The organism is Turicibacter sp. TJ11 (assembly GCF_021497505.1).
Lineage (GTDB): Bacteria > Bacillota_I > Bacilli_A > MOL361 > Turicibacteraceae > Turicibacter.
This window is the reverse complement of record NZ_CP069349.1, coordinates 1,858,701-1,950,000: the sequence shown is the minus strand read 5'-3', so window position 1 is coordinate 1,950,000 and position 91,300 is coordinate 1,858,701. Positions and strand designations below refer to the sequence as shown.

The window sequence follows — 91,300 nt, the reverse complement described above, 5'->3', positions numbered from 1 at the left end:
CGACAGGACGGAAAGACCCCGTGGAGCTTTACTGTAGCTTGATATTGAGCACTGGTGGCACATGTACAGGATAGGTAGGAGACGAAGAAACCAGGACGCCAGTCTTGGTGGAGTCGCTGTTGGGATACTACCCTTGTGTTACTGGGGTTCTAACCCGTGGCCCTCATCGGGTCAGGGAACAGTGTCAGGTGGGCAGTTTGACTGGGGCGGTCGCCTCCCAAAGAGTAACGGAGGCGCCCAAAGGTTCCCTCAGAATGGTTGGAAATCATTCGAAGAGTGTAAAGGCAGAAGGGAGCTTGACTGCGAGACCTACAAGTCGAGCAGGGACGAAAGTCGGGCTTAGTGATCCGGCGGTACCGAATGGAAGGGCCGTCGCTCAACGGATAAAAGCTACCCCGGGGATAACAGGCTGATCTCCCCCAAGAGTTCACATCGACGGGGAGGTTTGGCACCTCGATGTCGGCTCATCGCATCCTGGGGCTGTAGTCGGTCCCAAGGGTTGGGCTGTTCGCCCATTAAAGCGGTACGCGAGCTGGGTTCAGAACGTCGTGAGACAGTTCGGTCCCTATCCGTCGTGGGCGTAGGAAATTTGAGAGGAGCTGTCCTTAGTACGAGAGGACCGGGATGGACACACCGCTGGTGTACCAGTTGTTCTGCCAGGAGCATCGCTGGGTAGCTACGTGTGGACGGGATAAACGCTGAAAGCATCTAAGCGTGAAGCCCCCCTCAAGATGAGATTTCCCATTCGAAAGAAGTAAGATCCCTTGAAGACGACGAGGTGGATAGGTCAGGAGTGGAAGTGTGGTGACACATGGAGCGGACTGATACTAATCGATCGAGGACTTAACCAACGAAACTGAAGAAGATATCTAGTTTTGGAAGATTAACGAATCTTTCAGAGGTCTAGTGATGATGGCAAGGAGGGCACACCTGTTCCCATACCGAACACAGAAGTTAAGCTCCTTAGCGCCGAGGGTAGTACGCAAGTGCGAGAGTAGGACGTCGCTGGGCCTTTCATTAAATACCTGCGGGTGTAGTTTAATGGTAGAACTTCAGCCTTCCAAGCTGACTGTGAGAGTTCGATTCTCTTCACCCGCTCCAATTGATGATAATGCACCGCAAGGGTGCTTTTTTTTGTTTTCTTTTACAAAATAAAAAGCCAAAAATGAAATTGTGGATAAGTTTAAGAATAAACAAAAAAGCACTAAGATCACTCTAGTGCTTTTTCATGTTAGTTCTAGATTACTTATTTTCATCAAGTAATCTAGAAATATCTCCACCATATTCGATTCCACAGGCTTTTCCAATTCCGTGATAGATGAGAATATTTTTCTTAACGTCCATCAATGTCATTTCTACTTCACCTTTTAGAGTCTCCTCTAATAAAGGTGACATCTTTCCGTTTTGTGGACCAAAACATTCAACAAAATCTTCCGGTTTAGTTTTTGTTTTGAGTATGAGTTGAAGATGTTGATGAGTCGCACATAAAATAATATCGCGATCACAAACTTGAATGTTAATTTTACTACGATTCATAGTTGTAAATGAATAAAATTTATCGTCAACAGTAACTCCAATTAAAAAACCACGAAATTCTTTAAGAATAGGAAAGGGAACAATTCCAAGTGAACAAGTGACAGTTGCACGATGATCAGCAAAGCTGTTACTTTGTATCCAAATCCATGAAGTAGGAAAACTTTTTCCCCAATTTTTTTCTATATAGTATTTTCCGTTACTAAAATCAATAACCTGTTCACCAATCTTTAAATGCCCTTCTTCGATCTCTCCATCAATTGCACATACTTGACTGTAACATTCCATAAAAGGTAAGTAATTATAAAACCCCATACTTCCTGGATTAAGCTTTGAGTCTGGCCATTTTTTAGGAGTTCCTAAATATAATACACCATTTAAATCTTCAAGATTAACAACAATCTTATTAAAGCTAAATTCATTGATTCCAATGTTTAATTTCAAATGATGATTATTGGAATAAAAGTCATTAACATTAAAACGATAGTAATTGTATGTATGATTAACTAAGTTAACTACTTGAATAAAGCTATGATGTTCTTTGGCATCTTCACTTCTAGCGATTCCGGGAATAAGTGCTAAAGCATAGGTTGCAGTCGCATCAACGATTTTAAAATACCAACCTTCAAAAAAATTAGTATACTGATCGTGGCCATGATATAAATCAGGGTTTATTTTCATTATTAGCCCTCCATATATTAAGTTTCTTGTAAAAGTGAATATTTCGTGTTATTATGTGCAATATCAATATTTGTTATACAGAGGGTGATATTTTGAATTCATTATTTGATTCAGTTTATAAAATAATGGTTGATTCATTTCCAATGGAGGAAATTAGAAGTTATGAAGGACAAAAAGAATTATTAAGTCGAGAAGATTATTATATAGAGACATATGAGCAAGAAGGACAATTATTAGGTATTTGTGCTTACTATATTTTTGATGACTTTTTATACATTGAAAACTTAGCTTGTAAGCCATCAGCAAGAGGATTAGGAATTGGAACAAAACTTGTTCAGGCTATCTTAAAAGAAGCCAATGGTCGTCAAGTTATTTTAGAAGTAGAGCCACCGACTGATGAAATAACGAAAAGAAGAATTCGTTTTTATGAACGTTTAGGTTTTACATTCAATCCTTATGAGCATTTTCAAGCGCCATTAAATCCTACAACAGGTATGGTAGAGCTAAAAATTATGTCTTCACTAGGAGCATTAACTGAAGAACAACAGCAAGCTTATCGTCGTGTACTTAATGAAAAAGTCTATCTTGTTGATCCAAATTTCATGATTTAAAATTAAACTCTATAAAAGAAGACTAACAGCTATAAAGACTAGTCTTCTTTTTTGTTGAAAAAGATTGAATATTGTCATTAAAAGATTGATAAGTTTTATAGGAGAAAGTATACTTATAAAATCAGCGATAAAATTTATTTATAAGGATGGTATAAATGATGAAACAAAAAAATAAATTACAACAAAAAGGCTCGTGTAGCTCGTATCAACTAAAGGACATTTTAAAATTCTTAATTCCTTCTTTAATCGGTGTTGTTTTGTTTATGATGCCAATCTCTCATCAAGGACAAATTACAATTCCAATTGCTTTACTCTCTGAATGGGTGCGAGAAAGTTTAGCAGAGGTATTGCCAACTATTATATTAGGTCTGGTCATGACGACCGCTATCGGATCAATTGTGACAAAGCTTTTAAAACCTAAATTTATTGTTCAAAATGAGTTTTTAAATAATTTATTTACGGTCACACCTGTTTGGTTTGTCATCCGTTTATTAGCCGCTATTTTCGTGGTGATGACCCTTTATGAAGTAGGGTTTGAAGCTATTTTTTCATTAGAAACGGGTGGACTTGTTTTATATGATTTGCTGCCTATTCTTTTTTCTGTGTTTTTATTCGCAGGATTATTTCTGCCACTTTTATTAAATTTTGGACTATTAGAGTTTGTTGGAACGTTGTTATCAAAGATTATGCGTCCAGTTTTTAATCTTCCTGGACGTTCTGCTATCGACTGTATTGCTTCGTGGTTAGGCGATGGAACAATTGGAGTATTGTTAACGAGTAAGCAATATGAAGAAGGCTTTTATACAAAGCGTGAAGCCTCAGTTATCGGAACAACGTTCTCGTTAGTTTCTATTACGTTTAGCTTAGTTGTCATCAATACTGTTGGTTTAGGGCATATGTTTGTTCCATTTTATTTCACCATGACGATTGCGAGTTTAGTAGCAGCTGTTATATTACCGAAACTTCCTCCATTATCTAAAAAAGAAGATACGTTTTTTGATGGAACATCAAAAGTAGATGAGGATGAAACACTACAAGGTGGTCATAATTTTTCTCATGGACTTGATCAAGCCGTTAAAAAAGCTAAATCACAGGATATAATGAAGGTTTTATTCGTCGATGGCTTTAAGAATGTATTAGATATGTGGCTAGCTGTTATTCCGATTGTTATGGCTGTTGGAACGATAGCTTTAGTTGTTGCAGAATATACGCCTATTTTTAAGATTTTAGGATTACCATTTTTACCGATTTTAATGTTACTGCAAATTCCTGAAGCTTTAGCTGCTTCACAAACATTAGTAGCTGGATTTGCTGATATGTTATTGCCATCTGTCTTAGCTTCAGGCATCGAAAGTGAATTAACTCGATTTGTGATTGCTGCAGTATCTGTGTCACAATTAATTTATTTATCAGAAGTAGGAGCCTTATTACTAGCTTCTAAAATCCCAGTGAATTTAAAAGAATTATTCATTATTTTTATTGAGCGAACATTAATCACGTTACCAGTCATTGCGGCTATTGCTCATTTAATTTTTTAAACTAAAAAGGGGGCTGTATCAAAATGACTAAAATTTTATAGTCATGGAGCGACATGCTCCTTTTTTTGGCTATTCATCGTAAAAAAATCAGTCTGTAAATTTAATTTTATGGGTTAGACTTAATTTTAAGCACGACGAAAAGAAGGACGTTTCTTTCCTTCAAAATGACAGTCTATTCTGATTTTTTAAGCCACTTTCCCTGGATGAAGTTGTTGTCCGCAACGATGGCTTTGAATTTTGTTATGTAATTTTTGCACATTATATCCAAAACATAGAAGCAATAGTTCGACTGTGACCTGAATTTTTCCACGGGTTAAAAATTTTCTGAAGCCGTAATCTTGTTTTAACACGCCAAAAGCACCTTCGACTTGAATCGAACGATTCTTTCTTAACAGAATCCCTTCTTCACTTTGGATATTTTTAAGTGACTCTGTTCTTAGCGAAAGCATTTTTTTAGACACTTCCAATCGTTTTGAGTTTCCTTCTTTCGCTTTTGTACATTTTAAACGCAAAGGACAATCTTGGCAGGTTTCACATTCATAAATCGTGACTTCTTTTCGATAACCGGTCTGACTTTCTCGAATTTTAACTTCGATCGGTTTTAACGTTCTGCCATTTGCGCACGTATAGGTATCGTTGAGTTCATCGTACGTCATGTTTTCTCGTTTCCCCAGTTGAGCTTTATATTTTCTTGTTTTTGAGGTTTCATAGTTGAGGGGCTTAATGAAACCTTTTTGATGGTTTTCCTTCAAATAAGCATAATTTTCTTCACTTTCATATCCAGCATCCGCAATGATTTGTTTAAACGTTCTGGAAAGCCGACCTTTCAGGGAATCTAAAAATGGAATGAGTGTGGGGACATCGTTAGCTGACTGAAAAACGCCCACACCTACGATATACTCGGCCTCAACTCCAATCTGGACATTATACCCAGGTTTGAGTTGCCCATTTTTCATGTGATCTTCTTTCATTCGCATGAAGGTGGCATCCGGATCTGTTTTTGAACAACTTGAGCGGGTTGAACCGATCATTTTTTGATAGTCCAAGTAAATGATTTGTTTCTCTATGAATGCTTCAAGTGTTTCAATCTGACGTTGAAGCTCTGTTTTTCGCTTCCCTTTCCCATAAACAAATTCAAGAGATTGCTCGATGACTTTTTCTTTTAAATTCAATAAACAAGCCTCTAACACAGGTAATGGATTCTTAACATCAAATGAATAGGAAGTGAGATAGCTGTCATTCACTTGTTGAAGGAGTTTTTCTATTTTGACCTGGAGCTTCGCTTCATTTTTAGTCACTGATTTTAACCAAATAAACGAATAGCGATTGGCATTGGCTTCAATTTTTGTTCCATCAATAAATAGGTTTTTAAAATGAATTTCATCTAAGGTGTGAAGACGCTCAATGAATTGATCAAATAAATCTTCCATGACACCATCGCTTAAATGATGTTTTCTAAATCGATTAATCGTATGATGGCTAGGCGCTGGATATCCATTTAATAACCAGATAAAATGAATATCCCGTTGACAAAGTCGCTGAATTTCTCGTGAAGAAAAAGAGCGATTCATATACGCGTAAATTAAAATCTTAAACATGATCACCGGTGGTACGACAGAATTTCCCCCTTTATCAGAGTAAGTGCTTAATAATTTTTTATAATCTAATCCCTCCAATAATTGATTAAGCAAACGTACAGGATCATGAGGTGGAATATAAACTTGAATATCCATCGTTAAAGAGAGTTGATATCCAGCTGAATAAGTTGTATAATCTTGATGTATATTTTCTTGATTACGCATAAAAAAAGTATACAAAAAAGCAGTCCCGAATGGGACTGCCTTTTTTTGTATCTTTTAGATTTTTAATTCAAGGGCCATCTATTTTGAGACAGCCCCCTTTTTTTATTTTCGGTGATTAATTCTGGTCATCTTGTTTGAAACTAAAGCTAGATTCATGAGTTGTAAAAGAATGATGAAAAATTAATTAGTTAGCTAATAGTTAGTTGACTAACTATCTTTAATAGCATATGATAGTTCTAGATTGAAGAGAGGTGAAATAAGATGGATAGTCAACGAATCAATGAATTATCTGTTTTGTTAGGCCATTTGATGAAAAATCAGATGTTAACAGTTCAGCGAAGGTTAGAGGAACATGGTTTATGTCGGGCACAGCCTGGAATTGTTCATATTTTATCTAAGTGTGATGGATTAACTCAAGTAGAGCTTGCTAATAAAATGTGTGTGACACCTGCTACCGTTAGTGCGATGTTAAAGCGTATGGAACGTGATGCGATCATTAAACGAAAACGTAGTTTAGAAGATCAGCGGGTCACGCATGTTTACTTAACGGATAAAGGCAAGGATCAAGCTAGGATCGTTAATCAAGTTTTTCAAGAATTAAGTGTTCAGGGATTTGGTAACTTTACAGAAGATGAGTTAACACAAGCTAAATATATCTTAACCAAGTTAACTGAAAATTTTAAAGATTAAGGGAGGTATAGAGATGTTAAAGTTATTTAAAGGATTGAAGCCTTATTGGCTTTCAGTCGTTGGTGTGCTTGGATTAGTTTTTATTTCTACCATGACTGATTTATCGTTACCTGATTTAATGTCAGACATTGTGGATACAGGAATTGTAAAAGGAGATATTCCTTATATCCTTGGACGTGGTGGAATGATGTTACTCGTTGCTTTACTGGGAACAGCTTGTACAATCGGAAGTAGCTTTCTTTCAGCGCGAGTAGGAATGGGATTTAGTCGTGATTTAAGAAAAAAAGTGTTTGAAAAAGTTGAATCTTTTTCATTAACGGAAATCAATGAAGTTGGAACAGCGTCATTAATTACTCGTACGACAAATGATATTAATCAGGTGCAGATGGTTATTATTATGATTATGCGCATGATGTTAAGTGCGCCACTTATGATTGTAGGAGCTTTAATTATGGCGCTTCGAAAAGACGTTGAATTATCTAAAGTGATCTTAATCGTTATTCCGATTATCGTCGTTGCTATCTTGACCATCGCTAGATTTACAATGCCAATGTTTAAAAAAATGCAAAAGAAAATTGATAAGTTAAATTTAGTTGTTCGTGAGAATTTAACCGGAATTCGAGTAATTCGTGTCTTTAATAAAGTTAAGTCTGAACAAGCTCGATTTAATCAAGCAAGTATGGAAGTTTCACGTGTTGCAACGGTTGCTAACCGATTAATGGGAGCTTTAATGCCACTCATGATGTTAATCTTAAACCTATCTATTATTTCTGTCATTTGGTTTGGTGGGATTCGTATCAATGAAGGGGACTTAATGGTAGGAGATTTAATGGCCTTTATTCAGTATTTAACACAAGTAATGTTCTCGTTATTAATGTTAACGATGATGTTTGTGTTAATTCCACGTGCACAAGCGTCAGCGGTACGTATTAATGAAGTATTAGATATGCAATCACCCATTCAAGAGCCTGAACAAGCTGTTCAATCACGTTTAAAAGGGCATGTTGAATTTAAAAATGTTTCCTTTGGATATGAAGGTGCAGAAGAATATGCCATTACGGATATTTCATTTGTTGCTAAACCAGGAGAAATTACTGCCATTATTGGTGGAACTGGATCAGGTAAATCATCCATTTTAAATATGATTCCACGCTTTTATGATGCCGCTGAAGGTGAAGTATTAGTTGATGGAGTGAATGTACGCGATATGAATCAACAAGAACTTCGCTCGAAAATCGGCTATGTTCCACAAAAAGCTATTTTATTTTCAGGAACTATTAAAGAAAACCTTTTATACGGAAAAGAAGAAGCAACGGATGAAGAAATTTTACATGCGCTTGATGTAGCTCAGGCTACAGATTTTGTCTCTAAAATGAAAGATGGAATTGAATCGCCTATTTCACAAGGGGGAACAAATGTATCAGGTGGACAGAAACAGCGTTTATCTATCGCACGAGCTATTGTTCGTAAACCAGAGATTTATTTATTTGATGATAGTTTCTCAGCGCTTGACTTTAAAACAGATGCTAAATTACGTGCTGCTTTAAAAGAGGAAACGAAAGATGCAACAGTTATTATTGTTGCTCAACGTGTGAGCACGGTTATGGATGCGACACGTATCTTAGTTATGAATGAAGGTCGTGTCGTTGGTTGTGGGACTCATGATGAATTATTAAAAACGAATGAAATTTATCAACAGATTGTTGAATCACAATTTAAAAAAGGAGAGGAGGAATAATTATGGCTGGACCTATGGGACGTGGACCACGTACAAGTGGTGAAAAAGCAAAAGATTTTAAAGGAACATTAATTCGCTTAAGTCGATACTTAAAACCTTATCGTGTTGGTTTAAGTGTTGTGATCGTTGCTGCAATCACTAGTGTTATTTTTTCAATCATCTCTCCTAAAATTATGGCAAAAATCACAGATGAATTATTTCGCCCAATGTTAGAAAGAATTCAGGGGAATATGACGCCTTCTCCAATTGATTTTAATTATATTTGGAACATTGTTGTTATTTTAATTATCCTATATGTCATCAGCGCCGCATTTAATTATTTACAACAGTTTATGATGGCAGGTATTTCACAAAAAGTTGTTTATGATTTACGTTATGAGATTGATGAAAAACTAGCTAAATTACCTCTTAAATTTTTTGATTCACATACACACGGTGAATTACTGAGTCGCTTTACAAATGATGTAGATAATATTAGTAGTACCTTACAACAATCGATTACTCAAGTCATTACTTCCGTAACAACCATTATTGGGGTGTTGATCTTGATGTTAACGATTAGTCCAACTTTAACATTAATTTCTTTAGTTGTTATTCCTTTTTCAGGTGTGTTAATGATGATGGTCATTAAACGATCACAAAAATATTTTATTAGCCAACAAAAAACACTCGGTGAATTAAATGGTCATATTGAAGAAATGTATACAGGACACAACGTCGTTAAAGCATTTGGTCACGAGAGAAAAGCAATCGAAGAATTCGATGAAATTAACGAAAGACTTTATGGTGTTGGATGGATGGCACAGTTCTTATCAGGATTAATTATGCCAATTATCAACTTCATCGGAAATCTAGGATATGTAGTTGTGGCAGTTGTAGGTGGAATTTTAGTTACTAAGGGACGTATTAGTGTAGGGGATATTCAAGCTTTCATTCAATATAGTCGCCAATTCACTCAACCAATTGCTCAAGTAGCTCAGATTTCTAATATTATTCAGTCAACGGTTGCCTCAGCTGAGCGTGTCTTTGAGCTACTAGACGAAGAAGAAGTGGTTCCTGAACCAAGTCAACCCGTTAAAATTGAAAATGGACAAGGTGCTGTTGAATTTGAACACGTAAAATTCGGTTACCGTGACGATCGCATTTTAATTAATGATATGAACATTAAAGCGGAACCTGGTCAAATGGTCGCGATCGTTGGTCCAACTGGAGCAGGAAAAACAACATTAGTGAATCTGTTACTTCGTTTTTATGAAGTCAATGAAGGCCGCATTTTAGTAGATGGTGTAGATATTACCAAACGAGATCGTGCGGATTTACGCAAGCAGTTTGGAATGGTTTTACAAGATACGTGGTTATTTAATGGAACGATTCGTGATAATATTGCTTACGGTAAAGAAGATGCTACAGAGGAAGAAATCATTGCTGCTGCTAAGGCAGCACACGCTGACCATTTCATTCGTGTCTTACCTGATGGTTATGATACGATTTTAAATGAGGAAGTTTCAAATATTTCTCAAGGGCAAAAACAGTTATTAACGATTGCTCGTGCACTATTAGCTGATCCTGAAATTATGATTTTAGATGAAGCAACAAGTAGTGTGGATACCCGTACAGAAATACAAATTCAAAATGCAATGAAGCAATTAATGAAAGGTCGAACAAGTTTTGTTATCGCGCATCGTCTATCAACGATTCGTGAAGCGGATGTTATCTTAGTGATGAAAGATGGGGATGTGATTGAAACGGGAAATCATGAAACATTAATGGCCCAAAACGGATTCTATGCTGATTTATATAATAGTCAATTTAACCAAGATCAAGAAGTATAACTAGAAAAAAGTCTATGATTAACTCATAGGCTTTTTTCTCATTTTATTGCGAGATTTGTCGTAAAAAATCGGACATTAGTTGCTCTTTTTTAAGAAGAGTTAGTCTATAATAGGTAGTAATTAGATGAAAATCTGATTGTTTTTATAAGGAGGGGAGAAACCTTTGATTTTTGATACGCACACGGATATTTTGTATCATATTGTAAATAAGCGATTAAGGGGTCAACGCGGGGTGGTAGAATCCTATCATATTCCTGAGTTATTAGAAGGAAATGTGACAGGAGGAATTTGGACGTATTATACTGATGTAGATCAGACATTACATAATAACTTTGATGAGATCATCAATTATATTTTAGAGGAACTTGAAGAATCACCCGATGTACAAGTTGTATTATCTAAAGGCGATTGGGCAGATCATAAAGTAAATGTCATTCTTGGGCTTGAGAGCCTAGCACCTGTTAAAGATATAAAACATTTAGAGTGTCTATACGAAAAAGGATTTCGTCATGCGATGTTAACGTGGAACGAGAAAAATCAATTTGCAGCGGGAGTTGGATGTCAAGATGGTTCAGGACTGACGCTTTTAGGCTGTGAACTTGTTCGTAAAATGAATGAGCTTGGAATGGTTATTGATGTTTCACATGCTAGTGTTCAAACGTTTGATGATATTTTATCAATAAGTAAAGCACCTGTTATTGCCTCGCATTCAAATTGTTATTCACTTACACCACATCCACGAAATTTAACAGACGATCAGATAAAAGAGATCGCCACGTTAGATGGTGTCATTGGAGTGACGGCTGTTAAGCATTTCACGAATCAATTGAAGCCTGATGTTGAATCATTAGTCGATCATATTGATTATATGAAAAAGTTAGTCGGAACTCGCCACATTGCACTTGGTTTTGATTTTATGAATTACTTAGGTTCAGAAGATAGTGATTCGAATCTAATTGATTGTCGAAGCGCCGCTTCTGCTAATAATGTCATCGATGAATTAATCAAGCGACACTACAATAGTGCTGAAATTGATGCTATTACGCATGGAAATGCTAAACGAGTGATTAATCATATTTTAAAAGATTAAAAAGCTAGTCAAAATGACTAGCTTTTTCTCTTCTTAATAAATTTTTTGGTTAATGGGACAATAAAACAGACTAAAGTTAAAGCAGTCACGACATATTTTGCAGCTTTAAAAAGAGGATGCTCATCAATAAAAACTTGATAAATGTCCATTTCATCCTCTTCATCAACCAGCATAAATTGTAATTTTTGAAGTAAGTTTTGAGAAGGGACATTCTCTTTGTGGCACTTAGCAATAATTGATTTAACTTCAGGCTGCGTGACGGCCCAGTCGAGAAGAGCATCGATCGCTTCCGTAGCATAGCCTTTACGACGTTTAGATTCAATGATTTCATAACCAATTTCTACTTTGCCATCTGCATCAGGATTACCTTTATAACCTCCATCACCAATTACTTGATTTGTTTTCTTTTCAATAAAAATCCAAGAGGTAAATCCGATTTTAGGAGGGAGGAAGCGATAAAGTTCTTCTTTCATCCAAGTTAATAATACTCGATTATCTTCAGTTAACCATTCGTCTGTTGAGAATTCTGTGACGTTGTTATTAAGAATTTGTTCAATTAGAGTTTCGGTTAAAGGGTATAGCATTAAATGTTTGGTTTCAAGCTTCATAAAACTTAGGCTCCTTCTAGATTTAATTAGTTTCATCATAACATAAAAAGAGGGATTACGTCCCTCTTTTCTCGTTAATTATTTTGTGTTGAAATAGTTAATACGATTAACGTTTTTGATAAATAGTATCTAACATGAGTATAAAGTCATCATAAGTTTGAACGGTATCGTTAACTTTATACTCCTTAATGTCAAAGGTATTAGCTGTTGGATCAATAGAAAAAAGAATTGAAAATGTTGCCTCTTCTTCTTCCCAGTAGGCTTGACCACTAAACATTATGGTTTGATCGTTTAGAACTTGCCAAGTCGGTTGATAAAAAAAGCTATTCAAAGCTTTTCCTATTGTTTCATCCGTATAGGATTCGAGTTTACTATTTTGGATGAATGTTATGTTAGATGAGGCAGTGGATGAATGAAGGGTAAGATAAACAAAAAATAAGCAAATGAATGAGATGAATAAACAAATCACACTTCGAATCATTCGCTTATAAGCGAGAGTTTGTTTTTCTATTTTTTGATGAGAATCATCATGTACCAAGAAAGCCATCTCCTTTCTAAACATTATAAATAACTAAACGAATTTAATGTAAAAGAGTTGTTGTTAGGTAAAGGAAATGACTAATGGTGTGATTGTTTATATTTGTTAAATAAAAATGATTGAGAGAGATTAAAAAATTAGTGTTGTTTATAATATATGAAACACAAATGAAAAGTATTAAAAAAAGAGCGAAAATAACGCTCTTTTAGTAACGATTAAATTTAAAGATTTCTAGTTCTTTTGGATTTTTTCCTGCGACATCTTGAGAGATTAGCTTAGCACCAATGAGTGAGTAAAGCATTCCGTTTGAACCGTAACCTAAGTTGAAGTAAGCTCCAGGATAATCAGGATGTTTCCCAATGAAAGGAAGTCCATCATTTGTATCTACAAATAGACCATGAAACCAACAATCGGTTTTAATATTCTCAATTTCAGGAAACATATGACGGATACGACGTAATAGTTGATGATATTGTTGTAGCGCTAATGGATGACGATCACCCATATTTGCGACTTCACCATCTAAATTATCCACAGCTAAGTCTTCTCCACCAATAATGATTGAATTACTTAAAGTTGGTCGAATGTAAGTGTAAGGTTCTTGGTCATCACGGATGATACATTCTTCTTTCCATCCATGAAACTTTTCCACAGGTTTAGTTAAAATAGCAAAACTACGACTTAACGTATAGAATGGTTTTTCATGTTTGAACCATTCTAATGCATCATATCCCGTACAGATAATGACCTGATTAGCTGTAATTGTAAATCCTGCATCTGTTGTTAGAACACTTTGAGTTGAAGATAAGTTGTAGTCTGTAATTGTCGTATTTTCAAAAACTTGTAAACCTTTTTTAATGTTGTACTCAATTAAATCACGTGTAAATTGAACGGGATTAATAATGGCTGCTCCGTAATGAGAGTAAATACCGGCTTCGAAGTTAAAGCTAAATTCATCTTGATGGGTTTCTGAAGTAAATAATTCACAGTTGATTCCAATTGCCTGACGTGATTTACAATCATCTGCCATGTAATCTACTTTACGTGGATCTTGTGTATAAAGGAAGCAAGGTCTAAAGGCAAAGTCGCAGTTACTATTAATTTCTTTGACAATTTGACTCATTTCCATGACTGCTTGGTAGTTAAAAAGAAAAGTCTGTTGAGCTTGTTGTTCACCAACCAATGACATTAATCGATTTAATCCGGTATCAACTTCATATTGTAAAATAGCGGTCGAAGCAGCAGTCGATTGATTTGCAATTTTATCTTTTTCAACCAATACACAGCTCATTCCTTGCTTCATGAAATAATGGGCTGTAAGTGCACCTGTTGTACCGCCACCCACGATAACAATATCCGTTTTTATATCTTGTGTTAGAGGAGGATTCGTTGTTCCTTCTACGTTGTGTTTAGCCCAAAGTGGACTATCGCCTGTCATTCTCATATTATCACCTCTAAAAGTACTAAGCATATTTTTTTGTTAAATGTTAGTGTAACCTTCTTATTATAAATATTTTAATCTTTTTTATCAAAAGGATTTTAGAAGAGTTAAAATGAAAAAAATAGTTTTTTTGTAAATTGATTTCACCTTTTTTTATTCGTTCTTATTTTTGATGATATAATAGTATATTGAGTAAAGTGAAAAGCTAGGGAGGCTCAGGTATGAAATCGGGTTGGATGAAAGGGACGATGATTTTAACAATCACGGCTTTTTTTGTTAAGTTATTAAGCTTATTGTATAAAGTACCATATCAAAACCTTTCTGGTGATGAAGGTTTATATGTGTTTCAACAAGTTTATCCATTGATCGGAATATACACAACATTAAATGGAGTCGTATTACCAACAATCATTTCAGAGTTATTATTAACTCATCGTTATAGTGAAGATATTAAACGATACATTAAAAATTCGTTATGGTTATTTAGTTTAATCTCATTCGCGGCCTTATTTATGGGAAGTCATTTCTTTGCCTATGCAATGGGTGATATGCAGTTAAGTTGGCCAATTCGTATGGTTGGTTTAGCATTTTTATTAATTCCAATCATCTCTTATTGGCGTGGTGTCGCTCAAACGAGAGCGGAGACGATTCATATTGTTGGTTACTCATCAACGATTGAACAATTTGTTCGAGTCATTGCGATTATCATAGCCGTTTTTACACTTCAAGGGCAAAGTATTTATAAGTTAGCTTATTTTGCTTACTTGGGTGGATTATGTGGCCCACTGTTAGCCATTGGCTATTTATTATCTAGGAAATTAGATGATCAACCACAAATTTACTTAAAGATGACTTATCGTCCACACTTTTTCAAAAAATGTATTTATTTATTTTTAAGTGCTGGAATTTTAATTTTGTTTCAATTAATCGATAGTTTCTTTGTCTTTAATTCGCTTGTCAATAGTGGTGTCTCTTCTTTAGAAGCCATGTCACTTAAAGGAAGTTTTGATAGAGGATTACCGATTGTTCAAACAGCAACGGTCTTTACGACAGCTATTGTTTCGTCTACTATTCCACAAATGGCAGATTTAAGAGATGTAAAAGAACGTAAAAAAATATTTAATACGGCCTTATTTATTGTCATTGCTTTATCTATACCGGCTTGTGTAGGGTTATTTAATGTGGTGGATGAGTTAAATATTGTTTTATTTAAAGACTCTCACGGAATTGAAGCATTAAAGTTATTAACGATTCAAGTATTATTTTATCCATTTGTCTTTTTATGTACTGCTATTATGCAACAAGAAGAACAATACTCGAAGCTATTAATTTCTGTTTTAGGTGGAATTTTAATTAAAATTTTATTAACAGCTCCATTAACAGAAAGTTTAGGAATTTGCGGGACAGCCATTGCATCAGTAGCATCACTTGCAATGATGGCATTCATTAATTTATGTCAGTTTAGAAAGATGATGTATTCAAAATCATTTTTTAATTTACTAAAGGTAAGTTTTGCGACGATGTGGTTATGGTTAGTCTTAGACTTTATAGAGCCTTATCTGCCTAACCTATTATCAGGATTAGCAGCAGATGTGAGAGGATATCATGCTTGTTCGTTGCTTGTTCAGATCTTAGCTGGAGTTTTAGTTTATGGGTTAGTAATGGGAATTTTTCTTATGACTTCTCAAGTGACGTCAAAGCGTGCTAAACGCCGAAAAAAGTCTATCAAAAAGCAGGCTGTAAAAAGACAACCCGCTAAGTTATAAGCTGAATAAACCATGAGTTTATGAACAAGATAAATAAGAATAATCGTTTGACGTTTAAGATAGGAAGGGGCATCATTAGATGATTTACATTGTAGGACTTGGAGCTGGAGATGAATCACAGCTAACGTTAGGTGTGGTAGCCAAACTAAAATCAGGATTACCGTTATTTTTAAGAACGGCAGAACATCCGATGATTAATTTCTTACAACAAAATAATATTGAATATCGTGCATTTGACGATGTTTACATGAAACATGAAACGTTTGAGGCTGTTTATGAAGAAATTATTGAAACAGTAAAAAAAGAAGCTGAAAAAGGTGATTTAATTTATGCAACACCAGGACATCCGTGTGTAGCCGAATATGCTGTTAAACGTTTAATGGCAGAAACAGAGGCTGTGATTGTTGGTGGACAAAGCTTTTTAGATCCGATGTTTGCAGCACTTGCAATTGATCCAATTGAGGGATTACAAGTTATGGATGCTTTAGACTTTGATTATGAAGCGATTGCACCGAAACAACACTTAATTATTCCTCAAGTTTTCGATCAATTAGTTGCATCAAATTTAAAATTAGATTTAATGGAAGTTTATGACGATGAGTATGACGTTTGTATTGTTAAGGCAGCGGGAAGTCATCTAGCCGAATTAAAATGGGTAAAATTATATGAATTAGATCATAATTTTAAATTAGATAACTTAACAACGATTTACGTACCGCCGATGAAAGCTTAAATAGTGAAAGGGGACTGAATATGCGTTTAGATAAATATTTAAAAGTGTCACGCTTAGTCAAGCGTCGTACGTTAGCTAAAGAAGTAGCTGATAAAGGTCGTATTGAGATTAATGGAAAAGTCGCGAAATCAAGCTCTAGTGTTAAATTAGGTGATGAGTTAACTTTATATTATGGAAATAAAATTTTAAAAGTTCGCGTGACGGATATTAAAGATTCAACGAAAAAACAAGATGCAGCTTATATGTATGAAATTATTTCGGAAGAGCGTATCGAACGACCAGCTTTAGATGAAGTAACAGGAATTGAAATTTTTGAATAAGAAAAGAGGACCGATGGTCCTCTTTTCTTATGTTGATTTGTATTATTTTTTAAATGGATTGACAATACATGTATTAGGATCATACAGTTTATCAATTTCACCGTTTCGATACATCCATTCTTGGCAAAGATTAAAATCTTCTACGGAATATACAGATTGAGGTTCAAACGTAAACGATTCAAAACGTTGAGCTAATTTTTCATTGTAATCACAATCACGTGCATATTGAACTCTTTGCTCTGGTGTAGCTGTATTGAAGATTTCAGTTGTTTCTTCTAATGCTTGATAGAAGTTAGCTACAGCTTCTTGATTATGATGGTAGAATTCTTCATCAAACGCCCACATCACAAAGTTATGATGACTATTTCGTAAACTCCAGATGATCTGTCCACCCGCTTCTAAAACATCGGTAACAAACGGATCGATAGCAACTAAAGCATCAATATCACCTTTTGATAAAGCTTCAAGACGCTCATAGGAATTATTAATCCAAACAATCTCAGCATTAGGGATCATGTCCTTTAAATCATTCTCTAAAAATAAGCGAAGTAATCCTGTACGATTAGCTCCAATTTTGAGATGAGTTAAATCAGTGGGAAGTTCGGGACCTCCTACTAAATGAATCGTTCGTGTTAAGTCTGAAGTAATAACTGCTTTTTTTCCACGCTTAAGCATGTAGAAAAAGAACGTTGTATCACCTACCATGGCATCGGATTCTCCGTTAAAGAATGGATTATTTCCGTTAAAGGTAAAATCTTCAGTTGTGGATAAGTTAACAGTAACTTGATGTTTAGCAAATAGCCCTAATTTTTCAGCTAATAAAACTTGAAGAGTTAATGGATTTTTTTTAATAAGTTGTAAATTAATTTGATTCATACGATTCTCCTTATTGAAGTAACAAATAAATGAAAAACTCGACTGATAAAATTAAGTTAAAACTATAGATCAATAAGAGTGGACGTGGTCCCCACTCTCGCCCCATTTCAGGATAAACATCTTGAATGTGATAGTAGTCTTTGTACCAACGCACATAACCATAATAATAAAAAATTAAAAGTCCGGTTACAAGCATCACAAGCGTAATACTTCCTATGACATAAAGCATGAGCCAAGCAGCAATCATAATTAAAGCTTCAGGAATAATGATTTTAATTGAATTTCTAAATCCAATCACATGAGGTAATGTAACACGTTTTCCCATATCTTTTAAGAAGTCTGATGTGTTATTGGTTGACATTAAAAATACTGTCATCATCATGGGAATTATAGAGTATAAAATAACAGAAAGATTCAGATGATCCGTTTGCAAGTAAGCTGAAACAATTGTACTAATCGAACCAACAAAAAGACCTGATACGAGCTCTCCAACAGGATAAACAATGTAAGGCTTTGGTCCGAGTGAATAACAAACGGCAGCAATCACACTTAAAATTCCAATTGCTAAAATGTTAAAGTTTTTAGTGATAAAGACGAGGCTTAATCCAGCGACAGCACTAATAAATAAAAAGAAAAGTAAGACGATGATGCTATCTAAAAAAGTTGCATCTCCTCGAACAAGTCCTTCGCTTCCAGCGTGATATGTGAACGTTTCTTCATTTTCTTCATCTTCTAGATAAGCACGAATTTCATTTGCAACATTGGCAACAATGTTCAAGCAAAAGCCAGTGATGAACATTAATATTAATGGAATCAGTTTTAATTGTCCCACTAAATAGGCTCCAAATAAGCCTCCACTTAAAATGGGTAAGCCTGTAGCAAAACCAGTACGAATTTCCATGACGGTATAGCACCGCTTAAAAAAGTTTTTTTGAGTCATATGAGTCTCCCCTTTATTTGATACTTCCCGCTGTGAGTCCAGCGTAGATGTGTTTTTGTAACATTAAAAAGAAAATAAGCATCGGGACGAGGCTTAAAATAATAGCAGCACAAATGACATTCCATTCGATCCGATGAGGTCCCATAAAATTAAATAAAGCTGTTGAAATCGTATGAAGATTTTCTCCAGGCATGTAAAGATAAGGAATATAAAAATCATTATAAATAGAAATGACTTTTAACATCGCAACAGTTGCTGTTGCAGGTTTCAGAAGCGGGAAAATCACTTGTTTATAAATTTGAAAATAATTAGCTCCCTCTAGCATAGCTGCTTTATCGATTTCCTTTGGAATTTTTTCAAGAACTTGTAAGTAAAGATAAACCATTAAAACGTCAGCGCCTAAATAAAGTAAAATAGGTGCTAAACGCGTATTATATAATCCTAAAGCATCGATAATTTTAAATGTCGAAACTTGAGAAATTTCCATTGGAACAATCGACACAAAAAGATACATAAATAAAATTAGCTTTTTATATTTGAAATCAAATCGATTAATAACATAAGCGACCATTGAGCCAATAAAGATACTACCTGTAACTCCAAATAAAATTAAAAGAAAGGTGTTGATGAAACCAGTTAGCATCTTTCCTTTCGTTAAAGCGAGATAGTAATTTTCAAAGTTTAAAAAGTTCTGTGGGAGTGTGATTCCTGTCGTGATAGTAAATTCATCATACGTTTTAAATGAACCAAAGATGACCGTTAAAATCGGTAAAAAAACAATGATGACCCAAGCAATAAGTGTTAAATATTTCAAAGTTTTAATAGTGAATGTTTTAAGCATCGTGTTCATCATTCCCAAATAATTTTTTTTGAATAGCTGTTAAAAGAATTAAAACAAGAGTAATAATAACTGCCATTGAAGCAGCTAAACCTAGTTGCTTTTTTTCAAAAGCGGTTTTCATCGTTTGAAGTAAGAAAGTGGTTGTTCCGTTTGAACCATTGGTCATAATCATGGGAATTTCAAAAGCGGTAATGGCTCCTACTGTCAAAAGAATTAGGTTAATTTTAAGTACCGTTTGAATATTAGGTAAGATAATAAATCTTACTTTTTGAATAAAACTGGCGCCTTCAATATCAGCTACTTTGTAATATTCTTTTGGAATCGATTGAATAGCTCCATAAAACATCAGAAATCGAAGACCTGTATGTCGCCAAAGGGAGATTCCAGCTAGAGTGAAATTCACAAAACGAGGATCGCCTAACCAAAAGTGAATGAATTTTTCAAGTCCAAGTGCTGTTAAGATGACATCGAACGATCCACCTGGAGTATAAAACATTCGAAACATCATTGAAATAGCAACACCACTGATTAACGTTGGAAAGACAATACTTGCTTTAAAGAAAGATTTAAGTTTGACATTAAACGATAAAATAATCGCAAAATAAAGAGCAATAATAATTTGCAACAGCCCTGATCCAAAATAATACAGGTTATTAATAAAGGGTTCAAAGTATTTTGGAGTCGTTAGCACTTGAATATAGTTATCAATACCGACCCATGTTTTATAACTACTAATTCCATTCCATGAAGTAAAACTATATGAGACAATTTCGATAATAGGTAAAATTCCAAACGTAATTAGTAATAATAAAGGAATAAAAAGGAAGAATCCGATGAGGACTCGTTCCTTTTTTTTAAACTGATTATTCATGATTTGCTAACGCTTGTGTCCAAGCATCTTGTAATTGATTAACATAGGCTTCATAGCTCATGTTTTGTTCTGGATATAATCCGATGTTAATAACTGTTTGTAAAACATCCGTTAAGCGACCAATTCCAACTTCATTTGCAACCGCACTATAACGTTCTTGAATCTCAGCAGATTCCGTTGAAGCTGTTTTAACAACATTTCCTTCTTCAAATAATTGACGTTGATCATCATTTAATTCAGCAATAACGGTAGGAACTCCGTTTAAATCAGCTGCGTATCCACTTTCAGATGAAATAAAGTATTCTAAGAAGGCTTTTGCAGTCGCTAAGTTTTCAGTGTTTTTGTTAATTCCAATAACACCAGGCGCACCAACAGGAACACTTGTTGATCCATTTAATGTTGTTGGGAACGGTGCTAACTTAATATTATCTTCTGAATCATTTAAAGCTTGAATCTCTGCTAAATCTTGAGATGCACGCATGATCATTGCAACTTTACCATCTGCTAATAATTGATAAGATTGAGCAGAATCTCCAGTGATAGGATCTTCTTCAATATATCCATTAGATGCTAGGGCATAGAATAAATCCATCACTTCACGAATAGGTTGCCCTTCGTCGAAGGCGTTTCCGTTTAAGGCTGCTTCTTTATAATTTTCACCATAAGATGATAAGGCTCCTGCCCAAACACCTAAATTTTTATTGTAGTCTGTATAGAAGCAAGTTGCTCCTGTTTTTGTTTCGATTTGTTCACATGTTTGTAATAATCCTTCTGTTGATGTTGGCATTGAATCAATACCTGCAGCTTGTAACACATCATTGTTATAAACAAATCCTAAAATGTTAATTGAAACAGGTAATCCATAGACAGTATCGTTATACACAGCTTCTGTTACGTCTAAATATGTTTTTTCTAATTCTTCAACTGTTCCAAGTGGATAGAAGTAGTTCTCATACTCACTTGGTGTTCCAGCCATTGTAAATGGAACAAATAAAACATCTCCATAATTTTTAGTATTCATACGTTTCATAATATCTGAATCGTAATCTGCTGATGATTCCCAAATGATATCTTCAACTTCTGGGTATTTCGCTTTAAACCCTTCTTCAATACTTGCATATAACTCGTCTGCATCTGTACGAGAAGTCACGACAGTTAAAGTTCCTCCAATTTTACCTTCCCCTTCAACCGCTGGTTTAGATTGACAAGCTGCTAATGATAGGAATGAAGCAGCCACTAATAAAGTTTTAATTTTTTTCATAACTAGGTTCGATCCTTTCTTGTGTGTTTTTATTGAAAACATGGGCATGGTGTAAATCAAAGGTGATATGAAGGGCTTGACCTTCTTTGTATTCTTGGCTGTTATAACATTTCATGGTGATGAGTTCTTCTCCTTTAGCTAGGTGAAGAATTTGATCGCTTCCCATGTATTCGACTTTTTTGATGGTGGTTTTAATTCCGTTTTTATCATTCGTTTCTTTAATGTGCTCAGGTCGAATGGCTAAAAGATAGTCTTCAGTTGGTAAAAGTGAGTTTAGATATTCTCCTAAATGAAGCGTCACATCGTTAAGTAGAAGGGCGTCTTCATTTTTTATCACGAAATCAAATAGATTCATTTGAGGTTTACCAATAAAAGTAGCCACAAATAAATTTTTTGGTTTTGTGTAGATTTCAATAGGAGTTCCAATTTGTTGAATCTTACCTTCGTGTAAGATAACCATTCGATCAGCCATAGTCAAAGCTTCTGTTTGATCGTGAGTCACATAAATAGTTGTGGCATTTAATCGGCGATGAAGATTCGTGATTTCTGTTGCTGTTGAATCACGTAATTTAGCATCTAGATTAGAAAGAGGTTCGTCCATTAAGAATAGTTTAGGTTCTCTGACGATCGCACGAGCAATGGCAACGCGTTGACGCTGTCCACCAGATAGATTTTTAGGAAGTATATGTAAATAATCTTCTAGTTTTAAAATTTTAGCTGCCCACTGTACTTTCTCTTCAATTTCTTTTTTAGAGCATTTACGAATTTTCATGCCAAATGCAATATTTTCATACGTTGTTAAGTGAGGAAGTAAAGCATAATTTTGAAAGACCATGGCAACATCACGATTTTTAGGTAAAACATCGTTAATCATCGTTCCATCGATTGAAATGGTTCCGCTGGTTAATGCTTCAAATCCACAAATTAATTCTAGTAAGGTTGATTTTCCACTTCCACTAGGACCAACAATCACAATAAACTCACCTTTTTTAATCTCTAGATTAAAATTTTTAATAACTTCTTGATGAGGATGAGTATAGGTTTTTGAAACGTCGTGGAATGTAATATAATTCACTCTTAATCACTCACTTCCAATAATTTATAAAATCCTTGCATATTATAACAAATCTAGCTTTTTAGAGATATAGATATTGTGATTTTTTCAACATAAACCGACAAAAATAAGATTAATTTAAAAAAGGATTAATAAATCTCTCTCATTTAATGTAGAAAAAGATCAGGTGAAGTTGCGATATCCGATAAATTTTAACTATTTTATTGAATTAATACTAATATTAGATAGGTATTGTCTAATATGTGCAGAAAGTGGCTAACGTTTTATGACTCAAGTCGGAATACTTTTAGATATAATCGTAGGCAGAAGGTCATAGGAGGAATTTAAAAATGAAAAATATATGGATCATCTTTATGTTGATCGTTGGATTAACGGGATGTGCAAACGAAGAAAAACCAAATGAATCACCAAAAGTGATATCACCTAAAGTAGTTAAGGAAGAAATAGTAGAACAAGAAGTTCCAAAGATATCTTCACAGTTTGATCCGGTTTCGTTTACTATATTAGTTCCAAATGAAGCAACAGCGATGTCACTTGCTCACTTAGCAGCTATAAAACCAAGCTTAGGGAATCACGTAAGTTATGAAATTCAACCTTATATAAAAGAAAGCAACGAATTAGTTTCTGCTTTTACTTCTGAAACGGCAGAAGTTATTATGGCACCAACAAATTTAGGGGCGATTGTTTATCAAGAACAAGTTCCTTATCAGTTAGTTGCTACCTTAGGGTGGGGGAGCCTTTATCTCATTAGTGATGAGAATTTGACGATCGATGAACTAGCAGGACGAAAAATTACAGCTTTTGAAGAAGGTAGTACGTCTGATTTTGTTTTACAAATGTTTTTAAAAGAAAAAGGATTATTAAATCAGGTTGAAATAGAGTATTTATCAAGTGCTTCTGATGTTCAAGCCAGGTATGAAGCTGGGGAAACAAATCTAGCAGTTATTTCAGAGCCTTCCCTTTCTACTTTAAATAAGAAGGTAGAAGCAACGAATGTGATTGTAGACTTTCAAAAAGTATATCGTGAATGGTATGGAGGAACTTCTTATCCACAAGCGAGCTTATTTATTCATAAAAACTTAATTGAAAATCATCAGGAAGTGATAGAACCTCTACTTGCTCAAATAGAGGCAAGTATTGAATTCGCTAATGAATCACCAGACGAAATGGCAGCTGAGTTGGTAAAGATGGGATTTGATCTGCCACAACATATTGCAAGAGACGTTGTTTTTAACTCAAACTTAATGTTTAAAACAGCTGAGGAGGCTAAAGAAGAGATTGAACTTTATTTGCAAAAACTTTACGAGTTTGATGTGAACACAGTAGGTGGAAGTTTACCAAATGAGGACTTTTATTATCTAAATAAATGAGTCTTCACCAAAAATGGTGCTTGACTTGGTTCAACTAAGAAATTAACTCTAATGGTTCTTTATGAGTAATGAAAAAATACCTAAATTCTAACTCTGTGATTGGACTATTTATCTCAACTTTTTGTCAAGAACCAATTCTGGTGTTGAGCCAAATAAATAACATGAATATTTTTTGGTAGTGATCATATAATATAAATGATGATTGCTTGAACTTCGGTTTGGTATCCGACACTCGGTGCAGGGGAAAGACCACCTGCCAAGTTAACATCTTGAAGTACTAAAAAATACATTTCATTCTGTTGTCTAACTTAATGTAGATTCTATAAAGGGTCGCTTTTGTGAATTCAGTTTGAAGGTATTTTTAAGTATTTCTTTTTTTATGCCTCAAAAGGTTGTGTTACTTTAGTTTTTAAAGCATGTAAATTGGATTCCTTTTTTTGAGAGTTAGTTAGGCTAATAGTAGCGGGCTTTAAAAAAATCTTCTTTTTCTTTTAGAGAGTAGAAGTATAACCTAGTTCTTTTTTATATAAATAGGGATTAGAATCTTTCAACATATTTTAAGTAACATAATAAAAGAGTCAATTCGTCATCTTCATGATTAACGAGGACATTCATACAAAGAATATACTGAGATTGAGTCGGTTTAATGAACAACCTGTCTATTGACGACGTATAATATGCCATAGAAACAATATCTTTCTCATCCTAAAGTTATATTTAAATTAGAGTGTTCATAAATTCTAATGATAAAACAGATAACGGAGGGAAGAGACTATGAACATTTATGAAAAAGAATCGTATATGAAGCAAAAACCGACGACATTACTAGGCTATCATCAGGTGTCAATGAAAGAACGTAAATTAATGGATGTCACTGGTATTAAGAAGTTACTTAGCTTTGATAGTGAACTATTTACGCTTGACACAACAATGGGGATTTTAACAGTAAGGGGAATGGATTTAGAATTGAAAAATCTAGATCTTGAAAAAGGGGAGCTATCGATTATTGGGTATATCACAGGTTATGACTATGATGATTTTGATCTAGTAGGTGAAGACTCAAAAGGAATCCTTAGCAAACTGTTTAAATGAGTTTACAAGTTCAATTTGAATTGATGATACACGTCTTGTTGTATGGAGTTTTTATAGGAATTACGCTCGATTTTATCTTCATCATTAAAGAAATATTTTTAAATTCTTACATGCAATGGGCCGTTATTATTTTATACTGGTTAATCCAGATTCCCCTTACTTTTGTCTATATATATAATGTGAATGAAGGAATCTTTCATTTGTACATTTTAATTTTCTTAATTGTTGGTGCAGTCATTTATTTTAAGTTCTTCAAACAGCCATTACATCGTGATCTTGAAATGCTAGGAGAAAGTTTGTTCACAGTAGCTGACTTTTTAAAAAAAGTAGTGAATATCTTAGTAATTTCACCCATTATGTTTATTTACAAGATTGTTTCTGATATAATAATGTTGTTTCTTAGAATCTTAAAGCTTTTATTTTATACGCCTATAGCTAAATTAGGAAAAAGAATGTCAGGTAAGAAGAGGGAGAGACGACGTGGCAAAAAGAAAACTAACATTAATACAGAAGAACAATAGAAAAAGAAGAAGACAATTTCTTTATCGTCGTATCTTAACGATGAGTCTATTAATTGGTTTCTTCGTAATAACAGCGGCTTTCATGTACACGGATCGTCTGTCAAAACTTACTAAAGCGCGTGAAAACTTAGCTACATATCAAGAACAATATGATGAGTTAATCGCAAAAGAGGAATATTATCGCAATGAAATAAGCAAACTTGAGAATGAAGACTATATTGCTAAGCTTGCACGTGAGAAATATTTCAAATCAGAGGAAGGCGAAATAATATTTAAGCTTCCGGAAGAACAAGAATAAGTAAATTAAAAAATATAAAAATTTATGAGGAGGACTGTCGATTTTTATGTCAATCACAGCTGGTCAAAAGTTAAATGGTAAAATCACGAGTGTTAAGAAGTTCGGTGCATTTGTGGAATTAGAAAATGGTAAATCAGGACTTGTACACATTAGTGAGTTATCCGAAAAATTCGTAGAAAAAGTTGAAGATGTTGTCAGCGTGGGTCAGGAAGTAACTGTGCGCGTTAAAGAGGTGACACCAGAAGGGAAAATTAACCTTTCAATGAAACCAGCTCGCCCAGAAAAGCCAGCTCGTCCAGCTTTAGACTTAGATAAAGCAATTACTAACTTCTTAAAAGATAGCGATGAAAAACAATCGGCTCTTAAAAAGAACATGAAAACACAACGTCGTCGTTCAAACTAATTAACGACACTTGTTTAGCATATATATTCTGACCCCATTCCTATCTAGTAGGATGGGGCTTTTATATAAAAAAATAGGTGTAAGTATTTAAACATATTCATAAAAAAATCGCAGCTAAACTGCGATTTTTTTATGAAACGAATATTGCTGTTGATTAGTGTAGACTTAATTGAACAACAAAGAAACAATCAGATGTAGAAGCTAACGAAAAACATAGGATCATCTATTATAGTAAGTAGAGATATTTACAATTTTTTTGTAAGATGTTAAAATCCATTGTTGTCTTTTATGAGGAAAACAAAATTATATATCTATAAGGAGAAGATGATGAGTCAAACACTACAAATGAATCAAAAGGGATTGTTGTTTAAGTTAACTTGGCCAATTTTCATCGAACTAGTTTTACAAATGCTCGTTGGAAATGTTGATCAGATGATGATGAGTCAATATTCTGAGAATGCAGTAGCAGCCATCGGAAACGTCAATACAATTATGAACTTTGTTACGATTACTTTTAGTATTGTTACGATGGCCATTACCATTATGGTCACACAGTATTTAGGGTCTAAAAATAAAGAAAAGGTTTCAGAAATTTATACGGTAGGTATTTTTATAAACTTAATTTTCAGTGTTTTGATTAGTGCAGCCTTATTTTTAGGAAGTGATGCGTTATTTCAAGCCTTAAAGATGCCAACTGAATTACAAGCTGACGCTAAGATTTATTTAAACATCGTTGGAGGTCTTGTTTTTTTACAGGCATTATTTATGAGTTTCTCGGCAATCTTTAGAAGTAACGGGCTGATCAAGCAAGGAATGTATATCTCTGTTATGGTAAATATCCTAAATATCATTGGAAATGCACTGTTATTACCGTCTTTAGGAATTATGGGAATTGCGATTTCAAGTGTCTTTAGCCGATTTGTTGGAGTGATATTAGCGTATCTACTATTTGTAAGCAAAATCGAAGGGAATTTACATATTAAATATCTCCGTCCGTTTCCTAAAGAAACATCGAAGCAATTATTATGTATTGGATTGCCAGCAGGTGGAGAAAGTGTTATGTATAACTTTTCTCAAATGGTGATTTTAACATGTGTGAACTTACTAGGAACAGCTGTTATTACCGCACGTGTGTATGCTAATATGATTGCTTGGCTTTCATACCTATATTCTTCAGCAGTAGGCCAAGCGAATCAAATTATTATTGGTCATCTAGTAGGCGCTAAAGAAGAAGATGAAGCGTATAAACGTAGTTTGAAAACATTACGACCTGCCATGTTAGTCACATTGATTATTTCAACGAGTGTTTTCTTATTAAGTGATTACATTTTTGGATTATTTACAAATAACCAAGAAATCTTATCTTTGTTAAAAGTAATTACATTCATTGAAATCTTTTTAGAGCTTGGTCGTGCGGTTAATATTGTGATTATTCGTGGGATGCAAGCTTCGGGAGATACACAGTATCCTGTTTACATTAGCGTTTTATCGATGTGGGGTGTAGCAACCTTGCTTTCTTACATTTTTGGAATTGTCTTAGGATGGGGACTTGTTGGGATTTGGCTTGCAATGGCACTTGATGAGTGTTTACGAGCTGTTATCTTCTATATTCGTTGGAAACGCGGAGGTTGGAGAGGAAAAGCTGTTATTTAATAAAAAAGGGGCTGTATCAAAATGACTAAAATTTTATAGTCATGGAGCGACATGCTCCTTTTTTTGGCTATTCATCGTAAAAAAATCAGTCTGTAAATTTAATTTTATGGGTTAGACTTAATTTTAAGCACGACGAAAAGAAGGACGTTTCTTTCCTTCAAAATGACAGTCTATTCTGATTTTTTAAGCCACTTTCCCTGGATGAAGTTGTTGTCCGCAACGATGGCTTTGAATTTTGTTATGTAATTTTTGCACATTATATCCAAAACATAGAAGCAATAGTTCGACTGTGACATGGACTTTTCCACGGGTTAAAAATTTTCTGAAGCCATAATCTTGTTTTAACACGCCAAAAGCACCTTCGACTTGAATCGAACGATTCTTTCTTAACAGAATCCCTTCTTCACTTTGGATATTTTTAAGTGACTCTGTTCTTAGCCAAAGCATTTTTTTAGACACTTCCAATCGTTTTGAGTTTCCTTCTTTCGCTTTTGTACATTTTAAACGCAAAGGACAATCTTGGCAGGTTTCACATTCATAAATCGTGACTTCTTTTCGATAACCGGTCTGACTTTCTCGAATTTTAACTTCGATCGGTTTTAACGTTCTGCCATTTGCGCACGTATAGGTATCGTTGAGTTCATCGTACGCCATGTTTTCTCGTTTCCCCAGTTGAGCTTTATATTTTCTTGTTTTTAAGGTTTCATAGTTGAGGGGCTTAATGAAACCTTTTTGATGGTTTTCCTTCAAATAAGCATAATTTTCTTCACTTTCATAACCCGCATCTGCAATCACTCGTTCATATGTTTTAGATAATCGAGATTCCATGGCTGTCAGAAAGGGAATCAAAGTCGTGACATCATTTGCCGAACTAAAGATTCCAACATGAACAATATACTCGGCCTCAACTCCAATCTGGACATTATACCCAGGTTTGAGTTGCCCATTTTTCATGTGATCTTCTTTCATTCGCATGAAGGTGGCATCCGGATCTGTTTTTGAACAACTTGAGCGGGTTGAACCGATCATTTTTTGATAGTCCAAGTAAATGATTTGTTTCTCTATGAATGCTTCCATTGATTCAACTTGACGTTGTAAAATGGTTTTTCTCTTACCTTTTCCATAAACAAATTCAAGAGATTGTTCATTCACTTTTTGTTGAAGCATCTGTAAACAAGACTCCATCACGGATAATGGGGATTCACCATCAAATGAATAATTAACGAGATACATGTCATTCACTTGTTGAAGGAGTTTTTCTATTTTGACCTGGAGCTTCGCTTCATTTTTAGTCACTGATTTTAACCAAATAAACGAATAGCGATTGGCATTGGCTTCAACTTTTGTTCCATCAATAAATAGGTTCTTAAAATGAATTTCATCTAAGGCGTGAAGACACTCAATGAATTGATCAAATAAATCTTCCATGACACCATCGCTTAAATGATGTTTTCTAAATCGATTAATCGTATGATGGCTAGGCGCTGGATATCCATTTAATAACCAGATAAAATGAATATCCCGTTGACAAAGTCGCTGAATTTCTCGTGAAGAAAAAGAGCGATTCATATACGCGTAAATTAAAATCTTAAACATGATCACCGGTGGTACGACAGAATTTCTCCCTTTATCAGAGTAAGTGCTTAATAATTTTTTATCATCTAATCCCTCCAATAATTGATTAAGCAAACGTACAGGATCATGAGGTGGAATATAAACTTGAATATCCATCGTTAAAGAGAGTTGATATCCAGTTGAATAAGTTGTATAATCTTGATGTATATTTTCTTTTTTAAGCATAAAAAAAGTATACAAAAAAGCAGTCCTGAATGGGACTGCCTTTTTTTGTATCTTTTAGATTTTTAATTCAAGGGCCATCTATTTTGAGACAGCCCCTTTTTCTTTTATATACAGATGAAGTGAATATTATGACCATAATAAGATGTTGCTAGAGTTTAATCAGATATTATATGTTTATTGACTAATTTTTATTCATGTTTCTTAAAAAGCTTTCAATAAAATTGACATCGGTTACTGCCGAGTGCTGTAAAACAAGGTAGAATGTATGAGTTTTTTTTAATAGATGTGCCGAAGATGTAAAAAATGTGTCTTTCAAAAGATGAAACACGACCAATAAAGTGACAAATTCTCTACTAGACGAATGGTAAGATAGGTTTACGAATTGAGCCCGGGGAGGGAGCAATTAGTTAAGGTCATTAGGAGGAGAGAGGAATGGAACTCGTAACGAAAATGAAAAAAACATTTTCGCCTAAGCCAAAAAGAGAGACGAGAGATAAATTAAATATTTATACGATTAGTCAACTCTTTAACCAACTAGTGAATTTTCAGCAATTAGTAAAATCACTACGTTCGTTTATTGGCAAAGGTCAATTAATCAGAGTCGACGTTATCTTAGATTGTATCGGACTAGCAATAGATAGTATGATGCAATCTATGATGTATGATCGTCATGACTTTGAATTGCAGTTTAATCGAATTAAAGAAGAATTAGCAAGAATTCATGTGAGATGCTCGGATATAAAGATTAAAAGTCTTTATCCAAGACTCATTAAGATGGATCTTGTTATCAATTCGCCCCCGAAAGAATTAACTTTGTTGTCCATTCAGGCAATACTAGAAAGTATTACGAATGAACCACTGCGATTGATTGTGGAAAAAACGAAGGGCAAACAAACCAAAATTAAAGTCTATTCTTCAAATCAATTTAAAATTGATCATGCCGTTTCATATGTTGGGAAAGATGGAAATAAAATTTCAGGCGATAGCTACATGTATGAAAACTTTACAAATGGTCAAACATTTATTGCGATTAGTGATGGAATGGGCAACGGGGAACTGGCTCATCAAGAGAGCTCAGAAGCTTTGAAAATTTTAAGATGTTTGCTAAGTTTTAATATTCCAATTAAAACAGCCATTCAAACTTTACAACAATTAAAACAACATTCCAATGCGAACGAAAGATTCTTTTCGTTAGATATTTGTATGATTGACCGAGAGAGGCAGCGAGCGACCTTTTATAAAAAAGGGGCAACCCCTACTTTTCTTGTTCGAAATCAACAAATTGAATTAATTAATTTAGCTCAACTTCCTGTTGGCGTTATGAGTGATCAAGAGGTTGATCACGTCACGTTAGATTTAGAAGAAGACGATTTATTACTCATGTGTAGTGATGGCATCGTTGAACAATTTCCAGATCTGGATGAATTAGAACAAGTCATCCTAAATCAAATAGGAAAATCACCTAAAACAATATCAAAAAATATCCTTCAAGCGACAGTTAGTAAACATAAAGGAAAAATAAGAGACGATATGATGGTTTTAGTCGTTGAGTATCGACGGCAGGCAATTGTCCAGGCCCAATATGCGTCCTAGAGATTAACTTTAAGGCTATTTTTTAAGGTGGCTATCAATAAAGAAACGATTTTTCAGAAAAAAGAAAAAGTATATCTTTTTATATTCAAACCTTTAAGGTTAAATCAAAGCAAATTTATTTCAAGTGTCAATCAACTAATTTTATTATTATATTAAGATTAGTTGATTAAGTATAAAAAAGCATGATAGAGATGATATTGTTTGATATTATTTTATTCCATTCATTATGGATTTATGATAACAACATCTTATCATTATTAAATAAAAAAGATTACCATGTGATTTTTATTAAGCCAATCAAAAGTCAAAACTGATTGGAAACTTAGTGTGTGAAGTGTGTAAGTAGTAGTGTGATCAATCAGAAGTCAGAGCTGGTTGGAAAATGAAGTGTGTGAGTAAAAAAGTGTGTGATGTGTATAGCAAGTTTGTGTGATGAACCAGAAGTCAGATCTGGTTGGAAGATCAGTGTGTGAGTAAAAAAGTGTGTGAAGTGTGTAGTGAGTTTGTGTGATCAATCAGAAGTCAGAGCTGGTTGGAAAATGAAGTGTGTGAGTAAAAAAGTGTGTGATGTGTGTAAGTAGTAGTGTGATCAATCAGAAGTCAGAGCTGGTTGGAAAATGAAGTGTGTGAGTAAAAAAGTGTGTGATGTGTGTAAGTAGTGTGAACGACCAGAAGTCAGAGCTGGTTGAAAGATTCAGTGTGTGAGTAAAAAAGTGTGTGATGTGTGTAAGTAGTGTGAACGACCAGAAGTCAGAGCTGGTTGAGAAATCAGTGTGTGAGTAAAAAAAGTGTGTGATGTGTGTAGCGAGTTTGTGTGATCAACCAGAAGTCAGAGCTGGTTGAGAGATCAGTGTGTGAGTAAAAAAGTGTGTGAAGTGTGTAGCGAGTTTGTGTGATCAACCAGAAGTCAGAGCTGGTTGGAAGATTCAGTGTGTGAGTAAAAAAGTGTGTGATGTGTGTAAGTGGTAGTGTGAACGACCAGAAGTCAGAGCTGGTTGAAAAACTCAGTGTGCGAGTAAAAAGTGTGTGAAGTGTGTAGGCAGTTTGTGTGATCAATCAGAAGTCAGAGCTGGTTGAAAAACTCAGTGTGCGAGTAAAAAAGTGTGTGATGTGTGTAGGCAGTTTGTGTGATCAATCAGAAGTCAGAGTTGGTTGGAAGATCAGTGTGTGAGTAAAAAAGTGTGTGATGTGTGTAGCGAGTTTGTGTGATCAACCAGAAGTCAGAGCTGGTTAGAAGATCAGTGTGTGTGTAAAAAGTGTGTGATGTGTGTAGGCAGTTTGTGTGATCAATCAGAAGTCAGAGTTGGTTGGAAGATCAGTGTGTGAGTAAAAAAGTGTGTGATGTGTGTAGCGAGTTTGTGTGATCAACCAGAAGTCAGAGCTGGTTGGAAGATCAGTGTATGAGTAAAAAAGTGTGTGATGTGTGTAGCGAGTTTGTGTGATCAATCAGAAGTCAGAGCTGGTTGGAAAATGAAGTGTGCGAGTAAAAAAGTGTGTGATGTGTGTAAGTAGTAGTGTGATCAACCAGAAGTCAGAGCTGGTTGGAAGATTCAGTGTGCGAGTAAAAAAGTGTGTGATGTGTGTATCGAGTTTGTGTGATCAATCAGAAGTCAGAGCTGGTTGGAAGATTCAGTGTGCGAGTAAAAAAGTGTGTGATGTGTGTAGCGAGTTTGTGTGATGAACCAGAAGTCAGAGCTGGTTGGAAGATTCAGTGTGTGAGTAAAAAAGTGTGTGATGTGCGTAAGTAGTAGTGTGATCAATCAGAAGTCAGAGCTGGTTGAAAAACTCAGTGTGCGAGTAAAAAAGTGTGTGATGTGTGTAGCAAGCTTGTGTGATCAATCAGAAGTCAGAGCTGGTTGGAAGATTCAGTGTGTGAGTAAAAAAGTTTGTTTAATTAATCGGAAGTAACAAAGTGATTAAGTTAGATTTTAATGTAAGCCAGAGGATAAGATAAGCATTTTCTGATATGAAAAAGCTTATCTAGACTTAGATCTAATGGTTAAAAATATGAACATATTATAATTTATAATTAAATAAGTTTAGTAGTAGGGTATATGAAGTAAAAGCGTAATTGAATGATTTATTCCGTGAAAGATAGATAATGTAAATCAAGTTCATTATCTTAAGTAGTAATAATTAAAATGTAAATCAAAAGTGATTAAGATTCGAGAGAAAAAATAAGTAAAAAATCACTCATCGTATCAGAGTGATCCTTGGTTATTTTAGAGATTTGTAAGAAGCAAAATCAGATTTAGGTATTAAATTTATGTCTATGAGTATAAAACTTAAGCTAAGGTCAGAGCTAGTTTAAGAAAAGAAAATGTGATGTAATCGAGTTAACTGGTAAGAGAGTCAAAGCTTTCTTAACTGAAGTTTAAATGTTACGGTACAGGAATTTGATAAAAAGAGACTATTTTCATAAATAGAATTTAGTATTTCTAGGGTCGGAGCTAGTTTTACTAATCGATGACTAAATAACTGAATAAAGAAGTCTTAGATAAGACAAAAATAATATAAAAGTAAACGTATGGATTCATCATACCGAAAAGAAGCCAAGCCAAGTTTGGATGAATTAATGATTGTATGATGAAGTAAATTAAAACCTATTTAGTATAGTCAAAATCCAGGTGGTTATACATAAAAGAAGATTCTAAGAACAAAAAGCTACTGACACATCGTTAGTAGCTTCAAAATTAAGGCAGTATAATAGTGCTCGTTGATTAAAGGAGCCGTGTTCGGACAGACAATTGAATAAGACTCACGATAGTAATATCGTTTTAACTGGATACAGGACCGTATTCAGAGGCCCGCCTAAGATGAAGGGTCATCGTATTAATTAAATGAAGAATATAATAATAAAAAAATAAGAAATGATGCTTAAGGCTATTGAAGTAAATGAGACTATGTGCGCAAATAATCACATTTAACTTTCTTTAGTAACGCACCTTTTGTGCAGATTTATATATTGTAATAGAGCTCATTACAATAAAAGTGATCAGATTTTATCTGATCGTTTTTTTATTATGTGAAGAAATATGAATGATTGGGAATGTAAAGGGCATCATTTTAAAAAATTAATTGATGAGAGTCACGTTAAATGGGTTTAAATACTAAAAACTTCTTAGTACTTATGCATAATTAAGTCATAATCAAGAGATTGGAGAAAAAGTGTATGAAACATGAGACAGTGCTTTTTTTTTACCTCAAAATGGCTATAATAGATTATAAGCGTTTTTTATGAGTTATAAGGAGTTTGAAATTAAATGCAAAGGGTTATATTAGAGACGATAAAAAAATACAATTTATTTGAGAAAAACAAATCAATTATTGTAGCTGTTTCAGGGGGCGCTGATTCAATGGCGCTACTACATTTTATGAAATATTTTGCTACTAATCATCAATTACGTTTAGTTGTTGCTCATGTTAACCATAAAAAACGAATAAATTCTGATTTAGATGAAATACTAGTTGAAAAAGTAGCACGTATGTACAATCTTCCTTACGAGGTTTACTATTTACCGAAGAATGATCAGACTGAAAATTTTCATGAATATGCAAGAAATAAAAGATATGAATTTTTTAAGTCTATGGCCAATCATTATCAAGCTGATTGTTTAGTCACCGCTCATCATGCAGATGATCATTTAGAAACTCAACTACATCGTCTTTTATATCAAAATACGTCTAGTGGCTTAATTGGAATTGAACCGATAACAATCAATCATGGTTTAAAAATTGTGAGGCCGCTAATCTCTATCACTAAGCAAGAAATTTACCGTTACTGTGAGGCAGAAGGTGTTTTGTTTAGAGAAGATGAATCCAATGAGAGTGACGTCTATACAAGAAATCGTATTAGAAAGTATATTGTTCCATCACTTGTTAACGAAAGTGCGTCTATCTATGAGCATTCGAGGATGATTAGTGAGCAATTAAGTGAAGATGAAGCATACTTTTCTGAGCAGGTTGACCAATTGATGCAATTTGTTTCTCAAGGTAAAGAGGATTGTAGTGTTTCTCGAAGTTTTGTTCAGAAGCTACCTCCAAGTCTAGCTAAACGATTGATTAAACGTCTGTTGCAGCGATTTACAATTAAAGATATTCAAACGATTCATATTGAAAAAATTTATAGGCTAATTAAAAATGATAAACCTAATTTAATCTTAGCCTTACCTCATCAAATTAATTGTGTAATTGCATATGATGTAGTAAAATTCTCTACAATACCTACGACAGAGATAGACTACGAAATGGTTCTATCTTTGGATGCTAAAACCATTTTACCAACTGGTTCAATAATCAATGCAAGAGAGAAGAAAGTCGATGAAAAAACGGAAAAATCTTGCATTAATAAAGTTCATTTGTGTTATAATGAAATAGAATTGCCTTTAAAAGTTAGAACGCGTAGACCAGGAGATCGTATTCAATTAATGAACGGTTATGGTTCAAAAAAGGTAAAGGAAATTATGATTGAAAGTAAAGTTCCTAAGCTACTAAGAAATACATGGCCCATCATTACAGATGCTAACGATCAAATCATTTGGATACCGCTTTTAAAAAAGTCATCGCTTTGTCAGCAACAAGTAGAAGGCCATATAATAACAATTGATTATTGTCACCGTGGAGGGAATGAAAAAGATGCATAACGATATTAAAGAAATTTTATTAACAACAGAGCAAATTGAAGCAAAAGCAGCAGAATTAGCAAAACAATTAGAAATCGACTATGCGGATAAAAAACCGATTTTATTAGGGTTATTAAAAGGATCAGTTCCTTTTATCGGAGATTTAATGAAACACATGAATATTCCAATTCAAATTGAATTTATGGATGTTTCAAGTTATCATGGGGGAACAACTTCTTCTGGACAAGTGAAAATTTTAAAGGATTTAGATATTTCAGTTGAAAATCGTCATATCATCATCGTTGAAGATATCGTAGATACAGGTTTCACATTAGATAAAGTAATTGCTTTATTAAAACATCGTGGTGCAGCATCAGTTGAGGTGGCTACAATGTTAGATAAACCAGAAGGTCGTGTCGTTGTTATGGAACCTAAGTATATTGGATTTACTATTCCAAAGGCTTTCGTTGTTGGATACGGATTAGATTATGATGAGTATTATCGTAATTTACCATATGTAGGTATTCTTAAAGAAGAAGTCTATATGAATTAAGAAAGAGGTGCGAAAATGCCGCCAATTAATCCAAAGGATAAAATTAACAGCATTAAAAAGAAAAGTAGTTTTAATAAAAAGGGTCCACAAAGTATTGGAATCTACTTCATTCTATTTATTATTGTTTTAGGATTATACGGATTTATATTTGCTGAATCACCACAGCCAACTATTATCGAACCAACATATAATGAGTTTATTGAACAAATTGAAAGTGGAAATGTTCAAACGATTCAAGCTCGACCAACTGATGGAGAAGATAATAAAAATTTATGGACCATTTCAGGTAAAATATTAGTTGATGGAAAAGAAACGATTTACCAAACACGAGTTGCAGATGCTGCCTATAATAAAATTAGTGATTTAGCATTAGCAAACGATGTTGAATTTACGAATGGATTAGCACCAACGATAGGAAAGATTTGGAGTTTCTTATCTTATGCTTTATTAACGGTGTTATTCCTAGGTGTCATTATGTTCATGTTTAGATCAGCGCAACGAGGAAATAACAAAGCTTTCGATTTTGGAAAAAGCCGTGCGAAATTATCTAAACAAGAAGGAATTTCTTTTAATGACGTAGCGGGTAACGATGAAGAAAAAGAAGAGTTAGTAGAAGTGGTAGACTTCTTAAAAAGCCCAGCGAAGTACAATGAGATGGGAGCACGAGTTCCTAAAGGTATCTTATTAGTAGGTCCTCCAGGAACTGGTAAAACATTATTAGCTCGTGCTGTTGCTGGTGAAGCGGGTGTACCATTTTATTCAATCTCTGGTTCAGACTTCGTAGAGATGTTTGTAGGGGTTGGAGCAAGCCGTGTACGTGATATGTTCCAAACTGCTAAAAAAACAGCGCCATGTATTATTTTCATTGATGAAATTGATGCGGTTGGTCGTCAACGTGGAGCAGGAATGGGTGGAGGTCACGATGAGCGTGAACAAACCTTAAACCAATTACTTGTTGAAATGGATGGATTCGGTCCGAATTCAGGAATTATTGTAATGGCTGCAACTAACCGACCAGACGTACTTGATCCTGCATTATTACGTCCAGGACGTTTTGACCGTCAAATTACAATTGGTCGTCCAGATGTTAAAGGACGTGAAGCAATCTTAAAAGTACATGCTCGTAATAAACGTTTAGCACCTGAAGTTCGATTAGAGGATATTGCTCGTCGTACACCAGGATTTAGTGGAGCAGATTTAGAAAACTTATTAAACGAATCAGCGTTATTAGCTGCTCGTGATAATCGTAAACAAATTCAAATGCATGATGTGGATGAAGCGACTGACCGTGTTATGATGGGGCCTGCTAAGAAATCTAAAGTCTTCTCGAAAAAAGAAAGACGCGTGGTTGCTTATCATGAAGCGGGACATGCTGTCATTGGTTTAAAATTAGATAACGCTGAAGTTGTCCACAAAGTAACTATTATCCCACGTGGTGAAGCGGGTGGATATGCCTTAATGCTTCCTGAAGAAGAAACATATTTACAAACAAAGCAAGATTTACTCGATCGTATTACTGGATTACTTGCAGGACGTGTTTCTGAAGAAATTACATTCAAGGAAGTTACAACAGGAGCACATAACGACTTCCAAAAAGCCACTGCTATTGCACGTGCAATGGTTACGGAATATGGGATGAGTGAGTTAGGTCCAATTCAATATGAACAACGTAGCGGAAATGTTTTCTTAGGTCGTGATTATAATAAAGATAAAAACTTCTCTGATCATTTAGCACGTCAAATTGATGAACAAATTCATAAAATTATTAGTGCTTGTTATGATCGTTGTCGTAAAGTTTTATTAGAAAATCAAGACTTAGTAAAATTAATTGCTGAAACGTTATTACAATATGAAACATTAACGAAAGAACAAATTGATGAGTTAGTTGAAAAAGGAAAACTTGAATCAACAGCTTATAGTTTAGATAATTCAAAGGATGATAAAAAACGTCCTAAATTTAAGTTAGTTCGTGAAAGTCACAACTATCAGTTAAAATCAACATTAACTTTATCGAAAGAAAAGTTACCTATTATTGATTTAACTTAATAATAAGACATTAAAAAGCACTCTTCTTAAAGGAAGGGTGCTTTTTAGGTAGATCCATCTTAAATAAGAACGAGTTAAGTTAAAAAGGCACTCATTCATCAAAGAAATAAAAATTAATCTAAACAAAATTTCTAATCATATAAATAAATTTACTTTAATGGCTAAAAATATAAATTGAATATTTATTATTTCTAAATTAATTTCATATTTAAATTGTCTTTTTAGTTTAATATAAACTATTCAACGAGTGAAATAGTTATAGAATGAGGTAATTAGTGATTAGTTTTTATCATTAAAGAATTTTAACTCTCATTTAACTAACGATAGAAAGTTAAAATTTTTTCTTGCTTAGTTAAAAGACTATCATTTACTCTAATGAATGAAAGTTAAGAATTAGCTGTTATGTTTAAGCTATGAATTTTTTTTGGCTACTTACAGAGATAAAGAAACTAACTTTTCAAATAGTCATCATTCGTGTAAAATTGTTAAAAGAGATATCAGTTTCTAATTTCCTAAGAAATAACAAGACATCAAGGAGGAGTTATAAATGAAAGATTACTTAGTAAAGGCATTAGCTTTTGAAGATCAAATTCGCGCATTTGCTATTACTTCAACTAACTTAGTTGAGGAAGGACGTCGTCGTCATGGATGCTGGCCAACGGCTTCAGCTGCTTTAGGACGTACTTTAACAGTTGCTGCGATGATGGGAAGTCAGTTAAAAGGTGAAGAAACAATTACAATCCGCATTAATGGAAATGGTCCAATTGGATCTGTTATTGTTGATGCTAACTCAAAGGGAGTAGTTCGTGGTTATGTTTCTAATCCTGAAGTTCACTTCCAATATAACTCAGGTAAATTAAATGTAGGAATGGCGGTTGGAACTGATGGTCAACTATCAGTGACAAAAGACTTAGGATTAAAAGACTACTTTACAGGGCAAGTTCCATTACAAACTGGTGAAATTGGAGATGATTTCACTTATTACTTTGCAGTATCAGAACAAGTTCCATCAGCTGTTGGAGTAGGTGTTTTAGTTGATCCAGATAACTCAGTTCGTGCCGCTGGAGGATTTATTATCCAAGTCATGCCTGGAGCAACAGAAGAAACATTAACAAAATTAGAAACAGCATTAGCTAATATTAAACCAGTATCAACGATGATTGATGAAGGATATACGCCTGAAGCTATTTTAGAAACGATCTTTGGAAAAGAGGAAGTTCGTATTTTAGATCGTCATGAAGTTCATTTTGAATGCACATGTTCAAAAGAAAAATTTGAAAATGGAATCGTTAGCTTAGGAAAAGATGAGATTCAAGCAATGATCGACGAAGATAATGGAGCAGAAGCTGTTTGTCACTTCTGTATGGAACGTTATCAGTTTACAGCAGAAGAGTTAGAAGAATTAAAAAATAGACAATAAAGGATGACACAACATGGGGCAATATGAAGATCAAGTTGAAGTTGTAGAAGCAGAAGTCATAAGTGATGGAAGTGAATCCTCACAAAAAGATTACTGGCGTGAAAAGATAAAAGAAGAACTACGAGAAGAATTAAGAGAAGATTATCGTCATCAACTTCGTAAAGGGGCTATGTCAACTCTCGGGAAAAGTTATAATTTAGGAATGATGATTGCGGTTGTTGTTTCATTCAGTATTCACCACTCTATTCTATGGGCTATTATTCATGGTTTATTAGGATGGTTTTACGTGATCTATAAAATTCTTTTTGGATATTAATAAAAAGTCCATTATTTCATCATGAAATAATGGACTTTTTTTACATCGGATATAACTGATCGATAACTTTTTCAATATTTGGTCTAGGATCAAATGTTTCTAGGTTTAATGGATGGTCTATTTCTTGATGAGTTGACTCAGATGTTTCTGGCGTCTGAAGTCCTATAAATAATAGTAAACAAGCGCATATAATAAGAAGAATGTTAAGCACTCTCATTCGTATCGCTCCATTTCTTCTATGATTAATATATCTTACGCAAAGACACTAATTTATGTGTATCTTAACATTGGACAATTGATACGATTTATGTCATGATTATAGGGAATAAAATTATTTGTTAATTATTAGTAGTAAATAAAGAAAGTGAGTCGAATAGATGAAGAAAAAATTATTATTAATCTCTTTAGATGCGATGATTGGAAAAGATATTGAAATTTTAAAAACGTTACCGACGTTTGGTCCAATTTTAGAGAAAGCATCGATTGTTAAATGTGTTGAGACTGTTTATCCATCTATGACTTATACAGCTCATGCATCGATTGTGTCAGGAACTTATCCAGATAAACATGGAGTTATTACGAATGAAAAATTTACTCCATTAATGACTCAAGCACCTTGGTATGAATTACGTTCACAAAATAAAGCGCAGATTCTACCTGAGTTAGCCAAAGAATTTGGATATACAACATTCGTTAATAGTTGGCCAACATTAGTTGGAGCAAATGTGGATTACTTAGTTCAACGCGCGGGGATCCATTATCCAAAGGAAGAGCAAGAATCAGAGATTCGTAAAAATTCAAATGATGTTTTAACACAAGAAATGTGGGATTATTGTGCTGAGGCATGGACATTACCGAACTATTATTCAACAGATAAATTTTCAGCCTTAGCTTCAAAATATGTGATTCATCATTATCAGCCTGATTTAACACTCATGCATATGACACTTCCGGATCATTATCGTCATTCCTATGGGGTATTATCAGAAAAGTTAGTGGATGCCTATAAATATTTAGATGATATGCTAGCGATTGTTGTGGATGAGTTGAAAGCTAATAACTTATATGAACAAACAACCTTTGTCTTTTGCTCAGATCATGGGCAAGTTGACATTCATATGAGTGTAAATGCTAATAAATTATTAATAGAAAATGGACTTCTAACGATTGATAAAGAAGGAAAAATGACTGATTGGAAAGCTTACGTTCAATCAAGTGGGGTATCGGCACATGTTTATGTGAAAGATCCAGCCAATACTGATTTAGTTAGTGAGGTATATGAATTACTAAATAAAAATCGTGAGTTATTATGTATTGAACATATCTTTACGCGTGAACAAGTAAAACAAACTTATCACTTAGATGGAGACTTTAGTTTTGTTTTAGAATCAAAAACGGGATCTTCGTTTGGATTTAATATTTTGGCTGATTACCGGAATCCAATTATGAATGAGGATTATCGTGTGAGTCGTGGGACACATGGCCATATTCCGAGTAAAGGAGAACAACCTTGTTTGATTTTAAGTGGACCTGGAGTGTTAGAAGGAAAAGAATTATCAGTTGCTAAAGTAGTTGATATTGCTCCAACATGTGCAGCTATTTTAGGGTTTGAAATGCCACAAGCAGACGGACGTGTTTTACGAGAAATTTTAGTTGATTAATAAAAAGGAGGCATGAGTAAAAATTACTCATGCCTCCTTTTGTTCTAATAAAGCTTTTTTTCGATATTGGAGGGGAGTCATTCCAGTGATTTTTTTGAATGTCACATTAAAATAATTTTGATTGTTAAATCCGACCGATAAAGCAATAGATAGTGTGGATAAACTAGTCTCTTTTAATAATTCTTTACTTTTTTCAATCCGAACCTCATTGACGATTTGCGAAAAAGTTTTATTCAATTCTTTTTTTAGTACGGAACAAAAATAACACTTATTTAAGTGAAAGTAGCTTGCAACATCCTCAAGTGTTAGATTTCGATCATAATTTTGCTCCACATAACGATACACTCGAAGTCCGTAAAGTTTCATTTTTGGATGATCTTTGAGATAGTCTTGCTTCATCGTTCTAACCTCACTCATTTAAAATAGTACAAGATAAAAAATAGTTTTTAAAATCTAAATATAGTCAAAGATTTTGTTCAGCTTAACTGTTATAATAGTAATAGTTGATAATGATTATCATTACAGTGAGGTTATTATAGCATATCTAATATAAGGAAGTAAATATGAATCAAAAGAAAGAGGGGGGTATTTTTGAAAAAAAGATATCTAATCGTAGTTTTAATTTTACTAGGAATTATATCTATTTTTATTGGAGCGAGTGAAGTAACTCTATCTGCTATTTTAAGTGGGGATCGTCAGCAATTATATATTTTATTAATTAGTCGTATTCCCCGTTTATTGAGTGTTTGCGTTACAGGAATAGGGATGAGTATTTGTGGATTGATTATGCAGCAACTAACAAGAAATAAGTTTGTATCCCCTACAACAGCAGCCACGATGGACTTTGCAAAACTCGGGATGCTCATTGCAATGGTCTTTTTTACCGGAGCGGGATTAATCCATAAAATGATTTTTGCTTTTGCATGTTCACTACTTGGAACGTTTTTGTTTATGGGAATTATGAAGCAAGTTAAATTTCAAAATTCTATATTTATTCCTTTAATCGGAATGATGCTTGGAAATGTTGTTAATTCGGTGACTAGTTTTATTGCTTATCAATTTGATCTCGTTCAAAATATTTCATCTTGGGCAGAAGGAGATTTTACGAATGTCATGAAAGGGAATTTTGAGTTAATTTACTTAAGTATTCCACTTGTTGTAATCGCCTTCTTATATGCCAATAAATTTACTATTGCAGGAATGGGAGAAGACTTTTCGACGAATCTTGGATTAAATCATCAATTAATTGTGAACATTGGACTAACAATTGTTGCATTGATTACATCCGTTATCATTATTACGATTGGCTCAATTCCATTCATTGGACTAATTGTTCCTAATATTGTATCGATGTATTTAGGAGATAATTTAAAACAGAGTTTAGGACATACCGCTTTAATGGGTGCTATTTTCTTATTAGTTTGTGATATAGTTGGCCGCCTAGTCATTTATCCATATGAAGTAACCATTGGGTTAACAGTAGGAGTTATAGGAAGTCTTATTTTCTTATTTATGATGATGAGGAGGAATTCGAATGCGACGTCATAAAGGGATGATCATTCTACTCATATTAGTTGTTATGTTTAGTGTTTTATTTATTGCTTACGGATTAAATCCAACTTCTTATCACTATGCCTTGTCCAAACGTATTCCAAAATTAATTGCAATTATTTTAACAGGAAGTGGGGTAGCTATTTCATCAGTCATCTTTCAAACTGTAACCAATAATAAAATTTTAACACCGAGTGTCTTAGGATTAGATTCGTTATATAACTTAATGCAGACATTGATCGTGTTTATTTTTGGTTCTATGAATGTCGCCTTAATTGGATCAAACTTAAACTTTATTTTAGCTGGTGGATTAATGATAGGATTCTCATTGCTATTATTTAAAATGATGTTTAGACAAGAAAATACAAATATCTTCTTTTTATTAATGCTTGGAATGATTTTTGGAACGTTATTTAGAAGTTTATCCTCATTTATGCAAATGATTATGGATCCTAATGAATTTTTAATTCTTCAAAATAAAATGTTTGCAAGTTTTAATAAGATCGAATCATCTTTACTGGGAATATCAATTTTAACAATGGGCTTAACGATCATTTGGGTTTTAAAAGATTTAAAAAAACTTGATGTTTTGGCATTAGGAAAAGAGCAGGCGATTAACTTAGGATTAGATTATGACGCGTTAGTTAAAAAGATGTTAATCGCAGTCTCAATCTTAATATCAGTTTCGACTGCTTTAGTTGGACCGATTACGTTTTTAGGAATTTTAGTCACAAATTTAGCTTATCAAATGATAAAGAATTATCGTCATAGTTTGATTATTCCAACAGCTGTCCTAATCAGTTTACTTGCATTAATCGGTGGTCAATTTTTAGTCGAGAGAGTCTTAGCTTTTAACACAACAATTGGAGTCATTATCAATTTTATTGGTGGATTATATTTTATTTACATTTTATTGAAGGAGGAACGTTTATGATCGAAGTTAAAAATATTTCAAAAAAATATGGATCAAAAGCTGTCGTCAACAATGTCTCTTTTCAAATTAAGCGAGGAAAGATTACTTCATTTATTGGACCAAATGGTGCAGGAAAAAGTACAGTTCTTGGAATGATGAGTCGTTTGTTAAAAAAAGATACTGGTGAGGTATATATTGATGGAAAAGAAATTGCCGAGTGGGATACAAAAGAGTTATCAAAAGTTATGGCTATCTTAAAACAAAGTAATCATCTAAGTGTTCGTTTAACGATTAGAGACTTAGTTGCATTTGGTCGATTTCCTCATAGTCAAGGTCGTTTAACCCAAGAAGATCAAGCTAAAATTGATGAGGCTTTAGCTTATATGCAACTAGAGGATATTCAACATAAGTTCTTAGATGAATTAAGTGGTGGACAACGTCAACGTGCATTTATTGGAATGGTATTAGCCCAAGATACAGATTATATTTTCTTAGATGAGCCATTAAATAATCTAGATATGAAACATAGTGTTCAAATTATGAAAATGCTGCGACGAATTACTGATGAACTTGGGAAAACAGTGGTGATTGTTATTCATGATATTAATTTTGCTTCTTGTTATTCAGATGAAATTATTGCTTTACAAGATGGTGAGATTGCGGTTACAGGAACAGTTGATGAAATTATGCAGGCGTCAACATTAAGTCGGTTATATGATATGGATTTTAATGTTCAAGAAATTAATAACAAAAAAATCTGTGTCTATTACTAATCTTATGAAAAATATAAACTAAAGGTGGAGAAGAACATGAAAAATGGATTGAAAAAATTATTATCACGTACGGTAGTATTAGCTGGATTAGTTGCCTTAGCAGCTTGTGGACAAACACCAGATGAAGATGCAACAGCCCAACAAGGGAACGAAAGTTCAGAAGAGTCTAAAGTTGTAACAGTAAAACATGAATATGGAGAAACACCTGTGGTAGTAAATCCAGAAAAGGTAGTTGTATTTGACTTAGGTGTAGTAGATGCTTTAGATTATTTAGGTGTTGAAGTAACCGGATTACCCCTTTCAGGAACACTTCCAGCTCATTTATCAAAATTTCAATCTGATGAATATGAGAATTCAGGATCATTAAAAGAACCAGACTTAGAGGCCGTTTATGAAATGAATCCAGATCTAATCATTATTTCAGGACGTCAAGCTGACTATTATGAAGAATTAAACGAGATTGCACCGACTATTTATATGGCAATTGATAATGAGAATTATTTAGAATCTTTCGAAGAAAATATGACTTTATTAGGGGAAATTTTCAATAAAGAGTCAGAAGTTCTAGCGGGATTAAATGAAGTGAATGAAAAAGTAGAAGCTTTAAATCAATCAGTGACTGAATTAGGCGTGAATGCATTAATTACCTTAACCAATGAAGGAGGAGTAAGTGCCTATGGAGCAGTTTCACGTTTTGGAATTATTCATAATAGTTTCGGATTCTTAGAGGCTGACTCAAATTTAGAAGCATCGACGCATGGAAATAAAGTATCATTTGAATATATTGCAGATTTAAATCCAGATTATATTTTTGTTGTGGATCGTGGAGCTGTTGTAGGTGGCGAAGGAACAGCAAAATCGACAATGGATAATGAGTTAATCAATTCAACTGATGCGGCTAAGAATGGAAATATCGTTTATTTAGATGCAGCTCTATGGTACACAGCAACAGGAGGATTTACCTCAACATTAAAAATGATAGATGAAGTATCATCAGCCATTCAAAACTAATAGCTGAAGAGAGTGATATTAATCACTCTCTTTTTATAACTATTTTATGTGTGAATCAATAAATCATTGAGCAACTAATTAAATAGTTATCACATAAATGTATAAAAAATCACAAACTTTTCAATTTTTTTCACAAAAATACAAAATTTTGTAGTATAATAAGGACGTTAAGAAATATAAGATAGTGTAATCAATCTAATCAGTCATGAGATTAGCATTGTTTTACCACGTTAATGTGAGTTTGAAATCCGATGATTTCGGTACTTATTCCCTATAGATTAGTTTTGTACTCCTCAAATACAATAAAACTAAATTGAATCTACGATTTGCGGCGCAGATTTAAAAGACTTCAAATTCTCACACTATCTTATCGATTCATTTCTTAACCCAACCCTAGCTTTCGCTAGGGTTTTATTTTTTTTACTGGTCATGATGACGTGAAGATTTTTGCTAGAGGATAGTATTAAATGGATTGATTTGATATAATATCCTCATTACTTATATTGGAGTGAGGTAAATGAAAAGATTAAGAAATATTTTTGTGACAATAGTCCCTCTAATTATGTTATTTTTAGTTGCGGATTACGTCTTATTAGTGCCTTTAAATATTCGATTTGAAGAAGGATTTAATTTATTTTTTACATTATTAGTGATTGCGATCATTGCTTATTTTTATGAAGATGTTCGCTATATTTTTCAAGATATGGCTAAAGGACATCCTATTTCTTTTCCGGGTAAAGCAATCAAATATTGTACGCTTACGCTATTTGCTTTATATGTGATCTATCAAATTTCATCAACCCCTGTTCTGTTAAGTAAACAATATAGGGACTTAATTGGAACGATCGAAACTAAAAGTTTCTCAGAAGAAATACCAGTTGTTGATGTTTCAAAAATCCCAACCGTAGATGAAGCTTATGCTCGTCGATTAGGTGAAAAAAAGCTTGGAGAAGATGTTGGATTAGGATCGCAAGTTTATGTTGGAGATTACACGTTAATTAGTATGAGTGATGAATTATTTTGGGTGGCTCCGCTTGAGCATATTGACCCCATTAAATGGTTCACAAATCGTCAAGGAACCCCAGGCTATATTATGGTTTCTGCTACAGATGCCCAAGATGTTCGTTTAGTTCAAGAAGATGCTGAAGGAAACCCGATTAAACTAAAATACTTACCATCAGCTTATTTTAATGAGGATATTAAGCGTAAAGTCTATTTTGAAGGAAATATGTTTGAAGGATTAACCGATTATTCTTTTGAGTTAGATGATAGTGGACGCCCATATTGGGTTGTTACGACGTATACTAAAAAAGTTGGAATCCATGGAGGAGCAGATGCAACAGGTGTTGTGGTGGTCGATGCACAAACAGGTGAAACGAATAAATATTCTGTTGAAGATGCACCGAAATGGATTGATCGTATTTATCCACAATCGTTTGTAATTGAACAAATTAATGATTGGGGATGGTACACAAATGGTTTCTTCAATACATTATTTGCGAAAAAGGGAATTATTCAAACGACGCCTGGAACAAACTACATGTATATTGACGGTGAATGGTACTTCTATACAGGGATGACATCGGTAGGTTCAGATGAATCAACGGTTGGATTTATGTTATCTAATACTCGAACTAAGGAAACGACTTTTTATAAAATCGCAGGTGCAACTGAAACATCTGCGATGAAGTCAGCGGAAGGAAAAGTTCAGAATTTAGGATACAGTTCAAGTTTTCCATTATTATTAAATATCGAAAATGAGCCTACTTACTTCATGACATTAAAAGATAATCAAGGATTAGTAAAACAATATGCGTTTGTTAATGTCGATGATTATTCAAAAGTAGGAACGGGTGAGACATTAGATGATGCGCGTGTGAACTATACAAAACTCGTATTTGGTAGTCAAGGAAACTTTACTGATACAACAACAGGTGAAAGAAAAATGGTAACGGCTACGATTGAACGTTTAGGAGTCAGTCAAACGAATGGAACGACATACTATACGATTATCTTAAAAGAATATCCTGAGTTTTTATTAATAAGTCCTGCAACGATTTCACCAGAGTTACCAATTAGCCGAGAAGGTGATCAAGTCATGATTGAATATATTGATGCCAAGAATCAATCCAAAACAATTGTATCGTTTGATAACTTGAATTTTAATCAATAAATTTAAAAAGGAGAAGTGAATATCTTCTCCTTTATTAATAGGGGGATTTTATGAGAAAGTGGTTTTCTATCTTACTAATTATGATTGGTAGTTTGTGCTTTATTATAGCGCTCTATCCTATTTTTGAGATGAATCAACAAGTCAATCAATCACTTAATGAATGGGAGAATCTTAAAAATCAATATTCATCCGATTTAAATCAGGAACAAGAAATAGAGAATTTACCATTAACTAATGGCGTGATTGGAACATTACAAATAAAGTCTTATAATGAAATTATTCCAATTAGAATGGGAACAACAGATGCTATCTTGAAACAGGGAATTGGGGTAGATGAAAGCACGGTTTCTCCTGGTGAATTAGGAAACTCTGTTTTATATGGTCATCGTGAAAATATTCTTTGGAACTTAAAACATGTTGAAATTGGAGATGAAATTGAGATTGAGACGTTAAATGAACGATTAGTCTTTAAAATTACTGACATTAAAATACTAGACCCTGAAGATGATTATATTTATCAATCAGCAGATATTCCTACTATTACATTAGTCACTTGTTACCCGTTTATTTATATGGGACCAACACCCGAGCGATATGTTGTTAAAGCAGTATTAGAATCATCAAAAAAGCCTGAAAATTAATTCAGGCTTTTTTGATGATTGGTGATCATTAGACGTTAATCTAATCATCGATTAAATTACATACGATTATTTCCAACTATTTATTAATATTAAAAAGTTTATCCCAAGTTGATTTAAAATCTTCCATCATACGTGGTTCATGAGTTTCATCTAAGATTTTTGCATCTGTCATTGATTTTCCTTGTTCATAATAGTATCCACCAATAACATTATTTTTTGTATCTGTCATCACAAAAACATCATAATTTGTATTATCTTTAGTTGCTGTATATTGGTATACATTAATATCTTGTTCTAAATATTCTGAAGGTTCAACCCATGTGTAAACCCATTGACCATAAACATCTTCATTAATAGCTGTTGCTTCGTTTAATGTATATGTTTGATAGTATTCTTTTTCGTTTACATTTTTAATATTGCTAAATCCTAAACCTTCTAAATAACTTGTTTGATCAGCAACTGACGTGTTATTTCCATTATTGTTATTCATTCCAGTTTCATTTTGAGTTCCCATGTTTTGATCTGTATTGTTTGTGTTAGTGTTAGGATTAGAACATGCCGCTAACGCTAACCCAATGAATAGAGTCATTAATAAACGTTTCATTTTTACACGATCCTTTCGAAGTAATTTCCTTTATATTATTCATCGCTTTTAAATTTCCTATTCAAAAAAAACAAAAAAAGAAGCACATTAAAGATCAATGTCATTAAGTTAATAAATTAATGATTAAAATCTCCAAAAGGGAGGTGTACATTTTTGTACCCCTCCCTTTTTTCTTGTAAAAAACACTTGACATAGAAGCAAAAATCTGTGGCGTAGCCCCTTAAATATATCTATTTAAGGAGGCTATCACATGGCTAAGTATTCAACTAAGATCAAGCAAAAACTCATTCATATTATTAAGAAGATGAGTGGTAACCCAAAGGACTTTGTCCAAAATCCTGAGAAAGATTTTACTCGAAATCGTAAACTCTCATTTGAAAGTATGGTGAGTTTTATTCTCGCGATGAATGGCAATAGCCTTTATACAGAGTTAATGACTTATTTCAATTATGATGTGACAACTGCATCTACCTCTGCTTTTATCCAACAACGTAGTAAAATACGACCGGATGCATTTAAACATTTATTTCAACAGTTTACTGCCTCATACGATCAGTATAAATACTTTCGAGGATATCGACTTCTCGCTATTGATGGCTCAACATTTAATATTGCACATCATCCTGATGATGAAAAAACGTACATTAAATCTTCAACGGCTAAAAAGGGCTATAACTCCCTTCATCTGAATGCACTTTATGATTTAATGAATCGATTATATATCGATGCACAAATTCAACCGATTCGTGAATTAAATGAACGACAAGCACTGATTGAAATGGTCGGCAACTCTCCACTTAAAGATCCTGTGATTCTTGTTGCGGATCGGGGGTATGAAAGTTACAATACCTTCGCTCATATTCAAGAAAGAGGTTGGAAATACGTGATTCGTGTTAAAGATATCAAAAGTAAAAGTATGATCTCATCACTTAGTTTACCTCATACAGATGAATTTGATGAAACCATCCATTTAATATTAACCCCAAAGCAAACAAATGAAGTTAAAGCTAATCCCCATCGTTATAAATTCTTACCTCAAAATGTCCGCTTTGATTATTTTAAATTAAAGCAGGCTGACTATTATGAACTTTCATTTCGTGTGGTACGGTTCAAACTAACAGAAGATACTTACGAAACGCTGATCACCAATCTAAATCAAGAAGAGTTTTCAAAAGAAGCCTTAAAGGAATTATATGAAATGAGATGGGGAATTGAAACAGCATTTAGAGAACTAAAATATGCGATTGGTTTAATTCATCTCCATGCGAAGAAACGCTCATTTATTGAACAAGAACTATTCGCTAAACTAACCATGTATAATTTTTGTGAAATGATTACCTTAAATGTTGTCTTGACTAAGAAAGAGCGAAAATATAACTATCAAGTGAATTTCACTGTTGCGATTCATGTCTGTTGTCAATTTTTTAGATCGTCGAAGATTCCTGTAGAAGAACTTATTCAGAGAAACATACTACCAGTTCGAAAGGGCCGACATAGTGAACGGAGAACCCGAGTTAAACCGAGTGTGAGTTTTATGTATCGAGTAGCTTAATCCTATTTAAAGGTGTCAAAAAAGCAGATTGAGGCTATCTGCTTTTTTGGCATGCCTTAAAGATGAGTTTTTGGTGCTTAACAGATCAAAAAAAAGGCATGGTGAAATTAAAATTGATTTCACGATGCCTTTGAAAATCCCAATGACACTTAACTAAATGACATTGCATTAAAGATAATCTTTAATGTGCTTCTGATTAATAATTAATTCCTGCAGGAACAATATAACTGTGATCGTCTGCTGAACATGGTGTGACAGCGTATGTCATTTGGCAATGTGGACATTGATCTACTAATTTTGTTTTTGTGTATTCTTTCCCACAAGAACAGTTGATAGTTGCTGGTTCTGGCATTGGGCGATCAGCAAAACCTTTCATACGAACTTTATCTGCTACTGCCTGTCCATTTTCGAATTCGCAACCACATTTCATTGAAATCATTTCACTCATGTAGACCATCCTCTCTGAATATTTCTTAAAGTTATTATAACAAAATCATAAATTTAATAATGTGACTTATATCACGTTTTTAATTTTAAAAAGTTAAATTTCTAACTGGAAGATATGAAAAGTATTTTAACGGAAAATATGATAAAATAATGAAAGAATGAAGTAGGGGAGGAATATTAATGATCGATTTACATTGTCATATCTTACCCGGAATTGATGACGGTGCTAAAGATATAGAAGAAACTTTAGAGATGGCACGCATTGCTGTAAGCGAAGGAATTAAGCACATCATTTGTACACCACACTATATTCAGTACAGTGACTATTATAATAAGTCGCAAGTCTTTGATTTAGTGGAGGCAGTCAATAAGAAATTAGCTGAGGAGTCCATTGAGTTAACATTATCTGCTGGTCATGAAGTTTATTTAACACCAGACTTACCAAAACTCGTTCAAGAAGGCGAAGTTAGCACATTAAATAACACGCAATACATTTTAATTGAATTTCCAATGAATGATATCCCTATCTATGCAGAAGATGTGTTTTACGAATTAAAATTGATGGGATTAACACCTATTTTAGCTCATCCTGAACGATATCCAATGATTATTGAAAATCCTAATCTCTTATTAGATTACTTAAAGTTAGGTGTTTTATGTCAGGCTAATGTTGGAAGTATTCGTGGTTTCTTTGGAGAACGTGTTCAAGAAACAGTCATTAAACTAATTGAACATCAAATGATTCATTTCATCGCTACGGATGCTCATACTCCACGTAATCGATCGCCTAAAGTTAAAAAAGCATTCAAAGAGATTGAGAGCATTGACGCCGCTTTAGCTCATGAATTGTTTGTCAAAAATCCACTAAAAGTTTATAAAAATGAACTAATTGAACCTAAAGAGCCGATTGAAATTATTAAGAAAAGCTTTTGGAAATCATTGTTTTCAAAACGAAAAAGATAAAAAGACATAAAAATTTTATGTCTTTTTTTTATCTTCATTTTTTATGTTTAAATAAAAGCGGTGAAATGATAATATGATTATTTACTTTAGTCGGATAAAGCTTAAATAAAGAGTTTAGATATGGATCACGAACAGCTATCTCACGATTTATTTGAGATAGCTTAGAAATAAATTCAGAGGATTCATCTTTAATCTCAAAGTAATAGCGATGGACATTAATTGAGACATCTGGATAAAGTGCATGAACGCCATCATAAATCGCATTTTTATGGTAGGTTAAGTCAGTCGTTACACAATAGCAGGGATCGACAAGTTGAAATTTCATATAGATCCTCCTTAAATCATGATATAAAAAGATATGTATTTCAAAGGTTGAATATGACAATTGATTGATAGGGTGAACGTTTTTTTGAAAATTGAATATCATAGACTAACCATTTTATAAGGTGGTGAAAGCCTTGAATCAAGATGATAAACAAAACCATTTAAATAAACGCCAAAAAACTAATCGTTTGCTAGGAAGTGTTCAAAGTAAGCATCCTAAAGTGTATGGTGCTATCAATCAACTGAGTCGAATAGGAATAACGATTGGAAATAAAATTGACAGTGACCTAAATCTTAGACTGAATCAGCGACATATTTCATCTAAATATAATTTAGATTGTGCAGATCACATTTGTGTTAGAAGATTTAGTCCAACCCCTTATACGCATCATGGATTATATTTAGGGTTTGGATTAGTCATTCATTATGATTTTAGTAGAGTTTCTATTGTAACGTTAGAACAATTTGCGAAGGGACAACCGATCTGTTTGGTAAATAGCGGGGTTGATTATCCTAAAGAAGTGGTAATGGTTCGCGCTTTGAGCCGATTAGGAGAGAAAAATTATCATCTCATCACAAACAACTGTGAACATTTTGTTCGATGGTGTCGAAATGGTCCAGAGATTAACTTATAAACGGAAGAGGACTTATCCTCTTTTTTTTATGACACATAAGGATGAAAAAGCGTCGATCTGGGGATAAGTTATATCTTTTTTTCGACAAAGCCGTCAAAAATACAAATAAAAATAGACAAAAAATAATCAAGTAAACAACTGTTAGACAAAAATCAGCAAAACAAAATTCAAAAAATGTAAAAAGTAGGGATAAAAATATTTATTTTTTCCACATTATGTTATAATATAGTTATACACATATATGGGGATAAAAAAGATAAGTTTTTTTAAAAACTCTTGTTTTTCTTGGGTAAATTAGGAGTTATTGTTATACACAGACACTAAAATAAAGTGTAGATAATATTGTTTATAAGTTTCAGCTATTGAAAGTTAAAGGGGGATTTAGGTCACATGTCATATACTGTTTGTAATATCGATAAGAATTCTTTTAATTCAGTTATCACCAAAAAAATAAGATTTTATCAATCTCATCAATATGATGTGGCCTATATGTTTCAACGATATAGCTTAAATCCTAATAATTTTGTTGAATGGTTTATTCAAAAAATTAATTTAACAGGAAATGAAGTTGCTTTAGAGTTAGGGTGCTTATCTGAATCATATTGGATTCATGATTTTAAATATATGCCTTTATTTAAAAAACTTTATTTAGTCGATGAGAAGATCGAAAATGTTTTACAAGCTAAAAGAATCTTAAAAAGCTTTTCAAATACTAATATTAGTTTAAATCAATGTGAGACACTAAACATTGAGAATAAAGCGTTAGATTTGGCTTATTCTCATAACATCGATTTAAATTCAAATCATGCATATCATGTTTCGCTTCTATCGGAAATTCTTCGTGTACTAAAAGATGAGGGGACTTTTTATTACACGTATATTACAGAGGATTACTATGCCTCTTTATACAAATTAATTTATGAATATGATCCAAATCCGTTTATTAAAGATCAAATAAACAATTATATAAAAAATAATCAATCAGATACCAAAGAGATGTTAGAAAATACTTTCTCGTATGTGGAGGTAGATGAGTTTCAATCTGTTTGGATGGTTAATAGTGTTGATGATTTAATTGGTTTTATTTTATGCGATGAAGTTTTACGTTCACTAAGATATACTATTTTCCAAGATGGATTATCTTCTTTTAGAAGTTTTTTAAAGATGAAAATTGATCGTTTAGGTGGAATTACTCTTCAAAGGAGGGTATCTGTGATCACTTGCCGAGGAAAAAGAGCGTATAGTTAATACAAGAAATAGAAGTTCAAAATAAATGTTAAAGTGATAGTGATAGCTCTAAATTCAATTTTAAAAAAGGTTGCTGATCGTTTGAATTTAACATTAGTTTTATCATAAGATGAAATGAATAAGTTACTATTTTTAATCACTTAAAATTTTAGATTAAGATGAATAGTATTAATCATCCATCAAAGTTGATATTTTATAGATAACAATCTTTTTCATTTCATTTAAAAGGTTAATCGTACGACAAAAAAGTGAAGATTTTAAGACTATAAGGTGGGACAATGATGACTCATTCAAATTCGATTTAGATTTGGATGAGTTTTTTATACGTATGTTTTTAAATAGAGGAGTTAGGGAAGATGACAAGATTATCTTGTTTTAAAGATTGGATGATTAAAAGGCGTCATTTAATCTTAATTATAACTATAGTTTTACTCGTAATAATCGGGGGGATATCTATTGTTAAACGTTCTGGTTATACACAAGTTTATAAGTATTTATTAAACGCTGAGGTTTCAGTTCTGAATGATGATTTAAAAGGAGCTTTAGTTAGTCTTGAAAAAGCTTATGAACTTAAGCCGATTAACTTATTAGAGAATAAAATAGAAAAAATAAATAAGCTAATTGATTCAAAATCTAGTTTTATCAGAGGCTTACAAGCTGAAGAAGGAGAGAACTTTGAAACAGCTTATTATTATTACGAGCAAGTTGATGAGATTGATGAAGAAAGATATGACATTGCACAACAAAAGTTATTAGCATTAGCGAATCAGGTCGTTGACGAAATTTACGAACAAGCCGAGCAATACTATGATAATCATCTCTATTTAATGATTATTAAAAAATTAGAAAGTGCACTAAAGTATCGGACTCGTATGGAAGAAACTCAGTCTAAAATTAACTATTATCAAGAGATTTTGTATCAGTATTATATTGATAAATCCATTGATGAGGCAAACGAGTACTGTGATGATCCACTATTTTATAATTTATTTACTCAGAGCTTAGATCATGCACTGAGTTATGCGACATCCAGTGAGAAAAAAGAAGCGATCCGTCAATTAAAACAACAATTAGTTCAAACACAGGTTGATTATTATTTAACATTAGCAACTGAAGCTTCTGAGAATGGAGATGTCGAGGTCACGAACCAATACATGAAACAAATTTTAGTCTTGGATCCTAATCATTCGTTCAATCATCCATTACTTAATCAATGATGTGAAGATAAATAAAAAGGACTCTTTTTTAGAGTCCTTTATCACTATTATTTATTTTTGGCTTAGAATGCACCGTTACCACAGCAACAAGCGATGATTGCCAATAAAATAAATAAAACTAAAATGAAACAACAAGAATTACCATAACCATTTCCACACATAAATATTCACCCCACTTAAGTGATTGGTAGATTTACTACCTAGTTTAATTTATGAATTTTTATAAAAATGGTGATTCGTTTGGTATATTTTTTAAAGAAATCATCTTTACAGTAATTTTTCAATTAGAAAGAGCAAACTATGATATAATGATTTTATGAAAAGCGCTTATAATAAAAGTGAAATGGAGATGAAATGATGCGCAAGCCAGTAAGAAAGGCAGTAATTCCTGCTGCAGGATTTGGAACTCGTTTTTTACCTGCAACAAAAGCACAACCGAAAGAGATGTTACCTATTGTTGATAAACCAACGATTCAATATATTGTTGAAGAAGCCGTAGCCTCTGGAATTGAAGAAATTTTAATTGTAACAAGTTCAATGAAGCGTCCAATCGAGGATCATTTTGATAAATCATATGAATTAGAAGATATATTAGAGAAAAAAGGGAAAAATGAGATGTTAGAAATGGTTCAAGGAATTTCTAATTTAGCTCAGATTCACTACATCAGACAAAAAGAAGCTAAAGGATTAGGGCATGCGATCTTATGTGCGAAAACATTTATTAAGGATGAGCCATTTGTTGTTTTATTAGGAGATGATGTCGTGGTGAATGAAAAAAATCCAGCGACTCATCAATTAGTAGAAGCTTATAAAAAAATCGGATGTTCAATCATGGGCGTTCAACGTGTACCTGAAGATGAAGTTTCAAAATACGGAATCGTTCGTCCATCTCAGTCACACACTCCAACAGAAAATGGACGCATGGTTAAATTAACGGGAATGGTTGAAAAACCGACAGTTGAAGAAGCACCATCAAATCTAGCAGTGATGGGACGTTATGTTTTAACGCCAGAGATTTTTGAGATGTTAGAAAATCAAGAACCAGGAGCAGGAGGAGAAATCCAGTTAACAGATGCGATCGATCGCTTAATGGATCGTCAGGCCGTATATGCTTATGATTTTGAAGGACAACGTTACGATGTTGGGGATAAGTTTGGATTTATTAAGGCAACGATTGATTTTGCCTTAAATCGTGAAGACTTAGGTGATCAAGTCCGTCATTATTTATTAGATGAGATAGCACCACGTTTAATCAATGAATTAGAAGATCGTGAAGAACTTAATCAGATCGTAATCGAAGAAAATAGCAAAGAAGTGATAGAAGAAGCTTTTGAAGAAGCAGAAGAATCTGACTTAGAATAAAAGAAGGAGAAATCCTTCTTTTTTCATTGATAAAAGAGTTAGCGCTAACAAAAATTGTCATGTACCTGCATATAATATAGTAAGTCATATGATAGGTGGGGTGATTTATATGAAATTTAATAAGGTTATTTCTAAGTCAGAAGCTCTATTGAAAGATTATTTAGAGACACCTGATTCCAGCATTTTAAATGAATTTAATAAGTTAAGTCATAATATTCATAGTAAAGGATATTTATCAAATATTAAATTTTTATACTTATATCAAATTGTGAAAGTTCATGAAACATTACCGAGCTGGTATGTAATGTTAGCTAATCAAAAAATGAAAGAGTTAGAACATTACTTTAATGCATCATTTGAAAAGATTTTACAAGAGTCTCGTTTAGAGACGAAAGAATTGAATGATTTTTTAAATCAACGAATTGCTTGGATTTATAAAGGGAAATTTAGAGTTTATCCAACAACGCCACTTGATTATTTACCACTGTTATTACGTTTGAAAGTTTATATTTTTTTATATGAGAATGAGGAAGATATGAAAGCCAGATGTCATTTAAGAAACCGGATCGCTGTGACTTTAGCAAAACTCGGTCATTTAGAGTTAGCTAATTTTTATAGTGTCTATAACTGGTTAATGGCACAAGATGTTGCGAATACTCATTTTGCTGAATCAAGTAATTTAAAACATAGTTTACAAAGTCAAAAATATGCCAGTGAGTTAAATAAACAATTAGTAAGAGAAGGACAAGAGGTAAAAGCTGTCACAGAGCTGAGTTATTATTTTACCCAGCTATTAAATCCGAAAAATATGCGATATGATCGTGCAAATGTAGCAACGATTGATTTAATTGAGTTATATTATCCTCAGTATCCACAGTTAGAAGAGTTGAATTTACCATTAAAAACTTATTTAAGAACAAAAGATTCAGCAGAGTTTTGTGAAAAAGTAGCCCAAAAGCGAACGAAGTTTATTCGTCATGTTGCCCAGGTTCCTTATCATTTAAAAGAAATGACATTAACCCCGATGAATCAAGATCAACTAACTATTTATAATTATTTATTACGAATCGTACAATAAACGCATTGACACTCTATTTTTGACATATGTTGTTGAGAAGGGAGTGTTTTTTTATGATCACAATTAATCAGTTAAGAGAATGTTCGATGCGTTATTTAGATTCGCAATCCATTGCGCTCATTTATATGTTAAAAGTTTTAGATGAAGTAATCACTGTGGACGATGAAGTAATTGTTTATCCGAAAAATTTATATTGTCGTGACAAAGAACTGACGTTGTATCTTTTTACGACGAACTATCAACTACTTAAGGTAACATATGATTTAAATGAAGTTCAACTAGTCACTAAAAATCTTCGCCACTTAATTGAAAGTGAGTATAAAGTAGGGGATGAAGGACATCAATTAATTTTAACCTTTGCCGATGAAGAGATCATCTCATTTCATCCGAAAAAAGATACAACCTTGCCCTATGTAAAAGAATTCAACTCACAGCTACTACTAATTTGCAGATATTTACAAGAACAATCCTCATAAATCAAAAAGCACGAAAATATAAAAGAAAACGAGCTTCTTTTTATTAAGAAAGCACATGAGTAAGTAGGGTTCTGTTTAATTTTGAATAACCTTTTAAAGACGTCCTAAAATAAACTTATCAATTTATTTTGTGGAGGTAGAGACAGATGGGAACTTTAAAAGGGACAGAAACACATAAAAATTTAATGAGAGCATTTGCTGGAGAATCACAAGCAAGAAATCGTTATAGCTTTTATGCAAGTATTGCAAGAAAGCAAGGGTATCCGTTAATAGCTGATGCCTTTGAGTACACAGCCAATCAGGAACGTATGCACGGGAAAGTCTTTTTTCAATTTTTAGCGGAAGAGTTTAATGGTGGGGAAATTGAAATTGAGGCATCTTATCCCGTTGATTTATATCAGGAGCAAACGATAAAGAATTTATTAGCTTCTGTAACAGCGGAGAGTCATGAACATGAAGAAGTTTATCCCTCGTTTGCTAAAGTGGCAAAAGAAGAAGGGTTTAATCAGATTGCTTCGACTTTTAGCCTAATTGCCAAAATCGAAGAGATGCATAGTAAACGATTTGCAAAACTAGCAAAAGAACTAGAAGATGAGACGATGTTTAAGAAGGCAACACCCGTCGCTTGGGAATGTCAGGTTTGTGGACATATTCACTATGCAGTAGCGGCACCTACAATTTGTGTTGTTTGTAAATATCCAAAAGGATATTTTTCAGTTAAGGTAGAAGACTAAAACTATAAAAAGCATCGCTTTGGGATGCTTTTTTCTTTATTTACTTCATAAAGAAGTTGAATTATACTATTACTGACGTAAAAACAAACTTGTTATTGATAGGATCATGTTGTCATACGATGACAGCTAATCGTTTCATTTAAGCGTAACAGCTTATTTAGATTGATGAAGATGGATAAAATGAGGGATGATGATGTGGCCAGCTAAAAAGAAAACCTTAATTATGGGGATTTTAAATATTACCCCAGATAGCTTCTCAGACGGAGGAGCTTATCAAAATTTAGATGAGATTATAAAACGTGCCAAACAAATGGTGAAAGACGGAGCTGATATAATTGATGTAGGTGGAGAGTCGACTCGTCCTGGATCAAAAGTGGTTACACTTGAGGAAGAGTTGAATCGAGTCATACCTGTGATCAAACAACTAGTAAAAGAAGTAGACGTTCCTATTTCGATTGATACTTATAAAGCAGAAGTCGCCCGTCAAGCGGTTGAAGCGGGAGCAAGTATTATTAACGATATTGGTGGAGCTAAATTTGATCCAATGATGCCTAAGGTTATGGGTGAAAGTGGAGCCTATGTGATTTTAATGCACAATCGTAAGCCGGATATGAGTCAAACAGACTGCATTACAGCCACTCAAGGTAAGTTAACAGAGTATGTTGATGTAGTTGAAATGGTTAAGCAAGAACTAACAGAGAGTATTGAATTAGTTAAGGAAGCGGGCGTTTCAGATGATAAAATTATCATTGATCCAGGCATTGGTTTTGCTAAAACGATTGATAAAAATATTGAGTTAATGCAGCGAGTCTCAGAACTTCATGAGTTAGGTTATCCGATTTTACTTGGTGTGAGTAAGAAAGGATCAATTGGGCATCTACTAGGTGGACTTGATGTCAATCAACGATTAGAAGGAACAGTCGCTGCTACATGTTTTGCGGTTAGTCAGGAAATTGAAATTGTTCGTGTTCATGATGTATTAGAAAATGCACGCGCAGCAAAAGTCATGCAACAGCTTTTAAATTATGTATAAGCGAGGATAATAAGATGGGAAAAATAATGTTAAATGATATGATTTTTATTACACGTCATGGTGCTTGTCCACACGAGTATGAATTTGATCAAAAATTCAAAGTGGATGTTTGGATGACGACAGACTGTGTACAAAAAGCAGGAGCAGTAGATGAGTTAAACCTAACGATTAACTATGCAGATGCCTATGCTTTAATTGAAGATATTATGTATGGGGAACATGTTGATTTGTTAGAGACATTAGCCTATCGAATTGGTTATAAGTTAATTGAAGTTTATCAAACGGTTGAAGCTGTAGAAGTAGAGGTTCGTAAAATGCAACCTCCAATCACTAACTTTAATGGAACAGCAGCTGTTAGTTTGACTGTTACACGATAGGAGAGATTAAGATGAATAAAGCTTATTTAGGGCTTGGATCTAATTTAGGAGATAAGAAACGTTATTTGTATGATGCTATTCAATATTTAAATCATCACGACCAAATAACAATTATTAAGCTATCTTCATTGTACGAAACGGCTCCGTGGGGATATACAGATCAAGATATATTTATGAATTTAGTGGTTGAAGTTGAAACATCATTGAATTCAATCGAATTATTAGATATTTGTCAAATGATAGAGAACGAACTAGGTAGAGTACGAGAGATTAAATGGGGACCACGTGTGATAGATGTGGATATTTTGCTCTATAATGAAGAGGAAATAAACTCTGATCGTTTAACAGTTCCCCATCCTTATATGATAGAGAGAGATTTTGTTATGATTCCACTTGCTGAGATTAATCCACAGTTAGTGATTAAAGGTAAAACGACTAAAGAATGGGCACAAGTATTTGATGAACAAGCGCTAAAGATCATTTCCAATCAATAAACTTCAAAAAAACACCTCGTTTTATCACTAATGATTCTGTGATGAAACGAGGTGTTTTTTAAAAATAAATCATATCTACAACTGAACGCTCACTTCCATCGGAAGGTGTGTTAATTACTTTTCCCTGAAAGTAAAGTGTCGTTGAACCACCACCATCTAAGTTATAGGCCGTTTTGCATCCTAATTGTAAAAATAATTGCTGAAGTTCTGCTAAAGTCATTCCGTCTGCACCTTCCATTCGTCCTTCTACAACAACAAGGACATAGCGATTATCATCTAGTTGGCCAATGGCCGTTCGAGGATGACGGCTCTTATCATTCAGTTCAGTTGCCTGATAATCACGGACAAGGATTGGACCAAACGTAAATGTTTGCTTGATATCCAAGTTCTTAAATTCTTCTTCTGAGTTCACGGTTGTAAAAGCCAAGTTTCCATCTGATTTTAAAGATAAAATTTCACCTGTATAGGATTTATCAATATTTACGAGCTTTCCGTTTCGAACAACAGTTCCCATTGGAGTATTTGTTTTAGCATAAAAGCCAGAAGCGTTAATCGCTAAAATAGCACCTAGACGATTAGCCATCGATGAAATAGTTTCTCTTTTTCCGTTATACGTATCACTTGCCATGGCTCCTTTTAACGGGATAGCATCAGAAGAGATTACTTCAGCGATCCAGTAATGTTGATTACTTGTTCTAGTTTCTACGAGTTTAACTTTTAAATCATCTTTAACATAAAAGTGTTGATTAAGTTGTTCATAGTAGTCTTGAATTTCATCTCGTTCTTTTTGAACAGTATTTTTAGCTATCTCAAGTTCACTTACTTTAGTGTTTGCCTCTGTTAAAAGTTGTCGATATTTCATCTCTAGTTCAACCACAGAAAGCGGACGTTCAGCGACATACTGTTCATTTAGCTTGGTTAGTTCATCAAGCTGTTGACTTAAGTTTTGTATATTCGTGTTTAGTTGCTGATTTTGCTCTGTTAAAGCAACCAGTTGATCTTCTTTTGAAAGATTTTCATCCTCTAATGTAATTTTTGTTTGTAGTGCTTCTTCTAATTGACTTTGCAAGGAATGATTCGCATCAATCAGTGCAGTTTGAGCATGATGTTGCTGTTTAATGGTTTGATCTTGTTGCTCAATTTTTTCATTTAATAAAGAAATTATTGTTGTTGATTTTTGATAGAAATAAACACATCCCCCGATTATAAGTAGGCAAAAGTTAAAGATGATAAAATTAGTCCAAATTTTTCTTTGTTTCATTTGATAACGACTCATCGTTCATCCCTCCATCTGATTTTTAATTATACAATTGATCAAAGACGAAAAAGTTAGATTTACGTCGGCTAAATGATAAAGACCTATTAAAATGAAAGATTGATTAGAAATTGTTATAGATAGTTATTCATCATCGCTGCATTTATTGCTATATTCAACATGAAAAAGAGTTCATTTCTTCTATCAAAACTTATCTGAATTTATATCTAAAATAATGTGGTAAAATTAATAGTTTTGTTCATAATAAGAGAGATACTACAGAAGTTGGTATAATTTAGTTGAATCATAAAAGCTAAATATAGTATAATATTCTCGTTATAAATAAAGACTCATTTAATGATGAGGGAGTAGTTAGCATCTTTGATGTGATTAAGTCAACAACCGCGAACTTAGTTTCTGGCTTAGTATTAAATAACGAGACTCATGCATAACATTTTTTGTTATGCAAGATTCTCGTTTTTTATTTCTTAACCTTTAATCTTAAATGAGTAAAATGAAAGTAGGAGGATAAGCATGGGACATATCACACTCATTTTTGTTGCCATTAGTTTAGCCATGGATGCCTTTACTGTTTCTATTGCAAAAGGCATTAGTTTAAAAGCAGTAAAATCTAAACAAGCGGCTAAAGTAGCTTTATTCTTTGGAGGATTTCAGGCATTAATGCCGTTTATCGGTTGGTTCTGTGGCCAAAGTTTTGAAAAGTATATTACTGCATTTAGTCATTGGATTGCGTTAATTTTATTATGTGGTATTGGTGGAAAGATGCTATATGAATCATTTCAAGACGATGAGGATGAAGAAGATGATGATCCTTTAAATACAAAGTCATTAATGATTTTAGCCGTTGCAACAAGTATTGATGCTTTAGCTGTGGGTGTGACATTTGCCTTTTTAAAAGTGAATATTTTCTTGGCTATTGCTTTAATTGGAATTATTACATTTATTATTAGTTATTTTGGTGTTATTTTAGGAAATAAGGTTGGAAAATATTTTAAAAATTATGCTGAGATTGTCGGTGGAATTGTTTTAATTATTATAGGAATCAGTATTTTTCTACAGCATAACGTTTTAGGTTAATTATGAGTAAAGGATGTGATCTTAGTGAGTTATATTATTTTAGTAATTGGTTTTATTTTACTTATTAAAGGTGCTGATTTGTTTGTCGATGGAGCTTCTTCTATCGCAAAATCATTAAAAATTCCGAGTTTAATTATAGGTTTAACCATTGTAGCATTTGGAACAAGCGCTCCAGAAGCAGCAGTAAGTATTACTGGAGCATTTGCTGGAGCAAATGATATTACGGTTGGTAACGTTGTAGGATCGAATATCTTTAATTTATTGGTGGTAGTAGGAGTAGCTGCCTTTATCTCGCCTTTAAATGTTAAGCGATCAATTATTGCTAAAGAGTTTCCGTTTGCCATTATGGGAGCTTTTGTTTTAATTATCCTAGGTTATGACTCAAAATATCATAACTACCCAGATAACGTGCTAACGCGTGCAGATGGAATTATGCTATTAGTGTTAATGGCTATATTTATGTATTATTTAATTGAATTAGCCCTAACTTCAAGAAAAAATGGTGTGGAAGAGGAAGAAGAAATTAAAGTTTATTCAATGCCAAAAAGTATTGGTCTTTGTTTAATTGGGATTGTTGGCATCGTACTTGGTGGCGACTGGGTTGTTGATGCTGCGTCTGATATTGCTTTAACTTTTGGAATGAGTCAAAGTATGGTTGGTTTAACGATTGTTGCAGTGGGAACGTCATTACCTGAATTAGTGACATCAATTATGGCAGCACGTAAAGGTGAAAGTGACATTGCTCTTGGAAACGTCATCGGATCAAATATCTTCAATATCTTCTTTGTCTTAGGAATTTCAGCATTTATTCATGAAATTACGATTAACACAGCTGTCTTCTTTGATATGTTTATTATGTTAGCAGCATCACTCATTACTTATGGATTTGCCGCTTCAAAACGTAAAATTAATAAACCAGAAGGTGCATTTTTAATACTTTTATATGTTGCTTATATGGCATTTGTTATTTGGAAAGGATAAGAGAGAAATCATCTCTCTTTTTTTATTTCATCGAATCTTTTATAGAGAAGTTCGCCACGATAGGATGATTTAGTAATAAGAAGTAATGATACACAAGTCAAAGAGATAGGAATGAATCATGTTTACCCAAATTAAAATATTACCGAGGCAATATCTTTATGATGTAGATGATCGCTTAACTTGAAGTTTTAAAGGGTATAAGGTATAATGATGATTTGAGATTTGATGTCGAAATAAGTTTAATTGATATATAGTTTAATGAGCTAAAATACTTATCTTAATTCTAGTTTGTTCTAATATTAGGATGATTCTGGAAATATGAAATAGATTTCGCCTATAATAGATAAGTTCGTAGCAGATGATGACATGGTTAAAAACTTTGATTTATCACTTTATTGGTGATTGGTACTTGATTCAGTCGTCTTCTCATACGGGATGACACGAATTAGGTAGTATATTGAGATAAAGGCAGAGGTTGTTTTATATATAGGTGAACATTAAAAGGAAAGTGGTGAAACGATGAGCTTTAAAATTCGTGAGATTGAGATTGATAATCCTGTTGTTTTAGCGCCAATGGCTGGTGTTTGTAATGCAGCCTTCCGAACAATTGTTAAGGAAATGGGAACAGGATTAATTTATGCTGAAATGGTTAGTGATAAAGCAGTTGTATATCAAAACAAAAAAACATTAGATATGCTTTATGTTGATCCAGCTGAACGTCCATTATCAATGCAAATTTTTGGTGCTGATAAGGAAACATTTGTTGAGGCTGCAAAGTATGTAGATGCGAACTGTGATTGTGATATTATTGATATTAATATGGGATGTCCGGTTCCAAAAGTAACGAAAAATGAAGCGGGAGCTCGTTTATTATTAGAGCCAGATAAGATTTATGACATTGTTGCAAGTGTTGTAGATGTTTGTAAAAAACCTGTTACTGTTAAAATGCGTACGGGTTGGGACAAAGAGCATATTTATGTAGTAGAAAATGCACTTAAAGTTGAGCAAGCAGGCGCAAGCGCTATTGCAGTTCACGGGCGTACTCGTTCCCAAATGTATGAAGGTAAAGCGGATTGGGGCATTATTAAAGATGTTAAAGACGCTATTAAAACTATTCCTGTCATTGGAAATGGAGATATCACTTCACCTGAATTTGCGAAAAAGGTTTTAGAAGAATCAGGTGTCGATGGAATTATGATTGGTCGTGCTGCTTTAGGTAATCCGTGGTTAATGAAACAAATCGTTCATTATTTAAAAACAGATGAGTTAATTGGTGAACCGACAGCAGAAGAAAAATTACGATTAGCAGTTGATCATATGGATCGTTTAATCGATTTAAAATGTGAAAAAGTTGCCTTACTAGAGATGCGATCACATATGGCTTGGTACATCAAAGGATTAGAGGGAGCAACTCATGTTAAGCGTATGATAACGACAGTAAAAACACGTGAAGAAATGATGGATATTATTAATCGTTATCAAGCTTATTTAAATAGAGATAAGTCAGCACGTTTAGTGATGGAATAATAAAAAGGAGCGTTAAGCTCCTTTTTATTATGAATTAAAATGTTACTTCTGTTAGATAAGCATAAATGAGTTTCATTGTATTTTTACATCCTTCAATATGTGTGCGTTCCACCCCATGTGATGCATGAACACCAGGGCCAATTAAGGCAGCCTTAATATCATGCCCAGCACGAAGAGCAGCCGAAGCATCTGAACTATAAAATGGATAAATATCAACGGCATAGTTTAGTTTGTGTTTTTTAGCTAAATTAATTAATTCAGAAGTCATGTCATAATCATATGGACTCATTGAATCTTTGGCACAGATTGAAACATCAAATTCAGTACACGATAAATCTTTACCAATACAACCCATATCGATGGCAATCATACGATCAATGTGACATGGAAGATGTGCTGATCCATGACCGACTTCTTCGTAAGTTGAAATAATGAATTTTACGTTATGCTGAGGTTTTTGATTTTGCTCTAGTAAGTATTTAAAAACAGTAAAGATAATAGAAACACTGATTTTATCATCAATATGACGAGATTTAATAAATCCATTTTCCGTGATGGTTGTTTTAGGATCAATAGAAATAAAATCGCCATTTTGAATCCCAAGTGCTAAGACATCTTCTTTACTATGAATAATTTCATCTAATCGAATCACTAGTTCGTCTTCTGTTTGGCCTTTTTGACGGCAATCAGGATAAACATGTGAAGAGGGTGAGACACTTAAAATCGTTCCCGTATATGCTTTTTGATCACGCGTATGAACACAACAATATTCCCCTTGTAATGTTGGCATTTGGTTTCCACCGACCGTTGTGATATTGATCGATCCATCGCTATTAATTGAACGAACCATTAATCCAAGTGTATCGACGTGTGCAGATAGAGCTAATGTTTTGCTAGTATCGATCCCTTCAATCTCAACAATCAGATTTCCTTTGTTCGTTTTGGTACTTTTCAAACCTAAATCATCTGCGTATGCTTTTACTTTTTCAATCACTTGATGTGTATAGCCACTTGGGCTTGGTGTCGTTAAAATATCTTTTGCTAATTCATAAAAATATGATTCATTAAATAACATAAAAATCCCCTTTTCCATTTTGATTTTCTTAATAGCTACATCGATTTCACTATTAAAAGTATTATACTATAATATGGAAGAATTACACTAGGTAAGCAAAGAAAAGACAAAGGAAAGATGAAGTGAACTAGCGATAATTTACACGCTTTCTTATCTCATGTATAATGAAAAAGTAGTTAATGATTAATCTAAAAGTGGATCTGATGAGGAATGGAAAGGAAGAAGTAAAAAATGTTTGATATTTTTTTAAGACGTATCATGGCCTTTTTAGTAGATATGATGATCTTAATTTTAATTTTCTTTGGAAATTTCATGTTTATGGTCACATCACTCAATTTAGAGATTGGAAATTCAATGAATTTAGTTGAAATGATCATGATGTTAGCCTTACAGTTATTTTATGTAATCATTTATTTTATTTATATTCCAATTAAATGGCCAGGACAAACGATAGGGAAAAAACTTTTAAAAATTAAAGAGGTCACACAAGATGGAAAAGAGTTAACCATTAAACAATATTTTCAGCGTGACTTTTTATTAAAATTCTTACTGTCATCGATGACGTCAGGTTTTGCTGTGTTATTCAATCTCATTTTATTAACATATCAGTTAATTCGTAAACAAGAGTTAAAGGCGTTACAAGATATGATTGTCAAAACGAAAGTCGTCCTCACTAAATAAAGATAAATAATTTCGTGATGATTCTCATCTTGATATTGTTACTCATTACAATTAACATTAATTTTTCATAATTGATGATTTTAAAAGCTCGTAAAAAAATAAACGAGCTTTTTTATGTCATTTTGTCTGAGATAGGGTCGATTTGTGATATAAAATAAGATCTGTTTTATGAAAAATAAATTAATAATTTTCATTTCTTTTAAAAAATATCCAATTTTTGTAGATAATTTGTGTAAATGACATTGACATTTTCATAAAATGAATTTATAGTTAAGTAGTAAATTTAATCTTTTCTCTCGTATATCATCGGAAATATGGTCCGAAAGTCTCTACCTACTCACCGTAAATGAGTAGACTACGGGTGGCAATATGATGTAAGCAGGCCAGGGCTTACATCGTTTATTGATGCCAATGTAGGGACTTTCAGTATGATGGACTGAAAGTCCCTTTTTGTTTAGATGATTGTGAGGATGATGAGAAGGCCATTTTATCTAACTATTTGGAGTAGGAATTTAGATAGATCATCATCTTTTCAATCGTTTGAACAAACGTGAGAGAGGAATGAATAATTAGGAGGAGTCATCTATATGAATAAATTCTTCAAACTAGAAGAGCGTGGTACAACGGTTTCAAAAGAATTGATCGCAGGATTAACAACCTTTTTATCGATGGCATATATTATTTTTGTTAATCCCGATACACTTGGAGTAGCGGGAATGGACACGGGGGCAGTATTCACCGCTACTATTTTGGCTGCAGCGATTGGAACATTAATTATGGGGTTATATGCAAACTTTCCAGTTGCTTTAGCACCAGGGATGGGGATGAATGCGTTCTTTGCATACACTGTTGTTTTAGTTATGGGGTATAGCTGGCAACAAGCGTTAGCTGGAATCTTTATTTCCGGAATTTTATTCATTCTTTTATCAATTACAGGATTACGTGAGTTAATTATTAACAGTATTCCACCTGTATTAAAACATGCTGTAGGAACAGGAATTGGATTTTTTATTGCTTTTATTGGATTCCAAAATGCTGGAATTATTGTGAATAATGATGCAACATTAGTTGCAGTTGGAGATTTTACTGATCCAAATGTACTAGTCGCACTTATTGGTTTAGTTATTACGTTAATTTTATTAGTTCGAAAAACACCGGCTGCTATTTTTATTGGAATGATAGCGACAGCAGTTGTTGGAATGTTTTTAGGTGTTGTTAGTTTACCAGAAAGTATTTTCGCACCAATTCCATCTTTAAAACCAACGTTTGGAGCATTATTTGAAGCATTACCAACTGTTTTCACAGCTAAAATGATTCCAGTTATTTTCTCTTTCTTATTTGTTGATTTCTTTGATACGGCTGGAACATTAATGGCTGTTGGTTCTCGAGCAGGACTTGTTGATGATAAAGGTCACTTAGTTGATGGAGATCGTGCTTTATTAGCAGACTCAACAGCGACAGTTATTGGTTCAGTATTAGGAACATCTTCAACAACTTCTTTTGTTGAGTCTTTAACTGGAGTTGAAGCTGGAGGACGTACAGGATTAGCATCAGTATTTACAGCTGTATGTTTCTTATTCATGTTATTCTGTTCAGGATTATTATCAGTTGTGACATCAGCAGTGACAGCGCCAGCTTTAATTACTGTTGGAATCTTAATGGCATCTTCTTTAGGAGACATTGAGTGGAAGAATTTAGAGACTTCAATTCCAGCCTTTATTACGATTATCATGATGGTATTAGGATATTCAATCGCAGAAGGTATTGCAGCAGGATTCTTGCTATATGCAATTATGATGGTTGCAGCACGTCGCCATAAAGAAGTTCATCCAGTCATGTGGTTCTTAGCCGTTATCTTCTTAGCTCATTTCTTATTTCTTTAATTTTGTAGTTTAAAGCTAATCGTTTCGTTCAGTATTTAAATAATATCTGAAATGATTATCGTGTCATAATTAGTTTGAAAAATGAACATTTTGTCATAATATTAATGACAAACGTTCATTTTTTAATATATAATCGCTATAAGGGAAATTTTAGTAGATTCCTATAATTTCTTGTTGCAAAAGTCATACTAGTAAAAAGAGGTGAAAGACATGCATCACGATCAAGTTATTGTTCTTGACTTTGGAAGTCAGTACAATCAATTAATCGCACGACGTATTCGTGAATTTGGAGTGTACAGCGAATTAAAATCGCATAAGTTAAAGGCCGAAGAAATCAAAAAAATGTCTAATGTAAAAGGAATTATCTTCAGTGGAAGCCCAAATAGTGTTACACAAGAAGGGGCATTTACCGTAGATCCTGAAATTTTTAATTTAGGATTACCGATCCTAGGAATCTGCTATGGGATGCAATTAACAACTCATATGCATGGTGGAACAGTTGAGCGTGCAGAGCAACGTGAATATGGAAAAGCTGAAATTAAAATTAAAAATAATAGTAAGTTATTCGAAGGAACACCAGAAGAACAAGTCGTATGGATGAGTCATGGATATCATGTAACAAAATTACCTGAAGGATTTGTTGTAGATGCAAGTAGTGAATCTTGCCCAGTTGCGGCAGCATCTTGTGAAGAACGTAATATCTATTTAGTTCAATTCCATCCTGAAGTCCAACACTCAGTACATGGTACAGAATTATTACGTAACTTTATCTTCAACGTATGTCAAGCTGAGGCGAACTGGTCAATGAAAAACTTCATTGAAGATCAAGTAGAAAAAATCCGTGCACAAGTAGGAAACGATAACGTATTATGTGCGTTAAGTGGAGGAGTCGATTCATCAGTTGTTGCTGCTTTAATTCACCGTGCCATTGGAGATCAATTAACATGTATGTTCGTTGATCATGGATTACTTCGTAAAGGAGAAGCAGAAAGTGTTGTTGAAACTTTTGATGGAAAATTCAATATGAACTTCATCAAAATTGATGCACAAGAACGCTTCTTAAGTAAATTAAAAGGAGTTTCTGATCCAGAACAAAAACGTAAAATTATCGGAAACGAATTCGTTTACTGCTTTGATGAAGAATCATCTAAGTTAAAAGACATGAAGTTCTTAGCACAAGGAACACTTTATACAGATATTATTGAGTCTGGGACTGATACAGCTCAAACCATTAAATCTCACCACAACGTAGGTGGATTACCAGAAGATATGGAGTTCGAATTAATCGAGCCATTAAATACATTATTCAAAGACGAAGTTCGTCAATTAGGATTAGAACTTGGATTACCTGAAGAAATCGTCTTCCGTCAACCATTCCCAGGACCAGGACTTGGAATTCGTGTACTTGGTGAAGTCACAGAAGAAAAATTACACATTGTTCGTGAATCTGATTTCATCTTACGTGAAGAAATTAAAAAAGCTGGACTTGAGCGTGATGTATGGCAATACTTCACTGCATTACCAAACATCAAATCAGTAGGGGTTATGGGGGATGAGCGTACGTATGATTACACAGTCGTTGTTCGTGCTGTAACGTCTATCGATGGAATGACTTCTGATTGGGCGCGTATCCCATTTGAAGTATTAGAGAAAATTTCAGTTCGCATCGTCAATGAAGTTCCACACGTTAATCGCGTCGTGTATGATATTACATCAAAACCGCCTGCAACTATCGAGTGGGAATAGTAAATAAAAAGATCTTAGTCGATTTATGACTAAGATTTTTTATTTAAGATAGATTTTTTTAAAAACAAAGGATAACATATGATGAAATATAAAATGTCATTAGTTTTTCTTGAGTTCATTTTTGTGATTAGTCATTTTCTGTTTTTAAGAAGCACTTGTTCTCATGAAAAAGTGATATACTATGTCTTAAAGAAGAAATAATGTTCACTAAAAGTTAGTAAGAAAGTTTTCGACATTATTAAACAAAAGCTGTTAAACTTTGAGCTTGTATTAGAGTTTACTTTAACAGATATACTAAAGTATAGGAATTAAAATAAATGAAGTTAGTCACTTAATAAAAATTTAGGAGGAGGTTTGAATGGGGATGAATGTTTTAAATAAAGTTAATTCACCTGAAGATTTAAAAAAATTGACTCAAGATGAGTTAATCGTATTAGCTGATGAAATAAGAGAAGTTATTATTAATAAAGTGAGTCAAGTAGGAGGGCATTTTGGTCCTAATCTTGGAATGGTGGAAGCAACTATTGCTTTACATTATGTCTTTAATTCACCTGTGGATAAAATTGTCTATGATGTGTCTCACCAATGTTATCCACATAAAATTTTAACGGGACGTAAACATGGATTCATTGATCCAGACCAGTATCGATCAATTACAGGATACACCTCACCGAAAGAAAGTGAACATGATTTTTTTACGATTGGTCATACATCGACGTCAATTAGTTTAGCTTGTGGATTAGCTAAGGCTCGTGATATTAAAGGAACTAAAGAAAATATTATTGCAGTCATTGGAGATGGATCGTTAAGCGGAGGAGAAGCATACGAAGGGTTAAATAATGCTGCAGCTTCTGGTAAAAATATGATTATTTTAGTAAATGATAATGAGATGTCGATTTCAGTTAATTATGGAGGACTTTATCAGAATTTAGCCGAACTTCGCCGAAGTAAAGGTGAATGTGAAACGAATTTTTTCAAAGCATTAGGATTTGATTATCACTATATTGAAGACGGTCATGATCTTGTCGCGTTAATTGATGTTTTTTCAAAAGTAAAGGATACGAACCATCCTGTTGTCATTCATATGTCAACTGTAAAGGGAAAAGGTTATAAGCCAGCAGAAATAAATAAAGAAGCTTTTCACTATACTGGTCCATTTGATTTAGAAAGTGGCGAACTACTTCATAAGCCTTCCTCAGAAAATTATGTACAAATCACGAGTAAATTTTTGATTGAGAAAGCAAAATTGGATGCTAAAGTAGTGGCAATTACAGCAGGAACTCCGGGAATTTTTGGACCTAGTCACGTTAGGGAAGGGTACGGAGATCAATTGATAGATGTTGGAATCGCTGAAGAACATGCGATTGCTCTCGCTTCAGGATTAGCTTCACAAGGAATGAAACCTGTGGTTGGTTTTCATAGTTCATTTATTCAACGAACCTATGATCAATTATCTCAAGATTTAGCGATTAATAATCATCCAGCAGTCATTTTAATCTTTAATGGAGGAATTTCTGGAACAGATGTGACTCATTTAGGTGTATTTGATATTTCACTTGTTTCAAATATTCCAAACATTGTCTACCTTGCTCCGACAACAAAAGAAGAGTATTTAGCGATGGTGGATTGGGGACTAGAACAAAATGAACATCCTGTTGTGATTAGAGTTCCAAATCGAGTGGTATCAACTACTGAATCAATTAAGCCTCCATTTGATGATATTAATCAATATCAACTAGTAGAAAAAGGGTATAAAGTAGCTATTTTAGCACTAGGTTCATTTTATCAACTAGGAGAAAAAGTTTTAAAAACGGTAAAGGATCAGATAGGATTAGATGCAACATTAATTAATCCACGTTTTGCTAGCGGTATTGATGAATCATTACTTACTAACTTATTAGTCGATCATCAATTAGTTATCACATTAGAAGATGGCATACTTGATGGTGGATTTGGAGAAAAAATTTCAAGATTCTATGCTGATAAATCAATGAGAGTTTTAAATTATGGAGCTAATAAAGAGTTTACGGATCGTGTGAATGTGGATGAATTATATGAACGTTATCGATTACGAGTAGATTTGATAGTAGAAGATATTAAGAAACATTTAGATTGATTTTAAAAGAGAGGTGATGCCTCTCTTTTTTATAGTTGCTATTTTAGAAGAAGTTTGATATTTAATAAAAGCATTAACTTTATACTTGTTTAATAATCAAAACTTTTTTTGATTTTTTATCCTTCTGATTTTCACTTCGAGTTTTTGATGAAGTTTCAGTTAATCAAAAATTAACTGAAACTAAAAAAAAGAAAGGTTATCCCTTCTTTTGATTTTAAAAAAATTATAATGTAACGATATTACTCGCTTGTGCTCCACGAGCTCCTTCAACGATGTTAAAAGAAACCTTTTGTCCTTCTTCTAACGATTTGAATCCCTCTCCAGCGATTGCTGAGAAGTGAGCGAATACATCGTTTCCTCCGTCTTCCGTGATGAATCCGAAACCTTTTTCTGAATTAAACCATTTAACTGTACCTGTAGTCATCATAACTACCTCCTGATATGTTTTATTTCTGTAATGAAGGTAAAAAAAATTTCACGTATTATTACAGATTACATTTAGCTTGTATATAATCTCTAATAACATGTGAAACCATGATCTTTAAAATTTATAAACAATAATGTATATAACTATAATACTACATTTAGATTAGAGAGTCAATAGTTTTTTAAAAAATTATCTTTTTTAATGATTCCTTGACGATTTTATTCATCAGCTCTAATTTAGAAGCGTATTGATATTTAGTCAAAAGTATTCACATCATTTCGTTTAATCATCTAAAAAACTCGTCAAAAATTGGCTCTAGTCGTAAACAGTTACTTAAAATATATCCTTATTAATCTTTATGAGTCGTTCATGAGGTTTTAAAATTGGTTTGCTTTCTATTAAATCTAATTCAAATTTAGATTTTTAGACAGACTAGAACTAAATTATTGTCTAATATTTTTAATTTAAAAATGATAACAAAATCACTAAAGATTATCTGTTGTTTTTGGAGAATATATCATAGTGAGACTATATTTTATTGATAACTTTTTATATTTTTAATGGATCAACGTTAGATTTATTGAAAAAAAACTATAATAAAGAAAAGATGTGAGAAGGAGAACAAACATGATCCCAAATCATTTAGAGTTATGGAAAGAGCTATATGAAGCGTGTAAAGATTTAAGAAAATTAAATCCGTGGGAGTTCCATAGATGCGAAGAGATTATCATTATTAAAGATCCATTAACAAAGGAACTAGGTTATTGCATCATTGAAGAAGATCAATTAGATGGTACACTCAGTTTATCTATCTTAACCGGTCAACAAGCACTAGTTGCTTACTTCCAATCATTAAATTTTGATATTGAAGACTTAGAGGATATGGACTTTACTAAATCAATTCTCAATCAAGAAGGCTTTAAAATCGTGTATGGTAGTAAGGATGAATTGTTTATTGAAGATTATGAGCACATTCAGTCAGTTGGAATAAGCTTTAAAGGGAAAAGTCATTGGCCCGTGATTAGACGATTATTTTCTGGGTCAAGACCATGGTTGCTAGAATCAAAGTCAGATATTATGTTATTAACTACTTATTTAAGACGATTGCAACAAATTTTAATAGAGATTGATAGTGGGACGATTGAATGTCCTGCCACTTGTTATTTGATGTCGAGTTATCGTGACGGAATTTGGCAAATTGAGTATGTGGATAAAGATGATTTACTGATTGAGGAAAATAGATTTATTTATTCAAATGAACTTAAAGCTCATCGTGTGAAGAAATTACCTAAACAAATGATGATTCTTGAAGGACACCAATTTTATGTAAATAAGCCATTTTGGGATGAAATAACTCAACGCGAAGTTTTTCCTCTCATGACTACATTTGTTGACCAACAAACAGGAGAAGTTTATTTAGCTGAATTATCTCAATCAACAAAAGGAGAGTTAGAACAAACGAGTGACCGTTTAGCACAATTATTAATTGATCAATTAAAGGCCAGACCGTGTGAAATGATTGTGTCGGATGAAAGAATTTTTGATCTAATTAGTGATTTTTGTGAAAGAGTAGATATTGATTGTCACATAGGTCCAACTCGAGCATCTGAAAAATTTATGTTTTCATTTATAGGAAATCAAATAGGACAACTAGAAGGAGAAGAACAAGTTTTATTACAATTGATAGAAGCAGCAGAGCAAGCTTATCAGGTCATGCTTGAAACGGAATTAGGCGACACACTAAGCACAATAGAGAAAGCCGCATTAAAAGATATTTGGATTTATTCAGTTTTATTCATGTACAAAGAATTTAATGAACTACCGGGAAGTTGGAGTAAAGACGGATTTGAATCTCTATTACAATCGAAGTTATTAGAAGATAGCGTTAAAAAAGAGTATCAACCTTATTTAGTATCTTCAATAAAATCTTATTTAAAGTGTCAGCAAGAACTAGGCTTATTTAAAAATGCCTTTGTCTTAACTCATGTTTTAGCTAAATATTATTACTAAAAAAAGATGATTCTACGGATCATCTTTTTGTATTTAATGATTTTAATTCATCCTCAAAATGATGACAGACTAATCTTATTTTTGATTTATAGAACGAATAGAAGCCAAGATTATTAAACAAGCGAATACATTTAATTTGAAAGTGTTTTATGATTTTATAACAATAATAGTGATATCTTGTGTAAATTTTACCATAACATCCCATAATAAAAGAAATTAGTTAAAGGGAGCGATGACCTTGAAGGCAACGGGATTAGAGTTAAATGAACTATACGAAGCAGCTAGTGAAGTTGAGAAAATAAAGCCTTGGGAATGGATGAGTGAATATCAATTATTTATTGTAGAAGATCCTGAAACACATCTTATGGGATTTTGTTGTGTGATGGGAAAACAAGCACATGAAAAAGGATTAAAGGTTTATCTTGGGATAGATGGTCTAGATCAATATTTAAAAATGCTTGATTCAAGACAGTTGGTGATTGATGATGAACGGTTTAGTGAGTTTTTATGTCAAGAGACATGTCTATCAGTGAGGTTTCAATCTAAAACACAGTTAAACATAGAAGATGAACAGAGGATGAAAGAATTAAAATCTCATGATTATGAAGGAGAGTTATTTCCAAAGTTTAAAGACTGTCTTTCAGGATTTTTACCAGTTAATTTAAATGGCGGGTGGCAATGTCGATTTTTAAAGGAAGCTTTAAAACAAGTTAAAGAATTATCATTATTAGTTAAAAATACGCCTTCTTTTATGTTAGAAGCTGATCAAGTTCTACTAAGAGTACAAACGCCAGATAAAACGTGGAAGACATTAAAAATATCGTTATCTGTTTTTTTACAACAGTTAGATGAAACTGGAGCGTATTATGGCAATGAACTGGCAGCTTATCGAATTTCAAAACTTCCAGCAACAGATATGGTATTTGAAATTACTCAATTTTTAATGCCAAGTCCCGTTGAAGAAAAAGATCAATCAAGACCTTACTATCCAATGATTACTGCGGTTGTAGAACAAGAATCGAAACAGTTAGTGTTTGCAGAGATGTCAAATCCGAGTTTAGAGAGTCAAGAAGAAATTGTAGTCCAATTTGCCAACACTTTGTTAAAAGAATTAGAATTTAAACCTCGATGCTTAATCACAGATTGTGAGCCTGTAATGAAACATTTTAAAGATTTTTCGTTAAAAACTAAAATTCCTCTGAAAAAAGTTTCTAGACTAGAAGCAGCGAATGAGTTTGTTACGGATTTACTAAATATAGAACGTGAATTAGATGAGTGCTTCGAATTTGATGAAGAAAAAAGTATCGATACACTATTAGAAACAACTCAAGAGATTTGTCAAAATATCTTAAGCTGTGATAGTCTTAGTCGACATTTATCACGTCCTGTCAAACAACAATTTGCCAACATCGTTGAATTATTTCATGTAGTCATGCTCGGTCACTTTCAAGAGTTTCCTGATCATTGGAGTATTGAAAATGTTGAGTATGCTTGTAAAGAAATATTACCAAGCTTATTAACGAAAGAGGAGTTAAAGTTAGTTCCAGATATTTTAAGTCATTATTTAGGAGTTGTTGGTGAGGCACAGTTAATTCCCCACTACATTCACCTTCAAAATTGTGTTTCTCAAATTTATATTTAATAAATATATAAGTCCAGATAAGTTTTTCATATCGGAAAACTTTTAAGCCCTACTAACGGTAGATATATTTTCCTAGAAAATGATAGGTGACCTGTGCCCTACCAAAGGAGGAGACATGCTGCGCATGGTAGGTGACCCCTGGACGATAGTCTGCCTCAGTATTAAAGTAATTGTTCAACTAAGACTGACATGCAATGATGAAATACATTTCTGTTTCTATATAGATGAAAAAAAACTACTTCTTAAGAAGTAGTTTTTTTAATAACTTTATTTTTTAGTAGCTGGACGTTTAAAGATAAATGATTGGATGATCGTCATGATTGAACCTGTTAAGAAGTATAAACCAAAGGCAAATGGTGTTCCAATTGTAATTGAGAACATTGCGAATGGGAAATAATAAGTCATAACTTTCATCATCATATCGCTTGTTTGATTATTTTGTCCATTCATATTAGCTTTCATATTTTTGTTCATTAAGCGTTGAGAATAAACAGTTAATCCAGCAACGACAAATGCTAAAATATAGTTTGGTACTGTTCCAGTTGATCCTAAATTAATACCGAAAAATTCAGCCGCAGCAGCATCTTGAATTAATGGATGACGAGAAATTGCTTGATAGAAAGCTAAGAAGACTGGCATTTGTAAAAGTGGTGTTAAACAAGAAGTCATCGGATTATAATTATATTCTTTATAAAGAGCCATCATTTCTTGTTGCATTTTAATTTGAGAAGCTTGATCTTTTTTATTTTCGTATTTCTTTTGAATACGTTGCATTTTAGGTTGAATTTCTTGCATAATTGCCATTGATTTATTCGATTTTGAATAAAGTGGCATTAAAGCTCCACGAATAATAGCTGTTGCTAAAATAATCGCAAACCCTAAATTATGATTTAATAAATTATAAAGTAATGTAATAAATGATGCTAATGGTAAAACAAAGATTTTATCCCAAAGTCCATTAGCCGTATCAGGCGTAATAGGTTCTGGTGAGATGGCACATCCTGATAAAAGTCCAATTGCAAATACAAAACATAAAACTAGGCTTAATTTCTTTTTCAATTGTATTCCTTCTTTCCCCTAATACTAATTCATATATTGTTAAATCATCAAGTTCTTGTCAACAATATTATAAACTGAATCATAATATAAAATACTTACAATACCCGTATTATAAGTTAAAATAAGGGCTAATTCAATAAAAAATGTGTGAAATTTATCCTAAATGTGAAAATGTTTTAATTTAACATGATTCTATGAGTAACGACATATTATTTAAGTAGAGATGTCTAAAATGGAAATAAAGAAGGTGATGTGTAATGGGGATTGCCACGAATGTTGAGCTTCATAAATTGTATGAAGCTGCGATTGCATTTCGAAAGTTACAACCCTGGAAATGGATGTATGCCTCTCAATTATTTATCATTCATGATGATGAAAGAGACATAGATGGGTTTTGTAGTATCATGGGAATGATGGGGGAGCATTTTTCATTATCAGTCTATTTAGAAGAGGCTGGCTATGAATCTTATCGTTATTTATACGATAAAGCAAGCATTGCGCACATGGACCATATTTTCATGAAAGCAGAAGTTAAAAAGAATTGTTTGACTGTTAGCTTTCAAAATCCTGACTCTTTAACAGAACATGATGAAGAGCAAGCTGCTTTTTTAGGTTATCAATTCAAAGAAAAAAATGAATGCCCAAGATTTAGATATCATCATCCAGGAATTTATTCGTGGTACTTAACGGATGGATGGCAATGTCGATTTTTAACAAAGGCACTAGAACAGGCAATGACTGTAGCCCGATTAGAGTTAGCGAAAGAGCTTAAAGTACCTGAAATTTATGATCAACAATATTATCTAAGATATCATGATGAAGAAAAAGGATGGATAGGTAAATTTATTGATGCCTCTTTATATAAAAAATCCTCTAAACTTAAAAAGACTACTTTTCAAAATGATTTATTAGCTTATCGGATTAAAAAATTACCAAAATTATTGATTACACTAGAAGTTATTCAGTTTTATCTCCCTAACCCTGTTGTTGAAGTTGATTCAGGGCAACCCTTTTTCATGCTAATTACCGCATTAGTTGATTCTGAGGAGGGGCAATTATTTTATTTAGATATTCAAGAAACCGCAGCACTTTACTTATCAGATACAGTTTCAGAATTTGCAAAACAACTTCTTGAACTTCGAATGAGACCTTATGAAATTATTGCCGAAGATGAAGAGACATATGCTTTATTAGAAGATCTTTGTCGACAAATTGATGTGAAATTATCAATCGGCCGTTACACTGCACGTGCACATGAGTTTGCGGAATACATTTATCAAGAACTACAAAACTCAAACTCAAATTCAGTGAAGTTAATTACAAGTGAGGAAACGGATATTGATAAACTTATGGTGTTTTCAGATGAAATTATTAATACCCTTGAACTTCAAGACGCTTTAAGTGAACTCAGTGAATCATCAAAAACGCATTATAAATTGATTGCTCAAACATTTTTATTAGCACTTTACACCATTCATAATCAAATCCCTAGTGAATGGACATCAGAAGCCGTTAAAGATATTTGTTCGAGTGTTTTACCTGAACAGCTTCAAAAAGAGATTTTAAAAGAAGCTAAGCCTGTTCTTTCACATTTTATTACGGTATTAGGTGAAGAACAAATAGTTTCAAATTATCGTTCTATTTTATTAATTATTAATAACTATTTATAAAAACGACGTTTAGTCGTTTTTTATATTGTGTACAAAAAAATTATGAGTCATAGAATGAGAGTTTAGAATTAATTCAAAGACGTTTATAGTTTATGATTAAACGGAAACGTTAATATCATACAAATCTAACAAAATGTATTAATATTTGCCTGTTTTAAGTAGTATAATGACTAGGTAAACGTATTCATTTTAAGCGAGGGGGACTTTTATGAAGAATTATCTAGTATTAGATATTGGAGGAAGTGCAGTTAAGTATGCAAAAATGGACGAAGAGGCAACTATTTTAGAAAAAGGTAGTGTGAAAACACCAGTCGATAAAATTGAAAATTTAATTGAGGTCATTGGTTTTTTATATGATCAGTATCAAGAGGAAATTGAAGGAATAGCTATTAGTATGCCAGGTGTTATTGATGTTAAGCGTGGATATACGTATAGTGGAGGTTTCTTAAGATATAATACGAACGTCGAATTTGTCAAACTAGTTCAACAACGTTGTCCAGTTAAAGTAACGATTGAAAATGATGGGAAGTGTGCTGCTTTAGCAGAAGTATGGAGAGGAAGTTTAAAAGATGTAAATGATGCGATTGTGATCGTTCTTGGAACAGGAATCGGCGGAGGAGTCGTGATTAATCGTAAAGTTCATAAAGGTTCTTCTTCTTTTGCTGGTGAATTTAGTGCACTACGTTTAAATAATGAGCATTTAGATGAGGGGGAATATACTTGGGGATTTCTAGGGGGAGCGAAACAATTATCAAATAAAGTTGCCGAAGTTAAACAATTAAACAAAGATGAGGTGGATGGTTATTTTATCTTTGAAAAAGCAAACGAAGGTGATGAAGAGGTATTAGCTGTTTTGGATGCGTTTACTAAACAAATTGCTGCACAAATTGTGAATCTTCAATGTGTGATTGATCCAGAGCGTGTAGCGATTGGTGGAGGAATTAGTGCTCAGCCGTTATTAATTGATTACATTAAAAAAAATCTCGATCATTTTGCCGATAATTTTGGACACTATAAACCAAGTGTAGACGTTGTGCCATGTACGTTTAGAAATGATTCGAATTTAATTGGAGCGCTTTATCATTACTTAACCTATACAGCTTAAAGGAAGTCTTAAATGACTTCCTTTTTTTGTTTAGTGAATTCAAACAGACGATTTGAAGAGAGGGTGATATAATAATTTTAATCTAGCTTCTATGAAAGGACTGAATCAAATGGAACAAGTCTATCCACGTATTGTTGAATTTTTAAAAGAGGAATTAGGTGAGGATACGAGTGGTCATAGCTTAGATCATGCATTTCGAGTGTATAAAAATGCAAAAGCCATTTTAAAACAAGAGGGTGGAAATGAACGCATCATTTTAATCTCGGCGTTAGTACATGATGTGATTGATCCTAAATTATTTGACGATGTACGTGAGCAACAAGCCAAATTACTCATGTTTTTACAAATGATCGGATGTAGCCAAACAGAATTGGAACAAATCTTCTATATTATAGAAAACATTTCTTATAAAGGAGGGACTAGTCAAGCGGTTCAAACGCATGAAGCTAAAGTTGTTCAAGATGCTGATCGATTGGATGCAATTGGTGCTATTGGAGTTGGGCGAACGTTTATGTATGGAGGTTCAAAAGGAATAAAAATGTATGATGAATCCATTAATCCGATTGAGTTTGAAGATGAAAAATCGTATCGTCATCATAAAGGAACAGTTATTAATCATTTTGATGAAAAATTATTTAAGTTAAAAGGGTTAATGAACACAGAAACCGCAAAACAAATCGCTTATAAACGTCATGAATTTATGGAACAATTTGTTGAACAGTTTTTAAACGAATGGAATGGGCTAGGATAAGATCGATTTTACTGTCGAATATTCTGCAGAGATTTTAAATATAAATTGACTTTTTTTTCTAATTGATCTATAATAACTGAGAAAGCTTTAATTCGGTCCCGTGAGGCTGAGAAGAACACGTTTAAAAGATAATAGAACTATATCTTCCTTTATGGAATTCGTGTATCCTCTTTTGGCCTACTTAAGTTGCTGAAAGAGGATTTTTTTATGTAAAAAGCTGAAGTAGTCAGTCTTTCGTTTGTATGATGACTAGACGAGATTAACAAGCTTGTAAAAATCCACGAAGATTCATTGGACGAAATAAATGATTCTAAACTAACCTTTTATTCACTTTGTGTTCTTTCCACTAACGATACAGGTGTAAATCTGAGGAGGAATAGAAATGGAGAAAAAATTAATTTTAGATGTGCATGAAAAACCAAAAGCAATTCATTGGATGGCACTAAGCATTCAACATGTGTTAGCGATGTTTGGATCAACGGTACTCGTGCCTATGTTAACAGGATTGCCAGTTAGTTTAGCATTGATTTCATCAGGAATTGGAACATTCTTTTACTTATTTGTAACAAAAGGGAAATCACCGGTTTATTTAGGTTCGTCCTTTGCTTATATCTCACCCATCATTTCAGCGTTAGCACTTGGTGCGACTTTAAACCAAGATGGGACGCTTGCTAGTCAAGGAAATTATGGTGCTGTAATGGGCGGGCTAATGATGGTAGGTCTTGTCTATCTGATTATGGCATTACTCATTAAATTAATTGGGACAAGCTGGTTAAATAAACTGTTACCACCGGTTGTCATTGGTCCGACGATTATGGTCATTGGATTAAGTTTAGCTGCAACGGCCGTTGATATGGCATCAGAACATGTCGTTGTTGCTTTAATTACATTGTTAACAGCGGTTCTTGTTTCAACTTATACGAAAGGTTTATTGCAGTTGTTACCTATCTTCAGTGGAATTGTTGTGGGATATATTTCAGCTATTATGTTTAAACTGGTTGATTTTAGTGTAGTTCATGAAGCAAATTTGTTTGCGGTGCCTGATTTTGCATTTTTACACTCAGCTCCAGTTTTTAATTTAGAAGTAGCAGCCATTATGGTACCAGTAGCCATTGTGACAATCACAGAACATATTGGAGATCATTTAGTTTTAGGATCAATTATTGGACGAGACTTAACAAAAAATCCTGGATTACACCGAACGTTAATTGGTGATGGAGTCGCAACCTTCTTAGCTGGATTCATTGGTGGACCTGCTAATACCACATATGGCGAAAATACAGGTGTCATTGGATTAACTAAAGTTGCTTCTGTTTGGGTCATTGGTGGAGCAGCACTAACGGCTTTAACGCTCGGATTTATTGGAAAGTTTACAGCTTTAGTTCAAACGATTCCAAATGCCGTGATGGGAGGCGTAAGTATTCTGTTATTTGGAGTTATCGCTTCTTCTGGGGTACGCGTACTGATTAATAATCAGATTGACTTTGGACGTCAACGTAATTTAATCATTGGATCGGTTATTTTAATCACAGGAATCGGAGGATTAACGATTAATATTGGTCAAATCACGTTATCAGGAATGGCGTTATCAGCGATTATTGGTGTGATTTTACACTTAATCTTACCTGAAAAGGAAGCGTCTTACGGACTACGATCTCAAAAAACTGAATGTGAATTAGAAATTATGGATGAAAACATCTCAACTTCTAAAGAAATCATGATTAAAAAACAAACGACGGCTAGTTAGCCATTTAGAAAAGTCAGCTTGTTTGCTGATTTTTTTTATAAGTAAATTTTATGAAAAAAATGTTATAATAGGAAAATAATTGTTATTTTATACAGAAAAAGGGTGATGAAAATGACTGCGATTAAACATTTAACACGATTATCAGATTTCACAGTTGAAGAAATTATGAACATTTTAGAACGTGCAAATCGTTATGCCATGGGGGAAGCTTGTCCTCAACTTAAAGGAAAAGTCATAGCTAATTTGTTTTTTGAGCCAAGCACACGTACACAGTATTCATTTATGATGGCAGAACAAAAATTAGGGTTAAAAACAATGGATTTTACGGCTGAGACATCAAGTGTTCAAAAAGGTGAAACATTATATGATACCGTTAAAACATTTGAAGCAATTGGAGTCGATGGAGTGGTCATTCGTCATCCACAAAATAATTACTTTGAAGAGTTAATTCCTCATTTAAATATCCCAATCTTCAACGGAGGAGATGGAAGTGGAAATCATCCCACTCAATCATTACTTGATTTATTAACAATCTATCAAGAGTATGGAACATTTGAAGGATTAAAAATTGCAATCGTTGGGGATATTGCACACTCACGTGTGGCACATACGAATATCGAAGTCATGACGCGATTAGGAATGGAAGTTCACTTAGTAGCCCCCGATCAATTTCAAGAAGAAGGATATGAGTGGGAGAACTTAGATGATGTGTTAGAAGAGATGGATATTATCATGTTACTTCGAGTTCAACACGAACGCCATGATGGAGGAATGGAGTTAACGAAAGAAGAGTATCATCAACAATATGGGTTAACGACTGAGCGTGAAAAGAGAATGAAAGACGGGGCTATCATTATGCATCCAGCACCATTTAATCGAGGGGTAGAAATCGCTGATGATGTGGTGGAATGTGAGCGTAGCCGTATCTTTAAACAAATGAGTAATGGTGTTTTTGTTCGAATGTCAGTCTTAGTTGGTTCTTTAGGGTAAGAAATACGAAACAATAGAAGTGAAACTCTTAATGATAGTGAAGTTAAAGATTATCAATAGATGAGAAGAAAACCTTATGAAATAGGGAGGGAATGAAGTGATTCTTTTAAAAAATGGGCGAAAAGTAAATGAGAATAATGAATTAATAAACATTGATTTATTGATTCAAGACGGGATTATTGTTGAAATGAGCGAGTGCATTGAAAATTCTGAGGCGTATGTGTATGACTTAGCAGGAAAGTTAGTTTCACCAGGATTGATTGATGTTCATGTTCACTTAAGAGAACCAGGTTATGAACGAAAAGAAACGATTGAAACAGGAACAAAAGCAGCCGCGCGTGGTGGATATACAACGATTGCGGCTATGGCAAATACCATTCCGGTTCCAGATTCAATCGAACATGTGAGTTATATTGAAGCGTTATTAGAAAAAAATGCACAAGTTCGTGTGTTTCCGTATGCAGCGATCACCATCGGAGAACGAGGTGAGGAAATTGTTGATGTTGAAGCTTTATCAAAACGAGGAATCTTAGGATTTTCAGATGATGGTCGTGGAATTCAAGAAGCGGGTGTGATGTATCAAGCGATGAAGCGAGCGAAAGCAGTCAATAAGCCGATTGTTGCTCATTGCGAAGACGATAGTTTGTTATTCGGTGGCTACTTACATGAAGGAGAGTATGCGAAAGCAAATGGTCATCGCGGTATTTTATCCGTAAGTGAATCAGCACAAATTGCACGTGATATTATGCTTGCACAGGCAACTGGTGTTCACTATCATATTTGCCATATTAGTACGAAAGAAAGTGTTGAACTCGTGAGATTTGCCAAGGAACAAGGGATTCATGTGACAGCCGAAGTTTCACCCCATCATTTAATTCTTTGTGATATGGATATTGTGGATGATGACACCAATTTCAAAATGAATCCACCGCTTCGTTCTGATGCCGATCGCATGGCATGTGTTGAAGGATTACTAGATGGAACGATCGATGTCATTGCAACCGATCATGCGCCACATCATGAGGATGAGAAAGCATGGGGAATTGAAACAGCACCATTTGGAATTGTCGGATTAGAGACAGCATTTCCATTAATGTATACAACGTTTGTTAAAACAGGGCAAATGACACTTAAGCAATTAATTGATTGCATGAGTACAAAAGCTGCAACTATCTTTGATTTACCATACGGAAAATTAGAAATGGGAGCAGCAGCTGATCTGACAATCATTGATTTAGATAAAGAGATGGAAATCGATTCATCAAAATTTTTATCAAAAGGTAAAAATACACCGTTTAATGGTTATCATGTAGCGGGATGGCCAGTGATGACAGTAGTTGGTGGAAAAATAGTTTATAAAGATGAACAGATGAATTAACAGGAGGGTTAAGTGATGTACAATCGTAAGCTTGTATTAGAAGATGGAACAGTATTTTTAGGAACGGCATTTGGGTGCTTAGATTCAATGATTGGAGAAGTCGTATTCAATACGGGGATGACAGGATATCAAGAAATTTTATCGGACCCATCCTACTTTGGACAAATGGTAACAATGACATATCCTTTAATTGGGAACTATGGAATTAACGATTCTGATTTCGAATCATTCTCACCATCAGCATCGGCGTTAATTGTTAAGGAATATTGTGAAGTACCATCAAACTGGCGCTCATCTAAAACGTTAAGTCAGCTATTAGCTGAAAAAAAGGTACCTGGGTTATGTAATGTAGATACACGAGCATTAACGATTAAAATTCGTGAGCATGGGGCCATTCGTGGAATGATTGCAGATATTAACATGAGTGATGAAGAAGTGTTAGCGAAATTAAAAGAAACACCTGTGTTAAATCGTCATGTTGAACATGTTTCAACAAAAATGGTTTATACCGCACCAGGTAGTGGACATCGAGTTGTTTTAGTTGATTTTGGGGTTAAAAAAGGAATTATTCGTGACTTAACAGCTCGTGGATGTGAAGTGATTGTTGTTCCATTTGATACAACAGCACAGCAGATTGAACAATTAAATCCAGATGGAGTTGTGTTAAGTAACGGACCAGGGGATCCAAAAGATGTTGTTGAAGCTTTACCAATGATTCGTGAAATTCAAGCTAAATATCCATTAATGGGAATTTGTTTAGGACATCAGTTATTCGCTTTAGCAAATGGTGCAGATACAAAGAAAATGAAATTTGGACACCGAGGATGTAATCACCCAGTTAAAGATTTAGAAACAAATAAGGTTCATATTACCTCTCAAAACCATGGTTATGAAGTGTGCCGTGAATCGATCGAGCATACACCACTTGAAGTGACACATGTGGCACTAAATGACAATACGGTTGAAGGATTAAAACATAAAGAATACAAAGCTTTTACAGTTCAATATCATCCAGAAGCATCACCAGGACCAGACGATGCGAGCTATTTATTCGATCGTTTTATCGAAAACTTAAAATAAGATTGTTAGAGAAAGTGACTTCTCATCATCGATTTTATAGGAGATTAACAGCTTAACTTTAAAATAGAGTCAAAGATTGATGATTTATCAATTGTAAAGAGAGAACTTAGGAGGAATTACATATGCCAAAACGCTCAGATATTAATCGTATTCTAGTTATTGGTTCAGGTCCAATTATCATTGGGCAAGCAGCGGAGTTTGATTATGCTGGAACGCAAGCTTGTCAGTCATTAAAAGAAGAAGGATATGAAGTTATCTTAGTTAACTCAAACCCAGCAACGATTATGACAGATACAGAAATTGCAGATAAAGTTTACATGGAACCTTTAACGAAAGAATTCTTAAGTAAAATTATTCGTAAAGAACGTCCAGATGCGGTATTACCATCACTTGGAGGACAAACGGGTTTAAACTTAGTTGTTGAGTTAGCTGAAGATGGCATCTTAAGAGAATGTGGAGTTGAGATTTTAGGAACTGATTTAGCAGCGATTAAAAAAGCAGAAGATCGTGATATGTTCCGTGAGTTAATGTTTGAATTAAATCAACCAATTCCAGAATCAACAATTGTTAATACGGTTGAAGAGGCAGTTAACTTTGCGAATGAAATTGGTTATCCAATCATTGTTCGCCCTGCATACACGTTAGGAGGAACTGGTGGGGGAATTGTTGATGATGAAGCGACGCTTCGTACAACTGTTGAAAATGGATTAAACTTATCACCAGTAACACAATGTTTAATTGAAAAATCAATTGCAGGTTACAAAGAGATTGAATACGAAGTAATGCGTGATGCTAATGATAATGCGATTGTTGTTTGTAATATGGAAAACTTTGACCCAGTTGGAATTCATACAGGAGACTCAATCGTTGTTGCTCCATCACAAACACTCGCTGATCGTGAGTATCATATGCTTCGTGATGTGTCGTTAACGATTATCCGTGCATTAGGAATTGAAGGAGGATGTAACGTTCAGTTAGCGTTAGATCCAAATAGCTTTAACTATTATGTGATTGAGGTTAATCCTCGTGTTTCTCGTTCATCAGCATTAGCATCGAAGGCAACTGGATACCCAATTGCTAAGATTGCAGCTAAAATTGCTGTTGGTTTAACGTTAGATGAAATTATTAACCCAGTAACAGGGGTATCTTATGCATGCTTTGAACCCGCTTTAGATTATGTGGTTGCTAAAATTCCTCGCTGGCCGTTTGATAAATTTAACTCAGCCAATCGTCGTTTAGGAACACAAATGAAAGCAACAGGAGAGGTTATGGCCATTGGACGTAATTTTGAAGAGTCATTATTAAAAGCTGTTCGCTCATTAGAAACGAAAGTTTATCATGTGGAGTTAGAGTCATTAAAAGATGAGTCAGAAGAGGTGTTATGGAAACGAACAAAATATGCAGATGATGAGCGTTTATTCGTGATCAGTGAATTAATTCGTCGAAATACATCCATTGAAGAAATTCATGAAGTCACAAAAATTGATTTATTCTTCTTAACAAAACTAAAAGGAATTATTGATTTTGAATCAGTAATTAAAGAAAACCCATGGAACCTAGATATTTTAGGACAAGCTAAACGTATGGGATTTGCAGATATTACGATCGCAAAATATTGGAACACGACTGAATTAGAAGTTTATAACTTCCGAAAAGAAAGATCTTTAGTTCCTGTTTACAAAATGGTAGATACATGTAGTGCTGAATTTGAATCAAAAACACCTTATTACTATGGAACGTATGAAACATACAATGAATCAAAACGTACAGATAAACCAAGTGTTGTTGTATTAGGATCGGGACCAATTCGTATTGGACAAGGGGTTGAGTTTGATTATGCGACTGTACACTGTGTGATGGCCATCCAGCAAGCAGGATATGAAGCAATTATTATTAACAATAATCCAGAAACAGTGTCTACAGACTTCTCAATTTCAGATAAATTATACTTTGAACCATTAACGATTGAAGATGTTATGCATGTCATTGACTTAGAACAACCAGAAGGTGTTATTGTTCAGTTTGGGGGACAAACAGCGATTAACTTAGCATCTAAGTTACAAGAGCGTGGAATTAAAATTTTAGGAACATCGTTAGAAAATATTGATCGTGCAGAAGATCGTGATCAATTTGAAAAATTATTAAAAGATTTAGAAATTCCTCAACCATTAGGAGCAACGTGCCAATCAGTTGAAGGCGCAAAAGAAATTGCTAATCGCATTGGATATCCAGTATTATTACGCCCTTCATACGTATTAGGTGGACGTGCGATGGAGATTATCGATAACGATGCTGAGATTGAACGCTACATGAAAGAAGCATTAAAAGAAAACGGAGAAAACCCAATCTTAATCGACCGTTACTTAACAGGTAAAGAGGTAGAGGTTGATGCGATTTCAGATGGTGAGAATGTCTACATTCCTGGAATTATGGAACACATTGAACGTGCGGGTGTTCACTCAGGAGATTCAATGGCTGTTTATCCACCTCAAACATTATCAAAAGAAGTGATGGATAAATTAATTGACTATACAACACGTATCGCTCGTGGTTTAACGATTGTTGGACTTTTAAATATTCAATTTGTTGTGACGAAAGAAGAAGATGTTTACGTATTAGAAGTTAACCCACGTTCATCGCGTACGGTTCCATTCTTAAGTAAAATTACAAATGTACCAATGGCGAACATCGCAACAAAAGCGATCTTAGGACAGTCATTAGTTGCTCAAGGATATGAAACAGGTTATCATCCACATTCTGAAGGAGTCTATGTGAAAGCACCAGTGTTCTCATTCTCTAAATTACGTAAAGTTGATATTTCTTTAGGGCCAGAAATGAAGTCAACGGGAGAGGCAATTGGGAAAGATCGTACACTTGAAAAGGCATTATACAAAGCATTAGTTGCCGCAGGAATGAAGATGCCAACTCATGGACGTATCTTATTCACCATTGGAAATAAAGATAAAGAAGAGGCAGTGGAATTAGCTCGTCAATTCACTGAAATTGGATATGAGTTAATTTCAACAGAAGGAACATGCAAACTATTACATGAACATGGAATTTACGCTGTTCCAATCGCTAAAATTGGAGAAGAAGGACGTACCGTTTTAGATGTTATTCGTGGACAACAAGTTCAATTTGTCATTAACACGTTCTCAGTAAGTAAAAAAGATCGCATTACAGACGGATTCTTAATTCGTCGTGAGGCCGTTGAAAATAATATTCCATGTTTAACATCATTAGATACAGCTCGTGCCGTTTATAAAGTATTAGAATCGATGAGCTTTGCGATTGATGCTTCAATTTAAGTAATGAATAAAAAGCTATCGTATCATAGCTA

The 91,300-nt window shown here is 33.7% G+C and carries 79 protein-coding genes, 1 tRNA gene, 2 rRNA genes, 1 pseudogene and 1 riboswitch (1 of these 84 running past the window's edge); of the genes and pseudogenes, 61 read left to right on the top strand and 22 right to left on the bottom strand.

Annotated features, from left to right (window positions below; translation table 11 throughout):
* From JRC48_RS09365 to JRC48_RS09355, 3 genes are all read left to right on the top strand, one after another.
* A 23S ribosomal RNA gene (locus JRC48_RS09365) occupies positions 1 to 851 on the top strand (it extends 2,040 nt beyond the left edge of the window).
* Between the two features lie 51 nt (positions 852 to 902).
* Positions 903 to 1,011, top strand: a 5S ribosomal RNA gene (gene rrf, locus JRC48_RS09360).
* A 16-nt stretch (positions 1,012 to 1,027) separates the two neighbouring features.
* Positions 1,028 to 1,101 (top strand) — tRNA-Gly (locus tag JRC48_RS09355).
* Positions 1,102 to 1,242: 141 nt separating this feature from the next.
* Here the strand turns inward: JRC48_RS09355 and JRC48_RS09350 are convergent.
* Entirely contained in the window at positions 1,243 to 2,214 is a 972-nt protein-coding gene (locus tag JRC48_RS09350; RefSeq protein ID WP_235069301.1) for a tocopherol cyclase family protein, read from the bottom strand.
* Positions 2,215 to 2,306: 92 nt separating this feature from the next.
* On the opposite strand from JRC48_RS09350, the gene JRC48_RS09345 reads away from it, so the two are divergent.
* The gene (locus tag JRC48_RS09345) at positions 2,307 to 2,825 is read left to right on the top strand and encodes a GNAT family N-acetyltransferase (RefSeq protein ID WP_235069300.1); all 519 of its coding nucleotides are present in this window, start codon (positions 2,307 to 2,309) and stop codon (positions 2,823 to 2,825) included.
* Between the two features lie 158 nt (positions 2,826 to 2,983).
* Positions 2,984 to 4,363, top strand: coding sequence for a YjiH family protein (locus tag JRC48_RS09340; protein WP_235069299.1), 1,380 nt, complete (start codon positions 2,984 to 2,986; stop codon positions 4,361 to 4,363).
* Between the two features lie 185 nt (positions 4,364 to 4,548).
* Here the strand turns inward: JRC48_RS09340 and JRC48_RS09335 are convergent, their stop codons facing one another.
* On the bottom strand, positions 4,549 to 6,165 hold the full coding sequence (locus JRC48_RS09335) for an IS1182 family transposase (protein ID WP_235069298.1): 1,617 nt from the start codon (positions 6,163 to 6,165) through the stop codon (positions 4,549 to 4,551).
* Positions 6,166 to 6,426: 261 nt separating this feature from the next.
* Between JRC48_RS09335 and JRC48_RS09330 the strand changes: the two genes are divergently transcribed.
* From JRC48_RS09330 to JRC48_RS09315, 4 genes are all read left to right on the top strand, one after another.
* On the top strand, positions 6,427 to 6,855 hold the full coding sequence (locus JRC48_RS09330; protein WP_235069297.1) for a MarR family winged helix-turn-helix transcriptional regulator: 429 nt from the start codon (positions 6,427 to 6,429) through the stop codon (positions 6,853 to 6,855).
* 13 nt (positions 6,856 to 6,868) lie between these two features.
* Complete coding sequence (locus JRC48_RS09325; protein WP_235069296.1) at positions 6,869 to 8,593, top strand: ABC transporter ATP-binding protein; 1,725 nt, start codon at positions 6,869 to 6,871, stop codon at positions 8,591 to 8,593.
* Between the two features lie 2 nt (positions 8,594 to 8,595).
* On the top strand, positions 8,596 to 10,425 hold the full coding sequence (locus JRC48_RS09320; protein WP_235069295.1) for an ABC transporter ATP-binding protein: 1,830 nt from the start codon (positions 8,596 to 8,598) through the stop codon (positions 10,423 to 10,425).
* A 163-nt stretch (positions 10,426 to 10,588) separates the two neighbouring features.
* Entirely contained in the window at positions 10,589 to 11,515 is a 927-nt protein-coding gene (locus tag JRC48_RS09315) for a dipeptidase (protein WP_235069294.1), read from the top strand.
* 17 nt (positions 11,516 to 11,532) lie between these two features.
* Here JRC48_RS09315 and JRC48_RS09310 read toward each other — a convergent pair whose 3' ends face one another.
* The 3 genes from JRC48_RS09310 to JRC48_RS09300 all read right to left on the bottom strand — a co-directional run bounded on the left by JRC48_RS09310 (position 11,533) and on the right by JRC48_RS09300 (position 14,105).
* Positions 11,533 to 12,123: a GNAT family N-acetyltransferase gene (locus JRC48_RS09310; RefSeq protein WP_235069293.1), complete on the bottom strand. Its 591-nt coding sequence runs from the start codon at positions 12,121 to 12,123 to the stop codon at positions 11,533 to 11,535.
* Positions 12,124 to 12,229: 106 nt separating this feature from the next.
* Entirely contained in the window at positions 12,230 to 12,661 is a 432-nt protein-coding gene (locus JRC48_RS09305) for a hypothetical protein (protein WP_235069292.1), read from the bottom strand.
* Between the two features lie 205 nt (positions 12,662 to 12,866).
* On the bottom strand, positions 12,867 to 14,105 hold the full coding sequence (locus JRC48_RS09300; RefSeq protein WP_235069291.1) for an FAD-binding oxidoreductase: 1,239 nt from the start codon (positions 14,103 to 14,105) through the stop codon (positions 12,867 to 12,869).
* A gap of 218 nt (positions 14,106 to 14,323) precedes the next feature.
* Here JRC48_RS09300 and JRC48_RS09295 point away from each other — a divergent pair, with 218 nt between their 5' ends.
* The 3 genes from JRC48_RS09295 to JRC48_RS09285 all read left to right on the top strand — a co-directional run bounded on the left by JRC48_RS09295 (position 14,324) and on the right by JRC48_RS09285 (position 16,921).
* Positions 14,324 to 15,868, top strand: a complete 1,545-nt coding sequence (locus JRC48_RS09295; RefSeq protein WP_235069290.1) for an oligosaccharide flippase family protein — start codon at positions 14,324 to 14,326, stop codon at positions 15,866 to 15,868.
* Positions 15,869 to 15,947: 79 nt separating this feature from the next.
* Entirely contained in the window at positions 15,948 to 16,601 is a 654-nt protein-coding gene (locus tag JRC48_RS09290) for an SAM-dependent methyltransferase (protein ID WP_235069289.1), read from the top strand.
* Positions 16,602 to 16,621: 20 nt separating this feature from the next.
* Complete coding sequence (locus tag JRC48_RS09285; protein ID WP_235069288.1) at positions 16,622 to 16,921, top strand: RNA-binding S4 domain-containing protein; 300 nt, start codon at positions 16,622 to 16,624, stop codon at positions 16,919 to 16,921.
* A 42-nt stretch (positions 16,922 to 16,963) separates the two neighbouring features.
* Here JRC48_RS09285 and JRC48_RS09280 read toward each other — a convergent pair whose 3' ends face one another.
* Genes JRC48_RS09280 through JRC48_RS09255 form a run of 6 tightly spaced genes read right to left on the bottom strand, consistent with a single transcriptional unit; the run spans position 16,964 to position 22,785 of the window.
* Positions 16,964 to 17,797, bottom strand: coding sequence for an ABC transporter substrate-binding protein (locus tag JRC48_RS09280; RefSeq protein WP_235069287.1), 834 nt, complete (start codon positions 17,795 to 17,797; stop codon positions 16,964 to 16,966).
* Between the two features lie 10 nt (positions 17,798 to 17,807).
* The gene (locus JRC48_RS09275; RefSeq protein ID WP_235069286.1) at positions 17,808 to 18,737 is read right to left on the bottom strand and encodes a prenyltransferase; all 930 of its coding nucleotides are present in this window, start codon (positions 18,735 to 18,737) and stop codon (positions 17,808 to 17,810) included.
* A gap of 13 nt (positions 18,738 to 18,750) precedes the next feature.
* On the bottom strand, positions 18,751 to 19,578 hold the full coding sequence (locus JRC48_RS09270; RefSeq protein ID WP_235069285.1) for a carbohydrate ABC transporter permease: 828 nt from the start codon (positions 19,576 to 19,578) through the stop codon (positions 18,751 to 18,753).
* Positions 19,571 to 20,449 carry a carbohydrate ABC transporter permease gene (locus JRC48_RS09265; protein WP_235069284.1) on the bottom strand — a complete coding sequence of 293 codons (879 nt, stop codon included), beginning with the start codon at positions 20,447 to 20,449 and terminating at the stop codon, positions 19,571 to 19,573. Before JRC48_RS09265 ends, JRC48_RS09270 begins: the two co-directional genes overlap by 8 nt.
* Positions 20,442 to 21,710, bottom strand: coding sequence for an ABC transporter substrate-binding protein (locus JRC48_RS09260; protein WP_235069283.1), 1,269 nt, complete (start codon positions 21,708 to 21,710; stop codon positions 20,442 to 20,444). Before JRC48_RS09260 ends, JRC48_RS09265 begins: the two co-directional genes overlap by 8 nt.
* Positions 21,697 to 22,785, bottom strand: a complete 1,089-nt coding sequence (locus JRC48_RS09255) for an ABC transporter ATP-binding protein (RefSeq protein WP_304941313.1) — start codon at positions 22,783 to 22,785, stop codon at positions 21,697 to 21,699. Before JRC48_RS09255 ends, JRC48_RS09260 begins: the two co-directional genes overlap by 14 nt.
* A gap of 329 nt (positions 22,786 to 23,114) precedes the next feature.
* Here JRC48_RS09255 and JRC48_RS09250 point away from each other — a divergent pair, with 329 nt between their 5' ends.
* The 7 genes and pseudogenes from JRC48_RS09250 (at position 23,115) to JRC48_RS09220 (ending at position 28,122) form a co-directional block, all read left to right on the top strand.
* Positions 23,115 to 24,155 carry an ABC transporter substrate-binding protein gene (locus JRC48_RS09250; protein WP_235069282.1) on the top strand — a complete coding sequence of 347 codons (1,041 nt, stop codon included), beginning with the start codon at positions 23,115 to 23,117 and terminating at the stop codon, positions 24,153 to 24,155.
* Positions 24,156 to 24,929: 774 nt separating this feature from the next.
* Positions 24,930 to 25,247 (top strand): sporulation protein YabP, encoded by a 318-nt coding sequence (gene yabP, locus JRC48_RS09245; protein WP_235069281.1) that lies wholly within the window; start codon positions 24,930 to 24,932, stop codon positions 25,245 to 25,247.
* Positions 25,244 to 25,447: pseudogene (yabQ, locus tag JRC48_RS09240) on the top strand (spore cortex biosynthesis protein YabQ); the annotation flags it as partial. The gene yabP and the pseudogene yabQ, both read left to right, overlap by 4 nt.
* Positions 25,448 to 25,768, top strand: coding sequence for a hypothetical protein (locus JRC48_RS09235; protein ID WP_235071075.1), 321 nt, complete (start codon positions 25,448 to 25,450; stop codon positions 25,766 to 25,768).
* Positions 25,728 to 26,066 (top strand): septum formation initiator family protein, encoded by a 339-nt coding sequence (locus JRC48_RS09230; protein ID WP_235069280.1) that lies wholly within the window; start codon positions 25,728 to 25,730, stop codon positions 26,064 to 26,066. The genes JRC48_RS09235 and JRC48_RS09230 overlap by 41 nt, the downstream gene beginning before the upstream one ends.
* Before the next feature lie 46 nt (positions 26,067 to 26,112).
* Complete coding sequence (locus JRC48_RS09225) at positions 26,113 to 26,469, top strand: S1 RNA-binding domain-containing protein (RefSeq protein WP_055243898.1); 357 nt, start codon at positions 26,113 to 26,115, stop codon at positions 26,467 to 26,469.
* A 327-nt stretch (positions 26,470 to 26,796) separates the two neighbouring features.
* Positions 26,797 to 28,122, top strand: a complete 1,326-nt coding sequence (locus JRC48_RS09220; RefSeq protein WP_235069279.1) for an MATE family efflux transporter — start codon at positions 26,797 to 26,799, stop codon at positions 28,120 to 28,122.
* A gap of 183 nt (positions 28,123 to 28,305) precedes the next feature.
* Here JRC48_RS09220 and JRC48_RS09215 read toward each other — a convergent pair whose 3' ends face one another.
* Positions 28,306 to 29,922: an IS1182 family transposase gene (locus JRC48_RS09215; RefSeq protein WP_235069278.1), complete on the bottom strand. Its 1,617-nt coding sequence runs from the start codon at positions 29,920 to 29,922 to the stop codon at positions 28,306 to 28,308.
* Positions 29,923 to 30,354: 432 nt separating this feature from the next.
* Here JRC48_RS09215 and JRC48_RS09210 point away from each other — a divergent pair, with 432 nt between their 5' ends.
* From JRC48_RS09210 to JRC48_RS09185, 6 genes are all read left to right on the top strand, one after another.
* Positions 30,355 to 31,515, top strand: coding sequence for a SpoIIE family protein phosphatase (locus JRC48_RS09210; protein ID WP_235069277.1), 1,161 nt, complete (start codon positions 30,355 to 30,357; stop codon positions 31,513 to 31,515).
* A 3,263-nt stretch (positions 31,516 to 34,778) separates the two neighbouring features.
* Entirely contained in the window at positions 34,779 to 36,158 is a 1,380-nt protein-coding gene (gene tilS, locus JRC48_RS09205) for a tRNA lysidine(34) synthetase TilS (protein ID WP_235069276.1), read from the top strand.
* Positions 36,151 to 36,690 (top strand): hypoxanthine phosphoribosyltransferase, encoded by a 540-nt coding sequence (hpt, locus tag JRC48_RS09200; protein ID WP_235071037.1) that lies wholly within the window; start codon positions 36,151 to 36,153, stop codon positions 36,688 to 36,690. Before tilS ends, hpt begins: the two co-directional genes overlap by 8 nt.
* Positions 36,691 to 36,705: 15 nt before the next feature.
* Positions 36,706 to 38,736, top strand: a complete 2,031-nt coding sequence (gene ftsH / locus JRC48_RS09195; protein ID WP_235069275.1) for an ATP-dependent zinc metalloprotease FtsH — start codon at positions 36,706 to 36,708, stop codon at positions 38,734 to 38,736.
* A gap of 547 nt (positions 38,737 to 39,283) precedes the next feature.
* Positions 39,284 to 40,156 carry an Hsp33 family molecular chaperone HslO gene (gene hslO / locus JRC48_RS09190; RefSeq protein WP_235069274.1) on the top strand — a complete coding sequence of 291 codons (873 nt, stop codon included), beginning with the start codon at positions 39,284 to 39,286 and terminating at the stop codon, positions 40,154 to 40,156.
* A gap of 13 nt (positions 40,157 to 40,169) precedes the next feature.
* A complete protein-coding gene (locus JRC48_RS09185) occupies positions 40,170 to 40,472 on the top strand; it encodes a CAAX protease family protein (protein WP_235069273.1) in 303 nt (100 codons plus the stop codon).
* 40 nt (positions 40,473 to 40,512) lie between these two features.
* On the opposite strand, the gene JRC48_RS09180 is transcribed toward JRC48_RS09185, so the two are convergent.
* Positions 40,513 to 40,689, bottom strand: coding sequence for a hypothetical protein (locus tag JRC48_RS09180; protein ID WP_235069272.1), 177 nt, complete (start codon positions 40,687 to 40,689; stop codon positions 40,513 to 40,515).
* Between the two features lie 160 nt (positions 40,690 to 40,849).
* Between JRC48_RS09180 and JRC48_RS09175 the strand changes: the two genes are divergently transcribed.
* Positions 40,850 to 42,133: an alkaline phosphatase family protein gene (locus tag JRC48_RS09175; protein WP_235069271.1), complete on the top strand. Its 1,284-nt coding sequence runs from the start codon at positions 40,850 to 40,852 to the stop codon at positions 42,131 to 42,133.
* A gap of 27 nt (positions 42,134 to 42,160) precedes the next feature.
* Here the strand turns inward: JRC48_RS09175 and JRC48_RS09170 are convergent, their stop codons facing one another.
* Complete coding sequence (locus JRC48_RS09170) at positions 42,161 to 42,532, bottom strand: AraC family transcriptional regulator (RefSeq protein ID WP_235069270.1); 372 nt, start codon at positions 42,530 to 42,532, stop codon at positions 42,161 to 42,163.
* A gap of 192 nt (positions 42,533 to 42,724) precedes the next feature.
* On the opposite strand from JRC48_RS09170, the gene JRC48_RS09165 reads away from it, so the two are divergent.
* From JRC48_RS09165 to JRC48_RS09140, 6 genes are all read left to right on the top strand, one after another.
* The gene (locus tag JRC48_RS09165; RefSeq protein WP_235069269.1) at positions 42,725 to 43,681 is read left to right on the top strand and encodes an ABC transporter permease; all 957 of its coding nucleotides are present in this window, start codon (positions 42,725 to 42,727) and stop codon (positions 43,679 to 43,681) included.
* Entirely contained in the window at positions 43,668 to 44,618 is a 951-nt protein-coding gene (locus tag JRC48_RS09160; RefSeq protein WP_235069268.1) for an iron chelate uptake ABC transporter family permease subunit, read from the top strand. The genes JRC48_RS09165 and JRC48_RS09160 overlap by 14 nt, the downstream gene beginning before the upstream one ends.
* The gene (locus JRC48_RS09155) at positions 44,615 to 45,370 is read left to right on the top strand and encodes an ABC transporter ATP-binding protein (protein WP_235069267.1); all 756 of its coding nucleotides are present in this window, start codon (positions 44,615 to 44,617) and stop codon (positions 45,368 to 45,370) included. Before JRC48_RS09160 ends, JRC48_RS09155 begins: the two co-directional genes overlap by 4 nt.
* 36 nt (positions 45,371 to 45,406) lie before the next feature.
* Entirely contained in the window at positions 45,407 to 46,381 is a 975-nt protein-coding gene (locus tag JRC48_RS09150) for a siderophore ABC transporter substrate-binding protein (RefSeq protein ID WP_235069266.1), read from the top strand.
* 517 nt (positions 46,382 to 46,898) lie between these two features.
* On the top strand, positions 46,899 to 48,554 hold the full coding sequence (locus tag JRC48_RS09145) for a hypothetical protein (protein ID WP_235069265.1): 1,656 nt from the start codon (positions 46,899 to 46,901) through the stop codon (positions 48,552 to 48,554).
* Positions 48,555 to 48,604: 50 nt separating this feature from the next.
* Positions 48,605 to 49,195 carry a class D sortase gene (locus JRC48_RS09140; RefSeq protein WP_235069264.1) on the top strand — a complete coding sequence of 197 codons (591 nt, stop codon included), beginning with the start codon at positions 48,605 to 48,607 and terminating at the stop codon, positions 49,193 to 49,195.
* 76 nt (positions 49,196 to 49,271) lie between these two features.
* Here the strand turns inward: JRC48_RS09140 and JRC48_RS09135 are convergent, their stop codons facing one another.
* A complete protein-coding gene (locus tag JRC48_RS09135; protein ID WP_235069263.1) occupies positions 49,272 to 49,799 on the bottom strand; it encodes a hypothetical protein in 528 nt (175 codons plus the stop codon).
* 250 nt (positions 49,800 to 50,049) lie between these two features.
* Here JRC48_RS09135 and JRC48_RS09130 point away from each other — a divergent pair, with 250 nt between their 5' ends.
* The gene (locus tag JRC48_RS09130; RefSeq protein WP_235069262.1) at positions 50,050 to 51,351 is read left to right on the top strand and encodes an IS4 family transposase; all 1,302 of its coding nucleotides are present in this window, start codon (positions 50,050 to 50,052) and stop codon (positions 51,349 to 51,351) included.
* A gap of 196 nt (positions 51,352 to 51,547) precedes the next feature.
* On the opposite strand, the gene JRC48_RS09125 is transcribed toward JRC48_RS09130, so the two are convergent.
* Positions 51,548 to 51,799: a hypothetical protein gene (locus JRC48_RS09125; RefSeq protein ID WP_235069261.1), complete on the bottom strand. Its 252-nt coding sequence runs from the start codon at positions 51,797 to 51,799 to the stop codon at positions 51,548 to 51,550.
* Between the two features lie 179 nt (positions 51,800 to 51,978).
* On the opposite strand from JRC48_RS09125, the gene JRC48_RS09120 reads away from it, so the two are divergent.
* Positions 51,979 to 52,761, top strand: coding sequence for a tyrosine-protein phosphatase (locus JRC48_RS09120; protein WP_235069260.1), 783 nt, complete (start codon positions 51,979 to 51,981; stop codon positions 52,759 to 52,761).
* Between the two features lie 34 nt (positions 52,762 to 52,795).
* On the opposite strand, the gene JRC48_RS09115 is transcribed toward JRC48_RS09120, so the two are convergent.
* The gene (locus JRC48_RS09115) at positions 52,796 to 53,086 is read right to left on the bottom strand and encodes a hypothetical protein (protein ID WP_235069259.1); all 291 of its coding nucleotides are present in this window, start codon (positions 53,084 to 53,086) and stop codon (positions 52,796 to 52,798) included.
* A gap of 133 nt (positions 53,087 to 53,219) precedes the next feature.
* Between JRC48_RS09115 and JRC48_RS09110 the strand changes: the two genes are divergently transcribed.
* From JRC48_RS09110 to JRC48_RS09100, 3 genes are all read left to right on the top strand, one after another.
* Entirely contained in the window at positions 53,220 to 53,720 is a 501-nt protein-coding gene (locus tag JRC48_RS09110; RefSeq protein ID WP_235069258.1) for a lecithin retinol acyltransferase family protein, read from the top strand.
* A gap of 390 nt (positions 53,721 to 54,110) precedes the next feature.
* Positions 54,111 to 54,968 carry a hypothetical protein gene (locus JRC48_RS09105; protein WP_235069257.1) on the top strand — a complete coding sequence of 286 codons (858 nt, stop codon included), beginning with the start codon at positions 54,111 to 54,113 and terminating at the stop codon, positions 54,966 to 54,968.
* Between the two features lie 356 nt (positions 54,969 to 55,324).
* Positions 55,325 to 56,185 carry a hypothetical protein gene (locus tag JRC48_RS09100; protein WP_235069256.1) on the top strand — a complete coding sequence of 287 codons (861 nt, stop codon included), beginning with the start codon at positions 55,325 to 55,327 and terminating at the stop codon, positions 56,183 to 56,185.
* Positions 56,186 to 56,247: 62 nt separating this feature from the next.
* Here JRC48_RS09100 and JRC48_RS12790 read toward each other — a convergent pair whose 3' ends face one another.
* Positions 56,248 to 56,346, bottom strand: coding sequence for a YjcZ family sporulation protein (locus JRC48_RS12790; RefSeq protein WP_370630366.1), 99 nt, complete (start codon positions 56,344 to 56,346; stop codon positions 56,248 to 56,250).
* A 196-nt stretch (positions 56,347 to 56,542) separates the two neighbouring features.
* Between JRC48_RS12790 and galU the strand changes: the two genes are divergently transcribed.
* From galU to folK, 7 genes are all read left to right on the top strand, one after another.
* Positions 56,543 to 57,547, top strand: a complete 1,005-nt coding sequence (gene galU, locus JRC48_RS09095; RefSeq protein ID WP_235069255.1) for a UTP--glucose-1-phosphate uridylyltransferase GalU — start codon at positions 56,543 to 56,545, stop codon at positions 57,545 to 57,547.
* A 109-nt stretch (positions 57,548 to 57,656) separates the two neighbouring features.
* On the top strand, positions 57,657 to 58,625 hold the full coding sequence (locus JRC48_RS09090) for a hypothetical protein (protein WP_235069254.1): 969 nt from the start codon (positions 57,657 to 57,659) through the stop codon (positions 58,623 to 58,625).
* A gap of 53 nt (positions 58,626 to 58,678) precedes the next feature.
* Entirely contained in the window at positions 58,679 to 59,101 is a 423-nt protein-coding gene (locus JRC48_RS09085) for a DUF3908 family protein (protein ID WP_235069253.1), read from the top strand.
* A gap of 146 nt (positions 59,102 to 59,247) precedes the next feature.
* Positions 59,248 to 59,835 (top strand): rubrerythrin, encoded by a 588-nt coding sequence (gene rbr / locus JRC48_RS09080; protein ID WP_235069252.1) that lies wholly within the window; start codon positions 59,248 to 59,250, stop codon positions 59,833 to 59,835.
* Between the two features lie 193 nt (positions 59,836 to 60,028).
* Positions 60,029 to 60,868 (top strand): dihydropteroate synthase, encoded by an 840-nt coding sequence (gene folP / locus JRC48_RS09075; RefSeq protein ID WP_235069251.1) that lies wholly within the window; start codon positions 60,029 to 60,031, stop codon positions 60,866 to 60,868.
* A 14-nt stretch (positions 60,869 to 60,882) separates the two neighbouring features.
* On the top strand, positions 60,883 to 61,245 hold the full coding sequence (folB, locus tag JRC48_RS09070) for a dihydroneopterin aldolase (protein ID WP_235069250.1): 363 nt from the start codon (positions 60,883 to 60,885) through the stop codon (positions 61,243 to 61,245).
* Between the two features lie 11 nt (positions 61,246 to 61,256).
* Entirely contained in the window at positions 61,257 to 61,739 is a 483-nt protein-coding gene (gene folK, locus JRC48_RS09065; protein ID WP_235069249.1) for a 2-amino-4-hydroxy-6-hydroxymethyldihydropteridine diphosphokinase, read from the top strand.
* A gap of 58 nt (positions 61,740 to 61,797) precedes the next feature.
* On the opposite strand, the gene JRC48_RS09060 is transcribed toward folK, so the two are convergent.
* Positions 61,798 to 63,015, bottom strand: coding sequence for a phosphodiester glycosidase family protein (locus JRC48_RS09060; protein ID WP_235069248.1), 1,218 nt, complete (start codon positions 63,013 to 63,015; stop codon positions 61,798 to 61,800).
* A gap of 513 nt (positions 63,016 to 63,528) precedes the next feature.
* Here JRC48_RS09060 and JRC48_RS09055 point away from each other — a divergent pair.
* From JRC48_RS09055 to dusB, 3 genes are all read left to right on the top strand, one after another.
* A complete protein-coding gene (locus JRC48_RS09055; RefSeq protein WP_235069247.1) occupies positions 63,529 to 64,092 on the top strand; it encodes a manganese efflux pump MntP family protein in 564 nt (187 codons plus the stop codon).
* A gap of 24 nt (positions 64,093 to 64,116) precedes the next feature.
* Positions 64,117 to 65,073, top strand: a complete 957-nt coding sequence (locus JRC48_RS09050; RefSeq protein ID WP_235069246.1) for a calcium/sodium antiporter — start codon at positions 64,117 to 64,119, stop codon at positions 65,071 to 65,073.
* A gap of 519 nt (positions 65,074 to 65,592) precedes the next feature.
* Positions 65,593 to 66,600: a tRNA dihydrouridine synthase DusB gene (gene dusB, locus JRC48_RS09045; protein WP_235069245.1), complete on the top strand. Its 1,008-nt coding sequence runs from the start codon at positions 65,593 to 65,595 to the stop codon at positions 66,598 to 66,600.
* Positions 66,601 to 66,634: 34 nt separating this feature from the next.
* Here the strand turns inward: dusB and JRC48_RS09040 are convergent, their stop codons facing one another.
* Entirely contained in the window at positions 66,635 to 67,675 is a 1,041-nt protein-coding gene (locus JRC48_RS09040; protein ID WP_235069244.1) for a M42 family metallopeptidase, read from the bottom strand.
* A gap of 231 nt (positions 67,676 to 67,906) precedes the next feature.
* Between JRC48_RS09040 and JRC48_RS09035 the strand changes: the two genes are divergently transcribed.
* From JRC48_RS09035 to JRC48_RS09020, 4 genes are all read left to right on the top strand, one after another.
* Entirely contained in the window at positions 67,907 to 68,356 is a 450-nt protein-coding gene (locus tag JRC48_RS09035) for an RDD family protein (RefSeq protein WP_235069243.1), read from the top strand.
* Positions 68,357 to 68,632: 276 nt separating this feature from the next.
* A riboswitch (purine riboswitch) is annotated at positions 68,633 to 68,734 on the top strand.
* A 209-nt stretch (positions 68,735 to 68,943) separates the two neighbouring features.
* Positions 68,944 to 70,239: an NCS2 family permease gene (locus JRC48_RS09030; RefSeq protein WP_235069242.1), complete on the top strand. Its 1,296-nt coding sequence runs from the start codon at positions 68,944 to 68,946 to the stop codon at positions 70,237 to 70,239.
* Between the two features lie 210 nt (positions 70,240 to 70,449).
* Complete coding sequence (gene guaA, locus JRC48_RS09025) at positions 70,450 to 71,985, top strand: glutamine-hydrolyzing GMP synthase (RefSeq protein ID WP_235069241.1); 1,536 nt, start codon at positions 70,450 to 70,452, stop codon at positions 71,983 to 71,985.
* Between the two features lie 358 nt (positions 71,986 to 72,343).
* Positions 72,344 to 74,101 carry a 1-deoxy-D-xylulose-5-phosphate synthase gene (locus JRC48_RS09020; RefSeq protein ID WP_235069240.1) on the top strand — a complete coding sequence of 586 codons (1,758 nt, stop codon included), beginning with the start codon at positions 72,344 to 72,346 and terminating at the stop codon, positions 74,099 to 74,101.
* A gap of 223 nt (positions 74,102 to 74,324) precedes the next feature.
* On the opposite strand, the gene JRC48_RS09015 is transcribed toward JRC48_RS09020, so the two are convergent.
* Entirely contained in the window at positions 74,325 to 74,525 is a 201-nt protein-coding gene (locus JRC48_RS09015; RefSeq protein WP_235069239.1) for a cold-shock protein, read from the bottom strand.
* A gap of 630 nt (positions 74,526 to 75,155) precedes the next feature.
* Here JRC48_RS09015 and JRC48_RS09010 point away from each other — a divergent pair.
* Positions 75,156 to 76,538, top strand: a complete 1,383-nt coding sequence (locus JRC48_RS09010) for a hypothetical protein (RefSeq protein ID WP_235069238.1) — start codon at positions 75,156 to 75,158, stop codon at positions 76,536 to 76,538.
* A gap of 238 nt (positions 76,539 to 76,776) precedes the next feature.
* Positions 76,777 to 78,180 (top strand): hypothetical protein, encoded by a 1,404-nt coding sequence (locus tag JRC48_RS09005; protein WP_235069237.1) that lies wholly within the window; start codon positions 76,777 to 76,779, stop codon positions 78,178 to 78,180.
* 267 nt (positions 78,181 to 78,447) lie between these two features.
* Here the strand turns inward: JRC48_RS09005 and JRC48_RS09000 are convergent, their stop codons facing one another.
* Entirely contained in the window at positions 78,448 to 79,239 is a 792-nt protein-coding gene (locus JRC48_RS09000) for a YidC/Oxa1 family membrane protein insertase (protein WP_235069236.1), read from the bottom strand.
* Positions 79,240 to 79,496: 257 nt separating this feature from the next.
* Between JRC48_RS09000 and JRC48_RS08995 the strand changes: the two genes are divergently transcribed.
* From JRC48_RS08995 to carB, 8 genes are all read left to right on the top strand, one after another.
* Positions 79,497 to 80,909: a hypothetical protein gene (locus JRC48_RS08995; RefSeq protein ID WP_235069235.1), complete on the top strand. Its 1,413-nt coding sequence runs from the start codon at positions 79,497 to 79,499 to the stop codon at positions 80,907 to 80,909.
* A gap of 208 nt (positions 80,910 to 81,117) precedes the next feature.
* Complete coding sequence (locus JRC48_RS08990; protein WP_235069234.1) at positions 81,118 to 82,014, top strand: ROK family protein; 897 nt, start codon at positions 81,118 to 81,120, stop codon at positions 82,012 to 82,014.
* A 109-nt stretch (positions 82,015 to 82,123) separates the two neighbouring features.
* Positions 82,124 to 82,765: an HD domain-containing protein gene (locus JRC48_RS08985; protein ID WP_235069233.1), complete on the top strand. Its 642-nt coding sequence runs from the start codon at positions 82,124 to 82,126 to the stop codon at positions 82,763 to 82,765.
* A gap of 382 nt (positions 82,766 to 83,147) precedes the next feature.
* Positions 83,148 to 84,512, top strand: a complete 1,365-nt coding sequence (locus JRC48_RS08980) for a solute carrier family 23 protein (protein ID WP_235069232.1) — start codon at positions 83,148 to 83,150, stop codon at positions 84,510 to 84,512.
* 111 nt (positions 84,513 to 84,623) lie between these two features.
* Entirely contained in the window at positions 84,624 to 85,502 is an 879-nt protein-coding gene (locus JRC48_RS08975; RefSeq protein ID WP_304941312.1) for an aspartate carbamoyltransferase catalytic subunit, read from the top strand.
* A gap of 97 nt (positions 85,503 to 85,599) precedes the next feature.
* Entirely contained in the window at positions 85,600 to 86,880 is a 1,281-nt protein-coding gene (locus JRC48_RS08970; RefSeq protein WP_235069231.1) for a dihydroorotase, read from the top strand.
* 15 nt (positions 86,881 to 86,895) lie between these two features.
* The gene (locus JRC48_RS08965; protein WP_235069230.1) at positions 86,896 to 87,960 is read left to right on the top strand and encodes a carbamoyl phosphate synthase small subunit; all 1,065 of its coding nucleotides are present in this window, start codon (positions 86,896 to 86,898) and stop codon (positions 87,958 to 87,960) included.
* Positions 87,961 to 88,082: 122 nt separating this feature from the next.
* Positions 88,083 to 91,268 carry a carbamoyl-phosphate synthase large subunit gene (carB, locus tag JRC48_RS08960; RefSeq protein WP_235069229.1) on the top strand — a complete coding sequence of 1,062 codons (3,186 nt, stop codon included), beginning with the start codon at positions 88,083 to 88,085 and terminating at the stop codon, positions 91,266 to 91,268.
* The last annotated feature ends 32 nt before the right edge of the window (positions 91,269 to 91,300 follow it).

Bases quoted from the DNA above. Each gene is read 5' to 3' on its own strand.
- JRC48_RS09350 (WP_235069301.1), bottom strand. From the start codon at position 2,214: ATGAAAATAAACCCTGATTTATATCATGGCCACGATCAGTATACTAAT.
- JRC48_RS09340 (WP_235069299.1), top strand. From the start codon at position 2,984: ATGAAACAAAAAAATAAATTACAACAAAAAGGCTCGTGTAGCTCGTAT.
- JRC48_RS09335 (WP_235069298.1), bottom strand. From the start codon at position 6,165: ATGCGTAATCAAGAAAATATACATCAAGATTATACAACTTATTCAGCT.
- JRC48_RS09330 (WP_235069297.1), top strand. From the start codon at position 6,427: ATGGATAGTCAACGAATCAATGAATTATCTGTTTTGTTAGGCCATTTG.
- JRC48_RS09325 (WP_235069296.1), top strand. From the start codon at position 6,869: ATGTTAAAGTTATTTAAAGGATTGAAGCCTTATTGGCTTTCAGTCGTT.
- JRC48_RS09320 (WP_235069295.1), top strand. From the start codon at position 8,596: ATGGCTGGACCTATGGGACGTGGACCACGTACAAGTGGTGAAAAAGCA.
- JRC48_RS09310 (WP_235069293.1), bottom strand. From the start codon at position 12,123: ATGAAGCTTGAAACCAAACATTTAATGCTATACCCTTTAACCGAAACT.
- JRC48_RS09300 (WP_235069291.1), bottom strand. From the start codon at position 14,105: ATGAGAATGACAGGCGATAGTCCACTTTGGGCTAAACACAACGTAGAA.
- JRC48_RS09295 (WP_235069290.1), top strand. From the start codon at position 14,324: ATGAAATCGGGTTGGATGAAAGGGACGATGATTTTAACAATCACGGCT.
- JRC48_RS09290 (WP_235069289.1), top strand. From the start codon at position 15,948: ATGATTTACATTGTAGGACTTGGAGCTGGAGATGAATCACAGCTAACG.
- JRC48_RS09285 (WP_235069288.1), top strand. From the start codon at position 16,622: ATGCGTTTAGATAAATATTTAAAAGTGTCACGCTTAGTCAAGCGTCGT.
- JRC48_RS09280 (WP_235069287.1), bottom strand. From the start codon at position 17,797: ATGAATCAAATTAATTTACAACTTATTAAAAAAAATCCATTAACTCTT.
- JRC48_RS09275 (WP_235069286.1), bottom strand. From the start codon at position 18,737: ATGACTCAAAAAAACTTTTTTAAGCGGTGCTATACCGTCATGGAAATT.
- JRC48_RS09270 (WP_235069285.1), bottom strand. From the start codon at position 19,578: ATGCTTAAAACATTCACTATTAAAACTTTGAAATATTTAACACTTATT.
- JRC48_RS09265 (WP_235069284.1), bottom strand. From the start codon at position 20,449: ATGAATAATCAGTTTAAAAAAAAGGAACGAGTCCTCATCGGATTCTTC.
- JRC48_RS09260 (WP_235069283.1), bottom strand. From the start codon at position 21,710: ATGAAAAAAATTAAAACTTTATTAGTGGCTGCTTCATTCCTATCATTA.
- JRC48_RS09250 (WP_235069282.1), top strand. From the start codon at position 23,115: ATGAAAAATATATGGATCATCTTTATGTTGATCGTTGGATTAACGGGA.
- yabP (WP_235069281.1), top strand. From the start codon at position 24,930: ATGAACATTTATGAAAAAGAATCGTATATGAAGCAAAAACCGACGACA.
- JRC48_RS09225 (WP_055243898.1), top strand. From the start codon at position 26,113: ATGTCAATCACAGCTGGTCAAAAGTTAAATGGTAAAATCACGAGTGTT.
- JRC48_RS09220 (WP_235069279.1), top strand. From the start codon at position 26,797: ATGAGTCAAACACTACAAATGAATCAAAAGGGATTGTTGTTTAAGTTA.
- JRC48_RS09215 (WP_235069278.1), bottom strand. From the start codon at position 29,922: ATGCTTAAAAAAGAAAATATACATCAAGATTATACAACTTATTCAACT.
- JRC48_RS09210 (WP_235069277.1), top strand. From the start codon at position 30,355: ATGGAACTCGTAACGAAAATGAAAAAAACATTTTCGCCTAAGCCAAAA.
- tilS (WP_235069276.1), top strand. From the start codon at position 34,779: ATGCAAAGGGTTATATTAGAGACGATAAAAAAATACAATTTATTTGAG.
- hpt (WP_235071037.1), top strand. From the start codon at position 36,151: ATGCATAACGATATTAAAGAAATTTTATTAACAACAGAGCAAATTGAA.
- ftsH (WP_235069275.1), top strand. From the start codon at position 36,706: ATGCCGCCAATTAATCCAAAGGATAAAATTAACAGCATTAAAAAGAAA.
- hslO (WP_235069274.1), top strand. From the start codon at position 39,284: ATGAAAGATTACTTAGTAAAGGCATTAGCTTTTGAAGATCAAATTCGC.
- JRC48_RS09185 (WP_235069273.1), top strand. From the start codon at position 40,170: ATGGGGCAATATGAAGATCAAGTTGAAGTTGTAGAAGCAGAAGTCATA.
- JRC48_RS09180 (WP_235069272.1), bottom strand. From the start codon at position 40,689: ATGAGAGTGCTTAACATTCTTCTTATTATATGCGCTTGTTTACTATTA.
- JRC48_RS09175 (WP_235069271.1), top strand. From the start codon at position 40,850: ATGAAGAAAAAATTATTATTAATCTCTTTAGATGCGATGATTGGAAAA.
- JRC48_RS09170 (WP_235069270.1), bottom strand. From the start codon at position 42,532: ATGAAGCAAGACTATCTCAAAGATCATCCAAAAATGAAACTTTACGGA.
- JRC48_RS09160 (WP_235069268.1), top strand. From the start codon at position 43,668: ATGCGACGTCATAAAGGGATGATCATTCTACTCATATTAGTTGTTATG.
- JRC48_RS09155 (WP_235069267.1), top strand. From the start codon at position 44,615: ATGATCGAAGTTAAAAATATTTCAAAAAAATATGGATCAAAAGCTGTC.
- JRC48_RS09150 (WP_235069266.1), top strand. From the start codon at position 45,407: ATGAAAAATGGATTGAAAAAATTATTATCACGTACGGTAGTATTAGCT.
- JRC48_RS09145 (WP_235069265.1), top strand. From the start codon at position 46,899: ATGAAAAGATTAAGAAATATTTTTGTGACAATAGTCCCTCTAATTATG.
- JRC48_RS09140 (WP_235069264.1), top strand. From the start codon at position 48,605: ATGAGAAAGTGGTTTTCTATCTTACTAATTATGATTGGTAGTTTGTGC.
- JRC48_RS09135 (WP_235069263.1), bottom strand. From the start codon at position 49,799: ATGAAACGTTTATTAATGACTCTATTCATTGGGTTAGCGTTAGCGGCA.
- JRC48_RS09130 (WP_235069262.1), top strand. From the start codon at position 50,050: ATGGCTAAGTATTCAACTAAGATCAAGCAAAAACTCATTCATATTATT.
- JRC48_RS09125 (WP_235069261.1), bottom strand. From the start codon at position 51,799: ATGAGTGAAATGATTTCAATGAAATGTGGTTGCGAATTCGAAAATGGA.
- JRC48_RS09120 (WP_235069260.1), top strand. From the start codon at position 51,979: ATGATCGATTTACATTGTCATATCTTACCCGGAATTGATGACGGTGCT.
- JRC48_RS09115 (WP_235069259.1), bottom strand. From the start codon at position 53,086: ATGAAATTTCAACTTGTCGATCCCTGCTATTGTGTAACGACTGACTTA.
- JRC48_RS09105 (WP_235069257.1), top strand. From the start codon at position 54,111: ATGTCATATACTGTTTGTAATATCGATAAGAATTCTTTTAATTCAGTT.
- JRC48_RS09100 (WP_235069256.1), top strand. From the start codon at position 55,325: ATGACAAGATTATCTTGTTTTAAAGATTGGATGATTAAAAGGCGTCAT.
- JRC48_RS12790 (WP_370630366.1), bottom strand. From the start codon at position 56,346: ATGTGTGGAAATGGTTATGGTAATTCTTGTTGTTTCATTTTAGTTTTA.
- galU (WP_235069255.1), top strand. From the start codon at position 56,543: ATGCGCAAGCCAGTAAGAAAGGCAGTAATTCCTGCTGCAGGATTTGGA.
- JRC48_RS09090 (WP_235069254.1), top strand. From the start codon at position 57,657: ATGAAATTTAATAAGGTTATTTCTAAGTCAGAAGCTCTATTGAAAGAT.
- JRC48_RS09085 (WP_235069253.1), top strand. From the start codon at position 58,679: ATGATCACAATTAATCAGTTAAGAGAATGTTCGATGCGTTATTTAGAT.
- rbr (WP_235069252.1), top strand. From the start codon at position 59,248: ATGGGAACTTTAAAAGGGACAGAAACACATAAAAATTTAATGAGAGCA.
- folP (WP_235069251.1), top strand. From the start codon at position 60,029: ATGTGGCCAGCTAAAAAGAAAACCTTAATTATGGGGATTTTAAATATT.
- folB (WP_235069250.1), top strand. From the start codon at position 60,883: ATGGGAAAAATAATGTTAAATGATATGATTTTTATTACACGTCATGGT.
- folK (WP_235069249.1), top strand. From the start codon at position 61,257: ATGAATAAAGCTTATTTAGGGCTTGGATCTAATTTAGGAGATAAGAAA.
- JRC48_RS09060 (WP_235069248.1), bottom strand. From the start codon at position 63,015: ATGAGTCGTTATCAAATGAAACAAAGAAAAATTTGGACTAATTTTATC.
- JRC48_RS09055 (WP_235069247.1), top strand. From the start codon at position 63,529: ATGGGACATATCACACTCATTTTTGTTGCCATTAGTTTAGCCATGGAT.
- dusB (WP_235069245.1), top strand. From the start codon at position 65,593: ATGAGCTTTAAAATTCGTGAGATTGAGATTGATAATCCTGTTGTTTTA.
- JRC48_RS09040 (WP_235069244.1), bottom strand. From the start codon at position 67,675: ATGTTATTTAATGAATCATATTTTTATGAATTAGCAAAAGATATTTTA.
- JRC48_RS09035 (WP_235069243.1), top strand. From the start codon at position 67,907: ATGTTTGATATTTTTTTAAGACGTATCATGGCCTTTTTAGTAGATATG.
- JRC48_RS09030 (WP_235069242.1), top strand. From the start codon at position 68,944: ATGAATAAATTCTTCAAACTAGAAGAGCGTGGTACAACGGTTTCAAAA.
- guaA (WP_235069241.1), top strand. From the start codon at position 70,450: ATGCATCACGATCAAGTTATTGTTCTTGACTTTGGAAGTCAGTACAAT.
- JRC48_RS09020 (WP_235069240.1), top strand. From the start codon at position 72,344: ATGGGGATGAATGTTTTAAATAAAGTTAATTCACCTGAAGATTTAAAA.
- JRC48_RS09015 (WP_235069239.1), bottom strand. From the start codon at position 74,525: ATGACTACAGGTACAGTTAAATGGTTTAATTCAGAAAAAGGTTTCGGA.
- JRC48_RS09010 (WP_235069238.1), top strand. From the start codon at position 75,156: ATGATCCCAAATCATTTAGAGTTATGGAAAGAGCTATATGAAGCGTGT.
- JRC48_RS08995 (WP_235069235.1), top strand. From the start codon at position 79,497: ATGGGGATTGCCACGAATGTTGAGCTTCATAAATTGTATGAAGCTGCG.
- JRC48_RS08990 (WP_235069234.1), top strand. From the start codon at position 81,118: ATGAAGAATTATCTAGTATTAGATATTGGAGGAAGTGCAGTTAAGTAT.
- JRC48_RS08985 (WP_235069233.1), top strand. From the start codon at position 82,124: ATGGAACAAGTCTATCCACGTATTGTTGAATTTTTAAAAGAGGAATTA.
- JRC48_RS08980 (WP_235069232.1), top strand. From the start codon at position 83,148: ATGGAGAAAAAATTAATTTTAGATGTGCATGAAAAACCAAAAGCAATT.
- JRC48_RS08975 (WP_304941312.1), top strand. From the start codon at position 84,624: ATGACTGCGATTAAACATTTAACACGATTATCAGATTTCACAGTTGAA.
- JRC48_RS08965 (WP_235069230.1), top strand. From the start codon at position 86,896: ATGTACAATCGTAAGCTTGTATTAGAAGATGGAACAGTATTTTTAGGA.
- carB (WP_235069229.1), top strand. From the start codon at position 88,083: ATGCCAAAACGCTCAGATATTAATCGTATTCTAGTTATTGGTTCAGGT.